Raw genomic sequence first — 112,300 nt, 5'->3', positions numbered from 1 at the left:
TTCGCCGGTGACGTCGACGATATCTATGGCGCGCACCAGTGAATAAGGTCGAGGCGTGACTGAGATCGCTGTCGCCGTCGCGCAGTTCGCGCCCGGCACGGACACGGATGCCAACATCGAGACGATCCGAGAATTGACGGATGCCGCGGCCGCACGCGGCGCGCAGCTGGTGGTCTTCCCCGAGTACTCGTCGTTCTTCGTGAACCCCGTCGGCGCCTCGTTCCTCGAGGCCGCCGAGCCGCTCGACGGGCCGTTCGTCGAGGCGCTGCGCGAGCTGGCAGACGACCGGGGTGTCGTCGTCGTGGCGGGCATGGCCGAGCAGCGGCCCGCGGACCCGGGCCGGTTCACGAACACCGTCGTCGCCGTCTCGCCTGACGCGGGGGTCGTCGCCAGCTATCGCAAGCAGCACCTCTATGACGCCTTCGGTGCGCGCGAGTCGGAGTGGGTCGCCCCCGGCGAGCTGGACGAGCCGCAGACCTTCGTCGTCGGCGGGGTGCGGGTCGGCCTGCAGACCTGCTACGACCTGCGGTTCCCCGAGGTCACGCGCCGCATCGTCGACGCCGGCGCCGAGCTCGTCGTCGTGCCGAGCGAATGGGTGCACGGCAATCTGAAGGTGCACCACTGGCGCACGCTGATCACGGCGCGGGCGATCGAGAACACTGTCTACGTCGCGGCATCCGATCACATCCCGCCGGTGGGCGTCGGCACGTCGATGATCGTCGACCCGATGGGGGTTCCGCTGGCCGAGCTCGAGAACGAGACGGACTTCGTGATCGCCCCCGTCTCGGCCGAGCAGGTGCGTGAGGTGCGGTCGGTGAACCCGGCCCTCGACCTGCGTCGCTACCGAGTGGTCCCGGTCAACGATCGTTGAGGAGCACGCGGAGCCTGCGGAGCGCGCGTCTCGAAGCGATCACCGCGCGCTGAGCCTGGCAAGCTGCTCCGCCGCCCGCTCGAGAACCTCTTCCCGCTTGCAGAACGCGAACCGCACGAGCGACCGCGCCTGACCGCGGTTCGCCTCGGTGTAGAACGCCGAGAGCGGAATCGCGACGACGCCCGCGCGGTCGGGCAGCTGGCGGCAGAACTCGACCGCGTCGGGGAAGCCGAGGGGTGAGACATCCGCTACCAGGAAATAGGAGCCGCGCGACGGGAACACCTCGAATCCTGCGGAGCGCAACCCGGCGCTCAGCAGGTCGCGCTTGGCCTTCAACGTCTCGGCGATGCCGGTGAAGAAGCTGTCGGGCAGCGCGAGCCCGACGGCCATCGCGGGTTGGAACGGCGCGCCGTTCACGTAGGTGAGGAACTGCTTGACGGCGAGGATCGCGGTGATCAGCGCAGGTCTGGCCGTGATCCAGCCGATCTTCCAGCCCGTCGTCGAGAAGGTCTTCCCGCCGCTCGAGATCGAGATCGTGCGATCGGATGCCCCGTCGAAGCTCGCGATCGGAGTGTGCGGCGTCTCGAACCGCAGGTGCTCGTAGACCTCGTCCGTGACGATGTAGGCGTCGTGGCGGTTCGCGAGCTCGACGATCGTGCGCAGTGTCTCGTCGTCGAACGTCGCGCCGGTCGGATTGTGCGGGTTGTTGACGATGATGATCTTCGTCTTGTCGGTGACGGCTCGGGAGAGCTGGTCGAGATCGGGTGCGAAGTCGGGTGCTTGGAGTGTCACCGGTACGTGCCGGCCGCCGGCGAGCCCGATCAGGGCGCCGTACTCGTCGTAGAACGGCTCGAAGGTGACGACCTCGTCGCCCGGCTCGACGAGTGCGAGCACGGTCGCGGCGAGGGCCTCAGTGGCGCCCGCGGTGATGAGGACCTCGCGGTCCGGGTTGTAGTCGAGCCCGTAGAAGCGGCGCTGGTGCTCGGCCACCGCGTTGCGGAGCTGCGGGATGCCTGTTCCCGGCGGGTACTGGTTGATGCCGGCTCTGATCGCCTCGGCCGCTGCCTCGAGCACCTCGGCCGGCCCATCTTCGTCGGGGAACCCCTGGCCCAGGTTGATCGCGCCGGTCTTGATGGCGAGGGCGCTCATCTCGGCGAAGATCGTGGCTGCGATGCTGCCGTCTGCGGCGAGCAGCCCGGCGCCGGATGCCGCGCGCCGCCAGGGCCCGGAAATCTCCATGCTCCCAAGCCTGCCATTGCGTCGGCGTCCGATCGTTGAGGAGCATGCGGAGCCTGTGGAGCGCGCGTCGGCATCCGATCGTTGAGGAGCACGCGGAGCCTGCGGAGCGCGCGTCTCGAAACGCTCTCCGCAAGCAAGAGATCCGGGCGCACAACGCCTGTGGAAAGTGTGCGCGCGGGTCGTGACGGATGCCCTACCTTTGGCGCCATGCGGATTCCTGGTCGCGCGGCTCTGACGGCATGCACTCTCGCGCTCGCCGCGGTTCTGCTTGCGGCGTGCACTCCGGCGCATTCGGATGCCGACCCGACCAAGACTCCGAAGCCGACCCCGACCCCGGTCTTCACCTCAGACGCAGACGCCCTCGCCGCCGCGACGACGGTATACACCCAGTTCGTTCGCGTGTCAGATGAGATCGACCACGACGGAGGCGCAAACCCCGAACGCATCACTCCGTATGTCAATGCCGCTGGACTGAAGCATGAGATCGAAGCCGCGAAAGAGCTTGCTAGCGAGCACGCGCGCGGTTATGGGTTCACGACGATCAACAACGTAATTCTGCAATCACATGAGGAGGCGAATGGCGTCGCGACAGTCGCGATATATGCCTGCCAGGATCTGACCAACGTTGATCTCCGTGACGCCAACGGCGTTTCGCTCGTCGATGATGATCGCGCCGACTTTGTCGCGTATGTCGCCGAGCTTAAGTCCGATTCAATGGGCCGGCTCGTCGTGCAGTCGAACAAGTACTGGCCGGGCGGCGGGATATGCAAGCACTAACCGCCGCGGGGCTTGTCTTATCTATTCTGTTTTCGCCAGCTGCTTTGGCGGATGCGCCAGACCTTAGCGGGGGCTTTGACGGACAAGGCGCTCACGTGCGAGGGGCCACGTCTGGCGACGACGGTTCAACCGACCAAACGGGGCGCTCACGTCATGCGCACAACAGTCGGGACGGTGGCAGTGGCGGTGCCAGCGCTGACCCTCCCACATATGTGCCGGGGACGGGGCCGCAGGCGCTGCAGTGCGACTCCGCGGACTTGTGCCCGGGGTCTGAGCAGCCGGCCGCGGCCAAAGCGCCGGCGAAGCCGGGCTCGGCGCCGACGCCAGGGCTCAGCGACGTCGAGCGATTCCTGGTGGGGAATCCGACCGTGTCGTCTGAACCGAACGGGTGGACGGTCGTCGGGCAAGAGACCAACTTCATCGCCAAGGCGGGGGAGAGCGAGAAGTCCGGCACGTTGCTGGGGCAGCCGGTGACGGTGCATTTCACTCCGGTCGCGTACGCGTGGCGCTACGGCGACGGCAGTGGGAAGACGACAACGACTCCGGGGGCGCGCTGGGAAGCATCCGGTCTCTCCAATTTTGCAAAGACGGCCACGAGTCATGCGTACGCGGCGCGGGGAACGTACGCCGTGACGGTGACCGTCGCGTACTCGGCGCGGTACCGGTACGCGGGGCAGGGGTGGGTGAGCATCGCCGGTACGCTGGGGCTGACTTCCGACCCGATCACCATTCAGGTCAAGGGAGTCAAGACGGTTCTGGTGGGGAAGACCTGCACGGAAAACCCCTCCGGACCTGGTTGTTAACGTGTGACAACGAGTTGCCCGTCACACTTGGAGATGTTCGAGGCGGCTCCAAGAGTCGTCATAAGGTCCGCACAGCTTCGCGTCCGATGCTTGATGTGCTTGGAAAAGGAGCGAACCCATGAGCGACAACGCGAACGAGCCTGTGAACACCGACCAGCCCGAGAGCGCGCAGCCCGAGAACGCGCCGGCGCCCCAGCCGCAGGAACCGCGGGCGGAGCAGCCCGCCGGCTGGCAGGCCCCCGAGCAGCACGAGTCGGTGCAGGGCGCAGCTTCCGAACAGGCGCCGCAGTCACAGACGCCGCAGCAGCCGGCCGCACCGGCGCAGCCCACCGCCCCGCAGCAGCAGGCGCCGCAGCAGGCGCCGCGCTGGGGTGAGTACGCTCCCCAGCAGCCAGGGCAGCCGCCGCAGCCCGCGCACAACCCGACTCAGCAGTACCCCAACGGGTACGGGCAGAACCCGAGCGGCTACGGCCAGCGCCCGGGCGGCTACCCGCAGGGCTTCCAGCACACCCAGCCGACGCAGCCGCTGGGCGGCCAGCCGCAGCCTCCTCAGAACGGGCAGCCCCAGCAGCATCCCTACTACGCGCAGTTCACCTCGCCTCAGCCGCTGCAGGTTCCGCCGGGGCAGCTCGGCCAGCCCGGTCAGCCGGGGCAGCCGCGCGACGATAAGCCGCGCGAGCGCACCCTGACCGGCAAGTCGATCGCCATCATCGCCGCGGCGCTGGTCGTCGGCGGCCTGCTCGGTGGCGGCATCGGCGGCGGCATCGCAGCTGCCACGAGCCGCAACGGCGGCACCCCCGTCTCAGTCAGCGGCGGTGGCAGCGGCGCCTCGAACGTCACCGTTCAGGACCCGAAGAACGCCACCCAGGTCACCGCGGTCGCGGCCAAGGCCTCGAACAGCGTCGTGACGATCAACGTCACGGGCCAGCAGGAATCCGGCACGGGTTCGGGCGTCATCCTGACCGACGACGGCTACATCCTCACCAACACGCACGTCGTCACGCTCGATGGCGACGAGGGCAACGGTCAGATCCAGGTGCAGACCAACGACGGCTCGCTCTACACGGCCAAGGTCATCGGCACCGACCCGACCGACGACCTCGCAGTCATCAAGCTGAACAACGCCAAGGGACTCACCCCGATCAGCTGGGGCGACTCGTCGAAGCTCAACGTCGGCGACCAGGTCATCGCGATCGGCGCGCCCCTCGGTCTGCAGGGCACCGTCACCGACGGCATCGTCAGCGCCCTCAACCGCAGCGTCACGCTGCAGTCGAGCGCCGCGCCCCAGGGCGGCAGCGGCGGCAACGACGACCAGAACCCGTTCGGCGGAGGCTTCGGCGGCAGCAACCCGTTCGACCAGGGCCAGCAGTCCTCGAGTGACAACAGCATTTTCGTGCCGGCCATTCAGACCGACGCGGCGATCAACCCCGGCAACTCGGGCGGCGCTCTGCTCAACGACAACGGCGAGCTGGTCGGCATCAACGTCGCCATCGCCAGCACGAGCTCGAGCAGCGACTCGACCAGCCAGTCAGGCAACATCGGCGTCGGCTTCGCGATCCCCGCGTCTGTCGCGCACCGCATCGCCGACGAGCTGAAGAGCAACGGCAAGGCGACGCACGGCCTGCTCGGCGCGACCGTGAGCAACGCGGCAGCGCAATCGGATGCCACCACCGTCGGCGCCCGCATCGAGTCGGTGAACTCCGGCAGCGCCGCCGCCGACGCGGGGCTGAAGGCCGGCGACGTGGTCACCAAGGTGGGCGACGTGCCGATCACCAGCTCGGACGACCTGACGGCGCAGGTGCGCTCTGCGGCATCCGGCTCGACCATCAAGGTCACCTACGTGCGTGACGGCAAGACGTACCAGGCAGACGTCACGCTCGGCACCTACACGCCCAAGTCGTAACGAGAGCGCCCTAACGGGGCACTCCGGTCCACGCGAGCTCCAGCCTGCCGATTGGTAGGCTGGAGCTCCGCGCGAACGACTGGAATACATGCCGCACGACATTCCCGATCTGGGCGAGCTGCCCGGCGTCTCGTATGTGATGCCCGTTCTCAACGAAGAGCAGCATGTGGCGGCGGCGGTCGCGAGCCTTCTCGCCCAGGACTACGCCGGGCCGTCTGAGGTCGTGCTCGCGCTCGGCCCGAGCACCGACGGCACGGATGCCGCGGTGGCGGCCCTTCTCGCCGCCGAACCGCGCCTCACGGTGGTGCGGAACCCCGACGGCTCTACCCCCGCGGGCCTCAACCGTGCGATCGAGGCATCCAGCTACCCGGTGGTCGTGCGCGTCGACGCGCACTCGATCCTGCCCGCCGATTACACGCGCACGGCCGTCGAGGTCATGCGGCGCACGGGCGCCGACAATGTCGGAGGGGTGATGGATGCCCGCGGCGTCACGCCCTTCGAGCAGGCGGTGGCCGTCGCCTACGGCAGCCGCATCGGCCTCGGCGGCACCCGCCACCACACGAGCGGCAAAGAGGGGCCGGCCGAGACGGTCTATCTCGGCGTCTTCCGCCGGCAGAGCCTGATCGACGCGGGCCTCTTCGACGAGGGCTTCAAACGCGGCCAGGACTGGGAGCTCAACCGACGCATCCGCTCGCGGGGCGGCACCGTGTGGTTCACCCCCGCGCTGAAGGTCGGCTACCGCCCGCGGGCGAGTGTGCTCGCCCTCGGCCGCCAGTTCTTCTCGACCGGCGTGTGGCGCGGCGAGCTCGCTCGGCGCTTCCCGGCGAACAACGGCCTGCGCTACTGGGCGCCGCCGGTGGCGGTCGTGCTCATCGTGCTCGGGATCATCGCGGGATGCCTCGCAGGGCTCTCGCCGTGGTGGCTGCTCGGCTTCGTGATCCCGTTGGGCTATCTGCTGGTCGTGGTGCTCTCGAGCGTGATCGCACGGTCGCACGGGCTGCGCGCGATGGCGTGGTTCGTGGTGGTGCTGCCGGTGATCCACTTCACGTGGGGCATCGGCTTCATCCTCGGGTTCCTCAAGCTCACGCGGAACCTCGCGGAGTTCACGGGGCGCTGACGCCGGGCTAAAGCAGCCCTTCGCGGAAGATCCGCTCGACGACGCGCTCGCCGGCGTGACCGTCATCGCGGGGGTTGAACCGCAGGCGCCACTCGTCGTAGCGCGTCGCATGCGTGCCGGCCGCGGCGGAGGCATCCGTCACGGCGTCCGCCAGCTCGGTCAGGCTCGTCGTGACCGGGCCGGGCGCGACCGGGAACAGATCGAAGGTGAAGCCGCGCGTCTGGTCGCGGTAGTGCTCGAAGTCGGGCACGTAGAAGAAGATCGGCTTGCCGGTCACGGTGAAGTCGAACATGACCGACGAGTAGTCCGTGATGAGCACATCGGCGGCGAGGTAGAGCTCGCTGATCTCGGGGTAGCCGGTCACGTCGATGACGCCGGGGGCGGTGACGGATGCCCCGGGCTGCAGCGTCCGCGAGTGACCGCGGATCAGCGTGACGAAACCCGGGCCCAGCCGGCGCGCGAAGGCCGCGACGTCGAGGTGGTCGACGGCGCCAGGCCGGTCGTCGCGCCACGTCGGCGCGTACAGCACGACGGTGTCGCCGGGGTCGATGCCGAGCCGCGCGCGCACCTCGGGGCCGAGCTCGCCCTGCGCAACGACGTCGTTGCGGGGGTAGCCCTCTTCCCACACGGGCCCGCGGAAGGCATACGCAGAGCGGAATATGTCGGCGCTGAACGGGTTCTGGGCGAGCAGGATGTCCCAGCGGGAGCTCTCGGCGAGGGCGGCGAGCCGCGCCCGCACGCGCAGCCCGGCCTTGTCGAGCGCGAGCTTCTTGAGAGGCGTGCCGTGCCACGTCTGCAGCACCGTCTGGCCGGGCTTCTTGTGCCAGCGCTTGCGCAGCCAGTCGTTGACGACGAGCAGGCGCGACGTGGCGCGAGCGTGCCACCACTCCGCACTTCCCTCGATGATGCGCACGGCGCCCTCGGGCACCTGCACCGACGCGTCGGCGACCGACCAGTAGCGCGTGACCTCTGGGTGCGACGCCGCCAGCGCACGGTCGATGCCGAGCGGGTTGCACGAGACGTTGTTGCCGAAGTAGCTCTCGAAGAACACCGCCTGCTCGAGCGGGTCCGTGTTCGAGCGGTAGGCGGCCTGCAGACGGCGCTGGTTCGCGGCCCCGACTTCGTCGTCGGCGAGGGGGGCGCCGAGGTCGACGGCGATCGCGCCGCGGGCGGCGCTCACGGCAAGCCGGAAGGAGTTCGCGTAGCGCCGGGCGGGCGGCAGCGCCGCCACGGTTTCGAGCTCCACCGGGTGACCGCCGGCGCCCATGACCGTCAAGGCATATTCACCCGAGCGCGGGGGAGTCGGCTCGGACCCCCAGACGGCGACCTCGAGTGGCACGCGGGCGCGCCAGCGATCGCCGTCGACGGCGACCGACCCGGTCAGCACCGCGCGCGTGCCTCGCAGCAGCGCGCGCACTGGCGCGGTGCCGGCGACGGGCCCTTCGACGATCAGCGCGTAGGAAGCGCCCGCAGCCTCTACCCGCACCGCGTCCACCCGCAACGGCGCAGCGGCCGCGAGCGACGGAGCGGCCGGTGGCATCGCGTCGGCCTCGCCCGCGAGCCTGCGGCCGATCAGTTCGACAAGCCGCTCGGTCGCCCGACCGTCGTGGAAGGAGTGATAGCGGTCTGCCAGCCAGGCGGCGTGCTCGACGTAGGGTGCGCGGGCGGAAGCATCCGTCAGTGCTCCGCTCAGCACGGGAAGCAGCGACGTCCAGCTTGCGACCTCGCGGCCACCCGAGAAGTCGGCATACGGCTCATATGCGCCGCGTCGCCCCACGTATTCGGCGACGTCGGGTGCGAGGAACAGGATCGCTCCGCCCGTGAGTGCGAAGTCGAACGCGATCGACGAGTAGTCGGTGATCAGCGTGTCGACCGCGGGCAGTACCGGCGTGATGTCGGGCTGCAGGTCGGCGCCGAGCAGGGCGACCCGGTCGCTGGCGGCGACCCCGGTGGCGAAGTCGCCGCGCCCGAGCGGGTGCGACCGGATCACGAGCAGCGAGTCCGTGCGCTCGAGCAGGGCGTCGAGCTCGATCCACTCCTCGGCGGTCGGCACGGCGGGGTGCGCACGCCCGTCGCGCCAGGTGGGCGCGTACATGACGATGCGCGAGCTGAGCGCGCGGGGCTCGTTCAGCGCGATCGCGATGCGCTCGCGCGCCGCCCGCTCGCGAGCGTCAGGCGACCCGGCGAGCAGCACGTCGTCGCGCGGGTCGCCGGTGACGACCGCCTGCCGCTCGGTCAGCGCAAAGGCCGAGCGGATGCGTGCCGCGGCAAGCGGCGATGCGGTCGAGAACAGCGAGATGCCGCGGCCCGAGCGGCCGTACGCCTGCCGCACCAGCCGGCCGACGATGGGCAGACGGCCGATCACGGGAACGCGCATCGCCTCGGGCGAGTCGATGCGCAGGCGCTTGAAGGGGATGCCGTGCCAGACGTTCACGACGAAGGCGCCGTGCGTCGCGAAGCGGTTCACGTCGCCGAAGCCGTGCGTCACGACCAGCACCTGGGCGCGCAGCGTCAGCCGGAAGCCGCGCCATGAGTACCGCATTGCGGCGGGGACGCCGAGGCGGCGGGCATCCGCCACATCTCTCTGATTGCGCGCCAGCCAGACGACGCGCGCGTTCGCATCGTGCGCGCGCACGTGCTGCAGAACGGCCAGCGCACCCTCGCCGACGCCGATGCCGGAGCCGAAGACCCAGAGCCCGGGGCGGCGTGGCACGAGGGATGCCGCGACACGGCCGAACCCGTAGAGGGGAAGAGCCGCGATCTTGCGCACGTTGCCCGCTGCGAAGGTGAAGCGACCCATGCCCCAAACGGTATCAGCGCCCGCATGGGCGGCGCCGGTACCCTCAGAGTCGATGGGACTTCTGAAGGACGCGCGCTCCGCTGTTCGACTCGTGCGCAAGGCGCTCGCGCAGCGCCGCGCCCGCGCGTGGTACCGCGCCCGGCTCGAGGGTGCCCCGCCGCTGCCCGACAACATGTTCAAGATCGCGGTGTACTTCGCCGACGGCGACGTCAACCTCTATCAGGTGCGCCAGTGGTACAAGCCGCTCGCCGAGCTCGCGAAGACGTGGCCCGTTGTGATCATGTCGCGGTCGATCACGGGCGCTGAGCCGCTGCTGCGGGAATCCCCGGTGCCCGTCGCCTATGTGAAGACCGTCGTCGACATGGAGCAGTTCCTCGCCTCGCAGGACATCCGCATCGTGCTCTACGTGAACCAGAACATGCGCAACTTCCAGATGATGCGCTACGGCCGTCGCTGGCACGTGTTCATCAATCACGGTGAGAGCGACAAGATGTACATGACCACGAACCAGTTCAAGGCGTATGACTACGCGCTGGTTGCGGGGGATGCCGCGCTCGCCCGTCTCGGCAGGGTGCTCTGGGACTACGACCTCGACAAGCGCGCGATCAAGATCGGTCGCCCGCAGGCCGACCACTACTCGGGCAAGCTGCCGTTCACGCCTGACGAGCGGAAGGTCGTGCTCTACGCACCGACGTGGGAGGGCGACCGGCCGGCCGCGGCGTACGGCTCGGTGGTCAGCCACGGCGAAGCGCTCGTCAGGGCGCTCATCGCCGACCCGCGCTACCGCGTCATCTATCGCCCGCACCCGCGCAGCGGCGCCGTCGTTCGCGAATACGGCGAGGCGAACCACCGCATCATCGCCGCACTGAAGGCGGCCAACGCGGCCGATCCCGGCGCGCACCACGTCTTCGACGACGGGCCGGAGCTCGGCTGGCAGCTCGCGGTCGCCGACATGGCGATCGTCGACATCTCGGCGATGGTGTACGACCGGCTGGCCTCCGGCAAGCCGCTGCTCGTCACGCGGCCCGTGAACCCCGAGGCCGAGATCGACGAGGGCGGCTATCTGTCCGACGCGGACTGGCTCGAAGCATCCGATGCCCCTTTCGTCGCCTCACTCATCGACACGATGTCGCACGATGCCGCGGCGGCAGCGCGCCTTCGGAAATGGGTCGAGCACTACTTCGGTGACACCACGCAGGGCGCGGCGACCAAGCGCTTCCATGAGGCGATCGAGTTCCTCATGGCGGAGTGGGAGCGCTTCGCGGCGGCGCACGCAGACTGACCGCGGGGAACTGATCAGCCCCGCTTCGCCTTGAGCGCGCGCTTGGCGACCTCGTCGTCGAGCACGATCACGTCGGCGGGCGGGAACGCTTCGCGTGCGGCTTTGACCACGCGGCGGCCCAGCACGTTGTTGCCGATGCCGCCGACCACGGCGCCGATGCCGTACGGCAGGGCGCGGCCGATGATCGAGCCGGCCTGGTGCGCGGCGACGCGCTTGAAGAACGCGGTCTTGAGGCGGTTCAGCAGAGGTGCCACGAAAGCGCTCGGCAGCGAGTCGTTGACGATCGCGCCCCAGTAGCCGGCGCGTGTGACGTCTTCGTTCAGCACCTCGAAGCCGAACTGCTTGATGATGTCGCTGCCCTCTTTGCCGAGCATCAGCGCGAGCACGAGGCTGCGCGTGCGCTCGGGTTCGTCGACCGTGATGCCGTGCAGCTCGGCGACGGACTGCGCGAAGAGCGCGGTCGCCTCGAGGAATGCGACTGTCTCAGCGGCTGAGAGCGCGAGGGCCGTCACGGTGCCGATCGCGGGCACGACGGCGGTCGCGCCGGTCGCGGCTCCGGTGGTCGTGACGGCGGCGAGGTAGCGCCGCTCGAGCACCCAGTGCAGTTGCTGGACGCTGGCGTCGGGATATTTGCGGCGGATCCCATTGATGTGCGCGACGACGCCGGGGCGATGGAAGCCCATCAGCTTGTCGACGGATTTCTCCACCGTGTTCGGCAGCAGGCGCCCGGTGACCTGACCCTGCTTGTCGATCTTGACGAGCTCTTTCGACTTACCCGGTTTCCCCTTGCGAGCCATGCGGCGAGTCTAGGCGGCTATGTTCGAGCTATGGCTGTGACGCCCATTACTGCCGAGATGCTTGACAGCTTGCAGGAGGGTCTGGTTCTGCGCCGCGCATCGCCCGCGCAGCTGCGCGAGCGGGCCGAGACGGAGTACGCGTGGGCTACCGACACTGAGGCGTTCGCGCTCGCGCCGGGGTTGTCGCGTTCCTATGTGCTGTCGGTCGCCGCCGACGATTTCCTGTCTGCGGGTGACGATGAGCGGGCGCTTGCGGTGGCGCATGAGGCGGCGGATGCCTCGGAGCCCGGCTCGTGGGACGGGGTGGTCTCGCTCGTCCGCGCCCACCTGGGGCTCGGTGCGGTCGACGAGGCGCGTGCGGTGGCCGATGAGGCGCGTCACGCGGCGGCATCCGACCCGGCGATCGCCGAGATGATCGGCGACGCGTTCGAGCTCGGCGACCAGTTGGCGCTGGCCGAGCGCTGGTACACGATCGGTCTGCGCGGCCTCGACGTCGCCGAGAGCCGATTCTGGCGCGAGCGTCTGCTGCGCGACCGCCATCGTGTGCGCCGCGACCAGTCGAAGCCGCTGGACGGCTTCGACGAGGAGTTCGAGGCGCTCAACTCCGACTGAACAGCTCGCGCAGCCGCTCGAGCACGGTGTCGACGACGTCCGGATCGGCGGAACCCAGCCGCCGAACGACTGCTGAGGGCCCGATGGTATAGAGCTTCTCGGGGCGAACGTAGCTGTCGCGAGGAAGGCCCCCGCCGCTTTGTTCGACGGCTCTTGCCGGCAGGAGGACGGCGCCCGTCTGCGGCTGGGAGGTGATGTAACTGACCACTGCGTCCCCACGGGGCGCCGCCGCGACGACCATGGCAGGGCGCCGCTTCAACCGGCTGCCGTCGGTGAATGGAAAGTCGACGGCGATAACGTCACCTACTGCAAGAACGCCCATGCGGCATCCTCTTCAGGCGTATTCAGTTCCTCGAGCGCGGATTTGCCGGCGAAGATGAACAGATTGCCCGAATCGTGCTCTTCAACCGGCGAGACCAGCAGCCCCTCGGGTAGGACCGTGAATTCCACTTCACCCGTCAGCCCCGCCTGCTCAAGGAGAGGTTTCGGCACCCTGAAACCTTGCGAATTTCCGATCTTCACGAGCTTCCCTCTCATGTAGCCACATTGTAGTTACGGTGAGAGTACTCGGCGCGTTCGGAAGCGCATGCGCGACGAAGGACGGATTGCGGCGAAGTGCACTCAACACTGGCCTGTGCTGGGCGAGATCCGACCTACGCGTTGTCGTGCCGCGCCGTGAGCTCGGCCTGCTCAAGGACGAGTTCGACCGCGCGTTCTTCCGCATCAGGCGGGTAGTCGTACTTCGCGAGCAACCGGCGCACCTTGGCTCGCAACGCGGCACGAACGGAGTCCTTCAGATTCCAGTCGATCGTCGCGGACTCCTGAACCGTCTTCACTAGATCACGGGCGATGGCCTTCAGAGTATCGTCGCCGAGTTCGAGTACTGCCGAATTGTTTTGGACGACGGCGTCATAGAACGCGACCTCGTCCTCAGACAGTCCCAGCTGGTTCCCGCGGGCATGTTCGTCGCGCAGCTGCTTCGCAAGCTTCACCAGCTCGGCAATGACTTCGGCGGTCGTCAGCGCCCGATTCGTGTATCGGTTCACGGCCTCGTCGAGCAGTTCCGAAAACTTCCGGCTCTGCACGAGGTTCTTCCGTTGCACCGTTTTGATCTGGTCGTTGAGCAAGCGCCGCAGAAGCCCGAGCTGCAGGTTCGGCTTCTCCCTGTGGGCGAGTGAGTCCAGGAATTCGTCGGACAGGATCGACAGTTCCGGCGTCTCGATTCCCGCGAGTTGGTAGATGTCGACGACCTGATCCGCGGTGATCGCCTCATTGACCAATTGCCCGATAGCGGCGTCGACCTCGACAGGTGACCGATCACTGGGCGTCGAGTCAGGATTCAACGCCTTGAGTACGGCGACGCGAACGTCGGCGAAGAGTCGCACGTCATTGCGAATGGCGATTGCCTCATCCCTCGCGGCAGCGAGCGTGAACGCCTTCACCAGCGCGAGAACCTGGTCGTTGAAGCGCGAGGTGCGATCCGGGTCGCCCAAGACGAAGTCGACGACCCGTGCGCGTTCCTCAAGCAGTCCGGACGGCGAAAGGGTGGGAGAGGAGTCGTATTTGATCCCGTGCAGCAGATCGCGCACGATGCCGTGCTTTTCGATCATGACATCGACGATCTGGTCGATTGGGATGCCCGCCTGATCACGATCCGAAGGCGAATACTCCGCGAGAGCTGATTGCAGGTCACCGTAGACGCCGATGAGGTCGACGATTACTCCGCCATTCTTGGCACCGAAGGTGCGATTCACGCGAGCGATCGCCTGCATCAGGCCGGCGCCCTGCATCCTCTTGTCCACGTACATCGTGTGCATGGCGGGCGCGTCGAACCCTGTGAGCCACATATCGCGAACGATCACCAGTTCCAGCGGATCGGCCGGATTCTTCGCCCGAGCCTTCAGCGCCTTGCGGGTCTGCTTGTCGTAAAGGTGAGGCTGGAACTCCTGCGGATCGGCGGCGGATCCGGTCATGACGACCTTGATCTTCCCCGTTGCAGGATCGTCGGAATGCCAGTCGGGTCGAAGTTCGACGATCTTGTTGTAGAGCGCGACGGCAATGCGGCGGCTCATCACGACGATCATGCCCTTGCCGCTCATCGCCTCGCGGCGCTTCTCCCAGTGGTCGACGATGAATTGTGCCTCAAGCGTGAGCCGGGCATCCGCCCCGACGATCGCCTCAAGCCGTGACCAACGCGACTTCACCTCGTCAGCCGCCCGTTCTTCGACCTGCTCGGTGATCTCGTCAGCCTGCTCGTCGAGCGATGCGAGTTCCCGGTCTGAGAGCTCGACCTTGATCAGATGGGGTTCGTAGTAGATCTTGACGGTGGCGCCGTCTTCGACCGCGCGGGTCAGGTCGTAGACGTCGACGTAGTCCCCGAAGACCGATCGCGTCGAGCGGTCCGTCGACTCGATCGGCGTGCCAGTGAAGCCGAGGTAGGTCGCATTGGGAAGCGCGTCGCGAAGGTGCTTCGCGAGACCGGCCTTGAGCCGGCCGTCTTTGTCGAGAGTCTCCGAGAAGCCGTATTGCGAGCGGTGCGCTTCATCCGCGACCACGACCACGTTGCGTCGGTCGGTGAGCACGGGGTTCATGTCGCCGTCCTCACCCGGCCGGAACTTCTGCAGGGTCGTGAACACGATCCCGCCCGAAGCGCGTCGCAGCTTCGTGCGCAGGTCGGCACGCGTGTCCGCCTGCACCGGCGTCTCGGGAAGAATGCGGGCGGGGGCGAAGACCTCACCGAACAGCTGGTCGTCGAGATCGTTGCGGTCGGTAAGGAACACGAGGGTCGGGTTCGCCATGCGCGCGTCGCGCATGATTTTCGCCGCGTAGAAGACCATCTCGAAACTCTTGCCGGAGCCCTGCGTGTGCCAGACCACGCCGCCGCGCCGGTCGCCGTCGACGCCGGACGCCTTCACGGTGCTCTCGACCGCCGCGTTCACTGCCCAGTACTGGTGGTACTTCGCGACGCGCTTCACGAGCGTGCGGATCTCCTGGCCGGTCTTCACGTCGGGCACGGTCTCGTCCGAGAACACGATGAAGTTGCGGACGATGTCGAGGAAGCGGCGCTGGTCGAAGACGCCCTTGATCAGCGCCTCGAGCGATGGCCGATCGCTGACCACCTCGCGGCCCTCGATCGTCTTCCACGGTGCGTAGTGCTCCCACGCTCCCGTGTAGCTGCTCATCGCAGAGCTGGTGCCGTCTGAGATCACGGTCACCGCATTGGGCACGAAGATCGAGGGGATGTCGTGCCGGTAGGTCTGAATCTGGTTCCACGCGTTCCGAAGCGTCGCGTGCTGAGCGGCCGGGTTCTTGAGTTCGAGCAACGCAACCGGAACACCATTGAGAAACACGAGCACGTCCGGCCGGCGCGTCTTCCCGTTCTCTTTGATCGAGAACTGGTTCACGGCGAGCCAGTCATTGCGCTCGGGGTGCTCGAAGTCGACGAGCCACACTCGCGTGGTCCGCAGCCGCCCGTCGCGTTCACGATGCTCGACCGGAACCCCGTTGGCGATCAGCTCGTGGACGCGCGCGTTTTCATCGATCGGATGCTGCGACTCCGGCCGTTGGAGACGAGTGATTGCAGCCTGGATCAGATCACGATCGAGTGTCGGGTTGATACGCGAAAGCGCGGTGCGCATCCGACCAAGTAGGTACACCTGCTCGAACGACGTGCGCTCCGCGCCGATTTCGCCGGGCGCGAGGTTCGGACCCCACGCCGTGTGATACCCCAACTGCGCGAAGTACTCGAGTGCAGCTTCTTCAACGGTCGACTCGTCTACTTGAATCATCGGCCCGACCATGCCGTCTGAGGTTCTTCTATCAGAGCTCGTAATGCGCTCTCTACGGCATATTTGGAGGCGGCGGGCGCGTCGGCGCGCGCGGCTGCGCGAGCCACTTCGCTCATGACATGCGCGGTAAACGAGGGCTTTGCCGGCCAATCGACTGGGAGATTCGCCTCGATCAAGGACATGCGGGCTTCGAGCTCTTGCAGGAACGCCACTCCTAGTTCCTGTCTGAGGGGGTTCAGTGCGTCCTTCCAATCGAAAGGGCGGTCGTCCGCGAGGCTTCGGGGCGAAGCCGAAGATTTCCCGATCCCAAGAACGAGATCGCGGAATGGGAACTCCGAGGACTGAAGGGCGTTCCGAGCGGCAGCTGACAGGATGACACCCTCCAGATCAACTGTCGCCGGAACAACCGCGCCGTCCAGGACGAGCGGGCCGTCGAACCGGGCGCCGTGAAGGGAGAGCCCGCTACCTGCATCGAGGTGGCTCGCATCTACCTCGAATTCGAAGCTTGAATAGCTGAGGTCGACCGCGCCAACGGCGTCTCGCAGATCGAGCCGCGGCCCGCGCGCTGCGCGCTGCATGACCAGAGTCTCAAAGGAAGAATTGCTCAACAAGACGCTGACCGGTGCTCGCTCCGTTCCAAACTCGCAGCCTAACCCGGGGTTTCCGATGACCAAGTCGCGCTCGATCTTGGCTGTTTCCATGAGGACGTCCGCCTGTATGGACTCAAAGGCCAGCAACAATGACTCCGCCCGCAAGCCGGTCGCGTCGATTGGGTCACCCAGGAGTCTTCCGGTGACACTGACTGAGCCTGCGATCTCGGCCTTTGCGATATTGAGGCCCGTCCAACCTGCGGACCACACGAGGTCAAGTTGGCCGTCACAGACAAGGCCCTCCATGCTCGGCACAGTGAGCGTGCTCCCCTCAGGGATGGCTACATTGCCCAGAACATGAGCTCGTCGGAGGTCTAGAAGGTGGAGCGGCTTGATCCCTTCCAAGTCGACGCTTGCGAGAGCGGTCTCGCTAAAGTCACCAGCCACGACATCCCACGCTGGGCCGTTTGCACGCAGTCGCCTGAATACTTCGTCTGTTATCAGGCGGATCTCGTCAACTACTCCGCGAGAGCTGGATGACTCAGCTTCGAGGGCGTGCGTCTCATGGATGCCACGCAGATGGGAAAGCAGAACATCCAAGCACCGCTGGGCGCCATTGGGCCATTCATCGCCGAGCGCGAGAATCAGGTGCGCTCCCGCGATCCGTGAAATGGATTGATCGGCGGACAGGAGTGCAACGGCTTTCGAGAAGCGCTCAACGAAGGCGATCTCTTGATCGCTGCGATGCTTCTCGATGGCGCGTCGGTCCTCGTTGCGGTCGAGGCGTCCTCGTTCTTCTGACACGAGGTGCGCGCGAAGACGAAGGACCGCGTAGGCGGCAGTAAGGCCGCCGGCAATCAATGTGGCTGCGACAACGATCGGGCTTGAACTCGATCCCGCCTGCAATCTGAAATCCTTGGCGCCAAAAGCGAACCGAAGCAGAAGCGCGTAAGCCGAACAGAGACCGAAAAGGACAGCGCCGACGAGCGGCAACAGCGATACGCGCAGCAGCCAATGTTGGTCAGACGAATTTCGAGCGGCGATGATTGTCAAGGTCGCGATCAAGATGATCGACGCCAGTCCGCTGATAATCGCGGTCGACACGGTCGGCGACACAGCCATCACTCATCCAGCCCGCTTGGGGTCCGCGTCCGCCCACTTAGCAACTCGGGAATAAGTGCGTCTCGCAATTTTGCGAGGGTAATACTCTCGCGTTCAGCTACGAGGAGCCTCTGCCAGAGCGGGCCGAACACCCGGTCTAATTCGTCCGTCGCAGTGCGTGATGGCAGGCTGATGACCGTTTCGATGAGGTGCCGTCGCTGAATGTGCCCCATCGTTGTGGCTTTGTCCCTCGCAATTGCGCGGAAGGTCGGCATGGCCGTCTGAATCCGGTCGTACACCAGCCATTCGGGATAGTCGTAAGGTAGGACCTTGAAGATATGTTGATTGATGATCGCTTCGTCGCGGGACCACCGATGAACCCCCAAGCTCCCCGACCAAGCCATCAATATGTCTCCTGGCCGGGCCATCCGGTTGTCTGGTACCTCGAGGTCCGTATAGACCGTTGAATCGCCGGGTCCCGAATTTAGTTCGGCGATGCGGATCACCATCCGTCCCGCTCCCGTTGCGCCCTTTGTGTAGGCGCCACCGTTCACGAATTCTGCGAGTCCCGAGACAGGGATTTTTTCACTGTCGGCAGTAATCGACCCCTCTACCCCCGCACGGATAAGTTCGAGGGTCGATGCCGCGAAGTCCTGGTTCGAATCGATCTTGTCGTCTAGTGCGCCCAAGGTCGCCGCGATTTCGCGTTGCTGAACTATCGGAGGTAGTTCGATTTCTATGCTCTCGGCGTGCGCACGGTTTAGTCCAGGCACGGCACTGTCGCTGTTCATTTTGTCGAGCGGCAATTGACCCAACAGGTAGTACGCGAACCGGGCATCCACGGATGCACTGCCCTGAACATAGAACGTGGTATCGATCGGCCAGACGGGTTCGGCGAAGTAGTACACGGCTCCGATTGAACCCTTTCGCCCGATGACGACGCTCGGCCCGGATGTCAACGCGAAGGAATGAGACCCAGCAACGCCGCCCGAACCCACAACTCGGAATTGGCCGCTGCCTGACCGCTCACGCTCCGGGAGTCCCCTGCCGTACTTAAATGGCAAGACGTCACCGATGGTGGTCTTGAGCCAAGTCATGACTGCAACTCGGTGAGCCGAGCGCGGATCTCTTGCTCCAACTCGCCGCCACGATCGAACTCCGCAAACAACTGCGCTTGCAAGCGTGCGAGCTTTTCGGCGATCGGTTCATCGTCTACTGCTTCTGCCCTGGAGCCGACGTAGCGTCCCGGGGTCAGTACGAAGTCACGTCGAGCAATTTCCGCGAACGGCGCCGATGCCGCAAAGCCCGGTATGTCTTCGTAAGTGCCCCCTTCGGTTCGCCAAGAGTGATACGTGTCCGCAATCTGCTCGATGTCTTCGTCGCTGAGTTCACGGAGTCGACGGGTCGCCATCGAACCGAGTCCGCGAGCGTCGATGAACAAGACCTCGCCAGTTCGGCGGCGGTGCTCGCCTCCGTGGCGGTCCTTCGAAATGAACCAGAGCGAGACGGGGATGGCTGTGTTGAAGAAGAGCCTGTCGGGCATAGCGACGATGCAATCGACGAGGTCCGCTTCGACGAGGCGTTGGCGTATCTCGCCCTCACCGCCCGTCTTTGAGCTCAGGGAACCGTTCGCGAGCACGAAGCCTGCAGTCCCCTTGGGGCTCAGGTGGTAGATGAAGTGCTGCACCCACGCAAAATTCGCATTGCCCTGCGGGGGAGTGCCGTAGACCCAGCGCGGGTCATTAGCAAGGCGCGGGTGCCACCAGTCCGACACGTTGAACGGCGGATTCGCGATGACGAAGTCGGCTCGCAGGTCGGGGTGCAGATCCTCGAGAAAGGAGTCGGCAGAATGTGTACCCATATCCGCTTCAATGCCCCGAAGGGCAAGGTTCATCTTTGCGAGTCTCCAGGTCGTGTCGACGAACTCCTGGCCGTAGACCGAGATGTCCGTGCGGCTGCCGCCATGGGCCTTCACGAAGTCGGCGGATTGCACGAACATGCCACCTGAGCCGGCCGCCGGGTCGTACACGCGCCCGTGGAACGGTTCCAGCATCTCCACCAGCGTTTTCACGACCGAGCGTGGCGTGTAGAAGGCACCGGCGTCTTTGCCGCTCTCTTTGCCGGCGAACTGGCCGAGGAAGTACTCATAGACGCGGCCGAGCACATCGTCCGCGCCGTGATCGTCCGTCGTCGTGAAGCCGATGCCGCCGATCAGATCGACGAGCTCGCCGAGGCGGCGCTTGTCGAGGCCGTCGCGACCGTAGTTTCGGGGGAGTACTCCGCGAAGGCTTGCATTTTCCTTCTCGATGAGGTCCATCGCGCGGTCGATGTCTTCACCGATCGACAGAAGTTTCGCCTTCGCCTGAACTGACGACCAGCGGGCATCCTCGGGGACCCAGAAGACGTTTTGGCTGGTGTACTCGTCGCGGCTCTCGAGGAACTCTGCGCGGCGCTCTGGCTTGATGCCGTCGGTCTCGAGCTCACTCTCCAGCGCCTTGCGGCGCTCTTCGAATCGGTCGGAGATGTACTTCAGGAAGACGAGCCCGAGCACGATGTGCTTGTACTCGCTCGGCTCTTGGTTGCCGCGGAGCTTGTCGGCGGCTTCCCATAACGTCTGTTCGAGAGTCTTCGTCTGAGTCCGGGTGGTCTTGGAAGCCACTGGCACACTCCCTGTCAAAGCAACAACAGGACAAAAACGCCTGTGTCGTTAACGTACGGGATGCCGTTGACCTTCGCTTACCCGCATCCGGGCGGCACGCTCAGGACATGCCCGAACCGATCTCGTCTGCCGCGGAAGCCTTTGGCCGGAAGCTGCAGAACGAGCGCAAGGAGCTCGGCGCTTCGCAGCGCCAGATCGCCGAGGAAGCAGAGATCGATGAGGCGAGCTATCGCAAGATCGAGCTGGGCTACAGGAATCCGAATCTCCACAACATGCTTCGCATCGCAGGCGCCCTAGGCGTGCCGCTCGCGAAGCTCGTCGACGGCATCGATGAGTCGATGACGCCGCCGGCGAAGGAGCGAACCGCTCCGCGCGAGCCGCTTGACGAGCTCAAGAAGCGGCGAGATGCCAAGCGCTCGGGTCGCTGACTAGAAGGCTGCGCGCCAGAGGTATTCACTGCCGTCTTCCCGGCGCCACCTCACGTTCAAGAACGAATCCCAGGCGAGGTCGTCGCCCTCGATAGGAACCCAGACCGTCTCGCCGGGCGCAACGACCATCGGTGTGTGGTCCGGCACGCTGCCCGACCCGATCACCGCGACCCACACATGCCTCAGCGTCTCGAGGCTCGCATTCTTCAAGCCGTAGGTCGGCGCGTGGTCTCGAATGAAGAGCCACGGAACGGGATAGGCAAGCGGCACGTCTGTCATGCGACGGACGTTAGGTGCGGCATCCGACACCACCGCTCGAAACGTGGGAAGCGGCGGGCGCGACGTGCCTGTGCTGGGGAAGAGGCGCGCAACGCAAAATTGGTGCTTTCGTGCAAGTGCGCGCGAGGGGACGGCGTGTGGGCATCGTTTCGAGACGCGCGCTCCGCAAGCTTCGCGTGCTCCTCAACGATCGAGACGGAAGGGGCGCCCCGCGATCTCCGCGTGCTCCTCAACGGTCGAGACGGAAGGGCGCCCCGCGATCTCCGCGTGCTCCTCAACGGTCGAGTGTCAGGCGGCCGGCCCCATGTTGTAGTCCGCGTTGTAGCGGTCGAGCACGTCGTCGATCGCGCCGTCCATCACGAGCTCGCCCTTCTTCAGGTAGAGCCCGCGTGAGCAGAACCGGCGCAGGTCGCGCTCGGAGTGCGACACGAAGAACAGCGTGCGCCCGGCGGCGAGCAGCTCCTCGATGCGCGCGTAGCACTTCTCTCGGAACGCCTTGTCGCCGACCGCGAGCACCTCGTCGACGATCAGAATCGGCTCTTCGAGCTGCGTGATCACGCTGAACGCGATGCGCACCTTCATTCCGGACGACAGGTGCTTGTAGGGCGTGTCGAGGAAGCCCGGGATCTCGGCGAACGCGACGATCTCGTCGAACTTCGCGTCGATCTGCCGCTTCGTCATGCCGTGCAGGCCGGCGGTCAGATAGACGTTGTCGCGCACCGACAGGTCGTCGACGAACCCGCCCGTGATCTCGATCAGCGGCGCGACACCCTGGCGCACCCGCACCGACCCCTCGTCGGGAATCAGCACTCCGGCGATCAGCTTCAGCAATGTCGACTTGCCCTGGCCGTTGCGCCCGACGACGCCGATGGCCTCTCCGGGGCGGATGTCGAACGAGACGTTCCGCAGCGCCCAGAACTCGTCGGGGCGCGCTCGGCGCCTGCGCGACGAGAACAGGTCCTTGAACGACCGCTTGGCGCGCTTGTTGCGCTTGAAATGGATGCCGAGGCCGCGCACCTCGATGACAGCACCGCTGCCGCCGGTCGCGACGGCCGGCGTGGAATCCACCGCGACCATCACATCTCCTTCAAGACGGCGGGCACCGAGCGGCGGAACACGAGCATGCCGATGCCGAGGATGACGAGCGAGCCGACCGCCGAGACGATCACGTGGCCGAACTGCAGCTCCTTCGGCCAGAACGCGCAGCGGTACAGGCCCATGATGCCGGTGAGCGGGTTCAGCTCGAGAATGCGCCCGATCGGGAAGCCGTGGAAGTCCTGCGGCCACTCGTTCGGCGAATACAGCACGGCCGATGCGTAGAACAGCAACCGCAGAATCAGCCGGATCGCCCGCTCGAGGTCCTTGTAGAACACGGTCAGCGGCGCGACGATCAGCCCCAGCCCGTAGACCAGAATCGCCTGCAGCACGAGACCGAGCGGGAACCACACGATGTGGGCCGTCACAGGGGCATGGGCGAGCACCGCGAAGATCACGAGGACAGCGAGGGATGCCACATACTCGATGCCCTTTGACAGCACGATGCGCGCCACCCAGAGCGACTGGGGGAGCTTCACCGAGCGGACGAGCTTCGCCTCTTTGTTGAAGACTCGCGAGGCATCCGTGATCGTGCTGTTGAACCAGGTCCACGGCAACAGGCCCGCCATGAGGTACACGATGTACGGCTGCTCGCCATGATCGCCGCGGTGCATGACCAGCACGAAGACGAAGAAGTAGATGAGCGACATCAGCAGCGGGTCGAGAATCGACCACACGTAGCCGAGCGCGTTCGTGGTGTAGCGCACCGAGAGATCGCGCTTCGTCAGCAGCCACAGCGAGTGGCGGTATCTGGCGAAGGGCGTGCGCTGTGCGGGGCGCACCGCGGTCGAGCTGGTCACGGCCTCAATGCTAGGGGGCGCATCTGTATAAGGTCGGGAACGTGACCCAGGTACGAATCGGCGTTCAGATCGCCCCCCAGCACGCGTCCTACCAGCAGATCCGCGACACCGTCGTCGAGCTCGAGCAGCTCGGCGTCGACGTCCTCTTCAACTGGGACCACTTCTACCCGCTCTCGGGCGAGCCCGACGGGCTTCATTTCGAGGGCTGGACGATGCTGGCGGCCTGGGCTGAGCAGACCACGCATGTCGAATTCGGATGCCTGGTCACCTGCAACTCGTACCGGAACCCCGAGCTGCTGGCCGACATGGCCAGGTCCGTCGACCACATCTCAGCGCGCGACGGGGGCACCGGCCGCCTGATCTTCGGCATCGGCTCGGGCTGGTTCGAGCGCGACTACGACGAGTACGGCTACGAGTTCGGCACCGCCGGCTCGCGACTGGACGCGCTCGCCGAATCGCTGCCCCGCATCGAGGAGCGCTGGACGAAGCTCAACCCCGCGCCGACCCGCGACATCCCGGTGCTGATCGGCGGCGGGGGAGAGAAGAAGACCCTGCGCATCGTTGCCAAGCACGCCGACATCTGGCACAGCTTCAGCGACCTCGAGACCCTGAACCGCAAGAAGGCGATTCTCGCGCAGCACTGCGAGGCGGTCGGCCGCGACGTCAACGAGATCACGCTGTCGTCGACCTTCGGCAAGGGCGACCTCGCGGCCTCAGGCGACGCGCTCGTCGAGGCCGGGGTGCGCCTCTTCACGATCGGCATCTCGGGCCCCGACTACCGCAAGGACCTCGACACGATCAAGGCAGCCCTCGCCTGGCGCGACGCGCTTTAAGCGGGCAGTTCGCCGTCTCGCTCGAGCAGCGACGGGATGTCGGCCACCGACGGCAGCAGGTGGGTGTGGCGGTGGCGGCCGAGCTCTTCGGCGGTGTACGCGCCGGTGAGCACCCCGACGATGTAGCGCACGCCGGCGGCGACGCCCGCGCCGAGGTCGTTCGCGGTGTCGCCGGCGACGAGCACCTCTGACGGGGTGTCGACGCCGGTGAGCTCCATCGTGCGGTAGATCAGGAACGGCTCGGGGCGCGAGGCCGGCACCTCGTCAGAGGTGACGAGAGCATCGACGTCGGCGTCGTCACCCGAGCCGACCTTCCAGCCGACGATCTCGAGCAGCAGCTCGGCGACGTCGCGCGAGTACCCCGTCTGCAGCGCGACCTTGACGCCCGAGGCGCGCAGCGAGGCGACCGCTTCCCGCACTCCGGGGATGATGGTCGGCTTGTCGGCGAGGTACTGCGCCCGCAGCGTGGTGCGGAACTGCTCGAACAGCTCGTCCTGCCGGTCGGTGCTCTCGCCGAGGGCCTCGAGCAGGCCGCCGATCGCGGCGTGCTTGCTCGTGCCGCCCCACTTCGAGAGCAGCTCGTCGCTGATGGTCTTGCCCGTGGCGTCTTCGACGGTCGAGCGCAGCACGGCATACACGGTGCCGGCCTCGGCAATGGTGGTTCCCGCCATGTCGAGCGAGACGAGGCGAATGGTCATGCGACCACCTTTCTGATCAGGCCAGCCCTGACGGGGCGGCGAGTCGAGCGATGCTCGGCCGCGACACGGCCGAGGTGGTGCGCGAGTTGCGAATCGCGAGCTTCGCCCGATCGGTGCGATAGCGGTCTTCCGCGTATTCGATGACCTGCCCCGAGCTCGAGGTGGTCACGCGTTCGACACGCAGCAGGGGAGTGCCGAGCGGCACCTCGAGCTGCTCGGCGTCGAGCACGTTCGCGGCCACGGCGTCGATCGTGTGGGTGCCGATGTCGAGCGGCACTCCGCGCTCGATGAGCGTGCCGAAGATCGACCCGTCGTCCGGGTCGAAGTCGAAGAGCTGACGGCCGGCCTCCGAGATGTACCAGCTGCGCTCGAGCATGGCCGGCTGACCGTCGATCGAGCGACGACGCACGATGCTGACGGCGCGATCGGATGCCGCGAGCTTCAGCTTCTCCGCGACGGCCGCAGGCGGCACTCGCCAGGCCAGTTCGATGGTGTGCTGCCCCGGGGTGCGCCCCGTTGCCTGCACCCACGCGCTGAACGAGAAGAAGTCATCGATCGACTGCGCGAGCGGGCGGCCGAGCACGGTCGGCACCCGGCCCTGGCTCGTCTCGATGAGCCCCTCGTTGCGCAGCTGCGCGAGCGCCTGACGCACCGGCCCGCGGCTCGCGCCGAACTGGGCGCCGAGCTCGGATTCAGACGGAAGCGGTGCGCCGACCGCCAGTTCCCCCGAGCGGATGCGCTCGCGGATCGCGTCGGCGACGACCACGTGAATGGGCATTCGCACGGTCTCAATACAAGTGCCCACGGGCACCCCGGTCGCGCATAGACGCCAGTTTGTTCACCCACCGTTTCCGCGCCGGTACGCCTGTTTGAACTTCTCATGACAAGTGCCGCGCTAGGTGGAATCCGCCACTCGGCGTCCGACAGTGTGGCACTCGTGACTGCTGCTTCCGGCGACGCCCCTGACCGCTTCGACGTGGCCATCGTGGGCGCCGGCATCGTCGGCCTGGCGCACGCCTGGCACGCGGTGCGCGCCGGGCTCAGAGTCGTCGTGCTCGAACGCGACGAGTTCGCCGTCGGCGCCAGCATCCGCAACTTCGGGCATATCTGTACAAGTGCGCAGTCGGGCCTCGCATACGAGTACGCGCTGCGGGCGCGCGAGGAGTGGCTGACGCTGGCGACGGATGCCGGCATCCCGGTCTCTGCGCCCGGCACCGTGATCATCGCGCGTCGTGCCGAAGAGCTCGCTGTGCTCGAGGAGTTCGTCGGCGAGCGCACCGACGACAACCTGCTGCTCACTCCGACACAGGTCGCCGAGCGGCTCGGCTTCGCGCCGGTCGGGGCCATCGGCGGCGCCTGGCTCGGCCTCGACCTCCGGGTCGACGCGCCGACCGCGGTGCCCGCCTTCGCCGCGCACCTCGCACGCCTCGGCGTCGAGTTCCGCTACCGCGCGCACGTACTCGGCGTCGAGACGGGGCGCGTGGTCACCACCGCGGGCGACGTCACCGCCGACCGCGTCACCGTGGCCGTCGGCCACGATGTCGACCGCTTCTTCCCAGGTGAAGCAGAGAAGCACGGCGTCGTGCGCTGCCGCTTGCGCATGATCGAGGCGGATGCCCCGGCCGGCGTCACGATCGACCCGGGCGTCTTCACCGGAACCTCGCTGCTGCGCTACGACGGCTTCACCCAGACGAAGGCGGCGGAGGCGCTGCGCGACGCGCTGGCCCGCGAGGCCCCGGCGCTCGGTGAGCACGGCGTCAACCTGATGCTCACGCAGCGCCTGCCGCACAGCGAGGCGGCCGGGCGTCTGGTGCTCGGCGACACGCACCACTACGGCCTCACCGAGACGCCGTTCGAAGACGAAGCGAGCGACGAGCTGCTGCTTGCCGAGTTCCGCGACCTGTTCGGCACCGAGTTGACCGTGCGGCGGCGGTGGCGCGGCGTCTACGCCTCGAGCCCCAACGGCCCGTACCTCGTCGCGCATCCCGCTGAGGGCGTGACCGCGGTGTCGGTGACGAGCGGCATCGGCATGACGACGGCGCTCGGGCTCGCAGCATCCGTTCTCGATCTCTAGAACCTGTCATCCCCACATTCCCCTGCAAACCCAAGGAGAGCAATGAACAGCAAGTTCCGCGTGGGCTCGGCCCTCGCGCTCGTCGCGGCGGCAGCCATCGCGCTGACCGGCTGCGCGACGGGCAGCGGCAGCTCGAGCGCCGCCAACGCCAAGGACTGCAAGACCCTCTCGACCGCCGAGGCCGCCAAGGCGACCAGCGCGGCCGACTTCGGCGGCTTCGACTGCCTCGTGCAGGCCGCCGAGAAGGAGGGCCACCTCAACGTCATCACCCTGCCGCCGTCATGGGCGAACTACGGCAAGATCATCGCCGGGTTCCAGGCGAAGTACCCGCAGATCAAGATCAACTCGGAGAACCCCGACGGCTCGTCCCAGGACGAGGTCGACGCCGCCAAGGCGGACAAGGGCCAGTCGACGGCTCCCGACGTGTTCGACATCGGCACCACGGTGCTGAACGCGAACCCCGACGTCGTCACGCCCTACAAGGTCCAGAACTGGGACAAGATCCCGGCGAACTTCAAGGACCCCGACGGCAAGTGGTTCTACGACTACACCGGCCTGATCTCGGTCGGCTACGACTCGTCGAAGATCAAGAAGGCCCCGACCTCGCTGCAGGACCTGCTCGGCCCCGAGTACAAGAACGCCGTCGCGATCAAGGACTCGCCCGTCAAGGCGAACGAGTCGCTGATGGACGTCGTGCTCGCCTCCGTCCAGAACGGCGGCTCGGCCGACGACCTGACCAAGGGTGTCGACTTCTTCAAGCAGCTCAAGCAGGCCGGCAACTTCGTTCCCACGACCGCCTCGCAGGCGACGGTGAACAACGGCCAGACCCCCGTCGTGCTGCAGTGGTCGTTCAACAACGTCGCCTGGGGTGACGCGGAGCAGGGCGGGAACCCGAAGTACAAGTCCGTCGTCCTTCCGGGCGCCGCTGTCGGCTCGTACTACAACCAGGCCGTCGCCTCGGGGGCCGCAGACCCGGCCGCCGCTCGCCTGTGGGAGGAGTACCTCTACACCCCCGAGGTGCAGAACCTCTACCTCGCGGCCGGCGCCTACCCCGCGATGCTCGACGCGATGAAGCAGGACGGCACCGTCGACAAGGACGTCCTCGCGAAGGTCGGCGACGCTCCCAAGGACGTCACGCTGCTGACCGCAGACCAGGCGAGCAAGGCCGGCACGCAGATCGCGTCGCTGTGGCCTGCCGCGATGGGCTGAGGCCAGGAATCGAAGGAACCACACCATGACCGTTGTCGCACCTGACGCGGCGGTCGACCGGTCCGCAGGCGCCGGGGCTGTCCAGCCCCGGCGCCGTCGGCTCGGTTGGCTCGGCTTCACGCCGTTCGCCGTCTACACCCTGGTCTTCCTCGCCGTGCCGACCGTGCTCGCGGTGTGGAGCGGTCTGACCGACGAGAAGGGCACGTTCACGCTCGCCAACTTCGGCGCGTACGCGAACCCTGTGATCCTCAAGGCGTTCGGGAACTCGATCGTCCTCTCTCTGGCCACCGCGGTCGTGAGCGCCGTGATCGGCGCCGTCATCTGCGTCGCGCTGCTGGCGGTGAATCCGGTCGGGTTCACGCGTGTCGTGGCGGATGCCGCTGCTTCCGTGTTCGCCCAGTTCGGCGGCGTCATGCTGGCCTTCGCCTTCGTCGCCACGATCGGCACGACCGGTCTGCTGACGCTCTTCCTCAAGCAGGCGTTCGGCTTCGACATCAACTCGCTCGCGCTCGATCGGACCGCCGGGCCGCTCATCAACCAGGTCAGCGGCATGTTCTTCGTCTACGTCTACTTCTCGGTGCCCCTCATGGTGATCGCCTTCATGCCCGCGCTCGTCGGGCTGCGGCCGCAGTGGGGCGAGGCGGTCGCGACGCTCGGCGGCGGGCGATGGAGCTACTGGGTGCACGTCGGCTTCCCCGTGCTCGCGCCGTCGTTCTTCGGCTCGATGATCCTCGTCTTCGCCGGCGCGTTCTCGTCGTATGCCACGGCATCGGCGTTGACGAACACCGGCGTGATCATCCCGATCATCATGCAGCAGGACCTGAGCAGCGAGACGCTGCCGGGTATCGCCCACGTGCCCGGGGTGCTCGCGATCGGCATGATCGTCGTGATGGCGCTCGTCATGTGGCTGTACTCGCTGCTGCAGCGCCGCGCCGCGAGGTGGCAGCGATGAGCGGGGTCACGCGCGTGCGTCGTTCCTCTGGGGCGGCCCGTGTCGGCGCGACGCCGAGCCGCACGACGGCCGCGATCATCCTGATCCTCGCCGGTCTCGGCTTTCTCTACCCGCTGTACTCGCTGTTCCGCTTCGCGTTCTGGCCGACGGCGCAGACGCACGGCTTCACGCTGCAGCACCTGAAGCGCCTGACCGACCCCGGCCAGGCCTACATGTACAACCAGCTCTTCGAGGGCATCCAGAACTCGCTCGTCATCGCGGTCGTCACCGTCGTGCTGATGGTCGTGTTCCTGCTGCCCGCGATGATCCTCGCCGAGCTGCGCTACCGCCGTGTGCGCCAGGTCATCGAGTTCGTGTGCCTGCTGCCGATCTCGATTCCGACCGTCGTGCTCGCCGTCGGCTTCGTGCCGGTCTATCAGCAGATCTGGCATGTCACGGGGTCGGTCGCGTGGGTCCTCGCCTTCGCGATCGGCATCATCGTGCTGCCGTATGCCTACCGCCCGATCCAGTCGAACATGTCGGGCCTCGACATGGTCACGCTCTCCGAGGCGTCGCGCTCGCTGGGCGCGGGGTGGCTCGCGACGGTGTGGTCGGTCATCCTGCCGAACCTCCGGCGCGGCATCCTCTCCTCCGCCCTCATCACGGTGTCCGTGGTGCTCGGCGAGTACACGGTCGCCTCGTTCCTCACTCAGAACACCTTCCAGACCGCGCTCGCGCTGCTGCAGCACGCCGACCCGTACGTCGCCGCGACGTTCGCCCTCGGGGCGCTGCTGCTCATCTTCCTGATCCTCGTGCTGATCGGAGCCGTCGGCTCCTTCAGCCGGCCCGCCAAGCGAAAGGGCGCATGATGTCCGCCGTCGAAACCACCGCCCCCGCAGCTGCCGCCGCCCTCGAGGTCACGGGCACGGCCGTCGAACTGATCGACGTCGTCAAGACCTATGCGGGCCACCAGGCGCTCACCGGCGTGAACCTGCGCATCGAGCCGGGCGAGTTCATCGCGCTGCTCGGGCCGTCGGGCTGCGGTAAGACGACGGCGCTGCGCGCCCTGTCGGGCCTCGAGAACATCGACGGCGGCCGCATTCTGATCGACGGCAAAGACGTCGCGCAGCTCGCGGTGAACAAGCGCGACATGGGCATGGTGTTCCAGTCGTACTCGCTCTTCCCGCACATGACCGCGCTGCAGAACGTCGAGTTCGGCCTGCGCATGCGCAAGGTGGATGCCGCAAGCCGGCGCACCCGCGCTGCAGAGGCGCTCGAGCTCGTCGGGCTCGGCCATCTCGCGGAGCGCTACGCGCACCAGCTCTCCGGCGGCCAGCAGCAGCGCGTCGCGCTCGCCCGCGCGCTCGTCACCCGGCCGCGCGTGCTGCTGCTCGACGAGCCGCTGTCAGCCCTCGACGCCAAGGTGCGCGTGAGCCTGCGCGATGAGATCCGCCGCATCCAGAAGGACCTCGGCATCACGACGCTCTTCGTCACCCACGACCAGGAGGAGGCGCTCGCCGTCGCCGACCGGGTCGCCGTGATGAACGCCGGCAACATCGAGCAGATCGGCACGCCGGAGGAGCTGTATCTGAACCCGCGCACCTCGTTCGTCGCCGATTTCGTGGGGCTGTCGAACAAGCTGCCCGGCGAGCTCGCCGGGGGAGCGGTCACGGTCTACGGTCAGCGCCTCGACGTCCTCGGCGAGGTTCCGCAGGCTGGCGCCGTGACGGCGTTCGTGCGGCCTGAAGACGTGGCGCTGATCGATGCAGAGGCGGCGGATGCCTGGCTGCACGGCACCGTCGTGTCGACGAGCTTCCTCGGGTCTCTGCGACGCACCTTCGTGCGCCTGCCAGACGAGGCCGTGGTCGCCGTGCAGCACGACGTGAGCGACAAGCCGCAGGCCGGCGATGCCGTCGGGCTGCGCTTCAAGGGCCGGCCGGTCGCGGTGGCCACGAAGGAGTAAACAGAGCGAAGGCCCGGGGCGTCATGCCCCGGGCCTTCGTCATTGCCGAGCGTGCTTATGCGAACAGGTGGTTCGCGCGCTCCAGGTCTTCAGCGAAGTCCACCTCGACGGCGTACAGGTCGGAGATGTCCATCGGCTCGACGAGGATGCCGTCGCGCTGGATGGACAGCTCGAGGCCGCCCTCGAAGTACTCCTGCGCGTCGACCTTGTCGAGGGCGCGGATGAAGCCCGCCTTGTCGCGGCTCGAGATGTAGTTGATGCCGACGGCTTCGCCGAGGGCCTTGTTCAGGTCGACCTTCTTCGAGAGCTTGTCGATGAAGCCCTCTGCGCCGACGGTGTACTTGACCTCTTCGTCGGAGACCTTGGAGGTGTTGACCGTCACGAAGCTCTGGTCGCGGTCGATGAGCTCCTTGGCGCGCACAAGCGCTGCCGGGTCGAAGACGACGTCGCCGTTCATCCACAGCACGCCGCCCTTGTTCGACGCGCGCAGGGCGCGCAGCAGGCTCTTGCTGGTGTTGGTCTGGTCGTACTGCTCGTTGTAGACGAACTTGGCGCGGTCGCCGTAGCGCTCGACGATCTCCTCAGCGCGGTAGCCCACCACGATGGTCACGTCGGCTTCCTTGCCGAAGGCGGCGTCGATGTTGCCGAGCTGCTGCCCCATGATCGTGCGGCCGTCGACGAGTTCGGTGAGGCACTTCGGAAGGGAGCGCCCGAGGCGAGTACCCATGCCGGCGGCCAGGATCACAATCTGATTCGTCACGTCGTCTCCCTAAAAAAGCCAATACGTGTTCACCGTCAGTTTACCCCACCCGACCGAGCGCCATTCGTAGGCGTCCGATTTCGTAACCCGTTCGACGCAGGGGGCGACGGATGTCGGGGCCAGTTGCTACGGTGGCCACATGAGCTCGCTTCCGGAGACCGCGCCTGAAGACGGCCCCGTTGCGAACCCGGTTGCGCCGGTCGAGTCACTGCCGCAAAAGCCCCCGTCAGAGCCGGAAAAGCCCGCACCGGCGCGTACCCCGCGAGCTCGGAAGACGACGCAGCGCACGCCGCGCGCGGCGACCGCGTCGAAGACCTCGACCACGGCCGCGAGATCCGGCGCGTCGGGCACCACGGCTGCCGCGAAGCCCCGCGCACCGCGCGCTCCGCGTGCCCCGCGTGGCAAGGCTGCGCCCAAGACGCAGGCGCCGACGCCAGAGCCGATTCCCGAACCGAAGCCCACTGCGCTCGGCATCCGCCAGCTGTACAAGCGCTTCGGGGGCACCGTCGCCCTCGACGGCGTGAGCATCGACGTTCCAGAGGGCTCCTTCTTCGGCCTCGTCGGGCCTAACGGCGCGGGCAAGACCACGATGCTGTCGATCGTGAGCGGCCTGCTGCGGCCGGATTCCGGCCAGGTCGTCGTCCACGACGTCGACGTCTGGAAGCAGCCGGAGCACGCGAAGCGGCTCATCGGCGTGCTGCCCGACCGGCTGCGTCTGTTCGACCGGCTGACCGGCGCGCAGCTCCTCTATTACTCGGGAACGCTGCGCGGCCTCGACGCTCACACGGTCAAGACGCGAGTGAACGACCTCGTCGAGGCGTTCGGCCTCGAGGGCGCCGTCGGCCGGCTGGTCGCCGACTACTCCGCCGGCATGACGAAGAAGATCGCGCTGGCCGCAGCGCTCATCCACTCGCCGCGAGTGCTGGTGCTCGACGAGCCGTTCGAGTCGGTCGACCCGGTGTCCGCGGCGAACATCACCGAGATCCTCCAGAAGTACGTGGCAGCGGGCGGCACGGTCGTGCTGTCGAGCCACAGCATGGATCTCATCCAGCGCATCTGCGACCGCGTCGCCATCCTGGTCTCGGGCGTCGTGCTCGACTCCGGCACGGCCGACGAGGTGCGCGGTCAGAAGACCCTCGAAGAGCGCTTCGTCGAACTCGCCGGCGGGCGCAAGGCTGCGGAGGGCCTCGAGTGGCTGCACAGCTTCTCGGAGTGACGCTGCCGACCCGCGAGCAGGCGGTCGAACACGGGCGCAGGTTCGCGAGGCGCGCCGCGAGTTCCATGGCGGATGCCTTCGCCGACGTCCCCCGCTTCCTGCGGCTCAAGCTCGCTCTGCTCGGTGGCGCCTTTCGCCGCAGCCCCTGGCAGGTGGTCGGGCTCGTCATCGCGGCGCTCTACGGCATCGGCATGACCGTGCTGCTGGTCGCGGCGCTGATCGCCGCGCGATTCGTGCCCGACGTGGCATCCGTGCGCTCTATCGTTATCGTCGCGGGCGCGGTGGTGACCACTGGGTTCCTGCTGCTACCGCTCGTCTTCGGTGTCGATGACACCCTCGATCCCCGCAAGTTCGCGCTGTTCGGCATCCCTCGCACCCGGCTGGCCGTCGGACTCGCGGCCGGGTCGATCCTGTCGGTGCCCGCCATCGCACTCGCGATCAGTGCCCTCGCGACGGTCGTGACCTGGTCGCACGGCTTCTGGCTCGTGCTGCTCGCCTTCCTGAGCGCCGTGATCGCCACGGCGACGAGCGTGCTCGCGGGGCGCGTGGCGACAGCGGTCGCCGGGTTCCTGCTCGACACCCGCCGCGCGCGCGAGCTGACCGGGGTGATCGGCGTGCTGCTCATCGTGCTGATTTCACCGCTCGTGCTGTCGCTGTCGAACGTCGACTGGGGCGCGCAGGGGCTCTCGGTCGTGACGATCTTCGCCGACATCTTGCGCTGGTCGCCGATGGGCGCGGCCTGGGCCGTTCCCGCAGACACGGCCGTCGGCAACGGCGGGACCGCCGTGCTCGAGCTGCTGATCGCGCTCGCGATGCTCGCGGCACTGTGGCTCGCGTGGCGGGCGCTCGTCGGCCACATGCTCGTGACCCCGTCGCGTTCCGGTGAGGTGAAGACGTATTCGGGGCTCGGGTGGTTCGGCGTGATGCCGGGCACCGCGTGGGGAGCGGTCGCCGCGCGCAGCCTCAGCTATTGGGGCCGGGATGCCCGCTATTGGGTCTCGCTCATCATGATTCCCGTGATCCCGATCGTCATCCTCGCCGCGTTCGGGGTGGTGCACGCGATTCCCGGGAACTACCCCGCCCTGCTGCCGCTGCCGATCATGGTGCTGTTCCTCGGCTGGGCGGCGCACAACGACGTCGCCTACGACGGCACGGCGATCTGGCTGCACATCGTGGCCGGAACGACGGGGCTCGCCGACCGCATCGGGCGGCTCGTGCCGCTGCTGTTCATCGGCGTCCCGTTGATCGTGATCGGAACGGCGGTGTCCGTCTACTTCTACGGCGATGCGCACGTCGCCCTCGCGCTCGTCGGCGTGACCGTGTGCGAGCTCTTCGTGGGGCTCGGTCTCTCGAGCGTGACGTCGACGCTCGTGCCGTACCCCGTGCCGAAGCCCGGTGACAGCCCGTTCGCACAGCCGCAGAGCGTGGGGGCGGCGGCCGCGGCCGTGCAGGGCTTCAGCATCGCGGTCATCTTCGTGCTGTCGGCCCCGGCGATCACTTTCGGGGTGCTCGGCGTGTTCGTGGACGAGAGCTGGTTCGCTGCCTCGCTGTGGGCGGGTCTCGTCGTCGGCGTGCTCGCCCTGGTCGGCGGAGTGCTCGGCGGAGCTGCGATCTTCAACCGGCGCGGGCCGCAGATGCTGGCGGCGGCGGTTCGGGCGGCGTGACCCGGTTCAATGTGGCGACTCGCTTCTAAACTGGGCGCATGAGCATCTCGGAACCGGGCGGTCCCCTCGAAGGCGGCAGCACTGCGACTCTCGATCGCGAGCTCGAAGAGCTGCTCGAGCAGGAATCCATCGAAGAGGGCGACCATGATCGCTTCTCGCACTACGTGCGCAAAGAGGCGATTCTCGAGTCGGCCGTGACGGGCAAGCCGGTGAAGGCACTCTGCGGCAAGGTGTGGGTGCCGGGGCGCGACCCCGAGAAGTTCCCGATCTGTCCCGACTGCAAGAAGATCTACGACGCGCTCACCGACTGAGCCGAGCCGGTCTGTCTCGAATCCATCTCGACACGGCGAAAAACGGCTGACAAGGCCGGGTTTCGTGGCATAGCCTGACCCCGATCGCTGTACCGCATTCGGGTGAGGTGGCGTCGGATGACTCAGGGGTGGGCCGGGTTGTGAACCCGGCGTTCCGCAAACGCGCGAAGCCGCTCATGGCGAGCGGCGCGGTTGCGGCATCCGCCCTTTCGCTGCTCGGTCTCGGCGCGCCTGCGTTCGCCGACACGCCGAGCCCGAGCTCGACGCCGACGACGACGTTCACACTGTCGCCGACTCCGATGCCGAGCTCGACGATCTTCGACAGCAACGGCAATGCGTGCGTCAACTACACGTACACGCTGCTCTTCAACCCGCCGGCGGCGGGCCCGCAGGGATTCGTCTTCATCACCTGCATTCCGCTGATTCCCGGGCCGCAGGGCGCGCCCGGGGCGCAAGGTGCCCAGGGCGCTGCGGGCGCCGTCGGCAGCGGGGGCACCGGGCCGCAGGGCGAGGCAGGCAACAACGGCGGGGTCGTCGTGATCGGCGGCGGCGGGGGAGCAGGGCCGCAGGGCGCGCAAGGCGCGCAGGGCGCGACCGGGGCGGAGGGCCCGCAGGGGGCATCCGGGCCGCAGGGCGCGCCAGGCGACGCGACCGGTATCGTCGGCCCACAGGGCTATCAGGGGGTTCAAGGCAGCGACGGCGCGCAGGGCCCGCAGGGGAACCAGGGCTATCAAGGGTCCCAAGGCGTCGAGGGAGTTCAGGGCAGCGCGGGCGCGCAGGGCTCGACCGGTGCCACCGGCCCTCAAGGTGTTGAAGGCGTGCAAGGTTCGCAGGGCTCCCAGGGGGCTCAGGGCGGGACGGGTGCCCAGGGTGCTCAGGGGTCGACGGGCGCGACTGGTGCAACCGGAACGGCGGGCGCGCAGGGCGAGGCCGGCCCGCAAGGGCTCCAGGGCAGCCAGGGCGTTCAGGGCAGTCAGGGCAGCCAGGGCGCGCAAGGAGGCACCGGCGCGACCGGCGCGCAGGGCGCGACTGGGGCAGCCGGACCCCAGGGCGAGCCTGGTGCGGCAGGGAGCCAGGGAGCTCAGGGCGGCACCGGTCCCCAGGGCGCAGACGGCGCGCAGGGTGCGCAGGGTGCCGACGGCTCGCAAGGTGACACCGGTGCGCAGGGCGCGGCGGGTGCCGACGGAGCGCAGGGTGACGTCGGACCGCAGGGACCGCAAGGGCCACAAGGAGCGCAAGGCGACCCGGGCGTGGCCGGAGCGCAGGGCGATCAGGGCGCCGCCGGCGCGCAGGGCGCTCAGGGTGCGCAGGGCAACGACGGGATCGCCGGGGTGCAGGGGGCCGCAGGCGCGCAGGGCTTCCAAGGCAACCAGGGCTATCAAGGGCCGCAGGGTGCGGACGGGGTGCAGGGCGCGCAGGGCCCGCAGGGCATCGGAAGCGAAGGCGGCCAGGGCTCCGCCGGCCCCCAGGGGGCGCAGGGAAATCAGGGCTACCAGGGTTTCCAGGGCGCAGACGGAGTTCAGGGGGCCGCCGGGCCCCAGGGCAGCCAGGGCGCACAGGGGTACCAGGGAACTGATGGCGTGCAGGGCGCGCAGGGCTCCGACGGCGCGCAGGGCGCGACCGGACCTCAGGGAGTGCAGGGTGCCGCGGGCGCGCAGGGCGAGGTCGGTCTGCAGGGTGCGACTGGTGCACAGGGAGCTTCGGGAGCGCAGGGCGAGGCCGGCGCGACCGGACCGCAGGGTGATGCCGGCGCCCAGGGGCCGCAAGGATTCCAGGGCGAGACCGGCTCCACTGGCGCGCAGGGTGCGACGGGGCTTCAGGGCGCGGCGGGAGCACAGGGCGCACAGGGCGCACAGGGCGACCAGGGCGCAGCGGGTGCCACTGGCGCGCAGGGTTCGGAAGGACCGCAGGGGTTCCAAGGTTCGCAGGGCGTCGCCGGAAGCCAGGGAGCTCAGGGCAATGACGGTCCGCAGGGTGCGACCGGTGCGCAGGGTGCGGCTGGTGCTCAAGGCTCGTCGGGCGCGCAGGGCTCGCAGGGTGCAGACGGCGCGCAGGGGCCGCAGGGGTCTCAGGGGGTGACGGGCGCCCAGGGCGATGTCGGCGCCCAGGGCTCACAGGGAGCAACGGGCGCCCAGGGCTTCCAGGGCGCTGATGGTGCGCAGGGCGCTCAAGGGGCGGACGGCCCACAGGGAACCCAGGGCTCGCAAGGTAGCGACGGCGCTCAGGGTGTGCAGGGCGCGAGCGGAGCACAGGGCGGTACAGGAGCCGTCGGAAGCCAGGGCCCGCAGGGCGCCGACGGCGTCCAGGGAGCGCAGGGCGCGACAGGTGCTCAGGGCCAGACAGGGGCGCAGGGTGCGGACGGCGCGCAGGGGCCGCAAGGCGATGTCGGTCCACAAGGGTTCCAGGGCGCGGCGGGCCCCCAAGGTGCTCAGGGCAGCCAGGGCGAGACCGGCGCCCAGGGTGCCGCCGGCTCTGATGGGTCGCAAGGAGACATCGGCGCAGTCGGGCCGCAGGGTCCGCAGGGCTTGCAAGGTGCCGCTGGGGCTGACGGCGCACAGGGCGCTCAAGGCGCGCAAGGCGCACAGGGTGTGCAGGGTTCTATGCCGCCGTTCGCGCGCTTCGAGTCGTCGACCACCCAGAACATCTCGGCCGGCCAAGATGTCACGCTGGGCACCGCCGTCTTCGACACCAACGCGAACGTCTCGAATGCCGGAGCTCAGATCACGCTGCAACCGGGGGTCTACTACCTCGAGGGAGCGGCCGGCGCATCGCAGACGACGACGGGCGTGCTGACGCCGACCGGAATCCGCATGAACTACGCGTTCTACAACGTCACGGCCGGCACTTACTTCGGGGCCGCTGGGGGCCATTCGGGCAACAACAACGGCTCGAGCTATGCCAATCCCGCGGGGCCCGCCACCGCCGTGATCGTCGTGACGACGCCGACGGTCGTGACACTTCGGATGGCCTCGATGGACAACGCGGGGACGATCAACCAGCCCGCAGACGCGGGCACCGGTGGCCAGTCGTGGGTCAACGTCACACAACTCCAATGAGAAGAGGAACGCCCAGATGAAGACACCGGGATGGCACACGCCCGCCGCGACTCTCGCCGCCGCGTTCATCGTCGCTGCGGCGCTCGCCGGGTGCACGGATCACGGGGACGACAAGGCGAAGCATCCCGCCGCCTCATCGGCCAGCCCCACGTCGTCGCAAGCCGCCCTCGAGAACGAGATGCTTGAGAACGGCATCAAGCAGGCGGGCGATGGGAAGTACGACGACGCGACCTCGACCGTCAAGGCGATCGTCGCGATCGACGCGAAGAACAAGTACGCGCTCTACAACCTGGGCCTGATCGCGCAGATCAAGAAGGACAGCAAGGGCGCGATCGACTACTACGAGAAGGCGATCAAGGTCGACCCGAAGTTCACCTCGGCGATGTACAACGAGGCGATCGTGCTCGAGCCGAGCGACGCGGCCAAGGCCGAGAGCCTGTACGAGCAGATCGTGAAGATCGACCCGAAGGCGTCCACGGCATATCTGAGGTTGAGTTACCTCTACGAGGCTGACGGAGATCAGAGCAAAGCGGATGCCGCGCGCAAGTCCGCCGTGAAGCTCGACCCGTCCCTCGCGACCGTCACCCCGACGCCGGGCACGTGAGCACGCCATCCGCCGGGGAGCCCCGCTTCTCGATCTTCACGCCCTCGCACGACCCGCGCTACCTCGAGGACTGCCTGCGCAGCATCCTCGCCCAGACCGTCGACGACTGGGAATGGATCATCTACCTGAACGGCGGCGCCGAGTGGACGCCGCCGGTCGACGACCCGCGCATCCAGATCCACTCGACCGAGGCGAAGCTCGGGGTCGGCGCGGTGAAGAGCAGGGCCTGCGCGCAGGCATCCGGTCGCTATCTCGTCGAACTCGACCACGACGACCAGCTGCTGCCGACCGCGCTCGAGAAGGTGGCGGCGGCCTTCGAGTCGGCGCCTGCAGCGTCCCTCGTCTACAGCCACTGCGCCTCGATGCTCGCCGACGGCTCGCGCGACGAGACCCGCTACCGCGAGGGGATCGGGTGGGAGTACCGCGACCTCGAGTTGGGCGAGCGCACCCTGCAGTACCCCGTGTCGTTCCACCCGACGCCGCACAACGTCTCGTACATCTGGTACGCGCCGAACCACGTGCGCGCGTTCCGCCGCACGGCCTATGAAGAGGTCGGCGGCTACGACGCCGCGCGTGACATCCTCGACGACCAGGACCTGATGTGCCGCCTCTACCAGTGGGGCGAGTTCGTGCGCCTCGACGAATGCCTCTACCTGCAGCGCATGCACGGGGCGAACACCCAGCGCGACGCGGTCCTCAACGCGCGCATCCAGAGCGAGACGATCGAGCTGTACGCCCGCTATTTCGAGGGCAATGCGGTCGCGTGGGCCAGGCGCGCAGGCCTGCTCTGCCTCGATTTCGGGGGAGCGCACAACAAGGCGCTGGGATTCCTGGGGGTCGACCAGCGTGCGGCGGAGGGCGTCGACATCGTCGCGACCCTGCCGAACCCCCTCGATCTGCCCGACGGGTCGGTCGGTGTGATCCGCGCCTATGACTTCTTCGAGCACGTGGCCGACAAGATCGGGCTGATCACGGAGATCTATCGGCTGCTGGCCCCCGGCGGCATCCTCATCTCACGAACGCCGTCGACGGACGGGCGTGGCGCCTTCCAGGACCCGACGCACGTCGCCTTCTACAACCAGAACTCGTTCTGGTACTACACCGACCGGAACCTGCAGCAGTACGTCGACGGGCTCGATGTGCGGTTCCAGGTCTCGCGACTCGTGACGTTCTTCCCGACGGCGTGGCACCAGGCCAATGACATCTCGTACGTCGACGCGTTCCTGCTGAAGCTGCCGGACGGCGGGGTGCGCAACGCCGCAGAGATCAACGTGTAGGTGGCGCGCGGCCTCAGACCGCGCCGGTCGTGCCGAGCAGCGCGCCGATGCCGAAGGTGACGGCCAGGGCGACGGCTCCGCCGAGCACGATGCGCAGGGTGCCGAGGCGCTTCGAGCTGCCGCCGATGCGGGCGCTGATCGTGCCCGTGAGCACGAGGGCTGCAAGCACGGCGACGAAGGTGATGGGAACCTTCCATGGCGCGGGCACCGCGAGCACGAAGATGAACGGCAGCAGACCGCCGCAGAGGAACGCCAGCAGCGACGCGAACGCGGCGTGCCACGGGCTGACCACATCGTCGGGGTCGATGCCGAGCTCGGCGGCGAGGTGCGCGCGCAGGGCGTCCTTCTCGGTCAGCTCGATGGCGACCTGCCGGGCGGTCTCGCGCGAGATGCCCTGTGCCTCGTAGAGCGCGGTGAGCTCGTCGAGTTCTTCTTCGGGCATGGTGGCGAGTTCTTCGCGCTCCTTGGCGATGAGGGCGTGCTCGCTGTCGCTCTGGCTGCTGACGGACACGTACTCGCCGACGGCCATCGAGAGCGCGCCGCCGACCAGCGCCGCGATGCCGGAGGCGAGGATCGGCGCGGTCGCCGTCGTCGCACCCGCGACGCCGACGACCACGGCGGCGACGGAGATGATGCCGTCGTTCGCGCCGAGCACGCCCGCCCGCAGCCAGTTGAGCCGCTGGGCGAGGCCGCCCTGGTGCGGTTCGTCGGGGTGCGTCGCGGCCACGTCGCTCATGAGATCACACGAACAGGGTCTTGAGCACCGGGTCGCCGGCGCCGAGCCGGAACGCCTCTTCGGGCAGCTCGTCGATCGCCTTGGCGTTGTGGGCGCGGGCCGCTGCCACTCCGTCGGGGCCGAGGAACGAGGCATCCGCCTCGCCATCGCTCATCAGCGTCGTGAGCAGCTCGCGGCCCTCGGCACGCGGCGGGCGCGTCGTGAGCACGTGCACGACCTCCGCGGTCGCGGTGCCGGACGAGTCGAGGTGCCTGATCGGCACCTTGCGGCCGCCGACGGATGCCTTTCCGTCGGACTTCTTGGCGACGGGAATCCATTCGCCCGCATCCGTCTTGTGCGCGACCAGCTTGTAGACCATGCCCGCGGCCGGCGACCCGGAACCGGTCACGACCGAGGTGCCGACGCCGTAGTTGTCGACGGGGCTGGCCGAGAGCGCGGCGATCGCGTATTCGTCGAGATCGTTGGTGACGGTGATCTTGGTCTTCGTCGCGCCGAGCGCGTCGAGTTGCGCGCGCACCTTGCCGACCAGCTTGGGCAGGTCGCCAGAATCGAGCCGGATGCCGCCGAGTTCGGTGCCTGCGACGCGGACGGCCGTCTCGATGCCCTGCTCGACGTCATAGGTGTCGACGAGAAGCGTCGTGCCGACGCCCATCGCCGCGACCTGCGAGCGGAACGCGTCTTCCTCGGTGTCGTGCAGCAGCGTGAACGCGTGGGCGGCCGTGCCCATGGTCGGCAGGCCCCAGACACGCCCCGCCTCGAGGTTCGACGAGGCCGAGAAGCCGGCGATGTAGGCGGCGCGGGTGGCCGCGACCGCCGCGTCTTCGTTGGCGCGGCGCGAGCCCATCTCGGCGATCGGCCGCCCGGCGGCGGCGTGCACCATGCGGCTCGCCGCGGTCGCGATCGCCGAGTCGTAGTTGAGCACCGAGAGCACGAGGGTCTCGAGGATCACCCCGTCGGCGAACGGCGCCTCGACCGTGAGCAGCGGCGAGCCGGGGAAGTACACCTCGCCCTCGCGGTAGCCGGTGATCGTTCCCGTGAAGCGGTAGTCGGCCAGCCAGTCGAGCGTGCGCTCTGAGACGACGCGCTCTGATCGCAGCCACTCGAGCTCTGCGTCGCCGAAGCGGAACCGCGAGATCAGCTCGAGCAGCCGCCCGGTGCCGGCGAAGACGCCGTAGCGCCGACCGTGCAACCTGCGGGCGAACACCTCGAAGACGGACTCGCGCGAATACGTGCCGTCGGCCAGCGCCGCGTCGAGCATCGTCAATTCATAACGGTCGGTCAGCAGAGCCGTTGAACCGGTCATATCGGCCACACTACTTAGACTTGGGGGCATGAGCGACGCGCCGATCGGGATCTTCGATTCGGGCGTCGGCGGCCTCACGGTGGCGCGCGCGGTGCGGGATCAGCTGCCGAACGAGAGCATCCTCTACATCGGCGACACCGCCCACTCGCCCTACGGCCCGAAGCCCATCGCCGACGTGCGCCGCTATGCACTCGAGGTGCTCGACTTCATGGTCGACCAGGGCGTCAAGATGCTCGTCATCGCCTGCAACACGGCGAGCTCGGCGATGCTGCGCGACGCGCGCGAGCGCTACGACGTTCCCGTCGTCGAGGTGATCCAGCCCGCGGTGCGGCGCGCGGTGGCGGCCACCCGCAACCGCCGCGTCGGCGTGATCGGCACGGTCGGCACGGTGAATTCGAGGGCGTATGAGGATGCCTTCGCGGCCGCCCCCGACCTCGAGCTGTTCACCGCCGCCTGCCCGCGGTTCGTCGAGTTCGTCGAGGCGGGGGTCACGAGCGGCCCCGAGCTGCTGGCTCTGGCATCCGACTACCTGCGCCCGTTGAAAGAGGCGGGCGTCGACACGCTCGTGCTCGGCTGCACGCACTACCCGTTCCTCAAGGGCGCCATCTCGTATGTCATGGGCGAGAGCGTGTCGCTCGTCTCGAGCGACGTCGAGACGGCCAACGACGTGTATCGGATCCTGGTGGGCGACGGCCTCGAGCGGCAGTCGGCCGCCGAGCCGCTGATCCACTACGAGGCGACGGGGGCTGACACCCTCGCGTTCCAGCGATTGGCGAACCGGATGCTCGGGCTCGACGTCACCCGCGTCGATCTCGTGCACACCGGCGTCATCGAGCTTCCTTCCATCTAGCCGTTTCAGCCGTTCAGAGAGGCACTGACTTGTCAGACACCACGCGCGCCGACGGGCGCACCCCCGGGCAGCTGCGCCCGGTCACCATCGAGCGCGGCTGGAGCAAGCAGGCAGAGGGCAGCGCCCTGATCAGCTTCGGCGACACGCGTGTGCTGTGCACGGCGTCGTTCACGAACGGCGTGCCGCGCTGGATGACCGGCCAGGGCAAGGGCTGGGTCACTGCCGAGTACTCGATGCTGCCCCGAGCCACGAACTCGCGCAGCGACCGCGAGGCCGTGAAGGGCCGCATCGGCGGCCGCACCCACGAGATCAGCCGGCTCATCGGGCGGTCACTTCGCGCAGTGGTGGACTTCAAGGCGCTCGGCGAGAACACGATCGTGCTCGACTGCGACGTGCTGCAGGCCGACGGCGGCACCCGCACCGCCTCGATCACCGGCGCGTACGTCGCGCTGGCGGACGCGCTCGAGTGGGGCAGGGCCCAGGGATTCATCGGGAAGAAGGCGCAGCCGCTCAGCGACTCGGTGTCGGCCATCTCGGTCGGCATCGTCGGGGAAGAGCCGATGCTCGACCTGGCATACGTCGAGGACTCGCGTGCCGGCACCGACATGAACGTCGTCGTCACCGGCTCAGGCAAGTTCATCGAGGTGCAGGGCACGGCAGAGGGAGCTCCGTTCGACCGCGACGAGCTGAACACGCTGCTCGACCTCGCGCTCGTCGGCACCACCGAACTCGCCGAAATCCAGCGCGCGGTGCTCGCGTGAAGGTCGTCCTCGCCACCCACAACGCGCACAAGGCGCGTGAGTTCCAGACGATCCTCGCTCTGGGGGTGAGCGAACTCGAGATCGTGACGTATGACGGCCCCGAGCCCGTCGAAGACGGCGCGACCTTCGCCGAGAACGCGCTGATCAAGGCGCGCGCGGCGGCGGCGCACACCGGCCTGCCGGCGCTCGCCGACGACTCGGGCATCTGCGTCGACATCCTCGGCGGCGCGCCCGGCATCTTCTCTGCGCGCTGGGCTGGGCGGCACGGCGACGACCGGGCGAACCTGCAGCTGCTGCTCGACCAGCTCGCCGACGTGCCCGATGCGAATCGAGGAGCGCACTTCTCGTGCACGATCGCGCTCGTGGCCGACGGTCGCGAGGCGACGGTCGAGGGCGTGTGGCCGGGGCGCGTCGCGCGCGAGGCACGCGGCGAGAACGGATTCGGCTACGACCCGATCTTCCTGCCAGACGGCGAAGGCGGGGCATCCGCCGCCGAACTGGAACCCGAGCGCAAGAGCAGCGTGAGCCACAGGGCACGCGCGTTCGCGGCGATCACTCCGCTGCTGGCGGCTCTGCCTCGTTCGTAGCCGGAGTGCGCTCCTGCTCGCGCTTGGCCTTGCGCTGCACATTCAGCAGGTGAAGACCGGTGGGCACGATGGCGACGACGACCGCGCCGACCAGGATCAGGTCGATGTAGTTCTCGACGAATCGGGCTACCGGCGGGATGAAGTGCAAGGCATACCCGAGGTAGACGACGCCGGCACCCCATGCCAACGCGCCGATCGCGTTGTAGAGCGAGTATTTGCGGTAGTTCATCTTCCCGACGCCTGCCGCGATGGGGGCGAAGGTGCGCACGACCGGCACGAAGCGGGCGATGATGACCGCCGCGGCGCCGAAGCGGACGAAGAAGGCGTTGGTCCGGTCGACGTTCTCCTTCGAGAACAGCCGCGATTCCTCGCGCTGGAACACCGCGGGGCCCGTCTTCCGGCCGATGAGATAGCCGACCTCGCCGCCGAGCCATGCGGCGAACGCAATCGCGAGCGCGACCCAGTAGACGTGTACGTGGAAGAACATCTTCTCGGGCGCTGAAAGCAGACCGCTGATGAGCAGCAGGGTGTCGCCCGGCAGGACGAATCCGATCAGCAGACCCGTCTCGGCGAAGATGATTGCGCACACCACGAGGAGGGCCCACGGGCCTGCGCTGTGGATGATCGTCTCGGGGTCCAACCACGGGACAAGTGAGGCGTGAACCACGGTTCTCCTGCTGTGTCAAAAGGTGCGAGTGCGGGAAAAGGGACTTGAACCCTCACGCCTTGCGGCACAGGAACCTAAATCCTGCGTGTCTGCCAGTTTCACCATTCCCGCCGGTGCGTTCCTGAAGTCTATCGAGGGGGCTCGTGGCGAGTCTTCCGGGTGATCCCTGAGAAATGACCAAGGGTTGCCGCCAGAATTGGGCGACCCCGGCGCTGTGGATAACTTCCGCGAGCGAGGCGCGGTTCCGGGCATCCTGCCTTGCATGACGGATGCCGTGCGCCAGATCACCGATCGCGTGCGCGAGCGCGTGCGGCTCGAGGGTGGCGGGGTGCGCGGGGTGGCCGCGCAGTTCGCGCGTGACGAGGTGCGGCGGTACTCCGAGCTGGCGCTCGGCGGCACGCTGCCGATGCTGGCCGACGAGCGGGCCGCCGAGGCCGAGGTCGTCGCAGCGGTGAGCGGTCTCGGCCCTCTGCAGCAGTACCTCGACGACCCGGAGGTCGAAGAGATCTGGATCAACCAGCCCCACCGCGTCTTCGTCGCCCGCGGCGGCCGGTCTGAGCTGACGCCGCTCGTGCTCACCGAGGGCGAGGTGCGTGACCTTGTCGAGCGGATGCTTTCCGACAGCGGTCGCCGTGTCGATGTCAGCCAGCCGTTCGTCGACGCGTCGCTGGCAGACGGGTCGCGGCTGCACGTGGTGATCCCCGACGTGAGTCGCGCGTGGTCGGTCAACATCAGGAAGTTCTCGTCGCGCATCCGCGAGCTGCAGCAGCTGGTGGCGCTCGGCTCGCTGAGTCGGCAGGCCGCCGAGTTCCTGCGCATGTCTGTGCTCGCCGGGTGCAACATCCTCGTCGCGGGAGCGACGCAGAGTGGGAAGACGACCCTGCTCGGCGCGCTGATGTCGGCCGCGCGCCGTACCGACCGCGTCGTCACCGTTGAAGAGACCTTCGAGCTCGACCTCGCCGTGCGAGACGTGGTCGCCATGCAGTGCCGCCAGCCGTCTCTGGAAGGCTCCGGCGAGATCACACTGCGGCGCCTGATCAAAGAGGCGCTGCGCATGCGACCGGACCGCATCGTCGTCGGCGAGGTGCGCGAGGCCGAGGCGCTCGACCTGCTGCTGGCGCTCAACGCGGGCGTCCCCGGTGCCTGCTCGATCCACGCGAACTCCGCACGCGATGCCCTCGCCAAGCTCTGCACGCTGCCGCTGCTCGCGGGCCGGAACATCGACGCCGGCTTCATCGTGCCGACCGTGGCGAGCTGCATCGACCTCGTCGTGTTCTGCGAGCTCGACCGCGGCGGCACGCGGTATGTCGGCGAGATCCTCGCACTGTCGGGTGCCGTCAATGCCGGAGTGATCGAGGCGAGCGCCCTGTTCGAGCGCACGGGCGGCGAGTTGCGGCCGACGGGCGGCCACCCGGGGAAGCTCGAGAAGTATCGGGCCGCAGGCTTCGACCCGGCGATCGTGCTCGGGAGATTCGAGTGACCGATGCCTGGCTGGGGGCGCTTCTCGGCGGCGTGCTCGCCGCCGGGGTGCTTCTGATCGTCTCCGCCACCCGCCGGTCGGGGCGGGTGGCGGAGCGCTCGGCGCGAGGCGACCGAGCGGCAGGCGACCGGCTACGGCTCTGGCTGCTGCGGGCGGGAGTTCCGGGCCTGGCACCCGCCGGCTTCGTCGTCCTGACGGCGATCGCCGCCGTGGTCGCGGCGGCGCTCGCGGAAGCGCTGCTGTCGATTCCGGGGTTCGCGCTCGCGGCGGGCTGCGCCGGGGGAGCCCTGCCCTGGGTGCTCGTGAACTGGCGCGTCACCGCTCGCCGGAACGCGACCAGGGCTGCCTGGCCGGATGTGGTCGACCACCTCGTGGCGGCCGTGCGCAGCGGCGTCGCCCTGCCGGAGGCGGTCGCGGCGCTCGCCACCCTCGGGCCAGAGCCGACGCGCGATCAGTTCGCGCGATTCGGCCGTGACTACCGCGCCACAGGGCAGTTCGCGCGCTGCGCGGACCAGTTGAAGGCAGAGCTCGGCGACCCCGTCGGCGACCGCATCATCGAGACGCTGAAGATGGCGCGCGAGGTCGGCGGAACCGAGCTGGTCGCGGTGCTGCGCGCGCTCGCAGCCTCGCTGCGAGAAGACGCGGCGACGCGCAACGAGCTGCAGGCGAGGCAGACCTGGGTCGTGAACGCCGCGCGGCTCGGCGTCGCGGCGCCCTGGCTCGTGCTCGCCCTGCTCGCGACGCGGCCGGAGGGGCGTGAGGCCTACGCCACGGCCGAGGGCACTGCGGTGATCGTCGTCGCCGCCGTGGTGAGCGTGCTGGCCTACCGCGTGATGATCGCGATCGGCCGCCTGCCCGAAGAGCGGCGGTGGTTCCGGTGAGCTTGATCGCGTGGGGAGTGCTCGACGGCCTGGTCCTGGGCCTTGGCCTGTGGTCGATGCTCGCAGCACTGCCGGCCCTGCGCCGCCCACGGCTTGAGGCGCGGCTCGCGCCCTATCTGCTCGACGTCTCGGCCGCGGCCCGCGAAGAGGTCCTGCGATCCGCGCGCTCGGGCGGCTCGGTGCTGGCCGCGCTGCTCGGTCCGGCCGCTGCCTCGGCGCGCGCCTCGCTGCTCACGTGGATCGGCGGTGAGGCATCCGTCGCCCTCCGCCTGCGGCAGGCGGGCTCGAGCCGCACGGTCGATGGATTCCGCGCGCTGCAGCTGAGCGTCACGGGGGCGGGCGCCGCGGCCGGTCTCGCCGTCGCGGGCGCGCTCACCGCCGTGCGCCCGGTCGCGCTACTCGCGTGGGTGGCGCTCGCGTTCGTGGGCGGCTTGGCCGCGTTCTCGGCGTGCGACCTGCTGCTCAGCCGCGCCGCACGCAGGCGCCTCGCGCGCATCGGCGAAGAGTTCCCGACCGTCGCGGAACTGCTCGCCCTCAGCCTGTCGGCGGGCGAAGGCAGCCACGACGCGATCCGCCGCGTGGCGCGGGCCAGCAGCGGCGAACTCGGACTCGAACTGCGGGCGGTCGTCGCCGACGTCAGCCTCGGTGTGCCGCTTGCCGATGCCCTGCAGCGCATGGCGACGGCGCTGCGGATTCCGCGGTTGTCGATCTTCGTCGACGCGGTGATCGGCGCCCTTGAGCGCGGGGCGCCGCTGGCCGAGGTGCTGCGCGCTCAGGCGGGCGACGCGCGCAGCGACCGCAAGCGCGAGTTGCTCGAGGTCGCCGGCCGCAAAGAGGTGCTGATGCTCGTGCCGCTGATCTTCGGTCTGCTGCCGCTGACCGTGCTGGTTGCGGTGTTCCCCGGTGTGTTCATCCTGCGAGCCGGACTGTGACCCGGCAGAGAGCAAGAGGTAACGGAAATGAAGAAGCTGCTATCGCGCCTGCGCGCCGAGGACCGCGGGGATGTCCCAGGGTGGGTCCTCATCACAGCGATGACCGCCGGGCTCGTGATCGCCATCTGGGCGCTCGCCGGCAGCGCGCTCACACAGGTGTTCACCAACGCCGTGAACTCGGTGATGACCGGGCCGTGAGGCTGCTGCGCGACGAGCGCGGCTCGGCTCCTGCCGAGTTCGCGATGGTCGGCGGGCTGCTCACGATCCTGCTGCTGGCCGTCGTGCAGTTCACACTCGTCCTGCTGGTGCGCAACACCGTCCAGGACGCCGCGGCGCAGGGTGCGCGTGTCGCGGCCTTCGCCGACGGCACGCTGAGCGACGGTGAGGCGCGCACCGAGCAATTGCTCGGGACCTCGCTCGGCACCCGGTACGCGGACCACGTGAGCGCCCGCTATGCGCTCGACGACGGCATCCGCGTCGTCGAGGTCCGCGTCGAGAGCCCGCTACCCGTCGTCGGGCTGATCGGGGTCAGCCGCTCGCTGGAGGTGACGGGCCATGCGGCCGTGGATGCCGGCTAGGAAGCTGGCCGACGAAGACGGCAACGCGCCGATCGAGTTCCTCGTCGGGGGAGTGATCCTGCTCGTGCCGCTCGTCTACCTTGGCATCGCGCTCGCGGCGATTCAGGGCGCGTCGCTCGCCACCGAGGGCGCGGCGCGTGAGGCCGCGCGCGTCTACGTCTCGGCGGCGACGGATGCCTCCGGCCGCACGGCCGCAGACAGGGCGGTCACCGTCGCCCTGGCCGATCGGCGACTCCCACGCCGCGACGGCGACCTCGAGCTGAGCTGCGAGGGTGCCGCGCCGGGCGGCGACTGTCTCGAGACAGGCACGCGCGTCACGGCGACGATCCACACGGAAGTCGCACTGCCGTTCATTCCGCCGATCTTCGGTCTCGACAAGGCGGCCAGAGTGCCTGTCGAGGCGACCGCGACGGCGCCGGTCTTCCGCCTCGGCGAGGCGCCATGAGGCGGCTCCGCAGCGAAGAGGGAAGCATCCTGCCGCTCATCTTCGGCTTCTTCGCCATCGCACTCGCCCTCGTCCTCGTGGTCACGGCGGGGACGTCGCTGTATCTCGAGCGGTCGCGCCTCTACACGCTGGCCGACGGCGCGGCGCTCGCGGGCGCCGACTCGTTCGCGCTCGACTCGGCCACGCTCGACGCCGACGGCGCCGTGCGACCGCAGCTCGACGGCGGGCGCGTCAGGCAGGCGGCATCCGATTACCTCTCGGCAGCCACTCGGGGGCGCACCACGCGCGTGACCCTCGTCAGCGCGGGAACGCCGGAAGGCCGCAGCGCGCGGGTACGGCTCGCCGAGAATTGGCGGCCACCGCTGCTCTCGGTCTTCGTGCCGCAGGGCGTGCACCTCGAGGTCGAGGGCAGCGCGCGGCCGGTGTTCTGGTGAACCCGCGCCGGTAGGCTTGAGCCCAAATGATCGAACTCGATTTGAGCGCCCAGATCGCCGAGGTGCGCTCGACCTTCTCTGACATCCGTGCCGTCGTCGACGTCGACAAGCTGAAGGCGACCATCGCCGAGCTCAGCGAGAAGGCCGGTGCGCCCGACCTGTGGGACGACCCCGAGAAGGCGCAGAAGGTGACGAGCGCGCTGAGCCGCGCGCAGGCCGAGCTGAACAAGGTCACGGCCGTCGAGCAGCGCCTCGACGACCTCGAGGTGCTCGTCGAGCTCGCCAACGACGAAGGTGACGATGAGAGCGCCGAAGAGGCGCGCAACGAGCTGGAAGAGCTGCAGAAGACGGTCGCCGATCTCGAGGTGCAGACGCTGCTCGACGGCGAGTACGACGCGCTGCCCGCGGTGGTCACGATCCGCTCGGGCGCGGGCGGTGTCGACGCCGCGGACTTCGCCGAGATGCTGCTGCGCATGTACCTGCGCTACTGCGAGCGTCAGGGCTGGCCGACGAAGGTGCTCGACACCTCGTACGCGGAGGAGGCCGGCATCAAGTCGGTGACCTTCCAGGTCGACGCGCCCTACGCCTTCGGCATCCTCTCCGTCGAGGCGGGCACGCACCGCCTCGCGCGCATCAGCCCGTTCGGCGGCGCCGACAAGCGCCAGACCAGCTTCGCCGCGGTCGAGGTCATCCCGCTGCTGGAGGAGACGGGCGAGATCGAGATCCCCGAGACCGACATCCGCGTCGACGTGTTCCGCTCGTCCGGCCCCGGCGGCCAGAGCGTCAACACGACCGACTCGGCGGTGCGCATCACCCACTTCCCGACCGGCATCGTGATCTCCATGCAGGACGAGAAGTCGCAGATCCAGAACCGCGCTGCCGCCATGGCGCTGCTCAAGAACCGCCTGCTGCTGCTCAAGCGCGAGGAAGAGGCCGCGAAGAAGAAGGAGCTCGCCGGAAACATCACCGCGAGCTGGGGCGACCAGATCCGCTCCTACTTCCTCTACGGCCAGCAGCTCGTGAAGGACCTGCGCACCGGCTACGAGGTCGGCAACCCGCAGACGGTGTTCGACGGCAACCTCGACGGGCTCATTGCCGCCGGCATCCGCTGGCGCAAGCAGCGGAGCGAAGACTAAGGCGAGTTCCGCGAGTCGCTAGCCGGAAACCGCAAGGGCTCTGCCTAACCTGGCCGGGTCATGATCCGGTTTGATCACATCTCAAAGCAGTACCGCGGCACGAATCGCCCCGCGCTGGGCGACGTGTCCTTCGAAGCGCAACGCGGCGAGTTCGTGTTCCTCGTGGGCGCCTCGGGCTCCGGCAAGTCCAGTTGCCTGCGCCTGATCCTCAAAGAGGAGAAGCCGACCAAGGGCAAGATCCACGTTCTCGGCCAGGACCTCGGCACGATCTCGAGCCGCAAGGTCCCGTACTTCCGCCGCAACCTCGGCGTCGTCTTCCAGGACTTCCGCCTGCTGCCGAACAAGACGGTCTACCAGAACGTGGCGTTCACGCTGCAGGTGATCGGAAAGTCGCGCGGCTTCATCCAAGAGGCGGTGCCCGACGTTCTCAAGATGGTCGGGTTGGACGGCAAGGCGCAGCGGATGCCTCACGAGCTCTCCGGTGGAGAGCAGCAGCGCGTCGCCATCGCCCGCGCCGTGGTCAACAAGCCGCAGATCCTGCTGGCCGATGAGCCCACCGGAAACCTCGACCCCGCCACGAGCGCCGGAATCATGAGCGTGCTCGAGCGCATCAACGCGGGCGGCACGACCATCATCATGGCCACCCACGAGGCGCACTTCGTCGACCAGATGAAGAAGCGCGTCATCGAGCTCTCGCAGGGCCGCATCGTGCGCGACGAGCGCCACGGCGGCTACGGCGTGACCGCAGCCATTCCGCTGGCGAAGCCGGCGCCCGAGCCGACCGAGCCCGAGACCGTGCAGCTCGCCACCGGCGTCGTCGTTCCCGTGTCGAAGCCGGCAGAGGAGCCCGCCACGCCGGCGGCGAACGAGGCCGCAGAGCAGCCCAGCAACGTGCGCCCGATCACAAGTGCGACGCCCGTGCAGCGCCCGGCCCAAGCGGGACAGGCAGAGCTCTCGCTCGCCGAGCGCCTGGGCCTGCGGGCCAATGGCACCGATGGCCAGGAGTACGACCAGAACGTGGGGCCGGTGAAGTAATGCGATTCGCACTCGTCTGGACGGAGGCCGCCAGCGGCCTGCGCCGCAATCTCTCGATGGTCGTCTCGGTCATCCTCGTCACGTTCATCTCGCTGACCTTCGTCGGTGCCGCGATCCTCATGCAGATGCAGATCGGGCAGATGAAGGGCTACTGGTACGACCGCGCGCAGGTCGCGGTCTACATGTGCACGGCCACCGATTCGTCGGACACGTGCACGGGGCAGGATGCCACCAAGCAGCAGATCGACGCGGTGAAGAAGGAGCTGGCATCGCCGGCGCTCGCCAAGTTCATCAAGAAGTCGACCTTCGAGGACCACGACGCGGTCTACGCCGAGTTCAAGAAGCAGTTCAAGGACAACCCGGTCGCCGACTACGTGACGCCCGACCTGCTGAACCAGACGTTCTGGATCAACCTGAAGGACCCGAACCAGTCGGCGGTGATCGTCGAGAGTGTCTCGAACCTGCCCGGCGTGCAGTCGGTGACAGACCAGAGGCAGTACCTCGACCAGATCTTCTCCATGCTCAACGCCGCGAGCTTCACCGCGATCGCGATCGCCGTCGTGATGCTCGTCGCCGCCGCGCTGCTGATCGCGACGACCATCAGGCTGTCCGCGTTCTCACGAAGGCGCGAGCTCGCGATCATGCGGCTGGTCGGGGCATCCAACAGGTTCATCCAGACCCCCTTCATCCTCGAGGGCGTGTTCGCCGCGGTCATCGGCTCGGTGCTCGCCGCGGTCGCGACCTGGGGCATCGTCAAGTTCTTCGTGCAGGGCTATCTCGAGGCCAACGCGGGCGTGGTCATGAACTTCGTCGGCACGGGCAACGCGATCGCGGTCGCCCCGATCCTGATCATCGCGGGCATCGTGGTGGCGGCCGTCGCGAGCAACATCGCGATCAGCAGGTACTTGCGCGTCTAGTTCGCGCAGGCGCTCCCGATAAACTGGCCTGATGCCACGCGAACGTGGTCAGAAGGTCGTCGCCACCAACCGCAAGGCGCGCCACGACTACCTGATCGAAGACACCTATGAGGCGGGCCTCGTGCTGACCGGCACCGAGGTCAAGAGCCTGCGCGAGGGGCGCGCGTCCCTCGTCGACGGCTATGCCTTCGTCGACGGCGGTGAGGCGTGGCTCGACGCGGTGTACATCCCCGAGTACCTCGACGGCACCTGGAACAACCACGCCCCGCGGCGCAAGCGGAAGCTGCTGCTCCACAAGCAGCAGATCCTCAAGCTCTCGAACAAGGTCAAAGAGGGCGGCTACACGATCATCCCGCTGCAGCTGTACTTCAGCGACGGCCGGGCGAAGGTCGAGATCGCGGTCGCGAAGGGCAAGCGCGACTACGACAAGCGCCAGGCGCTGCGCGAGCGGCAGGACAAGCGCGAGGCCGACCGTGCGATGCGCCAGCGCAATCACCTGGGGGAGTGACCGTTTCGAGACGCGCGCTCCGCAAGCTCCGCGCGCTCCTCAACGATCGGGCGTTCAGAGTGCCTGAATGAGATTCTCCTGCAGGCCGCCGAGCCACCAGTAGGCGGCCTTCGCGGGGGCGAGCTCGGGGTCGTCCGAACCCTCGTCGTCGTCGGATTCGATGCCGAGCCGCGTCGCGAGCGCGAGCCGCAGATCAGTGATGGCGCGCAGCCAGGGCAGCACCTCGCCCTCGTCGAGGACCAGGGCGCCGGATGCCGCGGCCGCACGCGCCAGTGAGAGGGCGTTCCCCGTCTTCAGCGCCACCAGATCGTCCTCGGTGAATCGGCGGAACTCGGCGGCGGATTCCTCGTCGTCGCGATAGGCGTCGGGAAGCAGCCGCTCGAGAGCGGGGTCGCGGGGCAGGCTCGGGTCGGCGGCCGCATCGGGGCCGGCATCCGTCTGCGTCAGCAAATCGATCAGCTCACTCGTAAGCTGCGTGAGCATCTCGCGCTCGAAATGGTCGAACTCGGCGCTCACCCGGCCGTCGTGCGTGCTCTTGATGCGCGCCATCAGCGCTCACCCGTCACAGCTCGGCCCGATCGAGGGTTGCCCACAGGCCGTACTCGTGCATCGCCTGCACGTGGCGCTCCATCTCTTCGCGGGTGCCCTGCGCGACGATCGCCTTGCCCTCCTGGTGAACGGCGAGCATGAGCCTGGTCGCCTTGTCCTCTTCGAAGCCGAAGTAGCTGCGGAAGACGTAGACCACGTAGGACATGAGGTTCACGGGGTCGTTCCAGACGATGGTCCGCCACGGCGTATTGAGCCTGGTCTGGTCCTGCAGAAGCTGCTCCAGCTCCTGGTCGACGTCCGGCGAGCTGATCTGCGCCATGTCTCCATGCTAGGGAATCTTCGGCCGCGGCATCCGTTGTATATTGGGAAACCGCTCGTTCACGAGCGCACGCAATTCCAGCAACTCAACAGCGTGTGACAGCGCCCGCACCGCAGCCCTTCATGGGGATGATCGGTTTCGACATCGCCTGAGCGAGTCTGAGAAGCGGGCCGAGGATGCGGGGTTATCTCGTTAACGCTCCCTGCAAAATATAAGTGCCAATTCCAACAGCACTGCCGTCTCCGCTAAGGCTCAGGTCGCTCTCGCGGCCTAAGTTCTCTTAGCAGACACTTATACGGCCGTCAGCCCGGCTACTAGCCTTCCACCCGGGTCTGGCGTCATCTAGAAGGCTTGCTCGATCGTTGCGCCTCAGGGCGATCGGGGACGTGCACTGAGACTGGGCTCGTCGAGGTGGTGGCCGCAACCCAGCCTCGGAGCCGAGCAGAACGTCAAGAGCGGCTACGCCCGTAGAAGGCAGACGACCACAGCGATGGACGGGGGTTCAATTCCCCCCATCTCCACCATCCGGCTGGTCGGGGCGGGGCGCTGTCACACGCTGTGAGATCCGAGCGAGGATGGACGAGTCGTGTCCACGTTCGGACGGAGGGGATGATGGCGCAGCTGCAGCAGGCGCCGCGTGAGCGCAGCGTCGCGGCCGGCGATCTTGAGATCGCGTTCTTGGAGAGCGGCCCGGCTGACGGGTGGCCCGTGATCCTGTCGCACGGCTTTCCCTACGATGTGCATGCCTATGACGAGGTGGCACCGCGCCTGCTCGAACATGGGGCGCGCGTGGTCGTGCCGTACCTGCGGGGTTTCGGGCCGACGCGCTTCCGCAGCGCCGAGACGATGCGCTCCGGCCAGCAAGCGGCGCTGGGAAAGGATCTGGTCGCGCTGCTCGATGCTCTCGGCCTTGAGCGGGCGATCCTGGCGGGCTACGACTGGGGCGGCCTCGCCTCGTGCGTCGCCACGGCGCTGTGGCCAGAGCGGGTCTCGGGGCTCGTCTCCATGGCGGGGTATGACGTGATCGATGTCGCGGCGATGGGGTTCGCGGCCGTTCCGGCGCTCGAGCGCGTGATGTGGTACCAGCACCTCTTCCAGACCGAACGAGGCCGCGACTGTCTTGAGCGCTTCCGCCGCGAACTGTGCCGAATCCTCTGGCGCGAGTGGTCGCCGAGCTGGGGGTTCGACGACGAGACTTTCGCTCGCACCGCGGCGTCATTCGACAATCCCGACTTCGTCGACGTCGTCATCCACTCATACCGCTTTGATTTTGGGCTTGCCGCCGGCGACCCGGCGCTCGACGACCTCGAGCGCCGGCTGGCGTCCACGCCGCCGATCGTTGTGCCCGCCATCACGATCGACGGCACCCAAGACCCCCTCAAGCCCGGGGGAACCGCGGGTCATGCACGTCACTTCACGGGGCGGCATGAGCACCGCACTGTTCAGGCTGGCCACAACCTGCCCTGGGAGGCGCCGGAGGCGTTCGCGGATGCCGTGCTGACGGTCGCCGAGTGGTCAGGCGCTCGCCCCGGCCGACGAGGGTGATCGTTCGCGCGAAAGAGGGGCGACCGGCCGTCGCCCCTCTCGCGCATCACAAGTCGGCGATTACTTATGCTGGCTGCTACCGGTGATAGTGAAGGTGACGGATGCCTGCGCCGTGTGGCCCGCCGCGTCGGTGACGGTCGCCGTGAGAACGTGCGAGCCGTTCTTCTGCTTCGCGGCGTTCAGGGTGTAGTCCTGCTCGCCGGTCTCGGGGTTGCGGGCGCTCGCGACCTGCTTGCCGTCGAGCTTCAGCTGGTACGACGTGAGACTCTTGCCGGCGAGGTCGACCTTGACCGTGGTCGTGCCCTTCACCGTCGCACCGGGGGCGGGCGAGGCGATCTTGACGAGAGGCTTGTCCGTCAGCGTGAAGTGCTCGCTGACGATGTTGCCGGCCACATCGGTCACGGTGATGGTGTTGTCGCCGAGGACCGCATGGTACGAACCGGGCCAGATGTGGCTGACGCCGATCACGGGCTGCGGCGGCAGCGCCACCGGGTAGTCGTTGACCATCGCCTTGGCGAGGCCGCCCTTGTCGCGCAGCACGAACGACACCGCCTGGTACGCACCGTCGAAGCCGACCGTCATGCCCGGGTTCTCATTGAGGTCGATCGTGGGCGCGGTGCCGTCGAGCGTGAAGCTCTGCGAGACGGTCTTGCCGTCGGCGGTGTAGAGCGTCAGCGTATTGGCGCCGTCGACCGCGCCGAGCACGCCGGGCTTCACGCCTGTCACGACGTAGTCGACGGCGTCGTCGATGTCGGTGGTGACGCCGTTGATCGAGAACTTGTCGACGAGCGCGGCCGCGTGCAGGCCGAAGTCGACCGAGCTGTAGATGCCGCCAGAGCCCGCCGAGGTGTCCTTGACCGTGATCGTCGGCTCGTTCTGCACGCCAGGGCTGTCCGCGTACAGGTCGCTGATCTCCGTGGGGGTGAGCGCGCGGTCGAAGAGGAAGAACTCGTCGATGTCGAGCACGTCGCCGATGTTGTAGCTGCCGGTGCCGTCGTTGCCGATGAGGCTCTTCAGCGCAGTGAACGGCTGGCCCGCGAACTTCGCGATGCTTCCGGTGCCTGATTGCGCGCCGTCGATGAACAGCGTGACGGTGCCGGCCGCGCGGTCGACGGTGAAGGCCACCTGGTGCCAGGCGGAGTCGGTGATCGGCTTGCTGGTCGTGTAGTCGACGCGCCCGACGCCGCCCGCGTTGATGTTCAGCACGATGTTGCTGGTGCGGGTCGAGAAGACGAAGCCGGGGTTCGAGCCGCTGTTCCAGTCCTTGTTGCCGAAGATCGACGGGTCGCTGCCCGACTGGGTCGAGCGCACCCAGGTCGACATCGTGAAGCTGTAGTCGGCCGGGTAGCTCGTCAGGTCGTCGAGGCTGACCCACGAGGTGCTCGAGTTGAAGTGCGCAGCCTGGCCGAACTTGCCCTGCACGTAGGAGACGTCGTTCGCGGTCGTCGGCTTGCCGGTCGTGCTCGTGGCGTCGCCGTCGAACGGAAGGTAGTCGTGCAGCGAGCTCTCGAGCCCGTCGGGCAGGTTGAGCGCGGCCGCGGGGGATGCCGGGGCGGCGGACGCGACGGCGGGCGCCGCGTCCGCTGAGACCGGGCCGAGCAGCGCGGCCAGGCTCAGGCCGGCGACGGCGAGCGCCCCGGGCAGAAGTGCTTTCTTGGTCATCAGTGGTCTCTCTGTCGCAGGTGAGTGGGGGAGTGGAAGAGGAAGAGCGGACGAAAGCTCAGGCGAACATGCCGCGACCCAGCCAGTCGTTCGCGTCGCGCACACCGGGCAGGGCGAAGAAGTAGCCGCCGCCGAACGGCGAGATGTAGTCGACGAGCGGCTCGTCTGCCAGGCGCTTCTGCACCGTCACGAACTGGCGGTCGAGGTCCTGGTTGAAGGCGACGAAGATCAGGCCCATGTCGAGCTGGCCGTTGGGGTCGGTGCCCTCGCTGTAGCTGAAGCTGCGGCGAAGCATCCTCTGGTCATCGGCCGTGCCGTCATGCGGGTTCGCGAGCCGGATGTGCGCGGTGGCGGGCACGACGTTGCCGTACGGGTCCTTCGCGTAATTCGGCACGTCGAATTCCTTGCTGCCCGCGAGTGGCGCGCCGCTTTGCCGGTCGCGCCCGATCATGCGCTGCTGCTCGGTGACCGACACCCGGTCCCAGAACTCGACGAACATGCGGATGAGCCGCACGACGTGATAGCTGCCGCCCGCCGTCCAAGCGGGCTCGTCGCCCGTGCCCTGCGTCCAGACCATCCGCTCGACGAGCTTCGGATCGTTCAGGAACTCGCGGTTGGCGGTGCCGTCTTTGAATCCGAGCAGGTTGCGGGGCGTTCCGCTGGGCCGCGGTGGCGGCACGAATCCCTCTTTGCGCCACAGCACCTGCAGGTCGGCGCGCGTCGCCCGCATGATCATGCGCAGCGCGTGCAGCACCGTGTCTCGGTTGTCGGCGCACAGCTGCAGCAGCAGATCGCCGTCGCACACGCTGCGATCGAGGGCGTCGTTGACGAACTCGTCCATGGGCCGCAGGCGCGCGGGCTTCGCGCTCGCAAGGCCGAAGCGGCCGTCGAACAGGCTCGCGCCGACACTCACGGTCGCCGTAAGACCGTCGGTGACCGTCCCGGCGCCGAGCACGCCGTTCTCGTAGCTCGTCGAGGCGAGGCCGTCGTACGGGACGTCCTTGCCGGTCGTCAGGTAGCGCAGCGTCGACGTCAGCGTCTGCAGGGCCGTTTGCAGCGCCGCGCGATCGGCGGACGTGACCGTGAAGGCCACGAACACGGCTGCGCGCTGCGCGGGCTCGAGGATGCCTGACTGATGCTCGCCTTCGAAGGGGTAGCTCGTCGCGGCCGCCGGTGTTGACGACGGCGCGGCCGCGTGCGCGGCGTCCTCGCGCGCGGGTGCCGCCCCCGTGATCGCGGCTGCGACGGCCCCGGCAGAGCCTGCGGCAAGAGCGCCGAGCATTCCGCGGCGGGTCGTCTGCGGTGTCAGTGGCGAGTGGGGGTTCATTTGCCGTTGCCTCCGGAACCGGCCGCGCCGCCGGCGCTGCCGCCTTCCTGGTCGGGGTTGTCGCGGGGTTCCGTGATCGGGGGGATGTGGGCGAGCAGCTCGACGCTCGCCTGAACGTGCGCATTGAGCGCCGCCCGCTGTGCCGTGCTGAGCGAGGTGAGCGGCACCCAGGCGCCCGCCCGGTGATACGAGTCGACGAGCGCCTGGGTCTGGTGCAGCTCGGTCTGGGTCTCAGCGAGCCACGGGTCCTGCTTCGTCAACAGCGGCAGCAAGGGCTGCAGGGCTTCGAAGGTCCCGGTGAGGTTCGCGTCGACGGTGGCGAGCTCGGTGTGGCTGCCGGCGTCGCCGATGCCGTTCAGGTCCTTGCCGAGCGTGTCTTCGAGGATCTCGTGGGCGCGCACGCCCATGTCGAGCGGCGTGATGGAGTTCGGCTTCGCGAGCTCGGCAGAGAGCTTGCCGATGTCCGCCACGAGCGCGTCGGCGACCGGCGCGGCTTGAGCAGCGGGCCTGCCGCCCCACAGCAGCGCCTCGACTTTGCGGAAGCCCGTGAGCTTCGGATCACTGACCGCGGGCGATCCGAGCGCAGGGTCGCCGTTGATCGCGTCGTCGAGATCGCCGAAGGCGCCGTATGCCGCGCCGAGGGTCTCGTAGGTGGTGTGGGCCGTCAGCCAGTCACGCTTGGCGGCGCTCGTGTCGCCGGCGTGCAGGTCAGCGGCGAGCTTCTTCGCCTCGGCGGTCAGGGTGGGCAGCCGCCCCTGCACCCACGCCGTGTACTGATTGATCGGGACACGCAGGTCGAGCGGGGTGACCGGCACGATCCCTGCGACAGCTATGCCGCTCGCGGCATCCCCGGTCGTCCCGCCCGTCACCTGGAACGGCTTGCTGTCTTTGATCGTGTACGACGTGATGCAGACCCACGCGTAGGTGCCCGGCGGGATGACCCCGCTCACCTGCCGCGTCGCCTTGATGCCGAAGTTCTCGACCTCGAGGTAGATCTTCTTGCTCGCGGTGTCCTGCAGGTAGATCTCCATGTCGTCGCCTTCGTCGTTCAAGACGTCGAAGGTGTAGCTGCCGGTCTTTCCGCCGTGCCAGTCGTCGATGCAGGTCGGTGTGCCCGCGGTGACGTGCACTTCCGTGGCCCCGCCCGTGTGGGACACCGGGTGGGCGCTCCATGCCGCGGCCTGCGGGTCGACGAACGTCGCGCGCGCAGAGGCGCGGTCGTGCGACGGCCACACACAGACCGCGACGATCGCAGCCACGACCGCGAGAGCCGCCACCGGGGCCCACGGCAGCGCACGCCGCCATGGGCCCCGATCGGCTCGCGGCCCCTGTGGTTCAGGTGCCGACGACATCGTGTGCTCAGGCCTGGGCGACGCGGCCCGCGTAGCGCTGCTTCCAGCCCTCGACCTCTGCCGCCGTGATGATCACGTCGTAGTAGCCGGCCTGCGTCGGCCAGGTGAGCTTGGTCGAGCGGTGCGCGCCGACCGAGATCGTCTGGTTGCGGCCGACGAAGTCGTTGGCCACCAGCTTGTAGGTCACCGCCCGGTCGCCGTCGTTGTGCAGCTCGATCGCGACGTGCTGGCTGTCACCGTGACCGCGCACCAGGTCGACCTCGATGCGGGGAACCGCGGTGCCGGTCTGGCCGTCGGGCACGACCTGACCCGCGAAGCTGCGCACGAAGCGGTCGGGGCCGTAGATCGAGAAGGCGTAGCCGCCCTCGGTCGTCGTCGTGTCCCACGTGTACTCGCGCGGCTTGGTGTTCGTCACCGTGTACGGCGTGCCGTAGAGCGACTGCGGCTGGTACTTGTCGGCGAAGACGAGCATGCTGGCGCCCTTGCCGGGGCGGCCGCCGTCGAAGGTCATCTTCGCGGTGACCTTGCCGGTCTTGCGGTCTTCGACGAGCTCGGCGTGCTGGTGGAACGGCAGCGGGCGCACCTTGAGCGGGCCGATCGCCTTCTGCACCGGCATCACCTGCTCGCCGACGGCGGGCTGGGGGACCGGGGGAAGCGTCGCGTCCTTCGCGGCGATGGCGAGCACGGATTCCGCGGACGGCAGCTCGGGGAAGGAGTTGTCGAATCGCGAGAAGTCGATCGCCGAGAGCATGTCGCCCGAGACGCTGCGTCGCCAGTTGCTGATGTGCTTGCAGATCGCCGGCTTGCCGAGGGCGGTGGTCCACTGCTCGAGCAGCATGATCGTCGAGGTGTGGTCGAAGACCTCGGAGCACACGTAGCCGCCGCGGGTCCACGGCGAGATCATCACGAGCGGCACGCGGCCGCCGAAGCCGGGGTTCAGGCCGACGGCGCCCTCGCCGGGCGTGCCGTCTTCCGGAATCGCCGGCAGCACGTGGTCGAAGAAGCCGCCCTGGCCGACGCGGTTCGCGCCGTTCGGCTCGTCGTAGTTGAGGATGATGAGCGTCGAGTCCCACAGCTCGGAGTTGTCGTGGACGGCCTGGATCACGCGGCGGGTGTACGCGGCGCCGTTGTCGGGCGCATTGTTCGGGTGCTCGGACCAGGCGGCGGGTGAGGTGATCCACGAGACCTGCGGAAGGGTGCCTGCCTCGCAGTCGGCGATGAAGTCGCGCAGCACGTAGTCGAGGTTCGAGCTGTTGTTGGCCTGATCGGCCGGCGGGGTGGTGTAGCCGTTGGTGATGCCGCCGCGCGCGAGCAGCCCCTTGCCGGGCTCGAAGTCCTCGTCAGAGGCCGTCTTCGGGTTGAACCGTGCGAAGTCGCGCAGCAGGTTGTCCTCGAAGTCGCCGAACCAGCCGGTGTCCGTGTTGTTGTCGACGTACATCTGCCAGCTGACGCCGGCCTTCTGCAGTACCTCGGGGTAGGTCTCCCACTGGAAGAGGAACTGGCCGTTCTGGTTGTTGTTGATGCGCGGGCCGCCGCCGAGGGTGCCGTCGGGGTCGTTCGTGCCTGTCCAGAACATGATGCGGTTCGGGTCGGTGCTCGTGTTGAGCGAGCAGTAGTAGTGGTCGGCCACCGTCCACGCCTTGGCGATCGCGTGGTGGAACGGCACGTCCTCTTCCTCGAAGTAGAACATGCGGCTCGAGGTGTTCTGCGCGTTGTACTTCGTCGTGTCGGCGCGGTAGGGCAGCAGGTAGCCCTCTGCACGGCTGTTCGGCTCATAGAAGTTCGTCTGGCCGTTCTGCCAGACGAGCGCCTGCTTGTCGCCGAAGCCGCGCACTCCCGGCAGGTCGAGGGTGCCGAAGATGTGATCGAACGAGCGGTTCTCCTGCATGATGATCACGACGTGCTTGAGGTCGGCGATCGTGCCGGTGCGGCCGCGCTTCGACGTGGTCTTGGCGGTGGTCGCTGCGTCGGCAGCCGAGGACGCCGAGCGCTCGATGCCGAGACCGGCGGCGCCCGCCGCGCTCACGGCCGCGGCGGCGATGCCGGCGGACTTCAGGATGTTGCGGCGGGTGAACCCGGCGCCGGTGTGTACAGGCTTGTCCTCGTTCTCGGCCATGGGCTGGTCCTTGTCTCGTCAGTGGTGCGGAACTCGAAGGGGAGAGTCGAGACCCAGCGAATCGCGGCGGCCAGGGGGCCAACAAGGCTTGTGCAGACAAGTTCACCGATGGTTCCGACGGGTGCGCGTACGCCGCGGCTGAGTGGCCGAAGAGACCGACTCAGGTGACCGGAAGTTGAATGAGCTCGCCGCCCGATGCGGGGATTTCAGGCATCCACCCCCGTTCGCGTGACAGGCGGGCGCGACCCACTGTTCACAGTGGGGCGGGGGATGCCTGCACCGGCGCTCTTTCGCAACCGGGGCTCGCTATTCTGCGCACATGTCGCACGCGATCATCGACGCCGCTCATCGCGAGGTGTCCCTGGATCTCGAGCAGCGCATCATGACCGGCGAGTTCCCGCCGGGGTCGCGCCTGCCCAGCGAAGAGAAGCTCGCGCAGGAGTACTCCACCACCCGTTCTCGCGTGCGGCACGCGCTGTCGGCGCTCGCCGAGAGCGGCCTCGTGAGCTCACACGCGAACGCCGGCTGGTTCGTGCAGAACGGCAGGCAGTCCTGGGGCGTCGGTGCGATGCGCACGTTCTCCGAGTGGTGCGCGAGCAACGGCCGTGCCCACGGCGGCCGCATCGTGCACCGGGAACGAGGCGCGGCCACGGCGACCGAGGCGCTCAAGCTCGGCATCCGCCGTGGTGACCAGGTGCTGCGCTACACGCGGGTGCGCACGATCGACGACCGGCCGGTGATGGTCGAGCACAGCACGTGGGCGCCGTGGGTCACGCACGTCGTCGAGGGCTTCCCTGACGACGTCCCCTCCGTCTACGGTGCGATGGCCACGGCGGGTGTTCGCATCGAGCTCGGCGACCATCGGATCGAGGTCGATGCCGCGAGCAGCGAGGATGCCCGGCTGCTCGGCGTGCGCCGATCGAGCCCGGTGCTGCTGGTCACCCGCTCAGGAATCGTCGCGGAGGGCCTCACGGTCGAGTGCTCGACTGATCGCTACATCCCCGGCCTCGTCGCGTTCGACGTCAGCCGTTCCGACATCTCGAAGGCGTTCCTGCGCGGCCGCGGCTGAGCCCAGTGTCGGCAGTGGGCGCCTACTCGTGCACCCACACCTCGGTGCCGACGGTCGCGAACTTGTAGACCGTGAGCGCGTCGGGGATGCGCATGTTCACGCAGCCGTGGCTCATGCGTGCCCCTGGCCCGAAGTTGTTGTGCCAGTAGGTGCCGTGGAAGCCCTGGTCTCCGTCGAAGTACGAGATCCACGGAACGTTCTTCGTGCAGTAGTCGAACTGCGGGTGTTTGCCGTCGCAGTTGCCCATGTTCTGCATCTGCAGCTGGGCGTAGACGGTGTAGTGCCCGTCGCGGGTGTCGTGGCCGACCTTGCCGATGGCGATCGGGAAGGTGGCGATGAGCTTCTCGTCGCCCGACTTCGTGCCCTGGTACATGTAGGCGGCGCCGTTGCTCTTGTCGACCTCGAGGCGGCGGAAGACGGTCGTGGTCTGGAACTTCTCGACCTGGCCCTCAAGGGCGAACTTCAGGTCGCCCTTCGTCAGTGAGCTGGCGATCTGCGACGCGACGTTCGAGGTATCGCCGAGGCCGAAGCCGTTCTGCCCCTGCTGGAGCACCTCGAGCTGCTTTCCAGCCGAGTTGATGACGACCTCTGCGTTCACCGGCTTCTGGTCGATCTTCGACGGCAGCTCCGCCACGGCCGCCTGGATGGCCGACTGCTTCGGCGTCACGGTGAAATCGCCGGTGGTCGGGTCGGCCTTGATGTCGATCCACGATGCGATGGTCGCCAGCGGCAGCGACTCGGCGCGCGTGCCCTGCAGGTAGTAGCCGGCCGAATCCGCCTGAGCGTTGAGCTTCGACGCGAACGCTTCCGCCTTCGCGGTCGTCGCGGCGGCGTCGACCGTCGTCTCCTTCGGCTCGAGCGTGACGGAGGCTGCGCTGGTCGCGGCCAGGCCGATGCCCGCGGCGGTCGCCGAGGTGCTCGGCTCGGTCAGCGCCGAGCTGAGGCTCGCCGCCAGGGCGGTGATGTCGACACCGCGGCCCGGTGCGGACGGCGTCGTCGTGAACTTCGACGTCGCGCTGTCGAAGACGACCGACGCGTTCGTCGCGTCTGAGAAGAGCTGCGGTGCGGCCGCACGCAGCGCGGGCAGGGCGATCTTCGGGTCGATCGTGACATCCGCATTGGTGGGCGCGGGATTCCACGCCGCGATGTTCCACAGCGGGTGGGCGCTCTTGGCTGCGTGCGCGAGCGCGTGCGAGTCGATGGTGGCGCCGAGCTGGTCCGCGGTGAGGGTCGCGCCCCCGACGTGGATCTGCAGGTCGTCGAGGCGGTGGTCGATGGCCTTCTGCGCGGCCTCCTGCGTGGTGAGGCCGACCGGTGCGCCGGCGACGGTCACGCCCGGCGCCACCAGCAGCACGGATGCCACCACGGCGGCCGCGACGACGAGGCTGCCCGGAAGGCCGAGCCACAGACCGAGGTGCTTCTTGCGCTTCGGCTTCTCTGCGCCGATCCACGTCGGCTGCGGTGCGGCAGTGGCTGCGGGCTCGAGCGTCGCAGTCGGCGCGGTGCCGCCCCCGCCTGCGCTCTCGACTCGTGCCATGTCGTCGGTCATCTTTCTCCCCCTGCTGGCGCGTGTCTCGATTGACTGGGAAAGCGACACACGCTCACACGAGCGTACGACGCGAAACCCGTGTATCAGCAGAACCGCCGAATACAAAATGACAACGATGAGGGCGAGCGGCGGTCCGCCGCCGCCCGCCCTCACGTGCTCGTGCTGCTACTGCTCGCCGAGCGCCTGCTTCAGCGCCGCGACGTTGTAGGTGAACTTCTGGATCGCGGCATCGTTGTAGCCCGATGCGATCGCCTTCGCGAGTCGCGCCTGCTGGTCGCCGAGCAGCGCCTTCTGCTGCGCCGGCGTCAGCGTCGCGATGAACTCGTCCCAGCGGTAGGGGTGGTCGGGCAGCGGCGGCACCGGGGTGGTGGCGGCCGCGGCCGCCTGCTTCGCGGCGACAGACGCCGTGGTCACGGCCGGCGCCGTGGTCGAGGTCGGCGCCGTGGTTGACGACGCGGGCGTCGCGGCGTTCGCCGCCGCCAGGCCGCCGAGAGTGAGGCAGGCGGCGAGCACCGCTCCACCGGCGCTCATCGCGATCTTCTTCTGAGTCTTCATGGCTAGCTCCATTCGTGAGTGCCGCCGGGGAAGGCGACGCTTTCGAGCCTCGCTTTCGGGCAGTACCCGGCACATCGGCCGACCGGCGGGGGCGCCTCAGACGAAAGGCGGAACGACGACTACGACTCGAGCCAGCCCGGGCGCAGGAATCCGCTCTCATACGCGAACACGGCCACCTGCACGCGGTTGGTCGTCCCGGTCTTCGCCATCACGTTGCTCAGGTGCGTCTTCACGGTCGCCTCGCTGAGCCACAGCTGGCGCGCGATGTCGGCGTTGCTCGCGCCGCGGGCGAGCGCCCCGAGCACGTCGCGCTCGCGCGGGCTGAGCGAGTCGAGCACGGCGCTCTCACCCGGCGCGGGCGGACGGCCCGCCGTCGCGTCCGCCTCGGCGCGCAGGCGCTGCTCGAGCAGTGCGCGCGTCATCGAGGGAGCGATGAGCGTGTCGCCGGCGTGTGCGGCGCGGATGCCGGCGGCGATCAGCTCTGGCCCGGCGTCTTTGAGGAGAAATCCGGATGCCCCGGCCCGCACGCCGTCGAGCAGATAGGCCTCGTCGTCGAATGTCGTGACGATGACGATCGCGCCCGCGGTCCCGGCGGCGGTGATCGCGCGTGTCGCGGCGATGCCGTCGACGCCGGGCATCCGCACATCCATCAGCACGACGTCGGGGCGCAGCTCGGCCGAAAGGGCGACCGCGGCTGCCCCGTCGCCCGCGGAACCGACGACGGCGAGGTCGTCCTCGGCGTCGACCATCATCGCGAGCCCCATGCGCACCATGGCCTGGTCGTCGACCACCATCACGCGGGTCGGGGTCGGAGCCTGGGCGGCCGTCGCCGCGCGCGCCGTCATGCCGGGGCCGCCTGCGCGTCGAGCGGCCAGACGGACTCGCCGCGCGGCAGCACCAGCTCGACGCGCCACCCCACGGGCGACGGGCCCGCGCTGACGAAACCGCCTGCGGCCTTCGCGCGCTCGCGCATTCCGCGCAGGCCGGAGCCGCCGGCTGAGGCATCCGATCGCCCCTCGCTCTTTGTCGGCGCGACGAGCGTTCCGTTGTCCTCGACGAGCAGCACGGCGTCGCTGCCCGCAGTGAACAGCCGCACCTCGACCGAGGTGGCGGGGGAGTGCACGAGAACGTTCGTGAGCGCCTCCTGGCAGACGCGCAGCATCGAGAACTCCTGCACGGCAGACAGCCCGCGAGGCGCCTCGATGCGGGCGTGCACGTCGAGTCCGGCGGTGCGGACGCGCTCGATGACGGCCGTGAGCTCGTCGGCAAGTGTTGCCGGCCCGTGCGGGGCACCGTCGCCGGCGGAGTCGTCGCGCAGCACGCGCACGAGGCTGCGCATCTCGGCGAGCGCCTGCGGCCCGGAATCCGCGATCCATTCGACGGCGGCGCGCGGCTCGTCGGGCCGACGGTCGGCGACGCGCGCGGCCGCCTGCGCCCGCACGACGATCGCCGCCACGTGGTGCGCGACGACGTCGTGCACCTCGCGGGCGATCGCGGCGCGCTCTTCGTTCGCGATGCGCTCACGGTCGGATTCCCGCAGCCGCCCCAGCTCCTCGTTCTGGGCTCGCAACGACTCGGCGGTACGGCGCTGCCGGTACGACGAGTACCCGACGAGCGCCGCCGCGCAGACGATGCCCAGGATCATCAGCGGCTGCGACAGCCCCATCTCGCGGCCCCAGAGCGGCCACTGTTCGGGCGAGACCCGGATCCAGCCGGGGAACTGGCTTGCGAGGGCCGCGAAGCCGGCCACCGGCAGCACGGTCGCGATCGACAGCCCGGCGTCTGCGGCGAAGAACGCCGCGAGCACGAGCGGGATCGCGCGGATCTGCCCGAGTGGGAAGCTCCACAGAGGATTCGCGACGACCGCGGCCACGCCGATCAGCTGAGCCAGAGGGAAGCGGCGCCCGATGGCGATGCTCACGGCGCAGACGACCGCGACCCAGAAGTAGCCGTCGACGGGTTGCGGGTACCAGATCCCCTTCGCGCTCAGCAGCTCATAGAGCCAGACCAGCGCGGTCAGGAGCGTGAAGCCTCTCAGCAGGCGAGCGGCCCATTCGAGCGCCCAGCGCGAGAGACGGGTGACCACGCTCACAGAGTAGGGGTGCCGGGGCGCGCGGGCATCGTCCTTTCGGACGAACCCGGTCAGCTCAGTACGGCTGCACCTCGAGCTCGGTGGCGTAGGTGCGGAACTCGCCGCGCTCGGCGTGCATCTTCCACAGCAGCTCGGCGAGAACCTGCGGGTCCTTCTTCTCGTCGCCGGGAATGATGCCGCCCGGGATGATCAGCTGGGCGACGTGGATGTCGGTGTCGCGCAGCGCCTGGTCGAGCATCTCGGCGTAGGCGGTCTCGCCCGCGAACGCGATCGAGGTGCCCGCGAAGTGCTGCACGGGCTGCACTGCGCTGCCGCCGTTGACGAACAGGATCGTGCCGCGGCCCAGCACCCGCATGCCCTGCAGCACCTGGTGCACGGCGGCCACGGGGCCGAGCACCGAGAACTCGACTGCCGACTTGATGTCGTAGACCGTCGACTCGAGCAGTGGGCGCAGGAACTCCTTCTGCGGCAGCGGGTTGTAGCTGAGCACCTCGATCGGCCCGAGCTCCTGGGCGGCGAGGTCGAGAGCTGCGATCAGAGCGTCGGTGTCGCGTACGTTGGCCGCGTAGCCCTTCGCGGTGAGGCCGTCGGCGGCGAGGTCTGCCGCGAGCTCGTCGACGTGCTGCTGGCTGCGCGAGATGAGGGCGAGGCTGAACCCCTCGCGTCCGAACCGGCGGGCGAGCGCCTCGCCGAGCTGACGTCCTGCACCGATGATCGCGAAAGTGGTCATGTCTCCACGCTATCGGCCGGCTCGTGCGCTACGAGCCTTCGGGCGGGTGCAGAAGCAGCTCAGCGCGGTCGGCGAGGTAGGGCTGAAGCTCGATGAGAGCGTCAGGCTGGGTCGGGCTCCAGCGCACGAAGGCAGCGCCCTGACGCAACACCACCGGTCCGGATTGCCCGATGCGCGGCAAATCGCCCAAATCGACCGGCACGGCGTTGAAGTTGACGGTCTCCCCGGTCGAGTAGCCGCCGCGCATCGCCGCCGCCTGCAGCTCCCGGCGCTCGGCCACGGCGAGGGCGACGATCGAGCGCCTGGCCGGCTGTTCCGCGCGCACGAGTCCGCCGGTGCCATACAGGTTGCCGCGCTCGTCGAGCAGCAGCGCGCCGAGCCGCCAGACCCGTCCGAGTGGGCGCATGCGCGCCGGGCGGATGATGCCGAGGCGGCGCCTGGCCGACTCGAGCTCAGCGAGGGCCTCGGTGCGCGCGCCGCCCTCGGTGAGCGACGTGGCGACAGACAGGGTGAGGGCACGGATGCCGGCGATCAGGTCGCGCGAAGCATCCGTGCCCTCATTCACGGCTTCGATGCTAGGTCGTCACACGTGCTGGCCCTCGTGCTGCCCCTCGGCGACCTCTTCGATCAGCTTCGCCGAGAAGGCGGGAATGTCGTCGGGCTTGCGGCTGGTGACGAAGCCCTTGTCGACGTGCACCTCCTCGTCGACCCACGTGGCGCCCGCGTTGCGCAGGTCGGTCTGCAGGCTGGGCCACGAGGTCAGGGTGCGGCCGTCGACGACGCCGGCTTCGATGAGCGTCCACGGCGCGTGGCAGATCGCGGCGACCGGCTTGTGCGCCGCGAAGAATGCCTTCGCGAAGTCGACGGATGCCTGGTCGGTGCGCAGCGCGTCGGCATTCACGACGCCCCCAGGCAGCACGAGAGCGTCGAAGTCGTCGGGGGATGCCTGGCCGACCGGCAGGTCGACAGGGAACGAGTCGCCCTTGTCGACGTGGTTGAAGCCCTGCACGGTGTCGGTCTTCGGCGAGACGAGCACCGCGGTGGCGCCCGCCTCTTCGACGGCCTGCCGCGGGCCGGTGTACTCCACCTGCTCGACGCCGTCCGTCATGAGAAACGCGATCTTCTTACCAGTGATCTGAGCCATACCTGGCTCGTACCCGCCACGCGCACTGGCTAGTCATGAGCGTTTACCGGCCAGGGGGTATCGGCCCCCGAATGGGGCACGTAACGTCGCCTGCTTCAACAAGGGGAGACGCAGATGTTCTTTCACAAACAGGAGCTGCAGCACGCGGCCAGCCCGACCAAGCCGGACGCGGTGTACGCCCGGAAGCTGCAGGAGGTGCTCGGCGGCCAATACGGCGAGATCACCGTGGCGCTGCAGTACCAGTTCCAGGCCTGGAACATGCATATCCCGGGCAAGTGGCGCGATCTCGTGTTCGGGATCGGCGCCGAAGAGCTCGGGCACGTCGAGATGCTCGCCACGATGATCGCGCAGCTGCTCGAGAAGGCGCCGCTCGGCATCACCAAAGACGCTGTGCAGGACGATCCGACGGTCGCGGCGGTGATCGGCGGCACTGACATCCAGCACGCGATCGTCGCCGGAGCCGGCGCCCGGGCCGTCGACAGCATGGGTAACCCGTGGTCGGGGTCGTACCTCACGGCGAGCGGCAACCTGCTGGCTGACTTCACGGCGAACGCGAACGCCGAGATGCAGGGCCGGGTACAGGTCGCTCGGCTCTATCACATGACCGATGACCCGGGCGTGCGCGATCTGCTGAGCTTCCTCATCGCCCGCGACACCATGCACCAGAACATGTGGATCGCGGCGGCCGCCGAGCTGCGCGATGAGGGGCTGGAGGATCTGCCCGTGCCGAACAAGTTCCCGGAAAGCCAGCAGGACCAGTCGGTCGCCTACGACTACATCAACTTCTCGAACGGCGCCCAGGCCGGCGACGGTCGCTGGGCTTCCGGCCCGACGCCGGACGGCAAAGGCGAGTTCGCGTACCGGGAGGCGCCAGAGCAGGGCGTCCCGATGCCGCCGCCCACGCGGCCCGATGCGCGCTACTTCGGCACGACCGACCTGCCGAACACCGTCGAGGAGGTGGCCGCCGTCGCGCAGGACAAGCTCGACATGGAGTAGATAAGGGGTGGTGACCACCTCGCTGCTGCTGCTCGCCGACACGCACGTGCCGAAGCGCGCGCGTGAACTGCCGCCCGAGGTCTGGGCGGCCGTCGACGAGGCGGACGTCGTGGCGCACGCGGGCGACTGGGTCGCCCTCGAACTGCTGAACGAGCTCAACGATCGCGCCCGCGTGCTGCACGGCGTCCACGGCAACAACGACGGCGCCGAGCTGCGCGCTCGGCTGCCCGAGGTCGCCCGGTGGGAGATCGAGGGGGTGCGCTTCGCGGCGATCCACGAGACGGGCGCGGCGACGGGGCGCGAACAGCGCATGGACGCGCTCTTCCCCGACGTCGACGTGCTCGTCTTCGGCCACAGTCACATTCCATGGGACACCGTGACGCCTGCGGGCCTCAGGCTGCTGAACCCCGGTTCACCGACCGACCGTCGACGGCAGCCGGCCTGCAGCTACCAGCGGGTCACCGTCGCCGACGGCGCCGTGCGCGCCGTCGAGCTGGTGCTGCTGCCGCCCCGCGCGCCAGCGCCCAGGCGGTGACCAGCGCCGCTTCCGCGGCCGCGTCGAGCAGGTACAGGCGGCTGATGCGCCGTCGCGGGGCGTAGATCACGTCGATCGTGCCGAGCACGAGCGACGTTCCGACTCCGATCCGGCGCACCAGACGAAGGCTCGGGGCATCCGTGTCGGCAGTGAGCTGCACGAGCCCGACCACGAGAAGAAAGCCCGCAACCGTGCGCACCAACCAGTGATCGGTCTTGCGGCCGAAGACCGCCTCGAAGCTGCGCAGGTGCAGCAGGGGCCACAGGCCGTTCACTGAGTTGAAAGCACCCTGGGCGCGGGCGACGGCCCGAGGCTCGAGCACGACGCTCACCTGCGCCCGCGCCGCAGGCTGACCATCGCGCCGATCGCCGCGGCGCCGATGAGCCACGGTGCAGCGGCGCGCACCGGCTCGCGCTGGAAGCGGGCACCCATGCTCTCCACCCGGTCGCCGAGGATCAGCAGCAGCCAGTGCGCGGCCCGGCCCTCGCTGAAGTTGTTGTACGCGAAACGGCGGATCGCCCCGGAGACGCCGCGCAACGGCGCCACCGTGCCGAACACTGGTGTCAGCCGCCGGTGCTCGATCGAGCGCTCGCGGCCGCTCCCGCCCGGCTGCTGCTCGGGCACGTCCCAGTGCGCGCCGCTCGCCGCCGGGTCGAAGCGCTCGCGAGGCACGGCCGGGCGGTCGGCGGGGTCGCTGTCAGCACCCCAGCCGGGGATGCGGGCGCGCAGCGCCGCCTCGTCGAACTGCGGGCGCTCTGTGCCTGCGGTGTAGGGATCCATCACATCTCCAGAAGTGTCTTGATACAGCCGTCTTCCTTGCCCGAGAAGACGCGGTAGCCGTCGGCGATCTCGTCGAGGGGAATGCGGTGCGTCACGATGTCGCTCGGGGTGAGGAATCCGTTCTTGATGTGCTCGAGCAGCCGGGGCCACTGCCTCTTCACCGGGCACTGGTTCATGCGCAGCGTGAGGCCCTTGTTCATGGCGTCGCCGAACTTCACGGCGCTGAACATGGGCCCGTAGGCGCCGACGACCGACACCGTGCCGCCCTTGCGCACGCTGTCGATCGCCCAGTTGAGCGCGATCGGCGACCCGCCCTGCAGCTTGAGCTTCGTCGAGGTGACGTGCTGCAGCAGGTTGCCGTCGGCCTCCGCCCCGACCGCGTCGATCACGACGTCGGCGCCGAGGCCGTCGGTCGCGTGCTTGAGCTCGACAATGATGTCGCCGAAATGCTCGTAGTTGCGCGTCTCGGCGAACGCGAACTGGCGCGCCTTCTCGAGCCGGTAGTCCAGGCGGTCGACGACGATTACGCGGCCTGCGCCCATGAGCCACGCCGAGCGCGCCGCGAACAATCCGATGGGGCCCGCACCGAAGACCACCACGGTGTCGCCGGGCAGGATGTCGCCGAGCTGCGCGCCGAAGTAGCCGGTGGCCAGGGCATCCGTCATCAGCAGCGCGTCGCTCTCGCTCAGCCAGTCGGGGATCACGCTCGGCCCGACGTCCGCGAACGGCACGCGCACGTACTCCGCCTGGCCGCCGTCGTAGCCGCCGCACGTGTGCGAATACCCGTAGATTCCGCCGACGGCCGTCGCGTTCGGGTTCACGTTGTGGCAGTTCGAATAGAGGCCGCGCGCGCAGAAGTAGCAGGAGCCGCAGTACACGTTGAACGGCACCATCACGCGGTCGCCGGCTTTGAGGTTCTGAACGGATGCCCCGACCTCGACCACCTCGCCGATGAACTCGTGGCCGAACGTCGTGCCGACCCGAGTGTCGGGCATCATGCCGTGATACAGGTGCAGGTCGGAGCCGCAGATCGAGGCGAGCGTCACGCGCACGATCGCGTCGTTCGGGTGCTCGATCACCGGCTCGGGCTTTTCTTCGACGCCGACCTGATAAGGCCCGCGGTACACCATCGCCTTCATCGCTTCGCACCCTTCTTCGCCTTCGTCATGAACCACCAGATCGGCACAGCGGCCGCGGCGATCAGCAGCACCCGGTTCACGCCCTGGCGGGCGCCCCCGCGCCAGCCCCCGCCGACGCTCGCATCGGCGTCGGGGAAGGGCTCGAAGAGGTTGCCGCTCGTTCCCTCCGCGCGGCCGCGTGTGAACTGCGTTCGCTTCGTCAGTTGCGCGAGCTCGGCCTCCGCCACCGTCGGCGCCAGCCGGTGCATCGGCACGAATATGCGGCCGGCGGCGTTCGCGGCGACCTCGCGCGGGTGCTTCACGGCGGCGCGCACGATCGCCTTGCCCGCCGCACTCACCGGGTAGACCGGCGGCATCGCCCGCAGCTTCCGTCCGGAGCGGTTCGCCGAGTGGCGATAGGCGGGGGTGTCGGTCGTCGCCGGGATGACGACGCTCACGTGGATGTGCCGATGCCCCTCGAGGGCGAGCTCGCTGCGCACCGCCGCAGACAGCGCGCGAATCGCGGCCTTCGAGGCGCTGTAGGCCGCGGCATACGGCTGCGGCACCTCGCCGAGCACCGACGAGACGTTCACGATCGTGCCGCGGCCCGCACGCTTCATCGCGCGCAGCGCGGCGCGCGTGCCGAGCGCGGTGCCCGTGACATTGACGTCGAACACGCGGCGGATCTCGTCCGGCCGCAACTGGTCGAGCGGGCCGTAGGCGTCGACGCCGGCGTCGTTCACCCACACATCGATGCGGCCGAACCGGGCGAACGCGGTGCCGACGACGTTCTGCACCTGGGCCTCATCGCTCACGTCGGCGGCGACCGCGACGGCATCCCCGGCGCCCTTGCGCACGCATTCGGCCGCGACGTCCTCGAGCACCTGCCCCCGTCTGCTCACCAGGACGAGTTGCGCGCCGCGGCGCGCGAAGCGCAGCGCCGCATCGCGGCCGATGCCGCTCGACGCACCTGTGATCACGACGACCTGCTTCTGAGCCATGGCGGCGCGGTACCCAGGTTCCGAGCCGTACACGCAGTGTTCTTTTGACTCGATCAAGAAAAGCGGGCAGGGTGGATCACGTGACGCTTGCGGTGGACATCGAACGGATGCTTCGCGACGCAGGCCTCAGGGTGACGCGGCCGCGTGTCGCGGTCTTCGAGGCCGTCGGGCGCCTGCCGCACTCCGACACCGACACGCTGATCGCGGCGGCGCGCGCGGAGCTTCCCGAGGTGTCGCACCAGGCGGTCTATGACACGCTGCACACCCTCACCGAGGCGGGGCTCGTGCGGCGCATCCAGCCGCAGGGGTCGCTCGCGCGCTACGAGACGCGCGTCGGCGACAACCACCACCACGCCGTCTGCCGTTCGTGCGGCGCCGTGCAAGACGTCGACTGCGCGGTCGGCGAGGCGCCCTGCCTCGAGCCGAGCGACTCCCACGGCTTCCAGATCGAGACGGCCGAGGTCGTCTACTGGGGGCTCTGCCCCGACTGCGCAGCCCAGCGCTCCTAGAACTCTCCGACTCCCTACCAACCAACCTGGAAGGAACACCATGTCCGATCCTCACGAGCACGGCGTATTCACCACCGACGGTGCGCAGCAGCCGACCGAGCCTGCCGGCGAGCCGCAGGCGCCGGCGGAGGTCCCCGCGTCGCAGGCGACCGGCAACGAGGTCGCCGATTCGCAGTGCCCCGTTCCGCACGGGCAGCGCGCGCCGCACCCGACGCACGGCACGGCGAACAGCGGCTGGTGGCCCGAGCGGCTCAACCTCAAGCTGCTTGCGAAGAACCAGCCGGTGCTGAACCCGTACGGTGACGACTTCGACTACGCCGAGGCGTTCAAGACGCTCGACCTTCCCGCCGTGAAGGCCGACATCGCCGAGGTGCTCACCACCTCGCAGCCCTGGTGGCCGGCGGACTTCGGCAACTACGGCCCGCTCATCATCCGCATGGCGTGGCACAGCGCAGGCACCTACCGCATCCAGGACGGCCGCGGCGGCGGCGGCACCGGCCAGCAGCGCTTTGCGCCGCTGAACTCGTGGCCTGACAACGTGAGCCTCGACAAGGCCCGCCGCCTGCTGTGGCCGGTCAAGAAGAAGTACGGCAAGAGCCTGTCGTGGGCCGATCTCATGATCCTCGCCGGCAACGTCGCGCTCGAAGAGATGGGCTTCAAGACCTTCGGCTTCGCCGGCGGCCGCGTCGACGCGTGGGAGCCCGACGACGACGTCTACTGGGGCCCTGAGACCACCTGGCTCGACGCGAAGCGCTACCACGGCGACCGTGAACTCGAGGACCCGCTGGCCGCGGTGCAGATGGGCCTCATCTACGTGAACCCCGAGGGGCCCGACGGGAACCCCGACCCGGTGGCGTCCGCTCGCGACATCCGCGAGACCTTCAAGCGGATGGCCATGAACGACGAGGAGACCGTTGCGCTGATCGCCGGCGGCCACACCTTCGGCAAGACGCACGGCAACGCGCCCGCCGACGCGCCCGGCCCGAACCCCGAGGCCGCTCCGTTCGAGCAGCAGGGCCTGGGGTGGAAGAGCGACTACAAGTCGGGCGTCGGCATCGACGCGATCACGTCCGGCCTCGAGGTCACGTGGACGTACCACCCCACCCGCTGGGACAACGAGTTCTTCCACATCCTCTACGGCTACGAGTGGGAGCTCTTCGAGTCGCCCGCCGGCGCGAAGCAGTGGCGCCCGATCCAGGGCGGCGGCGCCGGCCTCGTGCCCGAGTCGTTCGGCGACGGACGTCGCGAGCCGCGCATGCTCACCTCTGACCTCGCGCTGCGCTTCGACCCTGAGTACGACAAGATCGCACGTCGCTTCAAGGACGACCAGGATGCCTTCGCCGACGCCTTCGCCCGCGCGTGGTTCAAGCTGACCCACCGCGACATGGGTCCCATCGCGCGCTATCTCGGCCCCGAGGTGCCCGAAGAGGAGCTCATCTGGCAGGACCGCGTGCCGGCGCCCGAAGGCGTGCTCAGCGATGCAGACATCGCATCGCTCAAGTCGGCCATCGCCGAGTCGGGCCTCACGGTCCAGCAGCTCGTCACGACGGCCTGGGCCTCCGCGTCGACCTTCCGCGGCAGCGACAAGCGCGGCGGCGCCAACGGCGCCCGCATCGCGCTCGAGCCGCAGCGCTCGTGGGAGGTGAACAACCCCGAGCAGCTCGCTCTGGTGCTCGCCAAGCTGCGCGAGATCAAGAACGCCTCGAGCGCGCCGGTCTCGCTCGCCGACCTGATCGTGCTCGCGGGCAACGTCGGTGTCGAGCTGGCGGCGAAGGCCGCGGGCTATGAACTCGAGGTCGGCTTCACCCAGGGCCGCGGCGACGCGACGCAGGAGCAGACCGACGTCGAGTCGTTCCGCTACCTCGAGCCCAAGCAGGACGGCTTCCGGAACTACTTCGGCGTGCAGTCCGTGCTGCCGGAGGAGCACGTCTTCATCGACAAGGCGAACCTGCTGACGCTCTCGGCGCCCGAGGCGACCGTGCTCGTCGGCGGTCTGCGCGCGATCGGCGCCAACTGGGACGGCTCGAACCTCGGCGTGTTCACCGACCGCCCCGGCCAGCTGACGAACGACTTCTTCGTCACGCTGCTCGACCTCGGCACCTCGTGGACCCCGCTCGATGAGGGCGGTCACGCGTACCGCGGCACGACCGCCGACGGCAAGACGATCGTCGGTTCGCGCATCGACCTGCTGTTCGGTGCGAACTCCGAGCTGCGTGCCGTCGCCGAGGCCTACGCGACCGACGACGCGGGCGAGCTGTTCGTGCGCGACTTCGCGGCCGCCTGGCAGAAGGTCATGGAGCTCGACCGCTACGACGTCAAGAAGTAGCAACAGCCCCTGCACGAGAGGCCGCCCTTCTGGGCGGCCTCTTCGCGTTGAAGCATGCGTTCTGCGCTGTGTGCGATTTACACGTACGGGTCGTCGCGATCGACGGTGCTGCGCTGCACCCGCTCGCCCGTCGCCGGGTCGACATAGCCGCGACTCGTCGTGACCGTGCGGTTGCGCCGTGTCGCGATGAGGATGATGCCGAGGATGATTCCGACCGCGCCGGCGATCATGAGGATGTAGCCGACGACCTGCAGGTCAACCCAGGCGACCTGGACATGCACCGCGAACGCAAGGATCGCGCCGATCACAAAGAGGACGATTCCTGTTCCGAGACTCATAGTTCACCCTGTTCCCCGGTGCACGAATAACCATGCGGGGTTAGCCTGCCGCAATGACGGACGCACCGACCATCGCCACCGTGGGGGAGCTGCGAGCGAGCGGCCACCAGCAGAAGCCTCTTCGCGCCGAGCTGCGCGACAACCTGCTCGCGAAGCTGCGCGCCGGCGCCGACCCGTGGCCGGGGCTGCACGGCTTCGAGACGACCGTCATCCCGCAGCTCGAGCGCGCACTCATCGCCGGCCACGACATCGTGCTGCTCGGCGAGCGCGGGCAGGGGAAGACCCGCCTGCTGCGCACGATCGGCGGGCTGCTCGATGAGTGGACGCCGGTGATCGCGGGCTCAGAGCTCGGCGAGCACCCCTACGAGCCCATCACGCACGAATCGCAGCGCCGCGCCGCCGAGCTGGGCGACATGCTGCCGGTCGAATGGCGCCACCGCAGCGAGCGCTACGTCGAGAAGCTGGCCACGCCCGACACGAGCGTCGCCGACCTGATCGGCGACGTCGATCCGATGAAGGTGGCAGAGGGGCGCTCGCTCGGCGATCCGGAGACGATCCACTTCGGGCTGATTCCGCGCAGCCACCGCGGCATCGTCGCGATCAACGAGCTGCCCGACCTCGCCGAGCGCATCCAGGTGTCGATGCTCAACGTGATGGAGGAGCGCGACATCCAGATCCGCGGCTACGTGCTGCGGCTGCCGCTCGACGTGCTCGTCGTCGCGTCGGCGAACCCCGAGGACTACACCAACCGCGGTCGCATCATCACGCCGCTGAAGGACCGCTTCGGCGCCGAGATCCGCACGCACTACCCGCACCGGCTGGATGCCGAGATGGCGGTCATCCGCCAGGAGGCCGAGCTCGTGGCATCCGTGCCGGATCACCTGATAGAGATCCTCGCGCGATTCACGCGCGCCCTGCGCGAGTCGACCTCCGTCGACCAGCGCAGCGGCGTGAGCGCGCGCTTTGCCATCGCGGGCGCCGAGACGATCGCGGCTTCCGCATTGCATCGCGCGGCCGCGCAGGGCGAGACGGATGCCGGTGCAGAGCCGACCGCACGCGTGGTCGATCTGCAGACCGCGGTCGACGTGCTCGGCGGCAAGATCGAGTTCGAGACCGGCGAGGAGGGGCGCGAGAGCGAGGTGCTCACCCACCTGCTGCGCACCGCGACCGCCGACACCGTGCGCGAGCACTTCCGCGGACTCGACTTCGGTGCCCTCGTCGAGGCGATCGAGTCGGGCGCCATGGTCGTCACCGGCGAGGCAGTGACCGCGCGGGACTTCCTCGCGGGGCTGCCGCGGCTCGGGGAGTCCGAGCTGTACGACGAGACCGCCGCGCGTCTGGGAGCCAGCACCGAGGGGGAGCGGGCCGCCGCGATCGAGCTCGCGCTCGAAGGGCTCTATCTCGCCAGGAAGATCGGCAAGGACACCGACGGCAGCGAGACGGTCTATGGCTGAGGCATCCGATCACCGCTCTTTCGAGTCGCACCACGCGCGCTTCCAGCGCTATCAAGGCGGCGACCCGCTCGCCCCGCCCGTCGACCTCGCCGAGGCGCTCGACAAGATCGGCGAGCAGGTCATGGCCGGCTACTCGGCCGAGCGCGCCATGCGCGAGTATCTGCGCCGCGGCGGCGAGGGGCGCAGGGGGCTCGACGACCTCGGCAGGCGGGTCTCGGAGCGCCGGCGCGACCTGCTGCAGCGCCACCAGCTCGACGGGACGCTGCAGGAGATCAAGAAACTGCTCGACCGCGCGGTGCTCGAAGAGCGCAAGCAGCTGGCCCGCGACGTCGACCTGGACGACCTCGACCGGTCGTTCGCCGAGACGCGGCTCGAGAATCTGCCGGCCTCGACGTCGGCCGCGGTCAACGAGCTGCAGGACTACCAGTGGCGGTCGAGCCAGGCGCGCGCCGACTACGAGCAGATCAAGAACCTGCTCGGCCGCGAGCTGCTCGACCAGCGCTTCGGCGGCATGAAGCAGGCGCTCGAGAATGTCACGGATGCCGACCGCGAAGCCGTCGGCGAGATGCTGAACGACCTGAACGACCTGCTCGAGAAGCATGCCCGCGGCGAGGACACCCCGCAGGACTTCGAGGACTTCATGGCGAAGCACGGTGCGTTCTTCCCCGAGGGGCCGCGCAACGTCGACGAACTGATCGACACGCTGGCGAAGCGGTCGGCGGCCGCCCAGCGCATGCTCAACTCGATGACCGAGGAACAGCGGCAGGAGCTCTTCGAGCTGTCGGCGCAGGCGTTCGGGTCGCCCGAGCTCGCGCAGCAGCTCGCACGCCTCGACCAGAGCCTGCAGGCGCTTCGCCCGGGGGAGGACTGGTCGGGCTCAGAGCGCTTCGACGGCGACCAGCCGCTCGGGCTCGGCGAGGGTGCAGGCGTGCTGCAAGACCTCGCGGACCTCGACGAGCTCTCAGAGCAGCTCTCGCAGTCGTACGAGGGCGCCCGCATGGACGACATCGACCTCGACAAGCTCGCCAGGCAGCTCGGTGACGAAGCGGCCGTCGACGCGCACACCCTGCGCGAGCTCGAGCGGGCGCTGCGCCGCGACGGCACCCTGCGGCGCGATTCGACCGGGCGACTGCAGCTGACGCCGAAGGCGATGCGGCAGCTCGGCACCACCCTGCTCAAAGACATCGCGAAGCGGATGTCCGCCAGGCAGGGTCAGCGCGAGCTGCGGCAGGCGGGGGCCGCGGGCGACCTCTCCGGCTCGACGCGCGCCTGGCAGTTCGGCGACACCGAGCCGTGGGACATCCCGCGCACCGTGTTGAACGGCATCCGCCGCCGGGCGGCCGAGCCAGCCGACGCGGGCGGCCGCCTCATCGGCATCGACGACATCGAGGTCGCCGAGACCGAGGCGCGCACGCAGGCGGCCGTCGCGCTGCTCGCCGACACGTCGTTCTCGATGGAGATCGACGGCCGCTGGGTGCCCATGAAGCGCACGGCGCTCGCACTGCACACCCTGATCAGGAGCCGGTTCCGCGGCGATGATCTGCAGCTGATCGGCTTCGGGCGGCACGCAGAGGTGATGGACATCGAAGAGCTCACCGCCCTCGAGGCGAGCTGGGCGAAGGGCACCAACCTGCATCACGCGCTGCTGCTGGCCAACCGACACTTCCGCAAGCACCCGACCGCGCAGCCCGTGCTGCTGATCGTGACCGACGGCGAGCCGACCTCGCACCTCGAGTCAGACGGCGAGGTGCGCTTCTCGTACCCGCCGCACCCGGTCACGATCGCCTACACGGTGCGCGAGCTCGAGAACTCGATGCGGCTCGGCGCCCAGATCACCTTCTTCCGCCTGGGCGACGACCCGAGCCTCGCGCGCTTCGTCGACAGCATGGCGAAGCGCGTCGAGGGCCGCGTGGTCGCGCCGGAGAACGAAGAGCTCGGCGCCGCTGTCGTCGACTCGTACCTCGGCTCGCGCGCCTGGTCGGCGTCCGGCGGGTACGGCGCGGGCGGCGACTGGTCGGGTTGGGGTCGCGGCGGTCTCTGGGGCGACTGAGCTGAGGCCCGTCACCGGCTAACGTCGACAGGGTGACCCGTCCGCTGCGCACCGCCCTGTTCGGCGCGGTGCTGCTCGCCTGCGGGGGCGTCGCGCTGGCGACGGGCCAGCTTCCTGTGAAGGATGCCGCGGCGCTCGGCATCCGTGTCTGGCCCATCCTGCTGTTCGTCGTCGCCATCACGGTGGTCGCCGAGCTCGCGACGGCCGCCGGTCTGTTCGACTGGGTGGCGGCGCTCGCCGCGCGCTGGGGGCGGCAGCGGGGCTGGCTGCTGTGGCTGCTGGTGGCGGCCCTCGCCGTGGTCAGCACCGCGTTCCTGTCGCTCGACACGACGGCGGTGCTGCTGACCCCGATCGTCATCGTGCTCGCCAGGCGGGTGGGGCTGAGCCCCCTGCCGTTCGCGCTCACGACCGTGTGGCTCGCGAACACCGGCTCGCTGCTGCTGCCCGTCTCGAACCTCACCAACCTGCTCGCCGAGCAGCACCTCGGCGGCATCGGCCCGGCGCGGTTCGCGGCGGCGGCGTGGCCCGCGCAGGCGGTGGGCGTGCTCGTTCCGCTCGCGCTGGTCGCGCTGCTGTTCCGCCGCGAGCTGGGGCGCCGCTACGACGACCCGGGGCCGGTGCGCGTCGCCGACGCCCGCCTCACCGTCATCGCCGGGGTCGTGCTCGTGCTGCTGATCGGCGGCCTGGTCTCGGGCGTCGCCGTGTGGATCCCCGCCTGCGCCGCGGCCGTCGTGCTCGCCGGTGCCTTCGCGCTGCTGCGCCGCGGCGAGCTGACGGTGCACCTGCTGCCGTGGCCCACGCTCGTGCTCGTGTGCGGCCTGTTCCTCGCCGTCGCGGCCCTCGACGCGGCCGGCCTGCGCGCGCTGCTCGCGCACCTCGTGCCGCAGGGCGACGGGATGCCCGCACTGCTCGGCGTCGCCGGGGTCGGTGCCCTCGCCGCCAACGTCACGAACAACCTGCCCGCCTACCTCGCGATCGAACCGGCGGTGCACGGCCTGCTGCCCGGGCTCGCGCTGCTGGTCGGCGTGAACGCCGGCCCGCTCGTCACGCCGTGGGCGTCGCTAGCCACGCTGCTGTGGCACGAGCGGCTGCAGCGTCTCGGCCTCGGCATCCGCTGGGGCCGGTTCGTGCTCTACGGAGCGATCCTCGCCCCGGTCACGGTCGTGCTCGGCGCCGTCGCGGTCTGGGCTGTCGCGTCGAGTACGCAGTAGTCGCGCTCAAACCGCGCCCATTGTCGCGAGTACTGCGTACTCGCGAGGTTGGGACCGCCTACTTGACTGTCACCTCGAGGGTGTGCCAGCCCGTGGCGCCGTCGGGCAGCACGTCTGAGACGCCGGAGGTCTGCTGAACGCCCTTTGCGTTCGTGCCGCGCACCCTCAGCTGGTGGTCGCCCGGCGTGGCATCCCACGCCCAGCGCCACTGCACCCACGTGTCGGCGTTGATCGCGCGCGCCAGCTCTGCCTCGTGCCACGGCCCGTCGTCGACCTGCACCTCGACCTTCGAGATGCCGACGTGCTGCTCCCACGCGACTCCCGCGACCCACTGGTGCCCTGCCGCGAGCGTGCGGCCCGGCCGTGGCACGTCGATGCGCGAGGACTGCTTGACGGGCGCCTTCTCGGCCCAGCCCTGGGTGACCCAATAGCCCTTCTGATCGGCGAAGCGCGACACCTTGAGGTCGACGACCCACTTCGTCGCCGACACGTAGCCGTAGAGCCCCGGCACCACGAGCCGCGCCGGGAAGCCGCGCGCGAAGGGCAGCGGCTGGCCGTCCATGCCGATCGCGAGCAGCGACGCGCGGTCGGGGTCGGTCATGGCCTCGAGCGGTGTCGCGGCGGTGTAGCCGTCGAAGCTCTCGGAGTAGACCATGTCGGCGCCCTCTTTCACGCCGGCGCGCTCGAGCAGCAGCCGCACGGGGTAGCCGAGCCACTTCGCCGTGCTGATCAGCGGGCCGCCGACCTCGTTCGAGACGCACGCGAGGGTGACGTAGTGCTCCTCCATCGGCAGCTCGTTGAGCTCTGCCCACGTCAGGGTGAACGGCCGCTCGACCAGGCCGTGCACCGTCAGCGACCACTGCTGCGGGTCGAGCTGCGGGATCACGAGCTCGACGTCGGTCCGGTAGAACTGCGGAAGCGGCGTGATCACGGGCGTGATGCCCGGCACGTCGAAGGACGCGGCGGCGGGCACGGGCGGGGTGGATGCCGTAGGCCGCGGCAGCTTGAAGACCGCACGGGCGTTCGCCGCGGCACTGGCCGTGCGCGTCGCGAGCTGGCCGCCGACGGTGGCGATCAGCCCGACCGCGGCCGCCCCCGCAGACCACCACAGGAAGGCGCGGCGCGAGGGGGCGGTCTGCGCGCGAGGCGGTTCGGCCGGAGGCATCCGTCTCACCAGGAACGCCAGCGCCCAGGCGGCCGCGACACCCGCGACGGCGGCGGGCAGCGCGGAAAGCGGGGTGGCGTCGGCGCGCGACAGCGCGGCGGCCACGCCGAGCGCGCCGCCGGCGAGCACGATCGCGCGACCCAGCCAGGGGCGCCGTACCTCGAGCACTCCGGCCAGCGTGGCGACGACCGCGACGACCACCGAGAGCACGACGAACAGGAAGGGCTTGTCGCCGTGACCGAACACCCTGATGACGGCCTCTTTCAGTGCCCCGGGCGTCAGGTCGATGACGGCAGAGCCGACGACCACGAGCGGGCTGAACGCCCGGGCGAAGATCGCCGCGACGATGCCACCCGCGCCGAGACCGAGCAGCGCGGCGGCGAGGCCCGCCGCGGCGGGCCGCCACTGACGTCGCCCGCCGCTGCTGCTCACGAGCTCACGCTAGGCCCGAGTGCTCGGAATCTCTTCGGAATCCTCGCCGGCGAGCTGCCGGTAGACCACGCGCTCGTGGTACGCGTAGCGCAGCAGGAAGCCGATCACGAGCAGCACGCCCTGCGTGAGCACGGTGTGGTTGTGCAGGTGCAGCAGCTCGACGACCGCGAAGAGCACGAAGGTGCGCACGGCCGACTCGATCGCGTTGAAGCCCGCGGAGTGCCCGAAGCGCCACCACAGCTTCCGGGCGCCCGCGCGCAGGTCGTGGTAGAGCCAGTGCTCCTGCGCGATGAAGTTGCCGACGATCGTGATCGCCGCGGCAGCCGAGGCCGCCTCGATGTAGTTCCAGCCCGCGTGCTGCAGCAGGCCCATGATGATCAGGTTCGCGACACCGCCGACGAAGCCGATCAGCGCGAAGCCGGGCATGCGGCCGATGCGCAGCTCGACGATCTGCCGGGTCAGACGCCACACCTGCTTGATGTCCGCCTTCGACTCGCCGCCGCCGCGGGGCGCGAGCGTCGCGGGCACCTCGGCGAGCCGCATCTGCTTGCGGCACAGGATCTCGAGCAGGATCTTGAAGCCACGCGGCTTCAGCGCCGCGATGTCGAGCTCGTCGAGCTTCACCGCGAAGAACCCCGACATCGGGTCGGTCGAGTTCTTGAGCTTCCGCGGGAACAGCAGCTTCGTGATGCCGTTGCCGAAGTGCGACAGGAAGACGCGCAGCCCGTCGGAGAGGCCCTCGGCCGAGCCGCCCTCGACGAAGCGCGAGCCGGCGACGATGTTCGCGTCGCCGCCGAGTGCGGTGTCGATCAGGCGCGGCAGCATCTCGGGCGGGTGCTGCAAGTCGCCGTCCATGACGACCGCCCAGCTGCCGTTCGCCACCCGGAACCCCTCGAGCACGGCGCCGCCCAGACCGTCGACAGGAACGTCGCGGTGGATCAGCCGCACGGGGATGGCGTGCCGCGCCGCCGCCTCTTCGATGACCTGCGGCGTCTCGTCGTTGGAGTCGTCGACGAAGACGATCTCGACGGCGCGCTGCCCGACGGCGGCTTCGGTGCGAGTGATGAGTTCCTCGACGTTCAACGATTCGTTGAAGGTCGGCACGATGATGGTGACGTCCATGAGTTCCGAAGACGACGTTATCCCGTCGGGCACTGAGAAAGCACAAAGGCGGGCGGGTACCGGGTATGAGAGCGAAGCATGGGAGCCAAGAGATGACGGATGCCGCGGCCGCACTCACCCTGCCCGACGGGCGCGTCGTGCAGTACTTCGACACGGGCCAGCCCGCCGACCGGGTGCTGGTGTGGCATTCGGGCACACCGCACACCGGGCGGCTGATCGCGCCGGTGCGGGCAGCTGCGGAGCGTGCGGGAGTGCGGCTCGTCTCGGTGGCGCGCCCGGGCTACGGCGGGTCGACGCGGCTGGTGGGCCGCAGCGTGGCGGATGCCGCGCGCGACGTCCTCGCGGTCGTCGACGCACTCGGCGTGCAGCGGTTCGCGACCGTGGGCGCCTCGGGCGGCGGCCCGCACGCGCTGGCGGTCGCGGCGCTCGCGGGCGAGCGGGTGAGCGGCGTGGCGACCTTCGCCTCGCCCGCACCGTATCGGGCGACAGACCGCGATTGGTTCGCCGGCATGGCGGACCCGAGGGCGCTGCGCGCGGCCACGGAGGGGCTGTCGGCTCGCGCGCTGTACGCGCAGACGGCCGAGTTCGACCCGGGCACGTTCACCGACGCCGACTGGGCGGCGCTCGAGGGTGAGTGGGCCGACCTCGGGGCTGATGCCCAGGCGGGCGGTGCGCAGGCCGGCGGCGGCGAGATCGACGACGACTGCGCGTACGTCTTCGACTGGGGCGTCGACCTCGCAGACATCCGTGCGCACGTCCTCATCGTGCAGGGCGAGCAGGACCGCGTGATTCCCGCGGGACACGCCACCCGGCTGCTGCGCGCACTGCCGGACGCCACCTCGTGGTGGCTCGCCGAGGACGGGCACGTCTCGGCGCTGCGGGCGCTTCCGAACGCGCTCGAGTGGCTCGTCGAGCACGGTCTCTAGGCTCCCGCGCCCGGCCGTAACGTAATGCGAACTTCACAGCCGCCCGCTGCGGCCCGTGTCATCCTTGTCCCGTGGGGTATCTCGTCTACGGGTCGGGTGCTGAGCACGAGGTCGAAGACCGCGCGCTGGCGCACCTGAAGATCGCGATCGTCGCGAAGCTGCGTCTGCAGGAGTCGTTCCTGGTCAACTTCAGCATCCCCGCCGAGCGCGGCTCGGGTCGCATCAGCCTCTGGATCTCGCCGGCGATCCCGCTCGCCTTCCGCTTCTCGGGCAGCCGGCCGCCCGAGCTCAACCGCGTCTGGATCGACGCGATGTCGCGTTCGGCCCACGGCGTGCGCGGGATGGTGCTCATGGGCGAGAACGAGGCGGCCGACTACCTCAAGGCGGCAGGCGGCCTCAGCGGGCTGTAGCGCTGCGTCAGACCCGCCGCGGCAGCGTGAGCGCGATGGCGGCCGCCGCCACCGCGAGGCCGCCGATCAGCAGGACGGCTGCCGGCCAGCCGCCTCCGCCGAAGGCGATGCCGCCGAGCCACCCGAACACGCTCGAGCCCGCGTAGTAGGCGAGGTTGTACAGCGCCGCCGCCTGGCCGCGACCGACGGCGGCGTCGTGCCCCGTCCACCCCGAGGCGATCGCGTGCGCGCCGAAGAATCCCGCCGTCGCGATCACGAGCCCGGCGAGCACGACCCAGAGCACGTCGGAGAGGGTGACGGCGACCCCCGCGACCATGACCGCGATCGAACCCAGCAGCACAGCGCGCCGGCCGAGTCGGGTCGACAGTGCGCCCGCCTGGGCTGACGACCAGGTGCCGGCGAGATATGCGAGGAAGACGAGCGCGATGAGCGACGCGCGCAGTGAGAACGGATGTCTCTCGAGCCGGAACCCGAGGTAGTTGTACATCGCGACGAAGCCGCCCATCAGCAGGAACGCCTGCGCGTAGAGGGCGAGCTGGCGAGGCGACCGGAGATGGATCGCAAGCGTGCGGCGAAGGCCGAGGCCGGCCGCGTCGACCGGAGCTGAGGCGGCACGTGCCCTGCGCGGCGCGACAGCGATGAATCCCGCCGTCGCACACGCGCACACCCCGACCACGACCAGCACCCCCGCGCGCCAGCCGGCGAGGTCTGCGACCGGGCCGGCGACGATGCGGCCGAGCAGCCCACCGATCGTGGTGCCGGCGACATACGTGCCCGCGGCGCGGGCGGTGTGGGCGCTCGCGATCTCGTCGCTCAGGTAGGCGATCGCGAGCGCGGGAACGCCGCCGATGAACAGGCCTTCGAGCACCCGGCCGGCGAGGAACAGCGGAAAGCCGGGGGAGAGCGGCGCGAGGGCGCCGAACACCGTCGCGCCGACGAGCGCCGCCGACATGGCACGCGGGCGCCCGATGCGATCGGCGACGAGCGACCACGGGATCACGCCGATCGCGAGCCCGACCGTCGCCGCCGAGATGGACAGTGCCGAGTCTGCGGCGCCGACGCGGAAGGACCGTGCGATCAGCGGCAGCACCGCCTGCGGTGCGTAGAGCTGGGCGAAGGTCGCGATGCCGGCGAGGAACAGCGCGGCAAGCATCCGTCGATATCCGCGGGTGCCGCGCTCGAACCCAGCCATTGACTCCAGCGTAGTTAGCCGGCGAGTTCCTGCTCATCCTGCGGCGCATGCGCGCTCTGCTCATCATGCGGCGCATGCGCCTCCAAGAACTCGTACACGGCGACGCGGTCGACGCCCGTGAACGTGCCCGTCGGCATCGCGGCGAGCAGTGAGGAGTTGAGCCGGGCGCTCGGCCACGCGTTGTCCTTCCAGCGTGTGGCGAGTTCGGCATCCGGTGTGCGGCAGCAGGCCGGGTCGGGGCACGTGGACGCGAGCCGCACGGGAGTGTCGCGGCCCCGGAACCACTTCGAGTACGCGAACTTCGTGCCGACCGACACCGAGAAGTCGCCGTTCGCCGCCGACTCGATCTTGGACGTGCACCAGTACGAGCCGACCGGCTTGTCGGTGTACTGGTGGTACGGCGAGAGGCGGTCGTCGCGGTCGAAGACCTGGCGAGCGCTCCAGTAGCGGCACACCTGCTGACCCTCGACCGACCCCAGGGCATCCGTCGGGAACAGCACGTCGTCGTTCTCGTACGCCTTCGAGATCGCGCCGGAGGAGTGCACCTTGAGGAAGTGCACCGGGATCCCGAGGTGCTCGGTGGCCAGGTTCGTGAAGCGATGCGCCGCCGTCTCGTACGACACCGCGAAGGCGTCGCGCAGGTCTTCCACCGAGAGCTCGCGCGCCTTCTTGGCGCTCTCGAGGAACTCGAGCGCGCTGGTCTCGGGCACCATCAGGGCGCCGGCGAGGTAGTTCGTCTCGACCCGCTGGCGCAGCAGCTCGCCGTAGTCCTGCGGCTCGGGCCGCCCCAGCACATGGGCGGCGAGCGCCTGCAGCAGCGCGGTGCGCGGGTCGGTTCCCGACTGCTTGATCGGCAGGTAGATGCGGCCGTTCTCGCGGTCGGTCACGCTCCGCGTCGATGCGGGCAGGTCGTGCACGTAGTGCAGGCTGAAGCCGAGGTGGGCCGCGAGCTCGCCCGTGGCGCGCTGGGACAGCGGGCCGCCGCGGTGCCCGATCGCGGTCAGAAGCTCGCGCGCCGCCTTCTCGAGATCGGCGTAGTAGTTGTTCCGCGCCCGCTGCTCGTAGCGCAGCTCGGTGTTCGCGCGCCGGGCCTCCTCCGGCGTCGCCGCCCGCTCGGTGTGCAGCCGCTCGAGCTCGTTGTGCAGCGCGAGGATCGTCTCGATCGCCTCGTCGGACAGCGACTTGCGCAACGGCAGGGGCGGCAGTCCGAGCGAGCCGAACAGCGGCCCACGCTGCGCGCGCTCCAGCGCGATCTCGAGGCCGGCGCGCTTCGACGGCGGCTCGCTCGACAGCAGCGCGTCGACCTCGACGCCGAGCGCCTCGGCGAGCCGGTTCACCTCGCTCAGCTTGAGTTCGCGCTTGCCGTTCTCGATCACCGACAGCTGGCTCGGCGCGCGGTCGATCGCAGCGGCGAGGGATTCGAGGGTGAGGCCGCGCTCGCCGCGGAGCTGGCGGATGCGTCGGCCGATCGTGAGCGGATCCATGCCTTTCATCATGCGTGCCGCCGCGGCATCCGTGATCCTTCTAGCGCGCAGAAAAAACGCGATATTTTCGCGAACGGATGTCTTCTCCGGCCTTTTTTCGCGGGTGATGGTGGTTCCAGGCAAACCACCCCGGAGTCGAAGGAGACGCCATGTTCAACTCGGATTTCAACAAGAGCGGTGTTCGCCCCGGCGACCAGACCCAGACCGCGATCGACCTCGAGGCGGAGTGGGCGACCGACCCCCGCTGGTCGAACACGACCCGCGACTACACCGCGGAGGACGTCATCGCGCTGCGCGGACCCGTGCGCGAAGAGAGCACCCTTGCCCAGCGCGGTGCGCAGCGACTGTGGGAGCTCATCCAGAAGAGCGACGAGGACCCGTCGTACTGGGTCGCCGCGCTCGGCGCCCTCACGGGCAACCAGGCGGTTCAGCAGGTCAAGGCCGGCCTCGACGCGATCTACCTCTCGGGGTGGCAGGTCGCGGCCGACGCGAACCTCGCCGGCCAGACCTACCCCGACCAGAGCCTGTACCCGGCGAACTCCGTGCCGAACGTCGTGCGCCGCATCAACAACGCGCTGCTGCGCGCCGGCCAGATCGAGTTCGCGGAGACCGGCCAGTCGAGCCGCGAATGGAACGTGCCGATCGTGGCCGACGCGGAGGCCGGCTTCGGCGGCCCGCTGAACGCCTACGAGCTCATGCAGTCGATGATCCAGGCGGGCGCCGCCGGCGTGCACTGGGAGGATCAGCTCGCCAGCGAGAAGAAGTGCGGCCACATGGGCGGCAAGGTGCTCGTTCCGACCTCGCAGCACATCCGCACCCTCAACGCGGCGCGCCTGGCGGCCGACGTGGCCGGCACCCCGACGGTCATCATCGCCCGCACCGACGCACTCGCGGCCACGCTGCTGACGAGCGACGTCGACGAGCGCGACCGCGAGTTCCTCACAGGTGAGCGCACGGCGGAGGGCTTCTACGAGGTCGAGAACGGCATCCGCCCCGTGATCGGCCGCGGCCTCGCCTACGCGCCGTACGCCGACCTGCTCTGGGTCGAGTCGAGCAAGCCGGATCTCGAGCTCGCGCGCACCTTCGCCGAGGCGATCCACGACATCTACCCCGACCAGAAGCTCGCCTACAACTGCTCGCCGAGCTTCAACTGGCGCGCGCACCTCGACGACGACCAGATTGCGAGCTTCCAGCGCGAGCTGTCGGCCATGGGCTACGCGTTCCAGTTCATCACCCTGGCCGGCTTCCACGCACTCAACCACTCGATGTTCGACCTCGCGCACGGCTACAAGGACCGCCAGATGTCGGCCTACGTCGAACTGCAGCAGGCGGAATTCGCCTCGGAGTCGCGCGGCTACACCGCGACCAAGCACCAGGCCGAAGTGGGCACCGGCTACTTCGACCGCATCGCCACGGCGCTCAACCCGACCGCCTCGACCCTCGCTCTCGTCGGCTCAACCGAGTCGGAGCAGTTCCACTGATTCGACGCTTCCCCTCGAAAGGAGAAGACATCATGACCAGCCACATCGAATTCGCCGGCGAGCAGGCGCCCAGGCAGGACGAGATCCTGACGCCGGAGGCGCTCGCCTTCCTCACCCAGCTGCACAAGGTGTTCGCGGGCCGCCGCTCCGAGCGCATCCGCGAGCGCCGCATCCGCGTCGAGGACATCGGCCGGGGCATCGACCCCGAGTTCCCGCCGGAGACCCGCCGCGTCCGCGAGGACACGAGCTGGCGCGTCGCCGGCGCAGGGCCGGGGCTCGAGGACCGCCGCGTCGAGATCACCGGCCCGGCATCCGATCGCAAGATGACGATCAACGCGCTCAACTCAGGCGCCAAGGTGTGGCTCGCCGACGCGGAGGACGCGTCGTCGCCCACCTGGAGCAACGTCATCGCGGTGCAGACGAACCTCTACGACGCGATCCGCCGCCAGGTCGACTTCACCTCGCCCGAGGGCAAGGAGTACAAGCTCGGCGAGACGACGCCGACGATCGTGTTCCGCCCCCGCGGGTGGCACCTCAAAGAGAACCACCTCAAGTACGTCGACTGCCCCGGCGGCTCTGCGCCGACCTCGGCCTCGCTCGTCGACTTCGGCCTCTACATGTTCCACAACGCCCGCGAGCTGATCGCCCGCGGCACGGGGCCGTACGTCTACCTGCCGAAGCTCGAGAACCGGTTCGAGGCGCGCCTGTGGGACGACGTGTTCACCTTCACCGAGAACGCGCTCGGGCTGGAGCACGGCACGATCCGCGCGACGGTGCTGATCGAGACGATCACGGCGGCGTTCGAGCTCGAGGAGATCCTCTACGAGCTGCGCGACCACTGCGCGGGCCTCAACGCCGGCCGCTGGGACTACATCTTCAGTGTCATCAAGAACTTCCGTGACCGCGGGCCGGCGTTCGTGCTGCCCGACCGCGCGCAGGTGACGATGACGGTGCCGTTCATGCGGGCGTACACCGAGCTGCTGGTCTCGACCTGCCACAAGCGGGGTGCCTTCGCGATCGGCGGCATGAGCGCCTTCATTCCGAACCGGAAGGACCCGGAGGCCAACGCACGGGCGTTCGAGCAGGTCTCGAACGACAAGGGACACGAGGCAGATGACGGCTTCGACGGCTCGTGGGTCGCGCACCCCGACCTCGTGCCGGTCGCCCGCGCCCAGTTCGACCGGGTGCTCGGCGACCGCCCGAACCAGCTCGATCGCCTGCGCGAGGACGTCTCGGTCGAGGCATCCCAGCTCATCGATCTGAGGATTCCGGGCGCAACGGTCACCGACCAGGGGGTGCGCACCAACGTGTCGGTCGGGCTGCGCTACATCGAGAGCTGGCTGCGCGGCAACGGCGCCGCGGCGATCGACAACCTCATGGAGGACGCGGCGACGGCCGAGATCAGCCGCTCGCAGCTGTGGCAGTGGATCCGCCAGGGAGTCGTCACCGCGGAGGGCACTCCGGTCACCGCCGAGCTCGTCGAGAGCGTGCTCGACGACGTGCTGGCCGAGCTGCCGGCGTTCGACGGCGACCGCTACTTCGATGCGGCGCGCATCTTCGCCGACGTCACGCTCGGGCCGGAGTTCCCGCTGTTCCTGACGACGGGCGCCTACGCCGACTACCTCGCGAGCGACGCCCGCACGGCGGCGATCAAGGTCGCGGCGTGATCACGCCGTTCGCATCACATTTCCGGTGAAACTCTGAACCCGCTGCAGCAGTTCGGCCCCACGACGGGCGATCAGCTGCGGCGGGTTCAGGTGCGGCGGCTGGCGGCGGATCAGCAGCGAGCACGCGAGGTCCTCGCAGATGTAGGTGCCGAGCGTGTCGCCGTTGCGTCCGGCCTCGCCGGCGCGCGGCGTCGAGAACAGCCGCACCTGCGTCGCCGGCTGCGGTGAATGGCAGAACGAGCACATCGCGGCGATTCCGGCGCGCATCGCGCCGCTCGCCGCGCGCACCACGATTCCGATGGGGCGCTCGCCTGAGTCATCCCAATGCACCAGATAGCCGAGCTGGGATGCCTGGCTGTCGCGCCACCCGAGGAACTCGCGATCCTCCCAGATCGTCTCGTGGAGCCCGGGCAGGGGCATCCTGCTGAGCTGATCTTCTGTCGCGTTCACGAACGCGCCGCGGATGTCTTCCTCGGTCAGAGGCCTCATGGTGTGCCAGCCTAACCACATGGTCGACACAGCTGACGCCACGAAAGACGCCCCGCCCGCGGGTCTGAGCGTCGAACTCAACGCCCTCAACCCGATTCCCGAGTCGGAGCGCAAGGGCCGCCCCGCCACCCTGTTCTGGCCGTGGTTCGGGGCCAACGTGTCCGTGCTGGGGCTGAGCTACGGCGCCTTCCTGCTCGGCTTCGGGGTCTCGTTCTGGCAGGCGACGATCGTCGGCATCGTCGGCATCGTCGTCTCCTTCCTCTTCTGCGGGTTCATCTCGCTGGCGGGCAAGCGCGGCTCCGCCCCGACGATGGTGCTCTCGCGTGCGGCGTTCGGCGTCGACGGCAACCGGCTCTCGGCCGTGCTCTCGTGGATCCTCACCGTCGGGTGGGAGACGATCCTCGTCGCGACCGCGGTGTTCTCGACGAGCGAGGTCTTCAAGCTGCTCGGCTGGGGCGGCGGCACAGGTACCGAGGTCGTCGCGCTGATCGTGGTCGTGCTGCTCGTGATCGCGGCGGGCGTCTACGGCTTCGACCTGATCATGCGGCTGCAGGTCTGGATCACCGTCATCACCGGCATCCTCACGATCGTCTATTTCGTGCTCGTCGTGCCGCACATCGACCTGCACGCGGTCGCGTCGCTTCCCGCGGGTTCGGCCGCGGCCGTCATCGGCGGCTTCGTGTTCATGATGACCGGCTTCGGCCTGGGCTGGGTGAACGCGGCGGCCGACTACTCGAGGTACCTGCCGCGCAAGGCGTCAGGCCCCGGCATCGTGTTCTGGACGACCTTCGGCGGCGCGCTCGCGCCCGTCGTGTTGCTGGTGTTCGGCGTGCTGCTCGCCGGCTCGTCGACGAAGCTCAACGAGGCGGTCGGCGCCTACTCGGTCGGCGGCCTCGCGACCATCGCGCCGACGTGGTTCCTGATCCCGTTCCTGATCGTCGCGGCCCTCGGCCTGATCGGCGGCGCGGCCCTCGACATCTACTCGTCGGGGCTCGCGCTGCTCGCGGTCGGCGTGCGGATTCCGCGCTATGCGGCCGCCCTGGTCGACGGCGTCATCATGACGCTCGGGGCGATCTACATTGTGTTCTTCGCTCAGGACTTCAGCGGCCCGTTCCAGAACTTCCTGATCACCCTCGGCGTGCCGATCGCCGCGTGGGCGGGCGTCATGCTCGCCGACATCCTGCTGCGCCGCCGCGACTACGCGCAGAACGAGCTGTATCTGCCGCGCGGGCGCTACGGCCGCGTCAACTGGCTCGCGATCGCGCTGGTCGTCGTCGGCACTGCGATCGGCTGGGGGCTCGTCGTCACCTTCCCGTGGATGGGCTACCTGCTCGGCGGCGCCAAGGGTACGTGGGGCGGGGCGAACCTCGGCGTGGTCGCCGCGCTGCTCATCGGCTTCGTGGGAACGGTCGCGAATCCGCGTCGCGTCGCGAGGCAGGAGGGACGCTGATGCGAGAGGATGCCTGGCTCGTCGTCGTCGACATGCAGAACGTCTTCGCCGACGGCTCGCCGTGGGCGTCGCCCGATTACGCGACTGCGAGCGCAGGCATCCGTCGTCTCATGCCCGCCTTCGGTGACCGCGTCGTCTTCACGCGCTACGTCGCGCCCGCGCACCCGCGCGGCGAGTGGGTGCAGTACTTCGAGAACGCCCAGTTCGCCCTCGTTCCGCCCGACGACCCGCTCTACGACTTCACGTCCGAGTTCCACCCGGTCAAGCATCCGGTCGTCACGCGCGAGGTCTTCGGCAAGTGGGGGCTCGACCTGAAGGCGGTGCTCGGCGGCGCGAGCGAGATCGTGCTCACGGGCGTCTCGACGGACTGCTGCGTGATCGCGACCGCCCTGCCGGCAGCCGACGACGGAGTCCACGTGCTGGTGCCGGCGGATGCCTGCGCCGGCGCCAGCCCCGCGGACCATCAGAAGGCGCTGGACGTCATGACGCTGTTCACGCCGCTGATCGAGCTGACGTCCGTCGACGCGCTGCTGGCAGACGTGGCGGCGGGCTGAGCCGTGCTCTGAGTCGCGCTCGCCCGGAAGAACGCGCGCAGGTCGCCCGCTAGCGCCTCTGGGCGCTCCAGAGCCGCGTAGTGGCCGCCGTCGGGGAACTCCGACCAGTGCACGATGTTGTCGTTGTCGCGGTCGGCGAAGCTCCGGATGGACGTGAAGTCGTCGTGGAAGACCGCGACGCCCATGCGGGAGTGATTGACCGGGACCTCGCCGCCGGCCGCGGCCACGGCTCGCGCCTCTTCGAAGTGGTAGCGGCCGACGCTCGCCGAGGTGTTCGTGAACCACTCGAGACTGACCTCGGCGACGAGCTGCGGCAGGGTGACGAGGCTCGTGCCGTTGCCGAAGTTGAGGAACAGCTCGTTCCAGGCCAGCTGCCCGATCGGGGAATCCGACAGTGCGGCGGCCACGGTCTGCGGGCGCGACGCGTTGAGCGCGTTGTAGCCGCCGACGGACTGGAACCACTGCATGAATTCGAGCGCCTCGTAGTCCTTCGGGCCGAGAGCGTCGAACTCTCCCGGCGCGCCCGAGGGGAACGAGAACGCCTGGAGAACATGCGAGCCGAGGAAACCCGTGGGAGAGAGCAGGCCGAGCTCGCGGCCGACCATCGCGCCCAGGTCGCTGCCGTGAACGCCGTAGCTCTCGTAGCCGAGACCGCGCATGAGCTGGTCGAAGAGCACGGCGACGCGCTTCGGCGTCCACCCGCGCTCGGTGACCGGCGTGCTGAAGGCGAAGCCGGGCGCCGACGGCACGACGACGTGGAAGTCGTCGGTCAGCAGGTCGATCAGCTCGATGAAGTCGAGGAAGGACCCGGGGTAGCTGTGCACGAGCAGCAGCGGCGTTGCGTCGGGGTTCTCAGAGCGCACGTGCAGGAAGTGCACCCGCTGGCCGTCGAGCTCGGTGAGGAAGTGGGGCCACGCGTTGATGCGCTGCTCGACCGCTCGCCAGTCGAAGTCGTCGCGCCAGTAGGCGAGCGCCTCTTCGAGGACGGAGTTCGGCATGCCGTAGGTGCCGTCGTCGCCGGGTGCGGGCTGGGGCAGCCGCGTGCGGCGCAGACGCTCGGCGAGGTCGTCGAGCTCGGACTGGGGGACCTGGACCGTGAATTCGGTCACCTTCATTTCGTTCATGGACACGACGCTATGAGGGCAAGAGGAACGGTTCGTTCCTAGTTGTGCGAAGATTCCGACATGCTCTCGACCTCGGCGCGTCTGCTGTCTTTGCTGGCCCTGCTGCAGGCAAGGGCCGAGTGGTCAGGAACCGAGCTCGCGGCTCGGCTCGAGGTGACGACGCGGACGGTCCGCAACGACGTCGAGCGGCTGCGGCGGCTCGGCTACCCCGTCGCGGCCGCGCGCGGCAGCCAGGGCGGCTATCGCCTGAAGGCCGGCGCGCAGCTGCCGCCCCTGCTGCTCGACGACGAAGAGGCCGTCGCGATCGCGGTGGCGCTGCGCTCCGCGACCGGAATCGCCGGTTTCGGGGACAGCGGCGCGCAGGCACTTGCGAAGCTCGAGCAGGTGCTGCCGGCGGCGCTGCGCGCGAAGGTGGCCGCGCTGCAGGCATCCGTCGATCACGGCCCTGACAGCACGCACACCGATGCCCCCGACCCGGAAGTCGATCACGAGGTGCTTGCGCAGCTGGCCGAGGCGATTCGCGCCGTCGAGTGGGTGCGCTTCGACTACCGGGCAGGCGAAGCCCCGGAGGAGCCGCTGCTGGTCGAGCCGTATCGACTCGTCGCGTGGCAGCGACGCTGGTATCTGGTCGCGCGCTCGCCGCAGACACGGCGCTGGGGCGTGTACCGCGTGGATTTGATGAGCTTGCGGATGCCGACGCGGCGGCGCTTCGAGCCGCAACCGCTGCCGGCCGAGGACTTCACGGCGTTCGTGCTACGCGAAGTCGCGGCGGCCGGGTGGCTCGTCCACGCGCGGATCGTCGTGCATGCGGCATCCGATCAGGTCCTCGCGCGCATCCATCCCGCGGTCGGCATCGTTGAGGCGCTGAGCGACGAGCGCAGTGTGCTCGTCACGGGTGCCGACACGTTGGAGACCATCGCCGCGTATGTCGGCATGCTCGGCTTCGACTTCGAGATCGAGTCGCCCCGCGAGCTCGTCACGCACGTCGAGGCGCTGGGGCGGCGCTATCTCGCAGCGGCGGCGTCAAGCCCGCGGTGAGCCACGGCTTCAGCCACCCGGTCACGAGCGGCAGCACGAACGGCACCATGATCGGGCACAGGATCGCCGTCGAGATGAGGCAGCGCAGCCAGATCGGCAGCAGTCCGAAGCCTGGCCACAGCCACGAGATGACATAGGTGAAGGCCGTGTTCACGGGGAAGAATCCGCACCAGATGGCGATCGTCTGCTTCCACGGCGGGGGAGTAGCCGGGGTGTCGAGCGCGAGCTCGAGCGTGCCGGTGGCCGGCCGTGGGGCGTCGAACCACCCCTCGATGCCGGTGCGGCGCTGGGTGCGCTGATGCACGACGAGGTCGCGGCCGCGCTCAAGCCACTCGGCGCGCTCGGCCGAGTTCTCCCACGCGTCGAGCCGCGCCTGATCGGCGAAGCGATAGAGCATGTGCCAGTCCTCGCCGTCGGCGGTGCCGCGCACCCAGCCTGAGCCGAGGAAGCCGTCGTAGCGGTTCGCGAGGTTGACGCCCGCCTGGACCCAGCGGGTCACCTCAGGGATGTTCTCGGGCTTGACGAGACGGGTGATGCTGACGGTGATGGGTAGGCCGTCGGTAGTGGCTGTCGATCGCTCTTGTGGAGGCATGCATCGAGGCTAAGCGGCGCATGTTTCGAGAAAGCACCCAGCGCTGGGCGGCGGTGTCAGCTGGGACCGAGCCAACCGGTCAGCGCGACGATCTCGTTGGCGATGTCGGCAACAGTGCGGTCGTCAGTTCTTACTCGATGAACCGCATTGGGCGCTTGGGCGTCGAGGCGCCGCGCGGTAGCGGCGCTGCGCTCGAGATGCTCATCGAGCGCCGAGCCGATCTCGCGGGCCGTGAGCCGTGAACGCACCGTTTCGTCATCAGCGGTCAGCAGCACCCCGATCGCCCGCACTTCGCCGCCGAGCGCCGCGCTCAATGAATCGATCTCGAGCACGCTGACCGTGTTGGTGAACACCAACCGCCGGTAACCCGCCTCACAGTAGTTCCGCCACATGGCGGCGAGGTTGAGCTCGGCAAGCTTCAGCCCCTGCTGCCACGGCACGGGGTAGGCCAGGTCGAGGTTGTCGCCCTCGATCACTGCGTGCCGCACGTCGGCGCGAGCGAGCAGCCGCGACACCTCGAGCGCCGTTGTCGACTTTCCGACGCCGGCGCGCCCGCCGATGAAGAGCGCCTCGCTAGGCATCCCGTCGCTCAATGACACGCCTCACTCTGCGATCGCCGCGACCGCTTCGATCTCGACCAACTGGTTCTCGTAGCCGAGCACCGTCACGCCGAACAGCGTGCTCGGCACCTCGTGGTCGGCGAACGCCGCGCGCACCACAGACCACACCGCCCCGAGGTCGTTCCTGCGCGGCGACGCGACGAGCACGCGGGTGTAGGCGACGTCGGCGAGCGCGGCACCGGCGGCGTCAAGAGCGGCGACGAGATTCTCGATGCACTTCGCGGCCTGGCCGGCATAGTCGCCGACCGGCACGACGGTGCCGTCCGCGTCGAGCGGGCACGCCCCCGCGAGATGGACCAGCCGCGTGTCAGGGCCCACGACCGAGGCATACGCATAGCCGGGCGTCGCAGCGAGCGAATCGGAACGAATCAGCGTCACGTTGGGCACGCGTTGACGCTAGTGCACGCGCGTGTCGTGGGATGCCTGCGCATAGGCTCGAACCGTGGACTTCCGGATCTTCATCGAGCCCCAGCAGGGCGCCTCATATGACACGCAGCTCACCGTCGCGCAGAAGGCCGAGGCCCTCGGCTTCAACGCCTTCTTCCGCAGCGACCACTTCCTCTCGATGGGCGGCGACGGCCTGCCCGGCCCTTCGGATTCCTGGGTGACCCTCGGCGGCATCGCCCGCGAGACCTCGACGATCCGCCTCGGCACGCTCGTGTCGTCGGCGACGTTCCGCCACCCGGGGCTGCTCGCGATCCAGGTCGCGCAGGTCGACGCGATGTCGGGCGGCCGCGTCGAGCTCGGCCTCGGGGCCGGCTGGTTCGAGCGCGAGCACGCGGCGTACGGAGTCCCGTTCCCCGCCAAGCGCTTCGGCCCGTTCGCCGAGCAGCTGGCCGTCATCACCGGCCTCTGGAACACCCCGCTCGGCGAGACCTTCTCGTTCTCGGGCGAGCACTACACGCTGGTCGATTCGCCCGCGCTGCCGAAGCCCGTGCAGTCGCCGATTCCGGTCATCGTCGGCGGAAGCGGCGCTAAGAAGACGCCCGAGCTCGCCGTGAAGTTCGCGAGCGAGTACAACACCAATTTCACCGGGGATGCCGGGGTCAAGACGAACGTCGACAGGGTGCGTGCCACGGCCGAGGCCGCGGGCCGCGACCCCGAGTCGCTCGTGTACTCGGTCGCGCGCACCGTCGCGGCCGGGGCGACCGAGGCCGAGGCATCCGCTCGCGCGGCCAAGATCGGGCGCGACCCGCAGAACCTCGCGGAAGAGGGGTTCTTCGGGACGCCGCAGCAGATCGCCGACCGGGTGGGCGCACTGCGCGAGCTCGGCGTCAGCCGGGTGTACTTCCAGGTGCTCGATCTCGCGGATCTCGACCACCTCGAGCTGCTTGCCGCGGAGGTGCTGCCGCACTTCGCGTAGGGCGGCCGGGCATGGGGAAGTTATCCCCAGGTTCGAATATGTGATCGCTAATTTCGGCGCTGGTGGCTAAACTTGGCTCCGTGAAGTTCGTAGACCAGTTCGATGCGACGTCGGGTGTCGACCCGGGGCCCGGGCTGCGTTCTGACGAGCTCGCTCAGGCGGCGAGGCCGTGGATTCTTGATCGGCTGCGGGAGGTGGAGGCGGAGTGCTCGGCGCTTGCGGTGCGGCGGGTGAGGCTCGTGGGGCGGCTGGGTGAAGAGGCGATGCTGCAGGCTGCGCTGAATGTCGAGGTGGATCCGAGTCGCGAGGCTGATCGCGAGCGGAATCTGCAGTGGCGGTCGGCGGCGCTGGAGTTGGCGGCGTCGTCGAATGTCAGCACGGATGTCGCGCAGCGCACCTTGGCCGAGGCGTGGACGCTGACGCAGAAGTGCGAGATCACCTTGCAGGCGGTGGAGGCCGGTGAGATCGGCTTCGGGCATGCGCAGGCGATCGCGCGCGAGGTCGCCGATTTGGACGTGCTCGCCGCGGGCGCCGCGCAGGAGGCGCTGCTGCCTTACGCGAAGCGGCTGTCGGTCGGGCTCTTCGCCCGCAAGGCGCGCGAGGTGCTGGACGCGAAGGATCCCGAGCGGCTGGCCGACCGGTATCGGCGGGCGTATGCCGCGCGGCATGTCGAGGTCGAGGGTGGCCGCAATGGCATGGCGACCGTGACGGCTCACCTCGACGCAGCCGACGCGGCGGTGATCGGCACCGGGCTGCACAACGCCGCACTCGAACTGCAGGCCGCCGGTGATGAGCGCTCCCGCCGTCAGATCGAGGCTGACCTGTTCGTCGAACTCCTGATGGAGGGCGAGGTGATCGTCGGCGCGAGCGGCGGCACGGCGGCCGACGAGGCCGCCCCCGTCACAGAGCCGGTCCCCGTTGCGGAGCCTGCGAAGCCCCGCACCGTCCGCGATCACGCGCCGATCAGTGTCGAGCTGCTCGTGCCGGCCGCGACCGCCGCGGGCGGCGACGATGCGCCGGGGAAGATCCAGGGCGTGGGCATGATCGATCCGGTGAAGGCCCGCCAGTTGATCGCGCGAGCGCCGAGCCTGCGCCGCATCCTCACCGGCCCGATCTCGAGCGCGATCATCGACTTCGATCGCACGACCTACCGCGTTCCGGCGGAGCTGAAGCGCATGATCCTGCTCAGAGACGAGCACTGTCGCGCGCCGAACTGTCCGCACCCGGCCAAAGAGCTCGACCACACGATCGACTATGCACGGGGCGGCAAGACGGCGCGGGCCAATCTGGCCGGGTTCTGCGCGAATCATCACCACGTCAAGCACGAGGCGGGCTGGTCGGTGACGCAGTTCGCTGACGGGGTGCTCGACTGGATCGGGCCGACCCGCCGGCACTACCGCACGCGGTCCGACCTGATCCTGCCCGCAGAGCCGCCGCCCGCGTGGGACGACTACGCCGACGACGCTCCGTTCGATGCGCCGGCGATGGACGACGATTCGACGGAAGGCGACCCGACCGAAAACGACCCGACGACCGCGGGCTGAGTTCTCAATCGGGGTCGCTCGGGTCGATCGGGGCGTGATGATCGAGGCCCGCCGTGCCGTGCTTCCAATAGCCCGACGCCTGCACCTGCTCGCTCGGCAGCCCCAGGTCGCGCCGCAGGTAGCGCCGCACGGGAACCAGCGCCGTCGCCTCGCCCGCCAGGAAGAAGAACGTTCCCTCATCGAACGGGGCGAGCGAGCGCACGGCCCCCTCGAGTTCGTTCGCGCTGAACGTCGAGACGGATGCCTGCGCGGGAACGCGCCCTTCGAAGTACACCTCGGGCGCCGAGTCCCGCGGCCAGGCCAGCACGTCGACCGGAACGTCGTCGCCCGCTGCCGTGAGCCAGCGCCCTGCCGCCGGGAAGGCCGTCTCATCGACGACGAGCACGATGCGGCTGACGCCGCTCGGCGCGAGGTGCGACCCGCGCGGGCCGGCGATGACGAGCTCGTCGCCGACAGCGGCTCGGCCGGCCCAGGCGGACGCCGGTCCTTCGTCGCCGTGCAGCACGAAGTCGATGTCGAGCTCCGGGGCACCGTCGCCCTCCTCGCCGCCGTCTCCTGCCGGGCGGAACGCGGCCGGCGTGTAGTCGCGCGACTCGCCGCCGGGGAAGAACAGCTTCACGTGATCGGCCGGTCCGGGCGCGGCGAATCCCTCGAGCTCGGCGCCGCCGAGCGTGACGCGCACGAGCCGCGGCGTGACCGCGGCAGTGCGCACCACGGTGAGGGTGCGGCGGACGAGCTCATGGCGAACGCGTTCTCTCCTGATGGCCATGGCTCCCACGCTATCGCCGCTGCACGGTCGGCTAGCTGTCGAAGCCGAGCCCCAGCGCGTCGAGAGTCTTGAGCAGCAGGTTGCGGCGGCCGTAGTTGTGGTCGGCGCGATCCATCGCCCAGCGGGTTGCCGCGATCCCCGCCGCCGCGAAGGGCTCCGGCGGGAACGGCAGCGGCTTGCGGCGCACCATCTCGAGCTGGGTGCGCTCGGTGTCGAGCCCCGCCAGACGGTCGAGCAGCACCTCGGCCGCGAAGTGCGTCGCGCCGACGCCGAGCCCCGTGAAGCCGGCGGCCGTCGCCACCCGCCCGCCGAGGTCCAGTCCGTAGAACGCGCAGAACTGGCTCGACGTGTCGATCGCCCCGGCCCAGCGGTGGGTGAACCGCAGCCCCTCGAGCTGCGGGAACGTGGTGAAGAAGTGCGACGCGAGGGTGTGGAACGTCTCGTCCCGTTCCTCGTACGACACGTGCACGTCCCGACCGAAGTGATAGATCGCGTCGTAGCCGCCGAACAGAATCCGGTTGTCCGCCGTGAGTCGGTAGTAGTGGAACTGGTTCGCGAGGTCCGCCATGCCCTGCCGCCCCTGCCAGCCGATCGACGCGAGCTGGTCTGTCGAGAGCGGCTCGGTCGTCAGCACGTAGTCGTAGACCGGCACGGTGTACAGCCGATACCGCTTCAGCAGCGGCGGGAACGCGTTCGTCGCGAGCACCACGCGCCCCGCTCGCACGCCGGCCCGCGCCGTGGTCAGCGTGATCGCCCCGTTCTCGTCGTACAGCTCGTCGACCTGTGAGTTCTCGAACACCTCGACACCGAGCGACGCGGCCACCCGCGCGAGCTCCTTCGCGAGCTTCGCGGGGTGCACCATGGCGGTGTCGCGGTAACGGCGGCCACCGAGATAGGTGGGGGAGTGCAGTTCGGCTTGCACGGATGCCTGGTCGAGGAATCCCTCGTTCTCAGGCTCGAGCCATGCGAGCTGGTGCTCTTCGACCGCGACGTCGATCGACCCCGTGTGCTCCCACTCGCAGTCGATACCGAGCTCGGCGATCTCACGCTCCATCGCGGCGAGGTTCTCGTGGCCGAGCCGGTTCAGTGTCTCGAGCTCTTTCGGCCAGCGGTTCGCGCCGTTGAGCTCGCCGTGGGTGAGGCTCGCGTCGCAGAAGCCGCCGTTGCGACCGGATGCCGCCCAGCCGATCGTCTGGCCCTCGAGCAGCGCGACCCGCAGGTGCGGATTCCGCTGCTTCGCCTTCACCGCTGACCACAGCCCGAGGTAGCCGCCGCCGACGACGGCGAGGTCGACATCGAGCCACGCGTCGAGCGTCGGGTACACCGTGTGATCGCCGACGTCGTCGAGCCAGAACACCCGGTGCTCGGTCGTCTCGAGCGAATGAGCGATCACCGCTGCATCGGGTGCATCGCGCTCGAAGACGATGTCGCTTGGGCGCCCGAACAGTGGATTTCGCATGCTCTCTGACTCTCTTTGTCACGATTCCGTTGTCAAGTTAGCGCGGATGTATTGGAACCGAAACATGGGCATGAATAGGATGCCGTCACCATGACGACACCCGACGAAGCAGCCGCCGCCCCCGAAGCCGGCCAAGCCGCCATCACGCTCGACGGTGTGAGCCGCCGCTTCGGCGACGCGGTCGCCGTCGATAACATCGATCTCGAGCTTCCCGCGGGCGAGTTCTTCGCCCTGCTCGGCCCATCCGGCTGCGGGAAGACGACGACCCTGCGCATGGTGGGCGGCTTCGAGCTGCCGACCACGGGCCGCATCCGCCTCGCAGGCAAAGACGTCACCGCGCTGCCGCCCCACAAGCGCGACGTGAACACGGTCTTCCAGAGCTACGCACTGTTCCCGCACCTCTCGGTGCTCGAGAACGTCACCTTCGGCCTGCGCCGCAAGCGCATCGCGAAGGCCGAGGCCGAGAAGCGCGCGGGCGACTACCTCGACCTCGTCGGGCTGACCGGCTTCGGCGCGCGCCGCCCGCTGCAGCTCTCGGGCGGTCAGCAGCAGCGCGTCGCCCTCGCCCGCGCGCTCGTGAACCACCCCAAGGTGCTGCTGCTCGACGAGCCGATGGGCGCGCTCGACGCGAAGATCCGCAAGAGCATGCAGCTCGAGCTGAAGCGCATTCAGCGCGAGGTCGGCATCACGTTCCTCTACGTCACGCACGACCAGGCCGAGGCGATGTCGATGGCCGACCGTCTCGCCGTCATGAACGCCGGCCACGTCGAAGATCTCGGAACTCCCCAGCGCGTCTACGACCGCCCGGCCACGCAGTTCGTCGCGGAGTTCCTCGGCACGTGCAACGTTCTGCCGTTGGTGACGGATGCCGGAACCGCACGCCTTCCCGACGGGAACGCCGTCGACGTCGAGGCTGCGCAGCCGCCGACCGGCGCCGGCTGGAAGATCGGCATCCGCCCCGAGAAGCTCGCGCTCGAGAGGCTCGGAACGGAGGGCGCGCCGGCATCGGGCGCTCCCACCGCCCCGAACCGCACGACCGCGACCGTCACCGAGGTCACCTACCTCGGGGCGAGCACCGAGGCTCACCTCGAGACGCCGTGGGGCACCCAGCTGCAGGCGTACAAGCAGAACACCGGCGGCGACACCCTGATCCGCCCGGGCGACACCGTCGCGGTGTCGTGGGAGCGCTCGCAGTGCTTCTACCTCCCTCCCCGTGAGGGCGACGCACCGAAGGAGGCCGTGGCGTGAACGGTTTCGAGAACGACGCCGCGCTGCTGCGCGGCCTGACCCAGTCGCGGCTCACGCGCCGCGGCCTGTTCCGCGCGGGCGGGGCGATCGGCGGCGCGGCGGCACTCTCGTCGCTGCTGGCCGCCTGCAGCATCCCCGGTGCCAATCAGAGCGCCGCAGGCGCCGATGAGATCGACTGGGCGCAGTGGTGGGCGGGCAAGAAGAAGGCGGGAACGCTCAACTTCGCCAACTGGCCGCTCTACATCGACCAGGACGACAAGGGGAACAGCGAGTCGCTCGCGCGCTTCACCAAGGCCACCGGCATCAAGGTCAACTACAAAGAGGTCATCGAAGACATCCCGAGCTTCTACGCCAAGGTGGCGCCTCTGCTGCGCGGGAAGCAGTCGACCGGCTACGACCTGATGGTCATCACCAACGGCTGGAACCTGACGGAGATGATCAGCAACGGGTGGCTCGCTCAGCTCGACCACAGCCAGCTGCCGAACTTCGCGAAGTACGCCGACCCGAGCATCATGTTCCCGAGCTTCGACCCCGGCAACCTGCACAGCGCGGTGTGGCAGACCGGCTTCACGGGTCTCGCCTACAACGAGAAGCTCACCGGGCCCATCACGAGCTTCGACGATCTGCTCGACCCGAAGTTCAAGGGCAAGATCGGCATGCTCTCCGACAACGTCGAGTACGGCAATGCCGCGCTGCTCGCCATCGGCGTCGACCCGAACCACTCGACGCGCGCGGACTGGAAGAAGGCGCTCGCGTGGCTCGAGAAGCTGCAGCCGAACGTCGCGAAGTTCTATGACCAGGGCTACACGGATGCCTTGCAGAACGGCGACATCTGGATCAGCCAGTGCTACTCCGGTGACATCTTCCAGGTGCAGGCGGGCGGCCACCCCGAGATCAAGTACGTGACGCCGAAGGAGGGGCAGGTGATGTGGCACGACAACATGTGCATCCCCATCACCGCAGAGCACCCCGTCGATGCGCTCATGTGGATGAACTTCTACTACACGCCGGAGATCGCCGGCCTCGTCGCCGACTACGTGAACTACGTGAGCCCGGTGCCGGCTGCCCGCGAGTACATCCTGAACACGATCGACGACGCCGATGTGGCGAACAGCCCGCTGGTGTTCCCGAACGCCGAGACGCTGGCGCAGTCGCACGAGTACTACGTCTACAAGGACTACGCGGACTTCCAGGCGTGGAACAAGCTGTTCGACCCCATCTCGCAGTCATGATCACGAAGCGGTGGGCGCGCATCTCCGTGCCGTACTTCCTGGCTCTGGTGGGCTCGGCGTGGATGATCGTGCTCTTCCTGATCCCGCTGATCTCGGGGCTGCTCGTCTCGCTGATGACGGGGAACGTCGAAGAGGGCTACAACCTCACCTGGAACTTCGGCATCTACGGCGAGCTGTTCGGGCCCGGGGCAGATGTTCCGTACGCGCTTTTCCTGGGTCGGGCGCTGCTCTACGGCGCGACCGCGACGGTCATCACGATCATCGTCGGCTACCCGATGGCGTACTTCATCGCGTTCCGGGTCAGTCAGCGGTGGAAGACCGCGCTGCTGGCACTCGTGATGGTCTCGTTCCTGGTCTCGTTCATCATCCGCACCGACATGTGGGCGTTCCTGCTCGGCGGGCAGGGGCCGATGCTGTCGTTCCTGCGGCACCTGGGTGTCGGCAGCGACTTCCACATCCTCGGAACTCCTGCCGCGGTGATCGGCGGACTCGCCTACAACAACCTGCCGTTCATGGTGCTGCCGATCTATGTGGCGCTGGAGCGCATCGACCCGAGACTGTTCGAGGCGGCATCCGATCTCTACGGCAACCCGCGCACCGTCTTCATCAAGACGACGCTGCCGCTCTCGCGCTCCGGCATCTTCTCGGGCATCCTGCTCGTCTTCATCGCCTGCGTCGGCGACCCGGTCAACGCGCAGCTGCTCGGCGGGAAGACGACGTATCTGATCGGCCAGGCGATTCAGGACACCTACCTGAGTCAGCAGTCCTACAACGTCGCCGCGGCGCTGTCGACCGTGCTCATGATCGCGCTCGGCATCATCCTGTTCGCGTATGCGCGCATCTTCGGCACCGAGAACATCGAGGACCTCGTATGACGAATCAGACGCTCGCCTCCGGCGTCGCGACGACGCCCGTCAACGCGCCCATTCCAGGGCTGCGCGCCCGGCGGCGGCCCGTGCTGCCGATCATCTACTGGGTGGTCATCGTCATCACGCTGCTGCCGATCGCATCGATGATCGTCTACAGCTTCAATGTGGCGCCGAATCACCGCATCACGTATGTCTGGCACGGCTTCACCTTCGCGTACTACCTGCACCTGACCGACCTCGCGGGGCTCTGGCAGGCGTTCGTGCTCTCGGTGGTGATCGCTCTGCTGTCGTCGGCGATCTCGGTGCTCATCGGCACGCCGCTCGCCCTCGCGCTCGAGCGCTACCGCTTCCTCGGGCGCCGGCTGATCTCGGGCATCGTGTTCGTCGACATCGCCGCCCCGTCGATCGTCGTCGGCGCGGCATCCCTGTCGTTCTTCCTGACGGTCAACCTGCACACCGGATTCCTCACGATCCTGCTCGTGCACGTCGCGTTCAACGTGGCGTATGTCGTCGTGACGCTGCGCGCGCGGCTGTCGGGCATGGGCACGGTGCTCGAAGAGGCGGCGGGCGACCTCGGTGCGGCGCCGCTCAGCGCGTTCTTCCGAGTCACCGTTCCGCTGCTCATGCCCGGCATCGTGGCATCCTTCTTGCTCGCGCTCGCGATGTCGATCGACGACTACGTGATCACGGCGTTCGTCGCGGGGCCGGCGACGACCTTCCCGCTGTTCGTCTACGGCGTGAAGACGGGCCTGCCGCCGCAGGTGCTCTGCTTCGGCACGATCATCTTCGTGGTGGGGCTGGTGCTCGCCTTCGCGAACGGGGCGCTCAACCGGCGCACGAGCCTCTAGGGGGGCGCAGGGGGCAGGGCGCAGGGGGCTACGCCCGCTCGCCGAGCCCCTCCTCCGCGGCCTCTTCCTCGGTGAGCTCGCCGGTGCGCAGCTCTTCCACGAGTTTCGGGCGGCCGAGCATGTAGCGCACGCCGGACTGCGTGCCCCAGAGGTACAGCGCCGCCGACAGCACCGCCACGACGATCGAGTCCCACGGGGCCGGGATGAGCTTCAGACCGCCGTAGTCGCCCACGAACGACATCAGATACATGACGACGAGGTAGACGACGAGCCAGATGCCGCCCTTGACCTCGCTCCAGCCGTGCTTCTGCGTGATGAAGTTCACCGCGTACCAGATGAGGCCGACGGCGATGATCGGGATCGTGAGCACGAGCTCGGACCACGGCACCCAGTAGATGACCAGGCCGCTGACGATGAACGCGAACGGCGCGATCACGACCATGCCGGGAAGCCGGTCGGCCTTCTGTGCGACGCCGGCGCGGCGGAACGCCACGAGCGAGACCGAGCCGATCGAGAAGGTGAACGCGATCAGCGTTCCCGTGACGCCGATGATCTGGTGCCAGCTGGGCAGCGGCAGCAGGAACAGGATGCCGACCAGGAAATTCAGCAGCAGAGCGCGGCGGGGCACTCCGGAGCCCTGATGCACCTTGGAGAGCCACCCGGGGAAGAACCGGTTCTTCGACAGGCCGAACACGTTGCGCGCGTTCGAGGCGGTGAAGACGATGCCGGAGCCCGAGGGCGAGATCATCGAGTCGGCGATCAGGATCCAGTACAGCCAGGTCATGCCGAGCAGCATCGCGAGCTGCGCGAAGGGCGAGTCGAAGTTGATGCCGCTCCAGCCGTGGCCGAGCAGGTGCTGCGGCACACCGAAGATGAAGGCGGTCTGCAGCAGCAGGTACAGCACGATCGCCAGCAGGATCGTGGTGACGAGCGACGCGGGGATGTTGCGGCGAGGGTTCTTGACCTCGCCCGACAGCTCGATGATGTTGCGGAAGCCGGTGTAGGCGAACACCATGCCGGCCGTGGCGATCGTGCCGAGCGCCGCTCCGATGCCGTACGGCGCGAAGCCGCCGCCCGCCGCGAAGTTGTCGGCGCCGCCCGCCTTGCCGGTGTGGGTGAAGCCGCTGAAGAAGAGCATGACGATCGTGAGCGTCGGGATGCAGATCTTGACCGCGGTCACGATGTTGTTGCTGCGCGCGAAGAACTGCACGCCGAAGTAGTTCACGACGACGAACACCGCCATCAGCGCGACGGCGACGACGATGCCGAGGAATGTCAGCTGCTGGTGCGCGAACAGGCCAGGGATGTACGAGCTTGCATACTGCACGACACCGGATGCCTCGGTCGGCGGGTTGGCGACGTAGGTCACCCACATGCTCCAGCCGACGATGCTCGCCGCGAACCGGCCGTTCGAGTACAGGGGGTAGCGCACCAGGCCTCCCGACTCGGGGTGCACCATGCCCAGCTCGGCGAAGACCAGTGCCACCGCCAGCATCACTGCGCCGCCGATGACCCACGCGATCAGCGACGCGGGGCCGGCGGTCTGCGCGGCGTACATCGCCGAGAACAGCCAGCCTGAGCCGATGACGCTGCCGATGCCGGTCGCTACCAGCGACCAGTAGCCGAGCCGCTGCTTGAGATGACTGTCTTCGGTGTGGGCCGACTCGCGGGCCGCGCTGGCAGTTTCCATGCCGAGCCGGTACCCGGATTCCCGGGTGAAGATGCGTCGGCCCTGGTCAGCGCGCGATTCGCAGCAGAAGCTGCTCGTGAAGCACGCCGTTGCTCGCGAGCGCCGACCCATGCCACGGGCCGGAATCGCCGGTCGCCGAGGTGAACCGGCCACCTGCCTCCTCCACGATCAGCGCGAGAGGCGCCAGGTCGTAGGGCTTCACGTCGAATTCGCCCACGGCGTCGATCAGCCCCTCGGCGAGCAGCGTGTAGGCCCACAGATCGCCGTAGGCGCGGTCACGCCACACGTCCTGCAGCAGGGCGAGCAGCTGGTCGAGGTAGCCGGCGTCGCGCCACTGGTGGATCGATTGGAAGCTGACGGATGCCTCGTCGAGTGCGCTCGTCGCAGAGACGTGCAGCCGCTCAGGCTCTGCATGACGGCCGGTGCGCTTCCACGCGCCTTCGCCCTTCGCGGCCCACCAGCGCTGGCCGAGCGCGGGCATGCTCGCGACACCGGCGATGATCTCGCCGTCGACGGCGAGGGCGACCAGCGTGCCCCACAGCGGCACTCCGCGCAGGTAGTTCGCGGTGCCGTCGATCGGGTCGATGATCCACTGCCGGTTCGAGTCGCCCTCGACGCCGTACTCCTCGCCGAAGATGGCGTCGCCCGGCCGCTCCGCCTGGATCAGCTCGCGGATCGCGCGCTCGACCGCCTGGTCGGCGTCGGTCACGTGGGAGCGGTCTGCCTTGGTCGCGACGCGCAGGTCGTTGGCGCGGAATCGGACGGTCGAGATGGCGTCGGCGGCGTCGGCCAGACGGTGTGCGAAGTCGAGGTCGGCGGTCACCCTGTCAGCGTATCGGTGAGCGCGAGGGCGTCGAACGGCGCGCGACCATCGGCGTCATTGTCGAAGTACACATAGACGTCGCGCGGCGTGCGTGTGCCTGTGGTCGCGAGTTCGCGAATGACGGATGCCCACTGGTGCAGCTGGGCGGGGGAGTAGCCACCGTGATAGAGCTCGTGCGGGCCGTGCAACCTGACGTAGACGAGGCCGGCCGAGGCATCCGCACCGTCTGCGTCGTTGTCCAGGGCTCCGTTGTTGTCCAAGAACAGGGGGAACTCGCCTGCTCCATCGGAGGCGACCAGCGCGATCCTGTGCCGGTGCAGGATCTCGAGCGCCTGCGGGTCGCGGAAGCTCTCGTGCCGCGGTTCGAGAGCGTGCTGCAGGCGGTGGCCATCGTGGGTGCGGGGCAGGGCGGCGCAGAAGTTCTCGAGGTGCTCGGGGTCGAAGCGGCGGCGCGACGGGAACTGCCACAGGATCGGGCCCAGGCGGTCGCCGAGGCGGGTGACGCCCGAGTCGAAGAAGCGGTCGAGCCCGGCCTGCAGCTTGTCGGGTCCGACCATGTGGGTGATGTAGCGGCCACCTTTGACGGCGAAGCGGAAGCCGTGGGGCACCTGCTCACGCCAGGTGTCGTAGGACTCGGGCTTCTGCAGGGAATAGAACGAGCCGTTGATCTCGACCGAGTTGAGCCGGGTTGCGAGGTGCTCGAGCTCGCGGCGTTGGACGAGGCCTTTGGGGTAGAAGTCGCTGCGCCAGGCCTTGTAGCGCCAGCCCGAGGTGCCGATGAACAGCCGGCCGCCGGTCTCGCGGTCGCGCAGGGGTGTCTCGATTTTGAGGGCCTCCGTCCCGTTTGCTAAGGTTGATGCTTGTGCGGTTCCCGGTTCTCACGGGTTGCACAACGTTGAAAAACACAACGCGCCTCTAGCTCAATCGGCAGAGCAACTGACTCTTAATCAGTGGGTTCAGGGTTCAAGTCCCTGGGGGCGCACCAGCAAGGCCCGGAGCTCAAGGCTCCGGGCCTTTTTGCGTTTCCGATGCTCTACCGTTGCGGAATGGCCGACGCTGAGCTGCTGCCCGACGACTATGACCCTTCCCACGTGTTCCGCGTCGTCGCGATGCCCATCGAGCGCGGGTGGGGCGTGTGGCTGCGCGCCGTCGACGACACGATCATCGCGAGCTTCGGCATCGGGCTTCCGGCCGCGGCGGCGTTCGACCCCGAGGTGCTCGGCGTTCTCGGTCCGCTGCTGAAGGAGAAGTACCGGCTGGCGTACGACGGCACCGGCGCCTGGGATCAGATCGAGAACCACTATTCGGCCGTCGTCTATGAGGTGGGGCGGGCGCGATGACGACGCTGATCGTCGTGGTGGTGCTGCTGTTTGCCGGCATCCTCACGTGGCTCCTCGTTCGCTCGCGACGCAGGCGGCCCGCGCGAGCCGCACGCGCGCTCTCGCTCACGCCGCACGCGCAGCAGCGCATGGCCGAGCGGCACGTCGCGGCCTCGCAGATCCTGTCGGTCGTCGTGCAGCCGGATCGCGTCGTTCCCACCGAGTACGCCGACTTCGGGGCGTGGGGCGGCCCGGCTCTGAAGGACAGCGTGCGGCTCGAGGGCGAGATCGACGGGCGGGTGCTCAAAGTGTGGGTTCCGACGCCGTGGCCGCCGCCGGTCCGCACCGTCGTCGTGAAATCCGTGGCCTGGTCGGAGTTCGTCGACACCGTGCGTGTGCCGCAGCGCTCGGTGGGTCGCGTGATCGGTCGCTCGGGCGTGACCATCACGGCGATCGAGCGCAACTCGGGAGCGAACGTCTCGCACGTGGGCGGCGGGGTCTTCCGGATCACGGCCGAGGATGCCCGTGCCGTCGGTGCGGCGAAGCGGGCGGTGCAGGCCGCGGCGCGGTGAGCTGCCCTGGTCGCTACTGTGTTGCGATGAGCATCGTTGTGCGGCCGGCAGAGCTCGGCGACGTTCCCGGCTTGGCGCGCGTTCACGTCGAAGGCTGGCGCGAGACGTACCGCGGGCAGATGCCCGATGAGGTCCTCGACGACCCGACGTTCGTCGAGCGCCGTGAGCGGTTCTGGACGGCGGTGATCAGCGACGACCGGCCCGGCGCCAATCGCCGTGCTGCGACGGCGATCCTCGACGGAAAGGTGGTGGGCGCCGCGCTCGCCGGAGCTCCGACCGACGACGACGCGACCTGGCCGCAGCAGCTTTACGTGCTCTACACCTACGCGGCGGTGCACGGGCAAGGCGGCGGTGCCGCACTGCTCGCGGAAGTGATCGACCTCGATGCGCCGGCGGCGCTCTGGGTTGCCGACCCGAACCCGCGCGCCCAGGCGTTCTACCGCAAGCACGGCTTCGAAGCAGACGGCGTCTCGAAGGTGGACGACGGCGTGCGCGAGATCCGGATGGTGAGCCCGAGCCCGCTCAGTCGTTCGTGATCGTGCGCACGCTGCGGCGTGAGAGTGCGGCGAGCGTGACGACGACGGTGACGACCGCTGTGCCTACCATCACCTCGCGGGTGCCGAACGCGGTCGCCAGCGGCCCGGCCGCGATCTGCCCGAGGGGGATCGCCGCGAAGGAGCCGAGCGCGTCGTAGGAGTAGACGCGCGCGAGGCGATCGGCCGGCACGTGGTGCTGCAGGCCGGCATCCCACGCGACCTCGAACTGCTCGGTCGCGAGCCCGCCGACGAAGAACAGGGCGACCAGCAGCGGCACTGAGGGCAGCAGACCGAGCGCCGCGAGCGGCAGCGCACACAGCAGCAGCACGGCGACGCCCGCGCCGACCGCGCGCCGCGGCTGCCAGCGCATGGCGACGAATCCGCCGACGACGAATCCGATCGACTCCGCACCGACGATCGGGCCCCACCATGCGCGCCCGAAGCTCGCGTCGGCGATCACCGGGCCGAGCACCGAGAGGATGCCGCCGTAGCAGGCATTCAGCACGAGGAACTGCGCGACGATCACCCAGATCCATTCATGCGAGGTGAACTCGCGCCACCCGTCGATGAGATCCCGAATCGGATGCTGGCACTCCGGCGGGGTGGCGGGGGCGGCTGCCCGGTCCCGGCGCAGCGCGAGTTCCATCACGGCGAAGCAGATGCCCGAGAGCGCGAACGTCGCGGCATCGACGGCGATGCCCCACCCCGAGCCGATCCAGGCCACGACGACCGCGCCGCCCGCCGCTCCGGCCGCGGCGGCGACGTTGGTGCCGAGCCGCAGCAGGACGATCGCGCCGCGCAGCCGCTCGAGAGGCACCGTTTCACGCGTGATCGCGGACGACGCCGGCCGTGCGATCGCGGCGAACGCACCGTTCGCCGCTGAGAGCGCGATCAACCAGCCGAACGCGTGCGCGTGCTCGAGAACGAGCACGGCGACCGCGCCCTGAGACAGGAACGAGAGGGCCGACGACCCGACGAGAACGGTCGGTCGAGGCATCCGATCTGCAAGAACGCCGCCGACGAGCAGCAGCGCAACGTTCGGAATCGACCGCGCCGCGACGACGATGCCGAGCTGCGCCGCCGAGTACCCGAGGTCGAGCACCGCGAAGGCCAGCGCGATCGGCGCGATGGCGGTGCCGAGCTGGTTGATCGTGCGCGCGGAAGCCAG

The 112,300-nt window shown here is 68.8% G+C and carries 111 protein-coding genes, 2 tRNA genes and 1 other RNA gene (2 of these 114 running past the window's edge); 62 read left to right on the top strand and 52 right to left on the bottom strand.

Annotated features, from left to right (window positions below; genetic code table 11):
- Both ABD736_RS05210 and ABD736_RS05205 read left to right on the top strand, forming a co-directional pair.
- Positions 1-42, top strand: the 3' end of a protein-coding gene (locus tag ABD736_RS05210; RefSeq protein WP_344790682.1) for a glycoside hydrolase family 26 protein. 1,023 nt of this gene lie to the left of the window's left edge; only the last 42 of its 1,065 coding nucleotides appear in the window; the start codon falls outside the window, past its left edge; it ends in the stop codon at positions 40-42.
- Between the two features lie 13 nt (positions 43-55).
- Complete coding sequence (locus ABD736_RS05205; protein ID WP_344790681.1) at positions 56-871, top strand: carbon-nitrogen hydrolase family protein; 816 nt, start codon at positions 56-58, stop codon at positions 869-871.
- Positions 872-910: 39 nt separating this feature from the next.
- Here the strand turns inward: ABD736_RS05205 and ABD736_RS05200 are convergent, their stop codons facing one another.
- Positions 911-2,110 (bottom strand): pyridoxal phosphate-dependent aminotransferase, encoded by a 1,200-nt coding sequence (locus ABD736_RS05200; protein WP_344790680.1) that lies wholly within the window; start codon positions 2,108-2,110, stop codon positions 911-913.
- Positions 2,111-2,509: 399 nt separating this feature from the next.
- Here ABD736_RS05200 and ABD736_RS05195 point away from each other — a divergent pair, with 399 nt between their 5' ends.
- From ABD736_RS05195 to ABD736_RS05180, 4 genes are all read left to right on the top strand, one after another.
- Positions 2,510-2,887 carry a hypothetical protein gene (locus ABD736_RS05195; RefSeq protein ID WP_344790679.1) on the top strand — a complete coding sequence of 126 codons (378 nt, stop codon included), beginning with the start codon at positions 2,510-2,512 and terminating at the stop codon, positions 2,885-2,887.
- A 368-nt stretch (positions 2,888-3,255) separates the two neighbouring features.
- Positions 3,256-3,690, top strand: a complete 435-nt coding sequence (locus tag ABD736_RS05190; RefSeq protein WP_344790678.1) for a PKD domain-containing protein — start codon at positions 3,256-3,258, stop codon at positions 3,688-3,690.
- Positions 3,691-3,808: 118 nt separating this feature from the next.
- On the top strand, positions 3,809-5,593 hold the full coding sequence (locus tag ABD736_RS05185) for a S1C family serine protease (RefSeq protein ID WP_344790677.1): 1,785 nt from the start codon (positions 3,809-3,811) through the stop codon (positions 5,591-5,593).
- Positions 5,594-5,681: 88 nt separating this feature from the next.
- On the top strand, positions 5,682-6,710 hold the full coding sequence (locus tag ABD736_RS05180) for a glycosyltransferase family 2 protein (RefSeq protein WP_344790676.1): 1,029 nt from the start codon (positions 5,682-5,684) through the stop codon (positions 6,708-6,710).
- A gap of 7 nt (positions 6,711-6,717) precedes the next feature.
- Here the strand turns inward: ABD736_RS05180 and ABD736_RS05175 are convergent, their stop codons facing one another.
- Entirely contained in the window at positions 6,718-9,510 is a 2,793-nt protein-coding gene (locus tag ABD736_RS05175) for a CDP-glycerol glycerophosphotransferase family protein (protein ID WP_344790675.1), read from the bottom strand.
- Between the two features lie 52 nt (positions 9,511-9,562).
- Between ABD736_RS05175 and ABD736_RS05170 the strand changes: the two genes are divergently transcribed.
- On the top strand, positions 9,563-10,792 hold the full coding sequence (locus tag ABD736_RS05170) for a CDP-glycerol glycerophosphotransferase family protein (RefSeq protein WP_344790674.1): 1,230 nt from the start codon (positions 9,563-9,565) through the stop codon (positions 10,790-10,792).
- Positions 10,793-10,806: 14 nt separating this feature from the next.
- Here the strand turns inward: ABD736_RS05170 and ABD736_RS05165 are convergent, their stop codons facing one another.
- Positions 10,807-11,589 carry a hypothetical protein gene (locus tag ABD736_RS05165; RefSeq protein ID WP_344790673.1) on the bottom strand — a complete coding sequence of 261 codons (783 nt, stop codon included), beginning with the start codon at positions 11,587-11,589 and terminating at the stop codon, positions 10,807-10,809.
- Positions 11,590-11,619: 30 nt separating this feature from the next.
- Here ABD736_RS05165 and ABD736_RS05160 point away from each other — a divergent pair, with 30 nt between their 5' ends.
- On the top strand, positions 11,620-12,201 hold the full coding sequence (locus tag ABD736_RS05160; protein ID WP_344790672.1) for a tetratricopeptide repeat protein: 582 nt from the start codon (positions 11,620-11,622) through the stop codon (positions 12,199-12,201).
- Here the strand turns inward: ABD736_RS05160 and ABD736_RS05155 are convergent.
- The 6 genes from ABD736_RS05155 to ABD736_RS05130 form a co-directional block, all read right to left on the bottom strand.
- Entirely contained in the window at positions 12,188-12,523 is a 336-nt protein-coding gene (locus ABD736_RS05155) for a type II toxin-antitoxin system PemK/MazF family toxin (RefSeq protein ID WP_344790671.1), read from the bottom strand. The genes ABD736_RS05160 and ABD736_RS05155 overlap by 14 nt on opposite strands.
- The gene (locus ABD736_RS05150) at positions 12,505-12,738 is read right to left on the bottom strand and encodes an AbrB/MazE/SpoVT family DNA-binding domain-containing protein (RefSeq protein WP_344790670.1); all 234 of its coding nucleotides are present in this window, start codon (positions 12,736-12,738) and stop codon (positions 12,505-12,507) included. The genes ABD736_RS05155 and ABD736_RS05150 overlap by 19 nt, the downstream gene beginning before the upstream one ends.
- Positions 12,739-12,854: 116 nt before the next feature.
- On the bottom strand, positions 12,855-15,989 hold the full coding sequence (locus ABD736_RS05145; RefSeq protein ID WP_344790669.1) for a type I restriction endonuclease subunit R: 3,135 nt from the start codon (positions 15,987-15,989) through the stop codon (positions 12,855-12,857).
- Positions 15,986-17,695, bottom strand: coding sequence for a hypothetical protein (locus ABD736_RS05140; RefSeq protein WP_344790668.1), 1,710 nt, complete (start codon positions 17,693-17,695; stop codon positions 15,986-15,988). Before ABD736_RS05140 ends, ABD736_RS05145 begins: the two co-directional genes overlap by 4 nt.
- A gap of 5 nt (positions 17,696-17,700) precedes the next feature.
- Positions 17,701-18,777 (bottom strand): restriction endonuclease subunit S, encoded by a 1,077-nt coding sequence (locus ABD736_RS05135; protein ID WP_344790667.1) that lies wholly within the window; start codon positions 18,775-18,777, stop codon positions 17,701-17,703.
- On the bottom strand, positions 18,774-20,339 hold the full coding sequence (locus tag ABD736_RS05130; protein WP_344790666.1) for a class I SAM-dependent DNA methyltransferase: 1,566 nt from the start codon (positions 20,337-20,339) through the stop codon (positions 18,774-18,776). Before ABD736_RS05130 ends, ABD736_RS05135 begins: the two co-directional genes overlap by 4 nt.
- Positions 20,340-20,446: 107 nt before the next feature.
- Between ABD736_RS05130 and ABD736_RS05125 the strand changes: the two genes are divergently transcribed.
- Positions 20,447-20,767, top strand: a complete 321-nt coding sequence (locus tag ABD736_RS05125) for a helix-turn-helix domain-containing protein (protein WP_344790665.1) — start codon at positions 20,447-20,449, stop codon at positions 20,765-20,767.
- Here the strand turns inward: ABD736_RS05125 and ABD736_RS05120 are convergent, their stop codons facing one another.
- The 3 genes from ABD736_RS05120 to ABD736_RS05110 all read right to left on the bottom strand — a co-directional run bounded on the left by ABD736_RS05120 (position 20,768) and on the right by ABD736_RS05110 (position 22,941).
- Positions 20,768-21,046: a hypothetical protein gene (locus ABD736_RS05120; RefSeq protein WP_344790664.1), complete on the bottom strand. Its 279-nt coding sequence runs from the start codon at positions 21,044-21,046 to the stop codon at positions 20,768-20,770.
- A 288-nt stretch (positions 21,047-21,334) separates the two neighbouring features.
- Complete coding sequence (locus ABD736_RS05115) at positions 21,335-22,123, bottom strand: ABC transporter ATP-binding protein (RefSeq protein WP_344790663.1); 789 nt, start codon at positions 22,121-22,123, stop codon at positions 21,335-21,337.
- Entirely contained in the window at positions 22,123-22,941 is an 819-nt protein-coding gene (locus ABD736_RS05110; protein WP_344790662.1) for an ABC transporter permease, read from the bottom strand. The genes ABD736_RS05115 and ABD736_RS05110 overlap by 1 nt, the downstream gene beginning before the upstream one ends.
- A 41-nt stretch (positions 22,942-22,982) precedes the next feature.
- Here ABD736_RS05110 and ABD736_RS05105 point away from each other — a divergent pair, with 41 nt between their 5' ends.
- Positions 22,983-23,774 carry an LLM class F420-dependent oxidoreductase gene (locus ABD736_RS05105; protein ID WP_344790661.1) on the top strand — a complete coding sequence of 264 codons (792 nt, stop codon included), beginning with the start codon at positions 22,983-22,985 and terminating at the stop codon, positions 23,772-23,774.
- Here the strand turns inward: ABD736_RS05105 and ABD736_RS05100 are convergent.
- Positions 23,771-24,472 carry a phosphonatase-like hydrolase gene (locus ABD736_RS05100; protein WP_344790660.1) on the bottom strand — a complete coding sequence of 234 codons (702 nt, stop codon included), beginning with the start codon at positions 24,470-24,472 and terminating at the stop codon, positions 23,771-23,773. The two genes, ABD736_RS05105 and ABD736_RS05100, sit on opposite strands and share 4 nt — an antisense overlap.
- 16 nt (positions 24,473-24,488) lie before the next feature.
- Positions 24,489-25,250 (bottom strand): GntR family transcriptional regulator, encoded by a 762-nt coding sequence (locus tag ABD736_RS05095; protein WP_344790659.1) that lies wholly within the window; start codon positions 25,248-25,250, stop codon positions 24,489-24,491.
- A gap of 159 nt (positions 25,251-25,409) precedes the next feature.
- Between ABD736_RS05095 and ABD736_RS05090 the strand changes: the two genes are divergently transcribed.
- The 5 genes from ABD736_RS05090 to ABD736_RS05070 are packed head-to-tail and all read left to right on the top strand — an operon-like array spanning position 25,410 to position 30,649.
- Complete coding sequence (locus ABD736_RS05090) at positions 25,410-26,546, top strand: TIGR03364 family FAD-dependent oxidoreductase (RefSeq protein ID WP_344790658.1); 1,137 nt, start codon at positions 25,410-25,412, stop codon at positions 26,544-26,546.
- A 42-nt stretch (positions 26,547-26,588) separates the two neighbouring features.
- Entirely contained in the window at positions 26,589-27,755 is a 1,167-nt protein-coding gene (locus ABD736_RS05085; protein ID WP_344790657.1) for an ABC transporter substrate-binding protein, read from the top strand.
- 25 nt (positions 27,756-27,780) lie between these two features.
- Positions 27,781-28,707: an ABC transporter permease gene (locus tag ABD736_RS05080; protein ID WP_344790656.1), complete on the top strand. Its 927-nt coding sequence runs from the start codon at positions 27,781-27,783 to the stop codon at positions 28,705-28,707.
- Complete coding sequence (locus ABD736_RS05075) at positions 28,704-29,555, top strand: ABC transporter permease (RefSeq protein WP_344790655.1); 852 nt, start codon at positions 28,704-28,706, stop codon at positions 29,553-29,555. Before ABD736_RS05080 ends, ABD736_RS05075 begins: the two co-directional genes overlap by 4 nt.
- On the top strand, positions 29,555-30,649 hold the full coding sequence (locus tag ABD736_RS05070; protein WP_344790654.1) for an ABC transporter ATP-binding protein: 1,095 nt from the start codon (positions 29,555-29,557) through the stop codon (positions 30,647-30,649). The genes ABD736_RS05075 and ABD736_RS05070 overlap by 1 nt, the downstream gene beginning before the upstream one ends.
- Positions 30,650-30,704: 55 nt before the next feature.
- Here the strand turns inward: ABD736_RS05070 and ABD736_RS05065 are convergent, their stop codons facing one another.
- Entirely contained in the window at positions 30,705-31,409 is a 705-nt protein-coding gene (locus ABD736_RS05065) for a phosphocholine cytidylyltransferase family protein (protein WP_344790653.1), read from the bottom strand.
- A 139-nt stretch (positions 31,410-31,548) separates the two neighbouring features.
- Between ABD736_RS05065 and ABD736_RS05060 the strand changes: the two genes are divergently transcribed.
- From ABD736_RS05060 to ABD736_RS05035, 6 genes are all read left to right on the top strand, one after another.
- Entirely contained in the window at positions 31,549-32,625 is a 1,077-nt protein-coding gene (locus tag ABD736_RS05060; protein WP_344790652.1) for an ABC transporter ATP-binding protein, read from the top strand.
- The gene (locus ABD736_RS05055; protein ID WP_344790651.1) at positions 32,601-34,289 is read left to right on the top strand and encodes a hypothetical protein; all 1,689 of its coding nucleotides are present in this window, start codon (positions 32,601-32,603) and stop codon (positions 34,287-34,289) included. Before ABD736_RS05060 ends, ABD736_RS05055 begins: the two co-directional genes overlap by 25 nt.
- 38 nt (positions 34,290-34,327) lie before the next feature.
- Positions 34,328-34,600 (top strand): DUF3039 domain-containing protein, encoded by a 273-nt coding sequence (locus ABD736_RS05050; protein WP_344790650.1) that lies wholly within the window; start codon positions 34,328-34,330, stop codon positions 34,598-34,600.
- Positions 34,601-34,728: 128 nt separating this feature from the next.
- Positions 34,729-37,656, top strand: coding sequence for a collagen-like domain-containing protein (locus ABD736_RS05045; protein WP_344790649.1), 2,928 nt, complete (start codon positions 34,729-34,731; stop codon positions 37,654-37,656).
- Positions 37,657-37,672: 16 nt separating this feature from the next.
- On the top strand, positions 37,673-38,260 hold the full coding sequence (locus ABD736_RS05040) for a tetratricopeptide repeat protein (protein ID WP_344790648.1): 588 nt from the start codon (positions 37,673-37,675) through the stop codon (positions 38,258-38,260).
- The gene (locus tag ABD736_RS05035) at positions 38,257-39,537 is read left to right on the top strand and encodes a glycosyltransferase (RefSeq protein ID WP_344790647.1); all 1,281 of its coding nucleotides are present in this window, start codon (positions 38,257-38,259) and stop codon (positions 39,535-39,537) included. Before ABD736_RS05040 ends, ABD736_RS05035 begins: the two co-directional genes overlap by 4 nt.
- Before the next feature lie 13 nt (positions 39,538-39,550).
- On the opposite strand, the gene ABD736_RS05030 is transcribed toward ABD736_RS05035, so the two are convergent.
- Positions 39,551-40,273 carry a VIT1/CCC1 transporter family protein gene (locus tag ABD736_RS05030; protein ID WP_344790646.1) on the bottom strand — a complete coding sequence of 241 codons (723 nt, stop codon included), beginning with the start codon at positions 40,271-40,273 and terminating at the stop codon, positions 39,551-39,553.
- 4 nt (positions 40,274-40,277) lie between these two features.
- Entirely contained in the window at positions 40,278-41,576 is a 1,299-nt protein-coding gene (locus tag ABD736_RS05025) for a nicotinate phosphoribosyltransferase (protein WP_344790645.1), read from the bottom strand.
- 28 nt (positions 41,577-41,604) lie between these two features.
- Between ABD736_RS05025 and murI the strand changes: the two genes are divergently transcribed.
- Genes murI through rdgB form a run of 3 tightly spaced genes read left to right on the top strand, consistent with a single transcriptional unit; the run spans position 41,605 to position 43,774 of the window.
- The gene (gene murI / locus ABD736_RS05020) at positions 41,605-42,426 is read left to right on the top strand and encodes a glutamate racemase (RefSeq protein WP_344790644.1); all 822 of its coding nucleotides are present in this window, start codon (positions 41,605-41,607) and stop codon (positions 42,424-42,426) included.
- A 29-nt stretch (positions 42,427-42,455) separates the two neighbouring features.
- Entirely contained in the window at positions 42,456-43,187 is a 732-nt protein-coding gene (gene rph / locus ABD736_RS05015; RefSeq protein ID WP_344790643.1) for a ribonuclease PH, read from the top strand.
- A complete protein-coding gene (rdgB, locus tag ABD736_RS05010; protein WP_344790642.1) occupies positions 43,184-43,774 on the top strand; it encodes an RdgB/HAM1 family non-canonical purine NTP pyrophosphatase in 591 nt (196 codons plus the stop codon). Before rph ends, rdgB begins: the two co-directional genes overlap by 4 nt.
- Here rdgB and ABD736_RS05005 read toward each other — a convergent pair.
- Together ABD736_RS05005 and ABD736_RS05000 are read right to left on the bottom strand one after the other, a co-directional pair.
- Positions 43,740-44,441 carry a DedA family protein gene (locus ABD736_RS05005; protein ID WP_344790641.1) on the bottom strand — a complete coding sequence of 234 codons (702 nt, stop codon included), beginning with the start codon at positions 44,439-44,441 and terminating at the stop codon, positions 43,740-43,742. The genes rdgB and ABD736_RS05005 overlap by 35 nt on opposite strands.
- 29 nt (positions 44,442-44,470) lie before the next feature.
- Positions 44,471-44,552, bottom strand: a tRNA-Leu gene (locus ABD736_RS05000).
- 151 nt (positions 44,553-44,703) lie between these two features.
- Here ABD736_RS05000 and ABD736_RS04995 point away from each other — a divergent pair.
- From ABD736_RS04995 to smpB, 11 genes are read left to right on the top strand one after another with little or no spacing between them, the layout of a single operon-like run.
- Positions 44,704-45,921, top strand: coding sequence for a TadA family conjugal transfer-associated ATPase (locus tag ABD736_RS04995; protein WP_344790640.1), 1,218 nt, complete (start codon positions 44,704-44,706; stop codon positions 45,919-45,921).
- Positions 45,918-46,802 (top strand): type II secretion system F family protein, encoded by an 885-nt coding sequence (locus tag ABD736_RS04990; protein WP_344790639.1) that lies wholly within the window; start codon positions 45,918-45,920, stop codon positions 46,800-46,802. Before ABD736_RS04995 ends, ABD736_RS04990 begins: the two co-directional genes overlap by 4 nt.
- Positions 46,799-47,734: a type II secretion system F family protein gene (locus ABD736_RS04985; protein ID WP_344790638.1), complete on the top strand. Its 936-nt coding sequence runs from the start codon at positions 46,799-46,801 to the stop codon at positions 47,732-47,734. Before ABD736_RS04990 ends, ABD736_RS04985 begins: the two co-directional genes overlap by 4 nt.
- Before the next feature lie 27 nt (positions 47,735-47,761).
- Entirely contained in the window at positions 47,762-47,932 is a 171-nt protein-coding gene (locus ABD736_RS04980) for a hypothetical protein (protein WP_344790637.1), read from the top strand.
- The gene (locus ABD736_RS04975) at positions 47,929-48,312 is read left to right on the top strand and encodes a TadE/TadG family type IV pilus assembly protein (protein WP_344790636.1); all 384 of its coding nucleotides are present in this window, start codon (positions 47,929-47,931) and stop codon (positions 48,310-48,312) included. The genes ABD736_RS04980 and ABD736_RS04975 overlap by 4 nt, the downstream gene beginning before the upstream one ends.
- On the top strand, positions 48,290-48,757 hold the full coding sequence (locus ABD736_RS04970) for a hypothetical protein (protein ID WP_344790635.1): 468 nt from the start codon (positions 48,290-48,292) through the stop codon (positions 48,755-48,757). Before ABD736_RS04975 ends, ABD736_RS04970 begins: the two co-directional genes overlap by 23 nt.
- Positions 48,754-49,191 (top strand): pilus assembly protein TadG-related protein, encoded by a 438-nt coding sequence (locus ABD736_RS04965; protein WP_344790634.1) that lies wholly within the window; start codon positions 48,754-48,756, stop codon positions 49,189-49,191. Before ABD736_RS04970 ends, ABD736_RS04965 begins: the two co-directional genes overlap by 4 nt.
- Positions 49,192-49,217: 26 nt before the next feature.
- Complete coding sequence (prfB, locus tag ABD736_RS04960) at positions 49,218-50,327, top strand: peptide chain release factor 2 (protein WP_344790633.1); 1,110 nt, start codon at positions 49,218-49,220, stop codon at positions 50,325-50,327.
- A 60-nt stretch (positions 50,328-50,387) separates the two neighbouring features.
- Positions 50,388-51,362 (top strand): cell division ATP-binding protein FtsE, encoded by a 975-nt coding sequence (gene ftsE, locus ABD736_RS04955; protein WP_344790632.1) that lies wholly within the window; start codon positions 50,388-50,390, stop codon positions 51,360-51,362.
- Complete coding sequence (gene ftsX, locus ABD736_RS04950; RefSeq protein WP_344790631.1) at positions 51,362-52,279, top strand: permease-like cell division protein FtsX; 918 nt, start codon at positions 51,362-51,364, stop codon at positions 52,277-52,279. Before ftsE ends, ftsX begins: the two co-directional genes overlap by 1 nt.
- 31 nt (positions 52,280-52,310) lie before the next feature.
- Entirely contained in the window at positions 52,311-52,787 is a 477-nt protein-coding gene (gene smpB / locus ABD736_RS04945) for an SsrA-binding protein SmpB (RefSeq protein WP_344790630.1), read from the top strand.
- Between the two features lie 54 nt (positions 52,788-52,841).
- Here the strand turns inward: smpB and ABD736_RS04940 are convergent, their stop codons facing one another.
- Positions 52,842-53,336 (bottom strand): DUF2017 family protein, encoded by a 495-nt coding sequence (locus ABD736_RS04940; protein ID WP_344790628.1) that lies wholly within the window; start codon positions 53,334-53,336, stop codon positions 52,842-52,844.
- A gap of 13 nt (positions 53,337-53,349) precedes the next feature.
- Positions 53,350-53,655, bottom strand: a complete 306-nt coding sequence (gene clpS, locus ABD736_RS04935; RefSeq protein WP_344790627.1) for an ATP-dependent Clp protease adapter ClpS — start codon at positions 53,653-53,655, stop codon at positions 53,350-53,352.
- Between the two features lie 124 nt (positions 53,656-53,779).
- Between clpS and ssrA the strand changes: the two genes are divergently transcribed.
- Together ssrA and ABD736_RS04925 are read left to right on the top strand one after the other, a co-directional pair.
- Positions 53,780-54,179, top strand: a transfer-messenger RNA (tmRNA) gene (gene ssrA / locus ABD736_RS04930).
- Between the two features lie 88 nt (positions 54,180-54,267).
- Positions 54,268-55,200: an alpha/beta fold hydrolase gene (locus tag ABD736_RS04925; protein ID WP_344790626.1), complete on the top strand. Its 933-nt coding sequence runs from the start codon at positions 54,268-54,270 to the stop codon at positions 55,198-55,200.
- Between the two features lie 60 nt (positions 55,201-55,260).
- On the opposite strand, the gene ABD736_RS04920 is transcribed toward ABD736_RS04925, so the two are convergent.
- The 4 genes from ABD736_RS04920 to ABD736_RS04905 all read right to left on the bottom strand — a co-directional run bounded on the left by ABD736_RS04920 (position 55,261) and on the right by ABD736_RS04905 (position 61,657).
- Positions 55,261-56,862 carry a LamG-like jellyroll fold domain-containing protein gene (locus ABD736_RS04920; protein WP_344790625.1) on the bottom strand — a complete coding sequence of 534 codons (1,602 nt, stop codon included), beginning with the start codon at positions 56,860-56,862 and terminating at the stop codon, positions 55,261-55,263.
- A gap of 58 nt (positions 56,863-56,920) precedes the next feature.
- The gene (gene efeB, locus ABD736_RS04915) at positions 56,921-58,189 is read right to left on the bottom strand and encodes an iron uptake transporter deferrochelatase/peroxidase subunit (RefSeq protein WP_344790624.1); all 1,269 of its coding nucleotides are present in this window, start codon (positions 58,187-58,189) and stop codon (positions 56,921-56,923) included.
- Positions 58,186-59,448, bottom strand: coding sequence for an imelysin family protein (locus tag ABD736_RS04910; protein ID WP_344790623.1), 1,263 nt, complete (start codon positions 59,446-59,448; stop codon positions 58,186-58,188). The genes efeB and ABD736_RS04910 overlap by 4 nt, the downstream gene beginning before the upstream one ends.
- Before the next feature lie 100 nt (positions 59,449-59,548).
- Complete coding sequence (locus ABD736_RS04905) at positions 59,549-61,657, bottom strand: alkaline phosphatase family protein (protein WP_344790622.1); 2,109 nt, start codon at positions 61,655-61,657, stop codon at positions 59,549-59,551.
- 319 nt (positions 61,658-61,976) lie between these two features.
- Between ABD736_RS04905 and ABD736_RS04900 the strand changes: the two genes are divergently transcribed.
- Positions 61,977-62,726: a GntR family transcriptional regulator gene (locus tag ABD736_RS04900; RefSeq protein ID WP_344790621.1), complete on the top strand. Its 750-nt coding sequence runs from the start codon at positions 61,977-61,979 to the stop codon at positions 62,724-62,726.
- 22 nt (positions 62,727-62,748) lie between these two features.
- Here the strand turns inward: ABD736_RS04900 and ABD736_RS04895 are convergent, their stop codons facing one another.
- From ABD736_RS04895 to ABD736_RS04865, 7 genes are all read right to left on the bottom strand, one after another.
- On the bottom strand, positions 62,749-64,275 hold the full coding sequence (locus ABD736_RS04895; RefSeq protein WP_344790620.1) for a L,D-transpeptidase: 1,527 nt from the start codon (positions 64,273-64,275) through the stop codon (positions 62,749-62,751).
- 165 nt (positions 64,276-64,440) lie between these two features.
- Positions 64,441-64,830 (bottom strand): hypothetical protein, encoded by a 390-nt coding sequence (locus ABD736_RS04890; RefSeq protein WP_344790619.1) that lies wholly within the window; start codon positions 64,828-64,830, stop codon positions 64,441-64,443.
- 119 nt (positions 64,831-64,949) lie between these two features.
- Entirely contained in the window at positions 64,950-65,675 is a 726-nt protein-coding gene (locus tag ABD736_RS04885) for a response regulator (RefSeq protein ID WP_344790618.1), read from the bottom strand.
- A complete protein-coding gene (locus tag ABD736_RS04880) occupies positions 65,672-66,916 on the bottom strand; it encodes a sensor histidine kinase (protein ID WP_344790617.1) in 1,245 nt (414 codons plus the stop codon). Before ABD736_RS04880 ends, ABD736_RS04885 begins: the two co-directional genes overlap by 4 nt.
- A gap of 61 nt (positions 66,917-66,977) precedes the next feature.
- On the bottom strand, positions 66,978-67,652 hold the full coding sequence (locus tag ABD736_RS04875) for an SDR family NAD(P)-dependent oxidoreductase (protein WP_344790616.1): 675 nt from the start codon (positions 67,650-67,652) through the stop codon (positions 66,978-66,980).
- A gap of 28 nt (positions 67,653-67,680) precedes the next feature.
- The gene (locus ABD736_RS04870; RefSeq protein ID WP_344790615.1) at positions 67,681-68,217 is read right to left on the bottom strand and encodes a hypothetical protein; all 537 of its coding nucleotides are present in this window, start codon (positions 68,215-68,217) and stop codon (positions 67,681-67,683) included.
- 18 nt (positions 68,218-68,235) lie between these two features.
- Positions 68,236-68,796: a type 1 glutamine amidotransferase domain-containing protein gene (locus tag ABD736_RS04865; protein ID WP_344790614.1), complete on the bottom strand. Its 561-nt coding sequence runs from the start codon at positions 68,794-68,796 to the stop codon at positions 68,236-68,238.
- A 114-nt stretch (positions 68,797-68,910) separates the two neighbouring features.
- Here ABD736_RS04865 and ABD736_RS04860 point away from each other — a divergent pair, with 114 nt between their 5' ends.
- The gene (locus ABD736_RS04860) at positions 68,911-69,792 is read left to right on the top strand and encodes a manganese catalase (RefSeq protein ID WP_344790613.1); all 882 of its coding nucleotides are present in this window, start codon (positions 68,911-68,913) and stop codon (positions 69,790-69,792) included.
- A gap of 10 nt (positions 69,793-69,802) precedes the next feature.
- Positions 69,803-70,327, top strand: a complete 525-nt coding sequence (locus ABD736_RS04855) for a metallophosphoesterase family protein (RefSeq protein ID WP_344790612.1) — start codon at positions 69,803-69,805, stop codon at positions 70,325-70,327.
- Here ABD736_RS04855 and ABD736_RS04850 read toward each other — a convergent pair.
- Genes ABD736_RS04850 through ABD736_RS04835 form a run of 4 tightly spaced genes read right to left on the bottom strand, consistent with a single transcriptional unit; the run spans position 70,251 to position 73,226 of the window.
- On the bottom strand, positions 70,251-70,649 hold the full coding sequence (locus ABD736_RS04850) for a hypothetical protein (RefSeq protein WP_344790611.1): 399 nt from the start codon (positions 70,647-70,649) through the stop codon (positions 70,251-70,253). The two genes, ABD736_RS04855 and ABD736_RS04850, sit on opposite strands and share 77 nt — an antisense overlap.
- 5 nt (positions 70,650-70,654) lie before the next feature.
- The gene (locus ABD736_RS04845) at positions 70,655-71,107 is read right to left on the bottom strand and encodes a hypothetical protein (RefSeq protein ID WP_344790609.1); all 453 of its coding nucleotides are present in this window, start codon (positions 71,105-71,107) and stop codon (positions 70,655-70,657) included.
- Positions 71,107-72,246 (bottom strand): zinc-dependent alcohol dehydrogenase, encoded by a 1,140-nt coding sequence (locus ABD736_RS04840; protein WP_344790608.1) that lies wholly within the window; start codon positions 72,244-72,246, stop codon positions 71,107-71,109. The genes ABD736_RS04845 and ABD736_RS04840 overlap by 1 nt, the downstream gene beginning before the upstream one ends.
- Entirely contained in the window at positions 72,243-73,226 is a 984-nt protein-coding gene (locus ABD736_RS04835; protein WP_344790607.1) for an SDR family NAD(P)-dependent oxidoreductase, read from the bottom strand. The genes ABD736_RS04840 and ABD736_RS04835 overlap by 4 nt, the downstream gene beginning before the upstream one ends.
- A gap of 107 nt (positions 73,227-73,333) precedes the next feature.
- Between ABD736_RS04835 and ABD736_RS04830 the strand changes: the two genes are divergently transcribed.
- Both ABD736_RS04830 and katG read left to right on the top strand, forming a co-directional pair.
- Positions 73,334-73,735, top strand: a complete 402-nt coding sequence (locus tag ABD736_RS04830; RefSeq protein WP_344792207.1) for a Fur family transcriptional regulator — start codon at positions 73,334-73,336, stop codon at positions 73,733-73,735.
- Between the two features lie 40 nt (positions 73,736-73,775).
- On the top strand, positions 73,776-76,061 hold the full coding sequence (gene katG, locus ABD736_RS04825; RefSeq protein WP_344790606.1) for a catalase/peroxidase HPI: 2,286 nt from the start codon (positions 73,776-73,778) through the stop codon (positions 76,059-76,061).
- 77 nt (positions 76,062-76,138) lie between these two features.
- Here the strand turns inward: katG and ABD736_RS04820 are convergent, their stop codons facing one another.
- Positions 76,139-76,399, bottom strand: coding sequence for a DUF6458 family protein (locus tag ABD736_RS04820; RefSeq protein WP_344790605.1), 261 nt, complete (start codon positions 76,397-76,399; stop codon positions 76,139-76,141).
- Positions 76,400-76,452: 53 nt separating this feature from the next.
- On the opposite strand from ABD736_RS04820, the gene ABD736_RS04815 reads away from it, so the two are divergent.
- The 3 genes from ABD736_RS04815 to ABD736_RS04805 are packed head-to-tail and all read left to right on the top strand — an operon-like array spanning position 76,453 to position 81,114.
- On the top strand, positions 76,453-77,853 hold the full coding sequence (locus ABD736_RS04815) for a magnesium chelatase ATPase subunit I (protein ID WP_344790604.1): 1,401 nt from the start codon (positions 76,453-76,455) through the stop codon (positions 77,851-77,853).
- On the top strand, positions 77,846-79,903 hold the full coding sequence (locus ABD736_RS04810; protein WP_344790603.1) for a vWA domain-containing protein: 2,058 nt from the start codon (positions 77,846-77,848) through the stop codon (positions 79,901-79,903). Before ABD736_RS04815 ends, ABD736_RS04810 begins: the two co-directional genes overlap by 8 nt.
- Positions 79,904-79,935: 32 nt before the next feature.
- Positions 79,936-81,114, top strand: coding sequence for an SLC13 family permease (locus ABD736_RS04805; protein WP_344790602.1), 1,179 nt, complete (start codon positions 79,936-79,938; stop codon positions 81,112-81,114).
- A gap of 58 nt (positions 81,115-81,172) precedes the next feature.
- Here the strand turns inward: ABD736_RS04805 and ABD736_RS04800 are convergent, their stop codons facing one another.
- Positions 81,173-82,711: a molybdopterin-dependent oxidoreductase gene (locus ABD736_RS04800; RefSeq protein ID WP_344790601.1), complete on the bottom strand. Its 1,539-nt coding sequence runs from the start codon at positions 82,709-82,711 to the stop codon at positions 81,173-81,175.
- Between the two features lie 9 nt (positions 82,712-82,720).
- The gene (locus ABD736_RS04795; RefSeq protein ID WP_344790600.1) at positions 82,721-83,833 is read right to left on the bottom strand and encodes a glycosyltransferase; all 1,113 of its coding nucleotides are present in this window, start codon (positions 83,831-83,833) and stop codon (positions 82,721-82,723) included.
- Positions 83,834-83,925: 92 nt separating this feature from the next.
- On the opposite strand from ABD736_RS04795, the gene ABD736_RS04790 reads away from it, so the two are divergent.
- Both ABD736_RS04790 and ABD736_RS04785 read left to right on the top strand, forming a co-directional pair.
- Positions 83,926-84,759, top strand: a complete 834-nt coding sequence (locus ABD736_RS04790; protein WP_344790599.1) for an alpha/beta fold hydrolase — start codon at positions 83,926-83,928, stop codon at positions 84,757-84,759.
- Positions 84,760-84,830: 71 nt separating this feature from the next.
- The gene (locus ABD736_RS04785; RefSeq protein WP_344790598.1) at positions 84,831-85,169 is read left to right on the top strand and encodes a DUF7882 family protein; all 339 of its coding nucleotides are present in this window, start codon (positions 84,831-84,833) and stop codon (positions 85,167-85,169) included.
- A 7-nt stretch (positions 85,170-85,176) separates the two neighbouring features.
- On the opposite strand, the gene ABD736_RS04780 is transcribed toward ABD736_RS04785, so the two are convergent.
- Positions 85,177-86,361 (bottom strand): MFS transporter, encoded by a 1,185-nt coding sequence (locus ABD736_RS04780; protein ID WP_344790597.1) that lies wholly within the window; start codon positions 86,359-86,361, stop codon positions 85,177-85,179.
- A gap of 14 nt (positions 86,362-86,375) precedes the next feature.
- Positions 86,376-87,857, bottom strand: a complete 1,482-nt coding sequence (locus ABD736_RS04775) for a helix-turn-helix domain-containing protein (protein WP_344790596.1) — start codon at positions 87,855-87,857, stop codon at positions 86,376-86,378.
- 137 nt (positions 87,858-87,994) lie between these two features.
- Here ABD736_RS04775 and aceA point away from each other — a divergent pair, with 137 nt between their 5' ends.
- The gene (gene aceA / locus ABD736_RS04770) at positions 87,995-89,326 is read left to right on the top strand and encodes an isocitrate lyase (protein ID WP_344790595.1); all 1,332 of its coding nucleotides are present in this window, start codon (positions 87,995-87,997) and stop codon (positions 89,324-89,326) included.
- A 32-nt stretch (positions 89,327-89,358) separates the two neighbouring features.
- Positions 89,359-90,993, top strand: coding sequence for a malate synthase A (gene aceB / locus ABD736_RS04765; protein ID WP_344790594.1), 1,635 nt, complete (start codon positions 89,359-89,361; stop codon positions 90,991-90,993).
- Here the strand turns inward: aceB and ABD736_RS04760 are convergent, their stop codons facing one another.
- Entirely contained in the window at positions 90,994-91,482 is a 489-nt protein-coding gene (locus tag ABD736_RS04760) for an FBP domain-containing protein (protein WP_344790593.1), read from the bottom strand.
- Positions 91,483-91,501: 19 nt separating this feature from the next.
- Between ABD736_RS04760 and ABD736_RS04755 the strand changes: the two genes are divergently transcribed.
- Both ABD736_RS04755 and ABD736_RS04750 read left to right on the top strand, forming a co-directional pair.
- Positions 91,502-92,932, top strand: coding sequence for a purine-cytosine permease family protein (locus ABD736_RS04755; RefSeq protein ID WP_344790592.1), 1,431 nt, complete (start codon positions 91,502-91,504; stop codon positions 92,930-92,932).
- Positions 92,932-93,486, top strand: coding sequence for a cysteine hydrolase family protein (locus ABD736_RS04750; protein ID WP_344790591.1), 555 nt, complete (start codon positions 92,932-92,934; stop codon positions 93,484-93,486). Before ABD736_RS04755 ends, ABD736_RS04750 begins: the two co-directional genes overlap by 1 nt.
- Here ABD736_RS04750 and ABD736_RS04745 read toward each other — a convergent pair.
- Positions 93,396-94,610: an epoxide hydrolase family protein gene (locus tag ABD736_RS04745; RefSeq protein ID WP_344790590.1), complete on the bottom strand. Its 1,215-nt coding sequence runs from the start codon at positions 94,608-94,610 to the stop codon at positions 93,396-93,398. The genes ABD736_RS04750 and ABD736_RS04745 overlap by 91 nt on opposite strands.
- A gap of 60 nt (positions 94,611-94,670) precedes the next feature.
- Here ABD736_RS04745 and ABD736_RS04740 point away from each other — a divergent pair, with 60 nt between their 5' ends.
- Complete coding sequence (locus tag ABD736_RS04740) at positions 94,671-95,648, top strand: helix-turn-helix transcriptional regulator (RefSeq protein WP_344790589.1); 978 nt, start codon at positions 94,671-94,673, stop codon at positions 95,646-95,648.
- Here ABD736_RS04740 and ABD736_RS04735 read toward each other — a convergent pair.
- From ABD736_RS04735 to ABD736_RS04725, 3 genes are all read right to left on the bottom strand, one after another.
- On the bottom strand, positions 95,587-96,240 hold the full coding sequence (locus tag ABD736_RS04735) for an antibiotic biosynthesis monooxygenase (RefSeq protein WP_344790588.1): 654 nt from the start codon (positions 96,238-96,240) through the stop codon (positions 95,587-95,589). The two genes, ABD736_RS04740 and ABD736_RS04735, sit on opposite strands and share 62 nt — an antisense overlap.
- A gap of 56 nt (positions 96,241-96,296) precedes the next feature.
- Complete coding sequence (locus ABD736_RS04730; RefSeq protein ID WP_344790587.1) at positions 96,297-96,755, bottom strand: adenylyl-sulfate kinase; 459 nt, start codon at positions 96,753-96,755, stop codon at positions 96,297-96,299.
- A gap of 87 nt (positions 96,756-96,842) precedes the next feature.
- On the bottom strand, positions 96,843-97,247 hold the full coding sequence (locus tag ABD736_RS04725) for a RidA family protein (protein ID WP_344790586.1): 405 nt from the start codon (positions 97,245-97,247) through the stop codon (positions 96,843-96,845).
- A 55-nt stretch (positions 97,248-97,302) separates the two neighbouring features.
- Here ABD736_RS04725 and ABD736_RS04720 point away from each other — a divergent pair, with 55 nt between their 5' ends.
- Positions 97,303-98,223, top strand: a complete 921-nt coding sequence (locus ABD736_RS04720) for an LLM class F420-dependent oxidoreductase (protein WP_344790585.1) — start codon at positions 97,303-97,305, stop codon at positions 98,221-98,223.
- 80 nt (positions 98,224-98,303) lie between these two features.
- The gene (locus ABD736_RS04715; RefSeq protein WP_344790584.1) at positions 98,304-99,767 is read left to right on the top strand and encodes an HNH endonuclease; all 1,464 of its coding nucleotides are present in this window, start codon (positions 98,304-98,306) and stop codon (positions 99,765-99,767) included.
- Positions 99,768-99,771: 4 nt separating this feature from the next.
- On the opposite strand, the gene ABD736_RS04710 is transcribed toward ABD736_RS04715, so the two are convergent.
- Positions 99,772-100,536, bottom strand: coding sequence for a siderophore-interacting protein (locus ABD736_RS04710; protein WP_344790583.1), 765 nt, complete (start codon positions 100,534-100,536; stop codon positions 99,772-99,774).
- A 31-nt stretch (positions 100,537-100,567) separates the two neighbouring features.
- On the bottom strand, positions 100,568-101,995 hold the full coding sequence (locus ABD736_RS04705) for an NAD(P)/FAD-dependent oxidoreductase (RefSeq protein WP_344790582.1): 1,428 nt from the start codon (positions 101,993-101,995) through the stop codon (positions 100,568-100,570).
- Positions 101,996-102,085: 90 nt separating this feature from the next.
- On the opposite strand from ABD736_RS04705, the gene ABD736_RS04700 reads away from it, so the two are divergent.
- The 4 genes from ABD736_RS04700 to ABD736_RS04685 are packed head-to-tail and all read left to right on the top strand — an operon-like array spanning position 102,086 to position 106,192.
- On the top strand, positions 102,086-103,243 hold the full coding sequence (locus ABD736_RS04700; protein ID WP_344790581.1) for an ABC transporter ATP-binding protein: 1,158 nt from the start codon (positions 102,086-102,088) through the stop codon (positions 103,241-103,243).
- Positions 103,240-104,475 (top strand): ABC transporter substrate-binding protein, encoded by a 1,236-nt coding sequence (locus ABD736_RS04695; protein ID WP_344790580.1) that lies wholly within the window; start codon positions 103,240-103,242, stop codon positions 104,473-104,475. The genes ABD736_RS04700 and ABD736_RS04695 overlap by 4 nt, the downstream gene beginning before the upstream one ends.
- Complete coding sequence (locus tag ABD736_RS04690) at positions 104,472-105,350, top strand: ABC transporter permease (RefSeq protein ID WP_344790579.1); 879 nt, start codon at positions 104,472-104,474, stop codon at positions 105,348-105,350. The genes ABD736_RS04695 and ABD736_RS04690 overlap by 4 nt, the downstream gene beginning before the upstream one ends.
- Entirely contained in the window at positions 105,347-106,192 is an 846-nt protein-coding gene (locus ABD736_RS04685) for an ABC transporter permease (RefSeq protein ID WP_344790578.1), read from the top strand. Before ABD736_RS04690 ends, ABD736_RS04685 begins: the two co-directional genes overlap by 4 nt.
- A 28-nt stretch (positions 106,193-106,220) precedes the next feature.
- Here ABD736_RS04685 and ABD736_RS04680 read toward each other — a convergent pair whose 3' ends face one another.
- The 3 genes from ABD736_RS04680 to ABD736_RS04670 are packed head-to-tail and all read right to left on the bottom strand — an operon-like array spanning position 106,221 to position 109,484.
- Entirely contained in the window at positions 106,221-107,882 is a 1,662-nt protein-coding gene (locus tag ABD736_RS04680; RefSeq protein WP_344790577.1) for an APC family permease, read from the bottom strand.
- Between the two features lie 46 nt (positions 107,883-107,928).
- Positions 107,929-108,705, bottom strand: coding sequence for an inositol monophosphatase family protein (locus tag ABD736_RS04675; protein ID WP_344790576.1), 777 nt, complete (start codon positions 108,703-108,705; stop codon positions 107,929-107,931).
- Positions 108,702-109,484 (bottom strand): DUF72 domain-containing protein, encoded by a 783-nt coding sequence (locus ABD736_RS04670; protein WP_344792206.1) that lies wholly within the window; start codon positions 109,482-109,484, stop codon positions 108,702-108,704. Before ABD736_RS04670 ends, ABD736_RS04675 begins: the two co-directional genes overlap by 4 nt.
- A 130-nt stretch (positions 109,485-109,614) precedes the next feature.
- On the opposite strand from ABD736_RS04670, the gene ABD736_RS04665 reads away from it, so the two are divergent.
- From ABD736_RS04665 to ABD736_RS04650, 4 genes are all read left to right on the top strand, one after another.
- Positions 109,615-109,690, top strand: a tRNA-Lys gene (locus ABD736_RS04665).
- Between the two features lie 61 nt (positions 109,691-109,751).
- On the top strand, positions 109,752-110,045 hold the full coding sequence (locus ABD736_RS04660; RefSeq protein ID WP_344790575.1) for a hypothetical protein: 294 nt from the start codon (positions 109,752-109,754) through the stop codon (positions 110,043-110,045).
- Positions 110,042-110,596 (top strand): KH domain-containing protein, encoded by a 555-nt coding sequence (locus tag ABD736_RS04655; protein WP_344790574.1) that lies wholly within the window; start codon positions 110,042-110,044, stop codon positions 110,594-110,596. Before ABD736_RS04660 ends, ABD736_RS04655 begins: the two co-directional genes overlap by 4 nt.
- A gap of 26 nt (positions 110,597-110,622) precedes the next feature.
- Positions 110,623-111,132 carry a GNAT family N-acetyltransferase gene (locus ABD736_RS04650; RefSeq protein WP_344790573.1) on the top strand — a complete coding sequence of 170 codons (510 nt, stop codon included), beginning with the start codon at positions 110,623-110,625 and terminating at the stop codon, positions 111,130-111,132.
- Here ABD736_RS04650 and ABD736_RS04645 read toward each other — a convergent pair.
- Positions 111,119-112,300: the 3' portion of an MFS transporter gene (locus ABD736_RS04645; RefSeq protein WP_425554988.1), read on the bottom strand. The gene runs 51 nt beyond the window's last position; the window shows 1,182 of its 1,233 coding nt (coding positions 52-1,233); its start codon lies off the right edge, out of view — the gene reads right to left on this strand; it ends in the stop codon at positions 111,119-111,121. The genes ABD736_RS04650 and ABD736_RS04645 overlap by 14 nt on opposite strands.

The organism is Gryllotalpicola daejeonensis (assembly GCF_039538145.1).
In the GTDB taxonomy this organism is placed as follows: domain Bacteria; phylum Actinomycetota; class Actinomycetes; order Actinomycetales; family Microbacteriaceae; genus Gryllotalpicola; species Gryllotalpicola daejeonensis.
This window is presented reverse-complemented; position numbering and strand designations above follow the sequence as displayed.

Bases quoted from the DNA above. Each gene is read 5' to 3' on its own strand.
- ABD736_RS05200 (WP_344790680.1), bottom strand. From the start codon at position 2,110: ATGGAGATTTCCGGGCCCTGGCGGCGCGCGGCATCCGGCGCCGGGCTG.
- ABD736_RS05185 (WP_344790677.1), top strand. From the start codon at position 3,809: ATGAGCGACAACGCGAACGAGCCTGTGAACACCGACCAGCCCGAGAGC.
- ABD736_RS05180 (WP_344790676.1), top strand. From the start codon at position 5,682: ATGCCGCACGACATTCCCGATCTGGGCGAGCTGCCCGGCGTCTCGTAT.
- ABD736_RS05175 (WP_344790675.1), bottom strand. From the start codon at position 9,510: ATGGGTCGCTTCACCTTCGCAGCGGGCAACGTGCGCAAGATCGCGGCT.
- ABD736_RS05170 (WP_344790674.1), top strand. From the start codon at position 9,563: ATGGGACTTCTGAAGGACGCGCGCTCCGCTGTTCGACTCGTGCGCAAG.
- ABD736_RS05165 (WP_344790673.1), bottom strand. From the start codon at position 11,589: ATGGCTCGCAAGGGGAAACCGGGTAAGTCGAAAGAGCTCGTCAAGATC.
- ABD736_RS05160 (WP_344790672.1), top strand. From the start codon at position 11,620: ATGGCTGTGACGCCCATTACTGCCGAGATGCTTGACAGCTTGCAGGAG.
- ABD736_RS05155 (WP_344790671.1), bottom strand. From the start codon at position 12,523: ATGGGCGTTCTTGCAGTAGGTGACGTTATCGCCGTCGACTTTCCATTC.
- ABD736_RS05150 (WP_344790670.1), bottom strand. From the start codon at position 12,738: ATGAGAGGGAAGCTCGTGAAGATCGGAAATTCGCAAGGTTTCAGGGTG.
- ABD736_RS05145 (WP_344790669.1), bottom strand. From the start codon at position 15,989: ATGATTCAAGTAGACGAGTCGACCGTTGAAGAAGCTGCACTCGAGTAC.
- ABD736_RS05135 (WP_344790667.1), bottom strand. From the start codon at position 18,777: ATGACTTGGCTCAAGACCACCATCGGTGACGTCTTGCCATTTAAGTAC.
- ABD736_RS05125 (WP_344790665.1), top strand. From the start codon at position 20,447: ATGCCCGAACCGATCTCGTCTGCCGCGGAAGCCTTTGGCCGGAAGCTG.
- ABD736_RS05120 (WP_344790664.1), bottom strand. From the start codon at position 21,046: ATGACAGACGTGCCGCTTGCCTATCCCGTTCCGTGGCTCTTCATTCGA.
- ABD736_RS05115 (WP_344790663.1), bottom strand. From the start codon at position 22,123: ATGGTCGCGGTGGATTCCACGCCGGCCGTCGCGACCGGCGGCAGCGGT.
- ABD736_RS05100 (WP_344790660.1), bottom strand. From the start codon at position 24,472: ATGACCATTCGCCTCGTCTCGCTCGACATGGCGGGAACCACCATTGCC.
- ABD736_RS05095 (WP_344790659.1), bottom strand. From the start codon at position 25,250: ATGCCCATTCACGTGGTCGTCGCCGACGCGATCCGCGAGCGCATCCGC.
- ABD736_RS05085 (WP_344790657.1), top strand. From the start codon at position 26,589: ATGAACAGCAAGTTCCGCGTGGGCTCGGCCCTCGCGCTCGTCGCGGCG.
- ABD736_RS05080 (WP_344790656.1), top strand. From the start codon at position 27,781: ATGACCGTTGTCGCACCTGACGCGGCGGTCGACCGGTCCGCAGGCGCC.
- ABD736_RS05075 (WP_344790655.1), top strand. From the start codon at position 28,704: ATGAGCGGGGTCACGCGCGTGCGTCGTTCCTCTGGGGCGGCCCGTGTC.
- ABD736_RS05070 (WP_344790654.1), top strand. From the start codon at position 29,555: ATGTCCGCCGTCGAAACCACCGCCCCCGCAGCTGCCGCCGCCCTCGAG.
- ABD736_RS05060 (WP_344790652.1), top strand. From the start codon at position 31,549: ATGAGCTCGCTTCCGGAGACCGCGCCTGAAGACGGCCCCGTTGCGAAC.
- ABD736_RS05050 (WP_344790650.1), top strand. From the start codon at position 34,328: ATGAGCATCTCGGAACCGGGCGGTCCCCTCGAAGGCGGCAGCACTGCG.
- ABD736_RS05040 (WP_344790648.1), top strand. From the start codon at position 37,673: ATGAAGACACCGGGATGGCACACGCCCGCCGCGACTCTCGCCGCCGCG.
- ABD736_RS05030 (WP_344790646.1), bottom strand. From the start codon at position 40,273: ATGAGCGACGTGGCCGCGACGCACCCCGACGAACCGCACCAGGGCGGC.
- ABD736_RS05025 (WP_344790645.1), bottom strand. From the start codon at position 41,576: ATGACCGGTTCAACGGCTCTGCTGACCGACCGTTATGAATTGACGATG.
- murI (WP_344790644.1), top strand. From the start codon at position 41,605: ATGAGCGACGCGCCGATCGGGATCTTCGATTCGGGCGTCGGCGGCCTC.
- ABD736_RS04995 (WP_344790640.1), top strand. From the start codon at position 44,704: ATGACGGATGCCGTGCGCCAGATCACCGATCGCGTGCGCGAGCGCGTG.
- ABD736_RS04980 (WP_344790637.1), top strand. From the start codon at position 47,762: ATGAAGAAGCTGCTATCGCGCCTGCGCGCCGAGGACCGCGGGGATGTC.
- ABD736_RS04970 (WP_344790635.1), top strand. From the start codon at position 48,290: ATGCGGCCGTGGATGCCGGCTAGGAAGCTGGCCGACGAAGACGGCAAC.
- ABD736_RS04965 (WP_344790634.1), top strand. From the start codon at position 48,754: ATGAGGCGGCTCCGCAGCGAAGAGGGAAGCATCCTGCCGCTCATCTTC.
- prfB (WP_344790633.1), top strand. From the start codon at position 49,218: ATGATCGAACTCGATTTGAGCGCCCAGATCGCCGAGGTGCGCTCGACC.
- ftsE (WP_344790632.1), top strand. From the start codon at position 50,388: ATGATCCGGTTTGATCACATCTCAAAGCAGTACCGCGGCACGAATCGC.
- ftsX (WP_344790631.1), top strand. From the start codon at position 51,362: ATGCGATTCGCACTCGTCTGGACGGAGGCCGCCAGCGGCCTGCGCCGC.
- smpB (WP_344790630.1), top strand. From the start codon at position 52,311: ATGCCACGCGAACGTGGTCAGAAGGTCGTCGCCACCAACCGCAAGGCG.
- ABD736_RS04940 (WP_344790628.1), bottom strand. From the start codon at position 53,336: ATGGCGCGCATCAAGAGCACGCACGACGGCCGGGTGAGCGCCGAGTTC.
- clpS (WP_344790627.1), bottom strand. From the start codon at position 53,655: ATGGCGCAGATCAGCTCGCCGGACGTCGACCAGGAGCTGGAGCAGCTT.
- ABD736_RS04925 (WP_344790626.1), top strand. From the start codon at position 54,268: ATGGCGCAGCTGCAGCAGGCGCCGCGTGAGCGCAGCGTCGCGGCCGGC.
- ABD736_RS04920 (WP_344790625.1), bottom strand. From the start codon at position 56,862: ATGACCAAGAAAGCACTTCTGCCCGGGGCGCTCGCCGTCGCCGGCCTG.
- efeB (WP_344790624.1), bottom strand. From the start codon at position 58,189: ATGAACCCCCACTCGCCACTGACACCGCAGACGACCCGCCGCGGAATG.
- ABD736_RS04905 (WP_344790622.1), bottom strand. From the start codon at position 61,657: ATGGCCGAGAACGAGGACAAGCCTGTACACACCGGCGCCGGGTTCACC.
- ABD736_RS04900 (WP_344790621.1), top strand. From the start codon at position 61,977: ATGTCGCACGCGATCATCGACGCCGCTCATCGCGAGGTGTCCCTGGAT.
- ABD736_RS04895 (WP_344790620.1), bottom strand. From the start codon at position 64,275: ATGACCGACGACATGGCACGAGTCGAGAGCGCAGGCGGGGGCGGCACC.
- ABD736_RS04890 (WP_344790619.1), bottom strand. From the start codon at position 64,830: ATGAAGACTCAGAAGAAGATCGCGATGAGCGCCGGTGGAGCGGTGCTC.
- ABD736_RS04885 (WP_344790618.1), bottom strand. From the start codon at position 65,675: ATGACGGCGCGCGCGGCGACGGCCGCCCAGGCTCCGACCCCGACCCGC.
- ABD736_RS04875 (WP_344790616.1), bottom strand. From the start codon at position 67,652: ATGACCACTTTCGCGATCATCGGTGCAGGACGTCAGCTCGGCGAGGCG.
- ABD736_RS04865 (WP_344790614.1), bottom strand. From the start codon at position 68,796: ATGGCTCAGATCACTGGTAAGAAGATCGCGTTTCTCATGACGGACGGC.
- ABD736_RS04860 (WP_344790613.1), top strand. From the start codon at position 68,911: ATGTTCTTTCACAAACAGGAGCTGCAGCACGCGGCCAGCCCGACCAAG.
- ABD736_RS04845 (WP_344790609.1), bottom strand. From the start codon at position 71,107: ATGGATCCCTACACCGCAGGCACAGAGCGCCCGCAGTTCGACGAGGCG.
- ABD736_RS04840 (WP_344790608.1), bottom strand. From the start codon at position 72,246: ATGAAGGCGATGGTGTACCGCGGGCCTTATCAGGTCGGCGTCGAAGAA.
- ABD736_RS04835 (WP_344790607.1), bottom strand. From the start codon at position 73,226: ATGGCTCAGAAGCAGGTCGTCGTGATCACAGGTGCGTCGAGCGGCATC.
- ABD736_RS04830 (WP_344792207.1), top strand. From the start codon at position 73,334: ATGCTTCGCGACGCAGGCCTCAGGGTGACGCGGCCGCGTGTCGCGGTC.
- katG (WP_344790606.1), top strand. From the start codon at position 73,776: ATGTCCGATCCTCACGAGCACGGCGTATTCACCACCGACGGTGCGCAG.
- ABD736_RS04820 (WP_344790605.1), bottom strand. From the start codon at position 76,399: ATGAGTCTCGGAACAGGAATCGTCCTCTTTGTGATCGGCGCGATCCTT.
- ABD736_RS04815 (WP_344790604.1), top strand. From the start codon at position 76,453: ATGACGGACGCACCGACCATCGCCACCGTGGGGGAGCTGCGAGCGAGC.
- ABD736_RS04810 (WP_344790603.1), top strand. From the start codon at position 77,846: ATGGCTGAGGCATCCGATCACCGCTCTTTCGAGTCGCACCACGCGCGC.
- ABD736_RS04795 (WP_344790600.1), bottom strand. From the start codon at position 83,833: ATGGACGTCACCATCATCGTGCCGACCTTCAACGAATCGTTGAACGTC.
- ABD736_RS04790 (WP_344790599.1), top strand. From the start codon at position 83,926: ATGACGGATGCCGCGGCCGCACTCACCCTGCCCGACGGGCGCGTCGTG.
- ABD736_RS04780 (WP_344790597.1), bottom strand. From the start codon at position 86,361: ATGGCTGGGTTCGAGCGCGGCACCCGCGGATATCGACGGATGCTTGCC.
- ABD736_RS04775 (WP_344790596.1), bottom strand. From the start codon at position 87,857: ATGATGAAAGGCATGGATCCGCTCACGATCGGCCGACGCATCCGCCAG.
- aceA (WP_344790595.1), top strand. From the start codon at position 87,995: ATGTTCAACTCGGATTTCAACAAGAGCGGTGTTCGCCCCGGCGACCAG.
- aceB (WP_344790594.1), top strand. From the start codon at position 89,359: ATGACCAGCCACATCGAATTCGCCGGCGAGCAGGCGCCCAGGCAGGAC.
- ABD736_RS04760 (WP_344790593.1), bottom strand. From the start codon at position 91,482: ATGAGGCCTCTGACCGAGGAAGACATCCGCGGCGCGTTCGTGAACGCG.
- ABD736_RS04755 (WP_344790592.1), top strand. From the start codon at position 91,502: ATGGTCGACACAGCTGACGCCACGAAAGACGCCCCGCCCGCGGGTCTG.
- ABD736_RS04750 (WP_344790591.1), top strand. From the start codon at position 92,932: ATGCGAGAGGATGCCTGGCTCGTCGTCGTCGACATGCAGAACGTCTTC.
- ABD736_RS04745 (WP_344790590.1), bottom strand. From the start codon at position 94,610: ATGAACGAAATGAAGGTGACCGAATTCACGGTCCAGGTCCCCCAGTCC.
- ABD736_RS04740 (WP_344790589.1), top strand. From the start codon at position 94,671: ATGCTCTCGACCTCGGCGCGTCTGCTGTCTTTGCTGGCCCTGCTGCAG.
- ABD736_RS04735 (WP_344790588.1), bottom strand. From the start codon at position 96,240: ATGCCTCCACAAGAGCGATCGACAGCCACTACCGACGGCCTACCCATC.
- ABD736_RS04710 (WP_344790583.1), bottom strand. From the start codon at position 100,536: ATGGCCATCAGGAGAGAACGCGTTCGCCATGAGCTCGTCCGCCGCACC.
- ABD736_RS04705 (WP_344790582.1), bottom strand. From the start codon at position 101,995: ATGCGAAATCCACTGTTCGGGCGCCCAAGCGACATCGTCTTCGAGCGC.
- ABD736_RS04700 (WP_344790581.1), top strand. From the start codon at position 102,086: ATGACGACACCCGACGAAGCAGCCGCCGCCCCCGAAGCCGGCCAAGCC.
- ABD736_RS04690 (WP_344790579.1), top strand. From the start codon at position 104,472: ATGATCACGAAGCGGTGGGCGCGCATCTCCGTGCCGTACTTCCTGGCT.
- ABD736_RS04685 (WP_344790578.1), top strand. From the start codon at position 105,347: ATGACGAATCAGACGCTCGCCTCCGGCGTCGCGACGACGCCCGTCAAC.
- ABD736_RS04680 (WP_344790577.1), bottom strand. From the start codon at position 107,882: ATGGAAACTGCCAGCGCGGCCCGCGAGTCGGCCCACACCGAAGACAGT.
- ABD736_RS04660 (WP_344790575.1), top strand. From the start codon at position 109,752: ATGGCCGACGCTGAGCTGCTGCCCGACGACTATGACCCTTCCCACGTG.
- ABD736_RS04655 (WP_344790574.1), top strand. From the start codon at position 110,042: ATGACGACGCTGATCGTCGTGGTGGTGCTGCTGTTTGCCGGCATCCTC.
- ABD736_RS04650 (WP_344790573.1), top strand. From the start codon at position 110,623: ATGAGCATCGTTGTGCGGCCGGCAGAGCTCGGCGACGTTCCCGGCTTG.